Genomic DNA, 112473 nt, shown 5'->3' with positions numbered 1-112473 from the left:
GAGGCCCTCGACACCAGCGGCGAAACCGTCGACACCGGCGCCGCCACCCTGGCCGCGCTGCGCGACGAACTCATCGCGCGCGGCGGGGCGTACGCCACGGCGCTGGCGCGCGGAAAGGCCGTGCGCATGGCGCTCGACCAGGCCATGAGCGACGAGGCGGCCGCGCTGCGCGAAGGCTGCGAGGTCGCCTTCTTTCCGCCCGTTACGGGCGGCTGAGCCGGGCGTCCAGCGCCACCAGGCGCTCGCGCAAGGCATCGGACGCGCGGGTCATCGGCGAGCGCAGCTCGTCGCGCATCGAGCCGCCGTGCGCCAGCAGCGCCTTGAGGGGCGCAGGGTTCGGTTCGGCAAACAGCATTTCGATCAACGGCTGCAGCGGCTGCCATTCGGCGCGCCCCTCTGCGAGCCGGTTCTCGGCCAGGAGGCGCAGCACCTGCACGAAGCGCCGCGTCTGCACATGCCCGCTCGCCGCAATGGCGCCCACGCCGCCCTCGGCCACGGTGCCGAAGATCTGGTGGTCTTCGCCCGACAGCACCTGGAGCCTGCCGTCGGCAATCACGGCGCGCGTCTTGGCCATGTCGCCGCCGCAGTCCTTGATGCCGCGGATGCGCGGGTGTTCGGCCAGCGCCAGCAGCGTTTCGCGCGTGAGGGTTGCGCCGGTGCGGTAGGGAATGTCGTAGACCAGCACCGGCACCGCGCTGGCGTCGGCAATGGCGCGGAACCATTCGAGCAGGCCGGCCTGCGAGGGCCGGATGTAGTGCGGCGCAGGCACCAGCAGCCCCGCCAGCGGCCATTCGGCGAGCCGGTGCACCCAGGCCGTGGTCTTGCCCAGGTGGTAGCCCGACAGGCCCATGACGATCGGCAGCCCGGCTGCGGCGGCCTGCACCGTGTCGAGCGCGGCGAGCTGTTCCGTTTCATCGAGCGCGGCGGCCTCGCCGGTCGAGCCGCAGACCACGAAGCCGGCCACGCCGTCGCCAGCGAGCCGGCGGGTCAGCGCCGACAGCGCGGCGTGGTCGACGGCGCCGCCGCGAAACGGCGTGACAAGAGGAATCCAGAGGCCCGAGAAATCAGGATTGGCGGAGGGGTTTGACGATGGCGGCACGCGAGCTTCCTTTGAGGAATCGACCGATGGAAGGAACCGTCGTTCGATGCGCGCGCAACCCAATCGGGGCCAAGGCCTTGGCAGGTTCCGTCGCTCATCCGACGACGGAACCGCGGCTCCGGTCAGACGAGCTTTGGTTTTTTGGCTTTGCTGCTTTGGCGCGCGCGGCTGCATTCGAAGTGCGAAAGCACTGTGAAGAGCGTGGCGTGGCAAGGCATTGCCGAAGTCTAGCGCGGTGCCACAATCCCGGCATGAGCGATGCACGCGTTTCGATTCAGACAGCCGATTTCGACCTGGGGCAGGAGGTCGCCGCGTTGCGTGCCGGCGACAAACGCGTGGGTGCGGTCTGCAGCTTTGTCGGTACGGTAAGGGATCGCAACGATGGCAGCACCGTGGCCTCGATGGAGCTCGAACACTACCCCGGCATGACCGAAAAAGCCATCGAAGCCATGATCGACCAGGCGCACCAGCGCTTCGACATCCTGGGCGCACGCGTGATCCACCGCGTGGGCCTGTTGCAGCCGCTCGACCAGATCATGATGGTGGCGGTGGTCTCCGCCCACCGCGGCCAGAGCTTCGAGGCCTGCGAGTTCCTGATGGACTACCTGAAGACCCAGGCCCCGTTCTGGAAAAAGGAACAGACGCCCGAAGGCGCCCGTTGGGTGGATGCGCGCGTCAGCGACGACGCCGCCTTGGCGCGCTGGGGCATCACCGCCCCGAACGCTTAGAGAGGCTTGAAGCCGCTCGACTGGATGATGCGTTCCCAGGTCTGCGTGTAGCTGCGCACGCGGCCTGCGAACTGGCCCTGCGGCTCGTAGCCGACCGTCAGCCCCATGGTCGTGAGCTTCTGCTTCACGTCGGGCATGGCCAGCACCTTCTGCAGCGCGTCGCCGTAGCGGTCGATGACGGCCTGCGGCGTGCCCACGGGTGCGAAGATGCCGTAGTAGGGCAGGTCTTCCAGGTTCGAGAAGCCGAGTTCGGTGAAGGTGGGCACGTTCGGCAGCACGGCCTGGCGCTTGGCGCCGATGGAGGCCACGATGCGCACCTTGCCGGCTTTGTGGTTCTCGATGAAGTCGGGCACCGAGGCGATGCCGGCCGTGATCTGGTTGCCCAGCATGTCTGCCGTCATCGGCGCGCTGCCGCGGTAGGGCGCGGGCTGCACGTCGATCTTGTATTTTTCCGAGATCATCTTCACCAGGAACTCGGGGATGGAGGCCGGCGCCGGAATGCCGATGGTTTCCTTGCCGCCGCGCTGGGTGCGAACCCACTTGACGTACTCGTCGATGCTCTTGGCCGGCGTGCCGCCCGAGACCGCCAGCACGTTGGCGAAGGTGGCGAATCCGGCCACGGGCACGAAGTCGGTGGCGGGGTTGAAGCCCGGGTTCTTCACCACCTGCGGCAGGATGGAGATCGAATGGTCGTGCGAGAGAAACAGCGTATGGCCGTCGGCCGGGGCCGCCTTGAGCGCCTGCGCCGCGATCTGTCCGCCGGCGCCGGCGCGGTTCTCGACCACCACCGGCACGCCCAGCACGTCCTTGAGTTTTTCGCCCAGTGTGCGTGCAATGGCATCCGTGCCGGCACCGGCCGGAAAACCGACCAGCAGGCGAATGGGCGTGCCTTGCGCCTGCGCAAGGCCCGTCAGGCCCATGGCCGCTAAAAAGAGACCGACGCCGAGCGCCCGGCGAACCGGATGGGCGCGCTGCATTGAAAAAACCATGATCGACTCCATTCGAAAAATGAGCAGGCACAGTGCAATAGCCGTGCCCGAAGCGCCGGACACCTTGAATCGCGCCCGAACAGTCCTATTTTGAGTGCAGGAATACCACCATGCGACAAGACAAACTCACCACCAAATTCCAGGAAGCGCTGAGCGACGCCCAGACGCTCGCGCTCGGCAACGACAACGCCTACATCGAACCGGCCCACCTGTTGGCCGCGATGCTGCGCCAGGAGGACGGCCCGCGCGCCCTGCTGGAGCGCGCCGGTGTCAATGTGCAGGGCCTCGCGAAGGCGGCCGAAGCGGCCATCAAGAAGCTGCCGCAGGTACAGGGGCACGACATCGTCCAGGTCGGCCCTGAACTCGGCAAGCTGCTGCAGGCCACCGAGAAAGAAGCCATCAAGCGCAACGACCAGTTCATTGCGGGCGAGCTCTTCCTGCTGGCCGTGGCCGACAGCAAGTCGGACATCGGCCGCATCGCCAAGGAAAACGGCCTCGGCCGCAAGTCGCTCGAGTCGGCCATCGAGGCCGTGCGCGGCGGCCAGGGCGTGAACAGCGCCGACGCCGAAGGCCAGCGCGAAGCCCTCAAGAAATACTGCATCGACCTCACCGAGCGCGCGCGCCTGGGCAAGCTCGACCCGGTGATCGGCCGCGACGAGGAAATCCGCCGCGCCATCCAGGTGCTGCAGCGCCGCACCAAGAACAACCCCGTGCTCATCGGCGAACCCGGCGTGGGCAAGACCGCCATCGTCGAAGGTCTGGCGCAGCGCATCGTTGCGGGCGAGGTGCCCGAGTCGCTCAAGGGCAAGCGCGTGCTGTCGCTCGACATGGCCGCGCTGCTGGCCGGTGCCAAGTTTCGCGGCGAGTTCGAGGAGCGCCTGAAGACCGTGCTCAACGAGCTTGCCAAGGACGAAGGCCAGACCATCGTCTTCATCGACGAGCTTCACACCATGGTGGGTGCCGGCAAGGCCGAGGGTGCGATGGACGCGGGCAACATGCTCAAGCCCGCGCTCGCGCGCGGCGAGCTGCACTGCGTGGGCGCCACCACGCTCGACGAATACCGCAAGTACATCGAGAAGGACGCCGCGCTGGAGCGCCGCTTCCAGAAGATCATCGTGGGCGAGCCCAGCGTGGAGGCCACCATCGCCATCCTGCGCGGCCTGCAGGAAAAGTACGAAGTGCACCATGGCGTGCAGATCACCGACCCGGCCATCGTGGCCGCGGCCGAACTGAGTGACCGCTACATCACCGACCGCTTCCTGCCCGACAAGGCCATCGACTTGATCGACGAGGCCGCGGCCAAGATCAAGATCGAGATGGACTCCAAGCCCGAGGTCATGGACCGGCTCGACCGCCGCCTGATCCAGCTGCAGATCGAGCGCGAGGCCGTGCGCCGCGAAAAGGACGAAGCCTCGCAGAAGCGCTTCGGCCTGATCGAGGACGAGATCGGGCGCCTGCAGAAGGAGATCGCCGACTACGACGAGATCTGGCAGGCCGAGAAGGCGCAGGCCCAGGGCAGCGCGAAGATCCGCGAAGACATCGACAAGATCAAGTTCGAGATCGAGGAGTGGAAGCGCAAGGGCGACTTCAACAAGCTTGCCGAGCTGCAATACGGCCAGCTGCCGGCGCTGGAGAAGCGCCTGCGCGAGGCCGAGGAAAGCGAGGCGAGCAAGGGCAAGTCCAGCGCACCCACGCTGCTGCGCACGCAAGTGGGCTCCGAAGAAATCGCCGAGGTCGTGGCGCGCGCCACCGGCATTCCGGTCGCCAAGCTGATGCAGGGCGAACGCGACAAGCTGCTCGTGATGGAAGACAAGCTGCACGAGCGCGTGGTGGGGCAGGACGAGGCCATCGGCGCGGTCGCCAATGCGATCCGCCGCTCGCGCTCGGGCCTCTCCGATCCGAACCGCCCGACCGGCTCGTTCCTGTTCCTCGGCCCCACGGGCGTGGGCAAGACCGAACTGTGCAAGGCGCTCGCTGGCTTCATGTTCGACAGCGAAGACCACCTGATCCGCATCGACATGAGCGAGTTCATGGAGAAGCATTCGGTCGCCCGCCTGATCGGCGCGCCGCCGGGCTACGTGGGCTACGAGGAGGGCGGCTACCTGACGGAAGCCGTGCGCCGCAAGCCCTACAGCGTGGTGCTGCTCGACGAGGTCGAGAAGGCGCATCCGGACGTGTTCAACGTGCTGCTGCAGGTGCTCGACGACGGCCGCCTCACGGACGGCCAGGGCCGTACCGTGGACTTCAAGAACACCGTGATCGTGATGACCAGCAACATCGGCTCGCCGATCATCCAGTCGATGGTGGGCCAGCCCGCCGAGGAGATCAAGGAAGCGGTGTGGGACGAGCTCAAGAACTACTTCCGCCCCGAGTTCCTGAACCGCATCGACGAGACCGTGGTGTTCCATGCGCTCGACGCGAAGAACATCGAATCGATTGCCGCGATCCAGCTCAAGGTGCTGCAGGCGCGGCTCGCGAAGATGGACCTGGGCCTGGAGGTGTCGCCCGCGGCGCTGGCCGAGATTGCCAAGGTCGGCTTCGACCCGGTGTTCGGCGCGCGGCCGCTCAAGCGCGCCATCCAGCAGCGCATCGAGAATCCGCTCTCGAGGCTGCTGCTCGACGGCAGCTTCGGGCCGAAGGACACCATCGAAGTGAATACCGACCCGATCCGGACCCCCGGCCAGTTCTCGTTCACCAAGGCCGGGGAACCATCGGAGGCCGTTGCGGCCTAAAGTCGGATGATGAACTTCATTTTTCGCGTCATTCTTCTGCTCCTGGGGCTGGTCTTCGCGGCCAGCCTGGCGGTCGCCGTCATGTTGCTGGCGGCCGTGTGGGGCGTTCGCTACGCCTGGGGGCGGATCACGGGCAAGCCCGTGACGCCCTGGATGGCCTCGATGGGCGGGCGCTTCAACCCGCGTTCGGGCTTCGAGCGTTTTCGCAATGCGGCACAGCCAGCCGAGCCGAGCGCCGCCGACGTGGCCAATGCGCGTGCGCGCGGCGAGTCGGTGCGCAGCCCGCTGTCACTGCGTCCCGCAGGCGACGTGACTGACGTGCGGGCCCGGCCCGCGCGCGGCGAGTAAAACGCCCTGCGGGTCAGGCGCGGTACAGCGCCTCGATCTCTTCGGCGTAGGCTTTGTAGATGCTGGAGCGCCGCACCTTCATGGTTGCGGTGACTTCGCCGTCGTCGTGGTCCAACTCTTTTGTGAGCAGGTGAAAACGCCGGATCTGCGACACCTGCGCGAGCCTGTCGTTGCCGCGTGAGATTTCCGATTCGATCAGCGCGCGCACCCGCGGCTCTTCCACCAGCGAGCGGAAGTGCGTGAACGGAATGCGCTCGGCCTCGGCCCACTTGCCCACCGTTTCGTAGTCGATCTGCAGCAGCGCGCCGACGAACTTGCGCCCGTCCGCCACCACGATGCATTCCTTGATGAAGGGGCTGCCCTTCATGGTGTTCTCGATTTCCGAAGGTGTGAGGTTCTTGCCGCCGGCCGTGATCATGATGTCCTTCAGGCGGTCGACGATGCGCAGCTGGCCATCCTCTTCGCGCACCACGTCGCCGGTGTGGAGCCAGCCTTCGCGGATCGACGCGGCCGTGGCCTCGGGGTTCTTGTAGTACCCCTCGAACACCATCTCGCCGCGCACCAGCAGTTCGCCCGCTTCGCCGATGCGGTGCTCGGTGCCCAGCGTCGGCGGGCCGACCGTGCCGATCCTCACGGCATCGCTGCGGTGGCCGGCGATCATGCCGGTCGATTCGGTGAGGCCGTACACCTCCACCAGCGGCACGCCCAGCGTGCGGAAGAAGCGCACCACGTCGGCCGGAATCGGCGCCGCGCCGGTCAGCGCGATGCGCGCACGCCGCAGGCCGATGAAGTTCTGCAGCGCGCGCAGCACCGCCCAGTAGTGCAGGGCGAAACGGGCGCGCTCGGCCAAGGTCCACACGCTGCGCGGCTTCTCGGCCAGCGGCGCGCAGGCCGCGAGCGCGCGGCGGAACAGCGCACGCTGCAGCCGCCCCGCCTCCTGCATCTTGATGCTGATGCCCGCATGCAGCTTCTCCCAGATGCGCGGCACGCCGAGGAACATGGTGGGCGCCACTTCGCGCAGGTCTTCCTGCACGGTGCGGATCGATTCGCCGAAGTTCACCTGCGAGCCCAGGTAGACCGGCACGAAGGCCGTGAGCATCTGCTCGGCCACGTGGCACAGCGGCAGGTACGAGAGATGCGTGGTGTCGCCGTCGAGCGCCAGCCGCTCGACGATGCCGGGCACCACGCCGCGGATGTTGCGGTACGAGATCATCGCGCCCTTGGGCTTGCCGGTGGAGCCCGAGGTGTAGATCATCAGGCCGATGTCGGCGAGCGTCTGGCGTGCCAGCGCGGCGTCGATCCGCGCGTCGCCCTCGTGGGCGTGCACCTCGGCGCCGGCCTGTTCCACCTCGGCAAAGGTCGCGATGAGCGCGCGCACTTCGGGCGGATAGCTCGCGAGGCCCTTGGTCTCGATCACGACGATCTTGCGCAGGCGCGGCAGCTGGCCGATGGCGTCGAGCACCTTGTCGGTCTGTTCCTGGTCTTCGCAGACGATCACCTCGATGTCCGCATGGCCGACCACATAGGCCACCTCGTTGCTCGGGCTGGTCGGGTAGACACCGACGGTCACGGCGCCGATCAGGCCGGCGCCCATCTGCGCGAGCAGCCACTCGACGCGGTTCTCGGAGATCACGCCGAGATGCCCGCCGGACGCCAGGCCCATCGCATGCAGGCCGAGGCCGAAGCGGGATGCGCGGCGCAGGTAGCCGGCCCAGTCCAGCGGATGCCAGATGCCGAAGTCCTTCTGGCGGATCGCGATGCGCTGGGGCTGCGAGCGCGCCTGCTCGCGCAGCATCTGCGGCAATGTCAGCGAGGGAAGCGCAGCACCGGTCATGAGAGCCAGCGCTTGCGGCGCTTGTAGTGCTTGAGCGCGCGGAAGCTGCGCGACTCGCCGCTGCCGCCCACGCCCAGGTAGAACTCGCGCACGTCGGGGTCGGCCGCGAGCCGTTCGGCGCTGCCGTCGATCACCACCTTGCCGCTTTCCATGATGTAGCCCGTGTGGGCAATGGCCAGTGCCACGCTCGCGTTCTGCTCCACCAGCAGCATCGAAGTGCCGCGCTCGGCATTGATGCGCGCGATGATCGTGAAGATGTCTTCCACCAGTTTGGGCGAGAGGCCCAGGGAGGGCTCGTCGAGCAGGATGAGCTTGGGCTGCGCGACCAGCGCGCGGCCGATGGCCAGCATCTGCTGCTCGCCGCCCGAGAGATAGCCCGCGAGGCCCTTGCGGCGTTCGTGCAGGCGCGGGAAGTACGCGTAGACGTCGTCGAAATTGCGCGGTGGCGCGGGGCCGCCGCGCCCGGTGAGCGCATAGGTCGCGGCGATCAGGTTCTCCTCGACCGTCAGGTCCTCGAACACGCGCCGGCCTTCCATCACATGGCTCAGGCCGCGCCGCACGAGCTGCTGCGGCGCCAGCCGTGCGGTCGGCGCGCCGTCGAATACGATGCGGCCCGCTTCCATCTCGCCATCTTCCAGCGCGAGCAGGCCCGACACTGCCTTCAGCGTGGTCGACTTGCCCGCTCCGTTGCTGCCGAGCAGCGCCACGATCTGCCCGCGCGGCACGGCCAGCGACAGGCCGCGCAAGACTTGCACGACCTTGTTGTAGACCACCTCGATGTTGTTGACCTCCAAGACGAGGTCGGGCGGTGCCGTGCGCGCGTCCATCGGGTCGATCAGTTCAGTGCGATCCAGTCCGACGCCGGCACCATCTTCTGCGCCTTCATGTCGGCCTTGTAGACGCGGCCCACCGGAATCGAGTTGCCCTTGACGGTGATCGGCGTGCCGATGAGCCCGCCGGTATCGAAGTCCTTGATGGTGTTGAGCGAGGCCTTCAGGTTTTTGCCGTCCAGCGGCTTGCCCGCATCCAGCGTGCGCCTGGCCGCTTCGGTGAACAGCATCGCCGTGAGAAAGCCCTGCGTGTAGGCCGTGCTCTGGTACTCGGGGCGCAGCGCGCGGATCTTGTCGAGCATCGGCGCCTTGGCCGAGGTGTCGTAGTAGTAGCGGTAGGGCATCACGCCCATGAAGCCGTCGGCGCCTTCGCCCATCTTCATGACGGTGGAGCTGTCCATGGTCCAGAAGGTGCCCATCCACTTGCTGGTCATGCCCATCTGCTTGCCCTGCTGCACGAACTCCGGAATGGGCGCGAGGATGTAGCCGTGGAAGATGGTGTAGTCGGGTGCGGCGCGCCGCAGCTTGATGACCTCGGTCGACACGTCGACGCTGCCCGGCGGGGTCATGAGCTTGACCGGCACCGTGAGGCCCAGCTTCTTGGCGGCGGCTTCGCTGGCTTCGATCGGATCGCGGCCGAATTCGGAATCGGAGTACACGAAGGCCACCTTGGCGCCCGGCTTTTCCTTGGCGATGTGGCGCAGCAGGATGCCGATCTGCTCGGTGTAGTCGGGGCCGACCAGGAACTGGTTCGGGTACTTGGCCGAGTCGTTGAGCTCGGTGGCAAACGAAGCGCCGGCCATGAGGATCTGGCCGTTGCGTTCGAGCTCGGGGTTGATGGTCTTGGAGAAGCCGGTCGAGTCGCCGTAGTAGAGGTTGACCTTGTTCTGGCTCGTGATCTTCTTGAAGGCGGCCACCGACACATCGACCTTGTAGCCCGTGTCTTCCGGCACGTAGCGCAGCTTGCGCCCCTTGATGCCGCCCGCGTCGTTGACGATCTTCACGTAGTCGGCAATGCCGGCGTTGATGCCGACGCCGGCAAAGGCGAACACGCCGGTCATCGGAATGGAGCCGCCGATGACGATGTCCTCGTTGCCTTGCGCATTCGCGAACGACACGGCGCAGAGGCTGGCGGAGAGGCCGGCCGCGATCAGCAGCGTACGGCGGTGTTGGGAAAGCTTCGGTGTCTTGGGCATGCTTGTCTCCTGGTTCTAGTTACGAAACGGCCATAGATGGAAGAAGCGGCGTATGCGCCGCCACACTTCTGCGAGCCCGTGCGGCTCGAACACCAGAAATCCGACGATCAGCAGCCCGAACACGACGGTGCGCACGGGCGAGAGGAATACGGTCATCTCGACGCCGCCCGGCAGCAGGTCGACCACCAGCTTGAGCAGCTCGGGCACCATGGTCATGAACACCGCGCCGAAGATGCCGCCGAGGATCGTGCCCATGCCGCCGACGATGATCGCGGCCAGGAAGAAGATCGACATCAGGAGCGGAAAGCTCTCGGGCGTGACCACGCGGAAGAAGTAGGCCCAGAGGCCGCCTGCGACGCCCGCATAGAACGACGAGAGCCCGAACGAGAGCAGCTTGTAGCGCAAGAGCGGAATGCCCAGCACCTCGGCCGAGATGTCGCGGTCGCGGATCGCGATGAAGGCGCGGCCCACGCGCGTGCGAAACAGGTTGGCCGCGCCGAGCACCATGAGCAGCATGACGGGCACGATCACCCAGTAGAGCCGGAACGAGGTGTCCAGCGGCAGGCCGAAGAACTGCGCCGGCGGCAGCGAGAGGCCCGAGGTGCCGCCCGTGAGCTTCAGGTTGGCGAACAGGAAGTGCGCGATGAACGACGCTGCGATGGTGGCAATGGCGAGGTACAGCCCCTTCACGCGCAGCGAGGGGATGCCGACGATCAGCCCGCCGAGCATGGCGACGATGCCGCCCGCGGCAATGTTGACCAGGAAGGGCGTGCCGAGCCGCGTCTGCATGATCGCGACGGTGTAGGCGCCCAGTCCCATGAAGGCTGCTTGCCCGAGGCTCACCAGGCCCGTGTAGCCGGTGAGGATGTTGAGGCCCGTCGCACTCGCCACGTTGATGGCGACCAGGCACGCCAGGTAGAGCCAGTAGTCGCTGGCCATGAACGGAAACAACACCAGCAGCGCCGCGCCCATCGCGAGCCACACCTTCTGTGTGCGCGAGTCGAACAGCGCTGCGTCGGCTGTGTAGCTTTGCTTGAGGGTGCCGATGCGCATGGCTAGAGCCTCTCGATCTCGTGCGTGCCGAACAACCCGTAGGGCCGCACCATCAGCACGAGCACCAGCACGATGAAGGTCGCAAGCAGCTTGTACTCGCCACCGAGATAAGACCCGGCCAGCGCCTCCACCAGCCCGATGAAGAGGCCGCCGACCAGCGCACCCAGCACGCTGTCGAGCCCGCCGACGATCACCACCACCAGCACCGAAAGCCCGAACACCCCCATCGACGACGAGATGCCGCCAATGGCGCCGACGATGATGCCGGCCACCGCCGCGATCATGGCCGAGGCCACCCATGCGAGCGAGAACACGCGCGGCACGTTGATGCCCATCGAATACGCCGCCGCCTGGTCGGAGGCGGTGGCCCGCAATGCCACGCCGCCGCGCCAGAAGCGGAACAGCAGCAGCACCATCCCGATCAGCACCACGGCGATCAGCGCGCCGTAGGCGATCTTGGGCGCGAGGAACGCGTCGCCGATCATCACCGGCGCGTTCGGCAGGAACTCGGGCAGCCGGCGCTGGTCGGCGGTCCAGATGATCTCGACCAGTCCGACGAGGATCGACGCGAGGCCGACCGTCACCATGAACACCGAGATCGGCGGCTCGCCCAGCAGGGGCCGGATCATGGTGCGCTCGATCACCGCGCCCAGCAGGCCGGTGCCGATCACCGAGCCCGGCACCGCGAGCCAGATCGGCAGCGAAAGGCTCGCGGCAAAGGTGAAGAACAGGTACGCGCCGACCATCAGCATCTCGCCGATGGCGATGTTGACCACGCGCGTGGCCTTGTAGACCAGCACGAAGGCCAGCGCGGCCAACGCGTAGAGCCCGCCGCCGGCAATGCCGGTGAGCGCGATCTCGAACAGGTAGGCCCAATCCATCAGGCCGCTCCTGCCATGGATCCGCCGCGCAGCCGCCGCCGCAGTTCGCCGACGTCGCCCGCGCCGAGGTAGGCGCGGATCACCTCGGGGTCGGCCTGCACCTGCGCCGGCGTGCCCTGCGCGATCACCTGGCCGAAGTTGAGCACCACGACGTGGTCCGACAGGTCCATCACCATGCCCATGTCGTGCTCCACCATCAGCACCGTGATGCCCCATTCGCGCCGCACGTCGAGAATGAAGCGCGCCATGTCCTCGGTCTCCTCGCGGTTCATGCCGGCCACGGGTTCGTCGAGCATCAGCACCTTGGGCTGCATGGCCAGGGCGCGCGCCATTTCCACCCGCTTCTGCAGGCCGTAGGGCAGGGCTGCGACCGAGGCGTGGCGGATGTGGTCGATCTCGAGGAAATCGATGATGCGTTCCTCCACGTCGCGCCGCAGCTCGGCTTCTTCGCGGCGGGCACGGCCCAGGTAGAACAGCGCGTCGAACACATTGGTCTTCAGGTGCGCGTGGCGGCCGAGCTTGATGTTGTCGAGCACCGTCATGCCGCGGAACAGCGCGATGTTCTGGAAGCTGCGCGCCAGGCCCAGCGCGGCGCGCTTCGGCGCGGGCAGGCGGGTGATGTCCTCGCCCTCGAACAGCACGCGGCCCTGCGCGGGCTTGTAGAAGCCGGAGATCGTGTTGAACAGCGATGTCTTGCCCGCGCCGTTGGGGCCGATCACCGCGGTGATCGAGCCGGGCGCCACGCCGAAGCCCACGTTGGTCAGCGCCTTGACGCCGCCGAACGCGAGCGTCAGCGCATCCACCCGCAGCACGGATGCGGCTGGCGCGGAAAGGTCGTCCCATATGGGCTCGTCAGGCATGGCTAGGAGGGAGCTGCTGGCGTCAGGGTTTGTGTCCAGGACCAGAAAAGCTACTGGCCCGTAAAATTCCTACTGACGGGTAATGTCAGGGTTTGCCGCAGGCCGCGGCATCAGGACTTTCCCCGCCCGCACAAACCCCATGGCCCGTCCCGCCCCAATTGCACCCTCTCCCTCCGCGTCCCCGGCAGCGCTTTCTCCCTGGGCACCCGCCGGCAAGCGAGCGCAGCAGCGCGAGGTCAAGCGCAACGCCGTGTTGCAGACGGCGGCGCAGCTGTTCAACGAGCGCGGCTTCCATGCGACCTCGCTCGACGACATCGCCGAGCGGCTCAATGTCAGCAAGCCCACGCTCTACTACTACGTCGAGAGCAAGGACCAGATCCTGCTCGAGTGCGTGAAGACCGCGCTCGACCTGATGCAGGCCGGCATCGGCGAGGTGCGTGCCGCGGGCGGCAGCGCCATCGACCAGCTCAAGGCCTGCATGCGCATCTATTCGGGCGTGGTCACGCAGGACTTCGGCATGTGCGTGATCCGCATCGGCGAAGACCCGCTGCCCGCTCCGCTCAGGAAGGAACTGCGGCGCCTCAAGGCCGGCATCGACGGGCAGTTCCGCCGGCTCATCGAGGATGGCGTGGCCGAAGGCTCGATCGCGCCCTGCGATCCCAAGATGGCCGCCTTCATGCTGGCCGGCGCGCTGAGCTGGATCGGCCGCTGGTACCGCCCCGATGGCGACCTGACGCCCGACCAGATTGCCGACCAGGGCATCGAACTGCTGTTGAATGGCGTACTGAACCGCCCGGCTGCGCCGCGCCGCAAGCCCGCGGCGACGAAGGCCAGGTGAGCGGCCACCGAATCCATTTTTCAATCCAGGAGAACCACACCATGACAACACGCGACATCTTCGTGGTCGGCACCGCCCGCACCGCCATCGGCACCTTCGGCGGCGCACTGAAGGACGTGCCCAACACGCAACTGGCCACCACCGCCGTCAAGGCCGCCATCGCACGCAGCGGTGTGGCGGCCGATGCCATCGGCCATGTGGTCATGGGCAACGTGATTCCCACCGACGTGAAGGACGCCTACCTCAGCCGCGTGGCGGCCATCGACGCGGGCTGCCCGATCGAGACGCCGTCCTTCAACGTCAACCGCCTCTGCGGCTCCGGCCTGCAGGCGATCGTGTCGGCCGCGCAGGCCATTGCGCTGGGCGACTGCGACATCGCCATCGGCGGCGGCTCGGAATCGATGAGCCGCGGGCCTTACTTCGACACCTCGGCGCGCTACGGCGCACGCATGGGCGACGCGGTGCTGGTCGACTACATGCTGGGCATCCTGCACGACCCGTGGGAGAAGATCCACATGGGCATCACGGCCGAGAACGTGGCGGCGCGCTACGGCATCACGCGCGCGCAGATGGACGAACTGGCCGTGGCCAGCCAGCAGCGCGCAGCGGCGGCCATTGCGGCGGGCCGCTTCAAGGAGCAGATCGTTCCGGTCGAGGTGAAGACGCGCAAGGGCGTCGTGCTGTTCGACACCGACGAGCACGTGCGCGCCGACACCACCGCGGAAACGCTCTCGAAGATGAAGCCCGCCTTCAAGAAGGACGGCCTCGTCACCGCCGGCAATGCCTCGGGCATCAACGACGGCGCCGCCGCTGTGGTGCTCGCCAGTGGAGAGAGCGTCAAGGCGCGAGGTCTGAAGCCGCTCGCACGCCTGGTGGGCTATGCGCACGCCGGCGTGGAGCCCGCGTACATGGGCATCGGCCCGGTGCCTGCCACGCGCAAGGTGCTGGAGCGCACGGGCCTGAAGGTCGCCGACTTCGACGTGATCGAATCGAACGAAGCCTTCGCGGCGCAGGCCTGCGCGGTCATCAAGGAGCTGGGCTTCGACCCGGCCAAGGTGAACCCCAACGGCTCGGGCATTTCGCTGGGCCACCCGGTGGGCGCGACCGGCGCGATCATCACCACGAAGGCGATTGCCGAGTTGCACCGCACCGGCGGGCGCCATGCGCTGGTCACGATGTGCATCGGCGGCGGGCAGGGCATTGCTGCCGTGTTCGAGCGCGTTTGAAGGCACACTTGCGGGCATGCTCCGCCCACCTGTCCTGATCGACCCCGACGAGGTCGAGTTCAGCGCGATCCGCGCGCAGGGCGCGGGCGGCCAGAACGTCAACAAGGTGTCGAGCGCGGTCCACCTGCGCTACGACATCCATGCGAGTTCGCTGCCTGCCGACGTGAAGGAGCGGATGCTCGCGCTGCGCGACAGCCGCATCACGCAGGAGGGCGTCTTCGTGCTGAAGGCGCAGCAGTACCGCACGCAGGAAATGAACCGCGCCGACGCGCTCGCGCGCCTGCAGGAGGTGGTCGACAGCGTGGCCACACCGCCGCGCGTGCGGCGCGCCACCAAGCCGACCTACGGTTCGAGGCAGCGCCGGCTCGAAGGCAAGAGCCAGCGCTCGCAGATCAAGAACCTGCGCGGACCGGTGCGGGACTGACCGGCTTGCCGCCGCGCAGCCGCTTGATCTGCAGCGTCACGCCGACCAGGTACAGCACGCCGAGCACCGCGGTGATCGCCTTGAGTTCGGGCGCATCGGCATTGGGCAGCAGGGGCGCACCCAGCGGCAGGCGGGTCAGGGTTTCGGTGAAGGCCGGAATCCAGTGGAACAGGAAGCTGGCCGAGAAGGCTGCGGCTTCGACGTAGCGCGAGGCCTGGCCGAAGAAGGCGCCGCGGCCGGCGGCTGCCCCCACGGCCAGCGCCACGAGCGTCAGGATGCCCAGCGCATGCGGCTTGCCGAAACCGCCGTGCTGGAAGATGCCGAAGCCGGTCAGGCAGGTCAGCACGGTGGTCCACACGAAGACCTGGCCCCAGCCGGTGCGCAGCGTGATTTCCCTGTAGCGGAACAGGGCGATCAGCCCCGCAATCACGGCGATCAGGCTGATCGCGGTGTGGACAATGCCAAGGGACGTGAGTCCCAGCCATCCTGTTGCAGCCATGCGGATCTCCTCGCAGTCGTGGTGGCGCGATTCTGGCCGGGCGCGGGCAATTTGTCTTCACCGTTAAGCCCCCGCTAAGCTGGCGGACACGGGCCGCAAGCACAATAGGCGCCATGAGAGCCTTCCTCCGCCGCACTTTGCCGGCCTTCCTGCTGGCGCTGGGCGCCGCTGCCCTGGCGGGCTGCGGGCCGGCCGCCGACAGCGCCTCGGCGGCCGCGGGTGCGCCACAGGAACTCAAGTGGGAAGAGCTCGTTCCCAAGAACTGGGATCCCACCAAGCGCTACCGCAACCTGAGCCTGGAGTCGCTGCGCGACAACGACCCGCGCGCGGTCCAGATGCTCGACGAGATGCGCGCCGTCTGGGACAACGCCCCGGTCAACGTGGCGCTCGACGGCACGGCTGCGCGCCTGTCGGGCTTCGTCGTCCCGCTGGACAACACGCAGGCCGGCATCCGCGAGTTCCTGCTGGTGCCTTACTTCGGCGCCTGCATCCACACGCCGCCGCCGCCCGCCAACCAGATCGTGCACGTGGTTGCGGCCGATACCGTGAAGGGCCTGCATGCGATGGACACGGTGCGCGTGAGCGGCCTGCTGAAGGCTGCGCGCTACTCCTCGGTGGACATGGGCGTGAGCGGCTACGAGATCAAGTCGGCCTCCGTGGAGCCTTTCGTCGCGGCGCGCTGACGTGGTCTTGATGGCGCGGCCGCCCGGGGCCTTCGTTCAGCTGCCGTCGTCGCCCTGCGGCAGCGGCGGCGCGTCGGCCTGCTGCGTCAGCGCCGCCAGCGCCTCGCCGTCGGTGCGGTAGCTGAAGAGCATCGGCCCCGGTGCGAGCAGGCCGGCGCGCTCCAGCACCTGCATGGCCGGCAGCTTCAGGCCGCTCAGGTGCAGGCGCACGCCCTTGGCTTCCATCATCCGGCGGATCGAGCCGAACACTTCGGCGCCCGTGATGTCGATGCGGTTGATGGGCTGCGCAAAGAGGCACACGTCGGTGAGTTCGGGGCGCTCGGCCAGCGCGGTCGTGAGCGCGCGTTCGAGCGTGGAGGCCGAAGCGAAGTCGAGCTCGGCATCCATGCGCAGCGCATAGAGCTGCGGTGCCAGCGGCGGCAGCTTCCAGAGGTTGCGGTCGCGCAGGCTGCCGTCGGGATGCAGGCCCACCTCGATGATGCGCGGATGCAGGTGGCGGTACATGTAGTGCGCCAGGCTCGCGAGCAGGCCGCCCAGCACGCCCCAGTAGATGCTCGGTGCCGTGGCAATGGTCAGCACGAAGGTGCCGAACGAAATGCCCGCCTCGATGCGCGACACGCGCCAGAGCGCGACGAAGCTCGCCGGCTTGACCAGCCCCAGGATGGCCGTGACCACCACCGCCGCCAGCACCGCCTGCGGCACGTGATAGAGCAGCGGCATCAGCCACAGCAGCGCGCCGGCCACCACCACCACGCTGAACAGCGTGGCCCAGCCGGTCTGGGCGCCCGCATACAGCGTGATGGCCGAGCGCGAGAACGACGAGCTGGTGGGAAAGGCGCCCGTGAAGCCTGAGGCCAGCTTGGCCAGGCCCTGGCCGATCAGGTCCTGGTTCTCGTTCCAGAGCGTGCCGGCGCGCGCGTTGTCGACCTTGGCGCTCGACGCGGTCTCGAGAAAGCTCACGAGCGTGATCATCAGCGCGGGCAGCACCAGCGCGCTGAACGTGTTCAGCGGCAGCAGGCCCGGCCAGTAGAAGGAAGGCAGGCCCGAAGGCAGGCTGCCCACCACGGCCCCGCCGCGCAATGCGTAGTTGACGCTCCAGCTGATGGCCGCGGCGCCCGCCACCAGCGCCATGGTGGTCGGGAAGCGCGGCGCGAGCCGCTTGCCGAGCCACAGCACGGCGATGCTGCCGAGTCCGAAGGCGATGGCGACCAGGTCGGGCGGCGGCCCGCCCTGCAGCACCTGGGGAAGGGTGCGCCCCGTGAAGCCGAGCAGCGCCGGCAGCTGCGAAATGGCGATCAGCACCGCCGCGCCCTGCGTGAAGCCGATCAGCACCGGCGAGTTGACCAGCCGCAGCAGCCAGCCGAAGCGCCCGATGCCCAGCACGATCTGGATCGCGCCCGACATCAGCGTGAGCCACACCGCCATTTCCACCCATTCGGCGCTGCCGGGCACCGCCAGCGGCGCGAGCGATGCACCCACCAGCAGGCTGGTGAGCGCCGTGGGCCCTACCGACAGCCGCTGCGACGAGCTGAAGATCACCGCGATGAGCGCCGGAAACAGCGCCGCATACACGCCGGTGACCAGCGGCATGCCCGCCAGCGCCGCATAGGCCACGCCCTGCGGAAGGACCATCAGCGCCACCGTGATGCCAGCGGTTGCCTCGTTGCGCAGCAGCGCCGCGGAAGGACGGGGCCAGGCCAGGCAGGGAACCCAGCGCGCGATGCGCTGGCGCAGGGAGGAAGGGGAGGAGGGGGTGGCTGCCGGATTCATGGATGGTGGGTGGCTTGCTGGCGATTGTCCTGCGCCACCGCGGGCGGGAACTTGCGCGGCCGTTCGGGCCGCGCGCATGGAGAGTGCCTAGACCAGCGAACTCGCGTTCTTGAGCACGTAGTCGCAGGCCTTCTCCTTCACCTTCGACGAGAGCATCTTGAAGTTCAGCGTCTTGCCGTCGCCGCCCTTGAGCAGTCCCTTGGCGCCGCTCGCGAAGCCGGTTTCCTGCTGCTTCTGGCCGGTGATCTTCGCCAGCAGTTTGTCCTTCACCGAGGCCGCATCGCCGCCGAGATAGTTGTTCTTGACGCAGTACTGCAGCACGCCGGCCGCATTGCCCATGGTGCTGGAGCCGATCGCGGGCATCTTGAAGCCGAGGTTCTCGCCGAGGGCCGAACTGCCGCCCGAGGAGCCCATCTGGTCCTTGAACTTGCCGAGCAGGTCCGACTGGGCCGAGGCCGAGACACTGGCCGCAACCAGCGCGATGGAAATCAGTGCGGTGCGAAAACGCATGATGACGAACTCCCGTTTGTCGAGGTGATTGATCGAAGATTCCATCGTCAGCATACCCCCGACGGAACCCCGGATTCACGGGCGGCGGAAGAGCAGCACCGAATTCGTGCCGCCGAATGCGAAGGAGTTGCTCATGGCCGCTTCGATATTTGGCGCGCTGGTGTCTGGCTGCGTGACGAGGTTCAGGCGGCAGGCCGGATCGACTTCGCTGCAGTTCGCATTCGGCGGCAACTGGCGGCGGTGCAGCGCCAGCACCGTGACCAGCGCCTCGATGGCGCCCGCGGCCCCGAGCATGTGGCCGTGCAGGGCCTTGGTGGAACTGACGCGCAGGCCGTCGAGATCGGCACCCCACACATCGGCCAATGCGTTGCGCTCGACCACGTCGCCGATGCGCGTGGCCGTGCCGTGCGCATTGCAGTAGCCCACGTCGCGCGGCGCGAGACCGGCCTGCCGCAGGGCCTGGCGCAGCGCGCGCGCCTGGCCGGGTGCGTCGGGCTTGGTGAGATGGGTGGCGTCGCTGCCGAGGCCCCAGCCGGCCAGCCTGGCGTAGCTGCGGGCGCCGCGGCCGCGCGCGCGTTCGGCGGATTCGAGCACCAGGAAGGCCGCGCCTTCGCCCAGTGCAAAGCCGCTGCGGTCGCTCGCGAAGGGCCGCACCGCGCCGGCCGCTTCGCCGGGCTGGAAGCTGGCCAGGGTCTGCATGGCCTGCCAGGCCAGCACCACGCCCGGCACGATCAGCGCTTCGCTGCCGCCGGCAATGGCCATGTCGACTTCGCCGCGCTCGATGGCCTTGGCCGCTTCGGCAATGGCCACCGACGACGAGGCGCAGGCGACCGAGTAGGTCAGCACCGGCCCCTGCACGCCCTGGCGCATGGCCACGTGGGCGGCGGGCGCGTTGGGCATGAAGGCGGGAATGGTGAGCGGAGACACCCGCCCGTTGCCGCGGTAGGCGGCCTCGAGCGCCGCGGCGCCGCCCATGCCGCAGCCGGCGTAGACGCCGACACGCTCGGGATCGGCGTCGTTGTGGGCGGCAAGACCGGCATCGCGCAGCGCGAGGTCGGCGGCGGCCACCGCGAGCTGGCTCACACGGTCGACGCCGGCGAGCTGCAGCTTGGTGAACCAGCGTGTTTCGTCGAAGGCCACCAAGGCCGCGGCGGCGGGCTTGGGCAGTTCGGGGAAGATCGGCCGGATGGCCGACTGGCCGTCGAGCAGGGCCTGGAACAGCGCGCCGGGCTCGTCGCCGTGCGGCGCCACGACGCCCAGTCCCGTGACGCAGACCTCGTGCTTCACGCTGTCTTCGCGGCCCTGACCTTGTCGACCAGCACCGCCAGCTCGTTCAGGGTGTCGATGTTGGCGTCTTCGTCGGGCATGGTGATGCCGAAGTGGTCTTCGATGGCAAACAGGAACTCGGCCAATGCCAGCGAGTCGAGCCCGCCGGTCTCGCGCATCGATGCGTTGGGGTCGAGTTTTGACGGTTCGATACCGTACTTCTCGTGGATCAGGTCCTGCAATTCCTTCAGCGAACTCATCGTGCGATGCCTGTTGTCGTGTGCCGGCCGCTGATCGATCGCCGCCCTCGGGGCGCGCCATGGGATCGACCCCTTCCTCGCTCGGCTTGTGGGTCAGTGATGGCCAATGATATCCGCTCCCACCAGGGTATTGCCTCGGCGCATGCCCTCCGGCCGCCAGCGCAGCGAAGGGAGCGCGAAGGCCATTCCCAGCAGCGCGCCGGCCAGTGCGTCGAGCACCACATGCTGCTTGACGGCCAGCGTCGAGTACGCAATGGCGGCAAACCACAGCCAGTTGGCAAGGCGAAGAAAGACCGGCGTGCGCGCCTCGCGCAGCACATGGTCCAGCCGGATGGCCGTGAAGATGGCCACGGCCACATGCATCGAGGGGCAGGCGTTGCCCGCGGCATCCACGCCCTGCAGCATCGCAAAGCCGGGATAGCCCGACACGTCGATGGCCAGCGGCGGTATCTGCGTCGGCCAGAAATAGAAGATGCCCAGCCCCGTCAGGCACAGCGCGCCGATCCACAGGCCGTAGACCACCAGCTCGCGGAAGTTCGGCTGCAGGCCGGGCGCGACGCCCACGTAGACCCACAGCGAGAGGTAGGCGCCCAGTGTGTAGGGCTGGAATGCAATCAGGTGGTCCAGCGCCGTGAGCGGCATCACCACGACCGGGTAGGCCGGGTTGCGCAGCATGTGGAAGTAGCCGATGAAGAAGAGCCACGTGAAGACCGTGGTGCCGATCGCCTTGAGCCAGAAGAGGCGGCGAATGCGCAGGCCGATGTCTGCGGTCCAGGTCTGGGGGCTGTGCGTTCGCGGAAGGGGCGCCATGGGAAGGTGGGTCGGTGGTCCGTGGTTTTCGTCGGCCGGCCGATCTTGCCAGAGCGCCGTGACTGTACGTGTACGGCGCAATTCAGGCGAGCGCGGCGGATCGCTTCCTGTGCTGGAAGGAAGTGGGCGAGCGTCCGGTGGCAGCCTTGAACATGGCGCAGAACGCGCTGTCGGTGGCATAGCCGCTGGCCGCCGCCACCTGGCTCACGGCCATGCCGCGCGCCAGCAGTGGCAGCGCATGCGCCATCACGGCCTGCTGCCGCCACTGCTGCCAGCTCATGCCGAGCTGGTCTCGGAACAGCCGCGCCACGGTGCGCTCGCTGGCGCCGATGGCGGCGGCGCGCTCGGCCAGCGTGGCGCGGTCGGCCGGGTTGCGCAGCAGCGTCTCGCACAGCTGGCGCAGCCGCTTGTCGGACGGCAGCGGCACGTCGATGCGGATCTGCGTGGCGCGCTCGAGTTCGTCCACCAGCAGCGGGGCGATCATGCGTTCGCGCTGCGGCGCGTGCGGGTCGGCCGGCGGCAGGCCGTCGGGCGTGGTGTCGAGCGCAAGCATCAGCGCGCGCAGCAGCGGGCTGATCTCGAGCACCTCGCATTTTTCCCAGGGCGGGCCGAGCCAGGCGTGCAGGTACACGGTGCGCAGTTCGGCATCCTCGATCAGCATGATGCTGTGCGGCATGTTGGCCGGCACCCAGACCGCGCGCGACGGCGGCACGATGTAGCTGCCGTCCTGCGTGCTGAGCCGGATCACGCCCCGGGTCGAGAAAGTGAGCTGCGGCCAGGGGTGCTGGTGCAGCTCGACGAAGGTGTCGGCGCTCAGGAAATGTTCCTTGGCGCGCAGCGGCCTGACCGCGTCGGGTGCGTAGAGATGCGGCGTGAGCGAGGCGACGCTGGTGACCGGGGAAGGGAGTGAAACGGCGCTTGGCATGGTTTCGACAAATGTTGTCGCTGTATCGCCATTCTGCCGCGGCGAGCGGGCATAGCATCGGTGCCTGCGCGGTTTTTTGTAGCAATCCATGTCTTCCCCTTCCTCCCCGACTGCCACCTCTTCCACCAGCTTGCGCGGCGACGCCCAGCTCATTGGCCTGGTCGGCCTGGCCCACGCCATCAGCCACTTCAGCCAGCTGATCCTGGCGCCGCTCTTCCCTTGGCTGAAAGACGCGTTCAACGTGAGCTACACCGAGCTGGGCGCGGTGCTGACGGTGTTCTTCGTGGTCTCGTGCATCGTGCAGGCGGCCTCGGGCTTCGTCGTCGACAAGCTGGGTCCGCGGCCGGTGCTGTTCGTGGGGCTGGGCGCGCTGGCCCTGGCGGCTTTCGGCTATGCGCTGGCACAGAGCTACTGGATGCTGCTGCTGTGCGCCGTCGTGGGCGGCATCGGCAACGGCGTGTTCCACCCGGTCGACTACACGCTCTTCAACCGCAAGGTGGCGCCGACGCGGCTTGGCCACGCCTACAGCGTGCACGGCATCACCGGCAGCCTCGGCTGGGCGCTGGCGCCGGCCTTCGTGGTGCCGATCGCCATCGCCTTTTCGTGGCGCGTGGCGCTGGCCTCGGCTGGTGCGCTGGCCATCGTGGTGCTGCTGGTGCTCTGGGCCTACCGCAGCGTGCTGGCGCTGGACGTGAAGGCGGTGCACAAGGCGACCGGGCACGGCGAGCCGGCACCCATCGGCGGCGAGTTCGACTTCCTGCGCATTCCGGCCGTGTGGATGTGCTTCGGCTTCTTTTTCTTCTATGCCGTCGTGATCAGCGTGGTGCAGACCTTCGCGCCGGTAGCGGCCGGCCACCTGCACGCGGTTCCGGTGGCGCTGGTGGCGGTGTGCCTCACGGTCTACATGGTGGCGAGCGCGGCCGGCATGGTGGCGGGCGGCTTCCTGGCCTCGGACCCGTCGCGCTGCGAACGCATCGTGGGCATCGGCTTCGGGGTGGCGGCCGCGCTGGCGCTGGTGCTGGCCTTTGCGCAGTTTCCGCCGGTGATGGTGCCGGTGCTGTTCGGCGCCATGGGGTTCGTGTCGGGCGTCGCGGGGCCCTCGCGCGACCTGCTGGTCAAGCGCTCGACGCCGCCGAACGCCACCGGCCGCGTCTACGGCGTGGTGTACGCGGGCCTGGACATCGGCCAGGCCCTGGCGCCGCTGGTGTTCGGCCGGTTGATGGACCATGGCCAGTACACGAGCGTGATCGCGGGCCTGGCGCTGGTGCAGGCCGTGCTGATTGCCAGCGCCTTCAACGTGACGCGGGTGCGCCGCACGGCGCTGGTGCCGGCCTCGGCTTGACAGCCGAGGCTGTGCGCTGCACGCGGCCGATATCATCGACCGCATGCAGGCCCTGTATGTGTATGTGATCGCCGGCGCCGTGCTGGCGGGTTTCGTGCAGGGCCTCTCGGGCTTTGCGTTCGGCCTGGTGGCGATGTCCGTCTGGGCCTGGATCCTGGAGCCGCAGCTGGCCGCCGTGCTCTCGCTGTTCGGCGCGCTCACCGGGCAGGTGATTGCCGCCGTCACGGTGCGCCGCGCTTTCGACCGGCATGTGCTGTGGCCGTTCGTGCTCGGCGGGCTGGTCGGCGTGCCCTTCGGCGTCTGGCTGCTGCCGCACCTCGACCTTGTGCTCTTCAAGGTCTGCCTCGGTGTGCTGCTGGTGCTGTGGTGCCCTGCGATGCTGATGTCGCAGCACCTGCCGAAGATCGCCTTCGGTGGACGCTTTGCGGATGGCATCGCCGGCACCATCGGCGGGGCCATGGCCGGCATCGGCGGCTTCTCCGGCACCATTCCCACGCTCTGGTGCACACTGCGCGGCTTCCAGCGCGACACGCAGCGCGCGGTGATCCAGAACTTCAACCTCTCGATGCTCGCGGTGGCGTTCGCGCTCCACCTCGCGAACGGCAGCATCGCGCGCTCGACGCTGCCGATGCTGGGGCTGGTGGCGCTGGCCGTCGCCGTGCCGGTGCTGCTGGGCGCGCGGCTCTACATCGGCATCAGCGAGGCGGCATTCCGCAAGCTGGTGCTGGGCCTGCTGACCGCCTCGGGCGCGGCGATGCTGGCCTCGGGAGTGCCTGCGCTGCTGCAGCGCGGCTGAGCCGCGGCAACTGCGTTCACGCCGTGGGCAGGATCTCGCGCACGCGCTCCCAGGGACGGCACATCAGCGTGCCGCGCGGCGAGACGACGATCGGGCGCTGCAGCAGGATCGGGTTCGCGGCGATGAAGTCGAACAGCTGGTCGTCGCTCCACTTCGGGTCGGCCAGCTTCAGTTCTTCGTAGGGCGCTTCCTTTGTGCGCAGCAGGTCGCGCGCGCCCAGGCCCATGGCCTTGGCCAATTCGCGCAGCTTCTTCTTCGAGGGCGGCGTCTCCAGGTACAGGACGATCTCGGGTTCCACGCCGCTCTCGCGGATCAGGCCCAGCACGTTGCGTGAGGTGCTGCAGTTGGGCTTGTGGAAGATGGTCATCGGATAGGCGGTGGTCGGGGTGCGTGCGGCCATGGCGTTGTCGTCAGTCTTTCTGCGTTTCCTGGTCCATCGTGAAGGGAAAGCGCGCCGCCCAGAAGTCGGCCAGGCGCGGATCGGCATCCACGCGCCGCACCACCCGGGCCATGCGTGGCGCCTCGCGGTAGAAGCGCCTGCGCTTCGGCGTCCAGCGCGACAGCACGGTCACGTAGAGATCGAGCATGCTGATCTTCTCGCCGAGCAGGTAGGGTGCGGGCTCTTCGATCTGCGTGTCCATCAGGTGCCAGCAGTGCGCAATGCGCTCGGCCGTGCGTTCGAGCATCACGGCCTGCGCCGCAGGATCGGGCGTGAAGCGCGTGGGGTCGTCGCGCACCCAGTAGAGCGAATAGATGGCCGCCGGCAGGTAGACCATCCATCGCAGGTAGCGCGCGCGCAGCGGATCGCCCGGCGCGGGGCAGAGGCCGGCTTCGGGATAGCGGTCGCCGAGCCAGATCAGGATGGCCGCGCTCTCGGTCATCACCTCGCCCGAAGGCAGCACGATCGCGGGCACCTGCCGCATCGGGTTGATGCCCGAGACGCGCTCGCGCTCGGATTCCCCCTCCCAGGGCGAGACGTCGACAGTGTCGACCTGCGCGCCGATCAGCGTCAGCGCCGCATGGACCGGCGTGGCGCCCGAGCCGGGCGCGCCGTAGAGGGTGTAGCGGTCGTTCGAAGAAGCGGATGAAGAAGCAGCCATCCGCCCAGATTACTGCAGCAGCGTGCCGCTTGTCACGCGGCCAGCAAGGCGTCGACCTTCTTCAGGCCTTCGAGCGTCTTCACGCAGGCCTCGGCCACTTCGGTGCCCTTGACGGCGAAGTGGCGGTGGAAGTACTTGCGGTGCTCCACATGCTCATGGAAATGGTGCGGCGTGAGCACGGCCGAGAAGATCGGCACGTCGGTCTCGAGCTGCAGCGACATCAGCGTGCTGACCACGGTGCCGGCCACGAACTCGTGGCGGTAGATGCCGCCATCCACCACCAGCGCGCAGCCCACGATGGCCGCGTACCTGCCCGAGTTGGCGAGCCGCTTGGCATGCAGCGGAATCTCGAAGGCGCCGGGCACGTCGAAGATGTCGATCAGCTCGCGCGCCACGCCGAGCCGCTCCATCTCGGCAAGGAAGGCGTCGCGCGCCTGGTGGACGATGTCGGAATGCCATTGCGCCTCGACAAAGGCGATGCGCTCGCCGCGCGGCTTGCCCGGCGTGTTGACGGCGGAAAGGGGAAGGTCGTTGATCTGACTCATGGTGTGCCTCTTGAAAGCAGGTTTCCTGAATCAGGGCGCACGAAACCGCAAGGCAGACTGCGCGCTCCAATGCAAAGCGCGCGGGCCGGCCCGCATTTCGCGCTCTCTTTCATCCGGACTGTGACCGTCGGCTTCGGAATTGCACCGATATCTGCTGACCCCGCAGCCCATTGCAGGCCTTGGGCGCTCGCGGGCTCGTGCGGCTCGTCTCTCGAAGAAGCCGCCATTACCGCCGGTGGGGAGTTTCGCCCCGCCCTGAGAACGCTTGCCGTCCGGCATGCCGGACGACGGTGCGATTCTAGGGGCGGCCGGCGGCGCTGGTTGTCGCCCGCGCGCCAGACCTTCGGCGGCGCGGGGGATTTTGGCTGCGCGCGGGATGCGTGCGGCTCAGCGCTTCGCGAGGAACTGCGTCATGCGATGCAGTTCGTCATCGAGCGCCGCGCGGAACACCGCATCGCGGGGCTTGCGGTCGGCATAGCCGAACGCGGGCTGCAGCCGGCCTTCGGGCGCGGTGATGTTGGCCCAGCCGATCACGCGCTCGTGCCAGAGCATCGGCAGCGCGTAGTAGCCGAGCTGCCGCTTCGGCGCCGGCGTGTAGGCCTCGAACTTGTACGTCCAGCCCCACAGCAGCTCGAAGCGGCGGCGGTCCCACACCACGGGGTCGAAGGGCGCGAGCAGGCGCACCTGATCGTCGGGCGCATGGCGCCGCGAGGCCGGGTTCTCATCGCCGGGCCAGTACCAGGTGGTGCCGTCGATGCGGCAACCCGCGAGTCGTTCGTCGCGCGCCAGGCGCAGCGCGGCCTGCGTCTGCGCCGACAGATGCGGCGCACCGTAGCCGAGCAGCCGCACGAGATAGGTCAGGCTCGCGGCCGGCAGCGGCGCGTACTTGCGCACCACCAGGTCGATCAGCGCGGCGGCGCGTTGCGCGCGGCCGGCGGGGCTGTCGTCGGCCGGCACATGCGTCACGGCCTCGTAGACGCGCGTGCCGCTGTCGCGCCGCACCACGCGCAGCATGCCGCGGTAGTGCAGGCCGTCGAGCAGCCGCGTCGTCGCATTGCTCGAGCCGCCCCAGTAGTTCTTGACGCTGCCGTGCGCAAAGTGCTGTTCGACTTCGCGCGGATGGACCGGCCCGCGCTCGCGCACGAAGGCCAGCACGTCGGCCGCCTTGCGGCGGGTGTCCGCGTCCCACGGCTGCCTGGCTTCGCGCGGATGCATCAGCGCCAGGTGCTCGCGCGGCAAAAAGCCGTAGTTGACGAGGCAGTCTTCCTCGATGGCGAGGCGGGTATACCGGCTTTCGAGATCGCCCGCGCGGTAGTCCTTTACACGGTGGCGCAAGGTCAGGTCCTGCGCGCGCGCGGGGGCGCGGATCGGGTCGGCCTGCACGAAGCCGAGCCGGCGGATCGCGCCTGGCAGCGTCGTCGGCTTGAAGAGGGTGCGCGCTATGGCGTAGCGGCGCAGGTCGTCGAGGGTCGGGGTAGCCATGGGCGGATTGCAGCACAAGTGGGCGCTGCTGTTCGGGGCGCGGTTCGGGCGGCTTTGTTCAGGGCGCGCTCCCGCCGACGGGGGCATTCGCGGAGGGAGTCTCCGGGGGCCTGTGCACGCGCCCCGAATACGCCGTCCGCAAACGGAATTCAAACGGCTTGCTTGTGCCGCTCGATGCACACGTCGAGTGTTTCGCTTCCGGCCCGCTGCCACCAGTCGAGATTCGAAAAGATCTCGACCTCGCTAAAGCCCGCGAAACCTGCAGCTTCGACCCAGCCTCGAATTTTCTTGAGCTCGACCACGCCGTCGCCCATCATCCCGCGGTCGGAGAGCAGGTCGCGCGTGGGCGTGAGCCAGTCGCAGACGTGGTACGCCAACAGGCGCTCGCGTCCGGCACGTGCGATCTGCTGCTGCAGCTTCGGGTCCCACCAGACGTGATAGATGTCGAGCGCCACGCCCAGCATGCCGCTCTTGCCCGCGTCGAGCTCGTCGCAGATGTCGAGCGCGTGTTCGAGCGTGTTGATGCAGGCGCGGTCGGCCGCCTGCATGGGGTGCAGCGGCTCGATGGCCAGCGGCATGCCGACTTCGCGCGCGTATTCGAGCGATGCGGCAATGCCTTCGCGCACCTCGCCGCGCGCGCGGGCGATGTCCTTGTGGGCGGGCTTGCCCTCGAGCGCGCCGGGCAGGGCGCCGACCACCAGCACGAGGCAGGGCGCATCGAGCGTCTTGGCCTCGTCGATGGCGCGGCGGTTGTCGTCGAGCGCGGCCTGGAGGCCCGCTGCGTCGGCCGCCGGAAAGAAGCCGCCTCGGCAGTAGCCCGAAAGGCCGATGCCGTGCGCCTTCAGCTGCTTTGCGATCTTGTCGAGCCCGACCGCCGCCACCTGGTCGCGCCAGGGGCTGATTGCGCGGATGCCGCGCTCGGCGCACTGGTCGATGATGCGGTCCAGTGGCACCTCGGCGCCCAGTTGCTTGCGGATGGTGGCAGTGTTGATCGACAGCCAGTCGTGGTTCTGCGAGAAGTCACGCATGAGCGGGCTCAGCCTTCCACGCCGTGCAGCGCAAGCAGCGTCTTCATGCGCCGCACAGCCAGCTCCGGCTGCTCCAGCAGGTTGGCCGCATCGGCCAGCCGGAACAGCTTGGCGAAGTGCTGCAGCGAGCGCGTGCTCTGCTGGCCGCCCACCATGGTGAAGTGCTTCTGGTGGCCGTTGAGCCAGGCCATGAACACCACGCCGGTCTTGTAGAAGCGCGTGGGCGCCGCAAAGATGTGGCGCGACAGCGGCACCGTCGGGCCGAGGATCGTGTGGAACTTCTCGGTGTTGCCTTGCGCCAATGCGCCCAGTGCAGCGCTCGCCGCGGGTGCGATGGCGTCGAAGATGCCGAGCAGCGCGTCGCTCTGGCCGTGTGTCGGCTCATCGCCAAAGCCGTCGCCGGCGATCAGTTCGGCGTAGTTGAAGTCGTCGCCCGTGTACATGCGAACGCCCGGCGGCAGGCGCCGGCGCATCGCGATTTCCTTTTCCTTGTCGAGCAGCGAGATCTTGATGCCGTCGACCTTGTCGGGATGCGCCGCGATGATGCCGATCGCGGTGTCCATCGCGGCGTCGACGTCTTTCGTGCCCCAGTAGCCGGCCAGCGCCGGATCGAACATCTCGCCCAGCCAGTGCAGCACGACCGGCTGCCTGGCCTGCGACAGGATGCGGTCGTACACGCGCTCGTAGTCGGCGGGGCTCTTCGCCACGCGCGCCAGCGCACGGCTGGCCATCACGATCAGCTTGCCGCCGAGCGCCTCGATGGCCGCCATCTGCTCTTCGTAGCCGCGGATGACGTCGTCGACGCTCTTCACGTCGTCGAGGTTCAAGTGGTCGGTGCCGCAGCCCGAGGCCACCAGCGCGCCGGGCACGTCCTTCGCCGCGTCGAGCGAACGGCGGATCAGCTCGAGCGAGGTCGGCCAGTCCAGGCCCATGCCGCGCTGCGCGGTGTCCATCGCCTCGGCCACGCCCAGGCCCAGCGAGAACAGGTGGCGGCGGTAGGCGATGGTCGCGTCCCAGTCGACGGCGGCCTGCAGCCACGGGTCGACCGCGGCCAGCGGGTCGGCCACCACGTGCGCGGCCGAGTAGGCGATGCGGTTGAACTTCACGCCCGCAGCGGGCTTCACCGGCACGGTGCCGCGCAGGGCGTAGGGCGCGAGCGAGCCGCTCGTGGAGGGAAGGGTCAGCGTCAGTGCCATGGCTTGTTCTTCTTCAGACCTTCAGCGCGGGCACGTCGACCCAGCGGCGATCCTTCCACGACTCCAGCGCGGCCTCGACCAGCTGCACGCCCTTGGCGCCTTCGGGCAGCGTCCACTTGTAGGGCTCGTTCTCGACCACGTGGCGAATGAAGTGCTCCCACTGGATCTTGAAGCCGTTGTCGTAGACCTGCGAATCCGGGATCTCCTGCCACTGGTCGAAGAAGTTCATCGTCTGCTTCTCGTCCGGGTTCCACACCGGGCGCGGCGTGGCCACACGCGACTGGGCGCGGCAGCTCGACAGGCCCGCCACGGCCGAGCCGTCGGTGCCGTCGACATGGAAGGTCACGAGGTCGTCGCGGCGCACGCGCGTGACCCAGCTCATGTTGATCTGCGCGATCACCGGCTCGCCGTTGTGGCCCGTGAGTTCGCAGGTGGCGTAGGCCGCGTCGTCGGCGGTGGCTTCGTAGGGCTTGCCGGCTTCGTCCCAGCGCTTGGGGATGTGGGTGGCGCCAATGCACGACACCGACTTCACCTCGCCGAACAGGTTGTCCAGCACATAGCGCCAGTGGCACATCATGTCCAGGATCATGCCGCCGCCGTCTTCCTTGCGGTAGTTCCAGCTCGGGCGCTGGATGGGCTGCAGGTCGCCCTCGAACACCCAGTAGCCGAACTCCAGTCGCACGCTGAGCATGCGGCCGAAGAAGCCCGCGCGGCGCAGCATGTCGAGCTTGCGCAGGCCCGGCAGGAAGAGCTTGTCCTGCACCGCGCCGTGCTTCAGGCCCGAGCCTTCGGCCAGGCGCGCGATCTCCACCGCTTCGTTCAGGTTGGTCGCGATGGGCTTCTCGCAGTAGACGTGCTTGCCGGCGCGGATGGCCTTGGCCAGCAGCGTAGGGCGCATCTGCGTGGTGCCGGCGTCGAAGAAGATGGTGTCGTCCTTGTTGGCCAGTGCCGCGTCGAGGTCGGTGCCCCAGCGCGCAATGTTGTGGGCCTTGGCGAGTGCTTCCATCTTCTCGGCGTTGCGGCCGATGAGGATCGGGTCGGGCATGGCCTTGTCGCCGTTCGACAGCGTGACGCCGCCCTGCGCGCGGATCGCGCAGATGGAGCGGATCAAATGCTGGTTCATGCCCATGCGTCCGGTGACGCCGTGCATGATGATTCCGAGTCGTTGTGTAGCCATGTCTTCAGCTGAAAGAGGGTTGGAGAGAGAAAGAGAAGGAATTACTGCGCCGGCGTCAGACCGGCGGCCTTGACCAGCGTCGCGTTGGACTTGATTTCGTCCTTGATGTAGGCGTCGAACTGCTCGGGCTTGAGCGTCCACGCATCGGCGCCGAGCTTCAGGAAGCGTTCCTTGACCTCGGGCGAAGCCAGCGCCTTCACGACTTCCTCGTTGAGGCGGTTGACGATGTCGCGCGGCGTCTTGGCCGGCGCCATCATGCCGATCCAGAAGTTGAACTCGGAGCCGGGCACGCCGGCCTCGGTGGTGGTCGGCACGTCGGGCAGGGCGGCGGCGCGCTTGGGCGAGCCCACCGCCAGTGCGAGCAGCTGGCCGTCCTTGATCTGGCCGATGACCGGCGCGATGGGCGAGAAGTAGTAGTCGACCCGGCCCGACAGCACTTCGGTCACGGCCTCGGCCGAACCCTTGAACGGGATGTTGGTCGCATCGATCTTTGCGGCCAGCTTGAACTTTTCGGCGTTGAGGTGGGTCGCGCTGCCCTGGCCCGCGGACGCGAAGTTGATGGTGCCCGGCTTGGCCTTGGCCGCCGCGACCAGCTCCTGCAGCGTCCTGATGCCCTTGGCGGGCGAGATCACCAGTGCGTTGGGCAGCGACGAGATCGGCGTCACGCCGGCGAAGTCGTTCACCGTGTCGAAAGGCAGCTTTGCGAAGGTGGAGGGGCTGACCGTGTGCGACGACGAGTGGATCATGATCGTGTAGCCGTCCGGCGCGGCCGTGGCCACCGCCTGCTGGCCGATGGTGCCGCTGGCGCCGCCGCGGTTGTCCACCACCAGCGTCTGGCCCATGCTCTGGCCCATCTTGTCGGCAATGGCGCGCGCAATGATGTCGGTGGTGCTGCCGGCCGCGAACGGCACGATCACGCGGATCGGCTTGTTGGGATACCCGTTCTGCGCCGACGCCAGACTTGGCATCAGGGCGGCGAGGCAGGTGAGCGTGGCCAGTGCGGTGGTGCGTACAAGTTGCTTCATGGTTGTCTCCGTGCGGGTGGGCCGCCTTGTCTTGTCGATTAATTCACCATTAAGTGAATTAGAGATTCTAGAAAGGCCGCCTCTGCAGCGCAACCGCTGCGAATTGGTAGATACCCGGAGAAGCTGGAGCCTGCCCGCGGACTCAGTGCAGGACGTAGCCCAGCACGAGGTCGGTCATGTGCGAGAGGCGCTGCGCCATGGCCTTGGGTGCGCGCAGGTCACGGCCGAAGACGGCCGACAGCGTGTGGTTGTTCGAGAGGTAGAAGTAGCACAGCGAGGCGATCGAGATGTAGAGCTGCACCGGGTCCACCCCGGCGCGGAACAGCTTGTCGCGCTTGCCGCGTTCGAGCACCGTGTCGAGCAACTGCACCAGCGGCGAGTTCATTTCCTGGATGCGTTCGGAGCGCTTCAGGTGCGCCGCGCAATGCAGGTTCTCGCTGTTCAGCAGCGTGATGAACTCGGGGTGCTCCAGGTAGTAGTGCCAGGTGAACGAAACCAGCTGGCGGATGGCCTCGACCGGGTCGATCTCGTCCAGGTGCAGCTGCTGCTCGGCCTCCCGGATGTCGGCGTAGGTGCGTTCGAGCACCGCGAGGAACAGGTCGTCCTTGCTGCCGAAGTAGTAGTAGATGAGGCGCTTGTTCAGGCCTGCGCGCTCGGCGATGCTGTCCATGCGCGCGCCGGCCAGGCCGCGCTGGGCGAATTCGTCGCGCGCTGACGCAAGGATGGCGAGTTGCGAGCGGTCGGCATCGCGCGAGCGCGGCTCGGCCGTTTCAGGCAAGGGATCCTTGGCGGCTTTCATGGCGCGAATTTAACCATCTGGTGAATTAACGCAAGGCGTTGGGAGCGGGCGCACATAATTGCCGGAGACATTGCAGCTGAGGTTCGACTTCCCATGAGTACATCACAACCGGCCGGCCACCTGATCGTCGAATGCCTGGTCGGGCAGGGCATGGAGATCGCGTTCGGCGTGCCGGGCGAGAGCTTCCTGGCGGTGCTCGACGGCTTTCATGCGTACCGCGAGCGGGCCCGCTTCATCGTCAACCGGCAGGAGGGCGGCGCGGCCTTCATGGCCGAGGCGCACGGCAAGCTCACGGGGCGCCCGGGCGTGTGCTTCGTGACGCGCGGGCCGGGCGCCACCAACGCATCGATCGGCGTGCACACCGCGTTCCAGGATTCGACGCCGATGGTGCTGTTCGTCGGCGACGTCGGCAGCGACTTCCGCGACCGCGAAGCCTTCCAGGAGGTCGACTACGGCAGCTTCTTCGGCCCGGGCACCAAGGGCTTTGCCAAGCGCGTGGAGCGCATCGACGACGCGAATCGCATCCCCGAATACGTGGCGCGCGCCTTTGCCACTGCAATGAACGGCCGTCCGGGGCCGGTGGTGCTGGTGCTGCCCGAGGACATGCTGCGCAGCCAGACCGCGGCGCGGCCCCTGAAGCGCGTGGAGGCGGTCCAGCCGTGGAGCGACCCGGGGGCACTGCGCACGCTGCGCGAGTTGCTGCTGAAGTCCGAGCGGCCGCTGGTGATCGCGGGCGGCGGCGGCTGGACGGCGCAGGCCGCGCAGGCGCTGCAGCGCTTCGCCGAAAACTGGCGGCTGCCGGTGGCCAATGCCTTCCGCTTCCAGGACACCTTCGACAACCACCATCCGCTGTACGCGGGCGACGTCGGGATTGCGATCAACCCCAAGCTCGCGCAGCGCGTCAAGGATGCCGACCTGATCCTTGCCATCGGCCCGCGCCTCGGCGAGATGACCACCGGCGGCTATACGCTGCTCGAGGCACCGAAGGCCAGGCAAAGGCTGGTGCACATCCACGCCAGCGCCGAGGAACTCAACCGCGTCTACCAGGCCGACCTGGCCATCAATGCCGGCATGAGCGCCGCCGCGCGCAGCCTGGAGGTGCTGAGCGCACCGCCCACGCTGCCATGGGAAGAATGGGCGGCGCAGGCCCATGCGGACTATGAGTCGAACCTCGAGCCGCAGGCGCTCGCCGGCATGCCGGCCGAAACGCCGCGCGGCCCGGTCGACATGGCGGCGGTCGTCGCGCTGCTGCAAAAGCACCTGCCGCCCGATGCGGCCATCACCAACGGCGCCGGCAACTTCGCGAGCTGGGTGCACCGCTACTTCCGCTACCACGGCCTGGCAAAGGGCCACAAGACGCAGCTGGCACCCACCAGCGGCGCGATGGGCTACGGCGTGCCGGCGGGCATCGCGGCCAACCTGGCGACGGGACGCGTGGCCTTCACGATTGCGGGCGACGGCGATTTTCTGATGACCGGGCAAGAGCTCGCGACCGCTGTGCAACATGGAGGCAAGAGCATCATCGTGCTGCTGAACAACGGCATGTTCGGCACCATCCGCATGCACCAGGAGCGCGAGTATCCCGAGCGCGAGAGCGGCACCGCGCTGCGCAACCCCGACTTTTGCGGCCTCGCGCGGGCCTACGGCTACGCGGCCGAGCGCGTGACGGAAACCGCGCAGTTCGAGGCCGCGCTGCTGCGCGCGCTGGCGGCCGATACAGGCACGCTGATCGAGATCCCGCTGGACCCCGAGGTGATCACCACGCGCGGCACGCTGGGCTCGATCAGGCGCGTGGCTCAGCAGCAGCAGGAGCGGAGCCGATGAGCGCCGCGCGATGGCGGGCCACCTTGTCGCGCAGGGCGGGCGAGCGCAACTCAAACACCTCGAAGAGGCCGAGTGCTTCGAGGGTGGGCAGCAACGCGACCAGGTCGCGTTCGGCAGCTTGCCTTGCCTCGGCGCTCGCGCCCGGGTCCTGCAGCAATTGCACGTTCGCGAGAAAGGCGGCGACCGATCCCTTGCGCAACGGGAGTCCGTTTCTGGTGACGAAATCCTGTCCGTCGGGCAAAACATCCTGGGCTTGCATGAGCGTTCCTTTGAAGGCGTCGGGAAGATGGACCCGATGCTAGGCGGCGGTGCGCCCTGCGGCTTGCGGCGCGGGGCCAATCGATACCTCGGGTGGGCCAGGCATGGCGGCTGAGGCACCGGTCAGGCTCTGGATCAACGCCTCGGAGGGGCCGCGCGCCACCGGCTATCACGCGCACGAGACCGGGCAGCTGTTCGCCCCTTGCGCGAGGGCTTGCAGGTCATCGAGACGCCGTCGGGGCGCTGGGTGCAGCCGCCCGGGTGGATCGGCTGGATCGCACCGCGCTGCGCGCATGCGGCGCAGAGCTTCAGTGCCACCACGGGGTGGAGCCTGCACGTCGACCCGTCGATGGCGGCGGGCCGGCCAGGCGGTCCGCACGTGTTCGCCACGACGCCGCTGATCCAGGCACTGGTCGATCGGCTGGCATCGCTCGATGCTTCGCAGGCAGTTTTCGAAGAACGGCGCGTGCGCCTTGCCGCCGTGCTGATCGACGAACTCGCCGCGTGCGCAACGCCGTCGCTCCATCTGCCGATGCCGCACGACGAGCGCCTGGCGGCGATGGCCGCGGCGCTTGCGAACGATCCAGCGGTGTCCGACACCATCGACCAATGGGCGGATCGCATCGGCATGGCGCGCCGCACGCTCACGCGCCGCTTCGCCCGCGAGACCGGATTGAGCTTTGTACAGTGGCGGCAGCAGGCGCGCCTGCTGAAGGCCATCGAGCTGCTGAGCCTCGGCGAATCGGTCACGGCCGCTGCATTGACGGTCGGCTACAGCTCGGTGAGCGCCTTCATCGAGACCTTTCGCAAGAACTTCGGCTGCACGCCGGCGCGCTTCTTCGAGGAAGCTGCGACGTTGCCGCAGGCAAAAAAAAGCCGGCATGAGCCGGCTTTTTGATGCGGGAGCGTGAGGCCCCTGAGCGCTTACTTGACGTGCTTGCCGATCAGCGCGGCCAATTCGAACATCGACACTTGCGGCTTGCCGAAGATTTCCTTCAGCTTGGCGTCGGCGTTGATGTTGCGCTTGTTGGCCTTGTCCTGCAGGTTGTTCTTCTTGATGTAGTCCCACAGCTTGCTCACGACTGCGGTGCGCGGCAGAGGCGTCGAGCCCACAACGGCGGCAAGTGCCGGGCTGGGGGTCAGGGCCTTCATGAACGCGGCGTTGGGCGTGCGCTTCTTGGCGGGTGCGGCCTTCTTTGCAGGAGCCTTCTTCGCCGGTGCAGCCTTCTTCGCAGGAGCCGCAGCCTTCTTTGCGGGAGCAGCCTTCTTGGCCGGTGCGGCCTTCTTCGCAGGAGCCGCAGCCTTCTTTGCGGGAGCGGCCTTCTTTGCCGGAGCTTTCTTGGCCGGAGCCTTCTTTGCAGTTGCCATGGTTGATTTCCTTTTTTGGTTAAACAGTCACCAATGAAAAACTTGCGTCTCCAGTGGCATTGCGGATGCTAAAGGAGAAAAAACGCGTTTCCAAGGGAAAAAGAGCTTTTTTCATTGGGAGTTGTTGTTTTTTCAGAGGGGAGAACCCGCGGTTTTCAGCTTCGGCGTGTGGGCCAGGTCGCCAGCACCACGCCAACGAGTGCGAGAGCGAACGCAAGCAGCTGCGCCGCGGAGAGGCTTTCGCCGAGCACCAGCACGCCCACGAGGGCCGCGCTCACGGGCAGCATCACGGCAAAAACACCGGCCTGCGCAGCGGGCACATGGCGCAATCCGGTCATCCAGAGCCACACGGTCCAGATGCTCGCTGCAAGCGCATAGGCCACGAGCAGTGCCCAGGTGCCCAGGCGCACCGCCGTGAAGTCGAACTGCAGTGCGAACCAGATGCCGAAGGGCATCGACAGCACGAAGCCCCAGAGGTTGATGAGCGAGGAGATCCGCTTGGGGCCGAGGCGGCCGGTGAGCGACTTGCCGATCACCGCGTAGGCGGTTTCGCAAAGCACCGCGCAGAAGACGAGCAGGTTGCCGAGCCAGGGCATCGAAGGCGAAGCGGCGCCGTTGTTGCCCGCTGCGGGTGCATGCGCCGGCGCAAGCGCCAGCAGGCCGATGCCGATCGCAGCGCAGCCGATGGCCAGGCCGATGCGCACCGTGATGCGCTCGCGCAGGAAGAGCCAGCTCGCGACCGCCACGGCCGCCGGGATGGAAGCCATGATCACGCCGGCTGACACCGCGCTCGTCAGGCTCACGCCGAACAGCATGCAGATCGAGAACAGGAAGTTGCCGAGGAACGATTCGAGAAAGACCAGCCCGCGCGTGCGTGCGCTCATCGGCGGCTCGCCCGGTGCGCGCCGCAGCCAGTGCGGCATGGCCAGCGCCGCGATGCCGAAGCGCAGCCAGGCAAGCAGCAGCACGGGGAAGGCCGCCACCAGCGGCTTGGAAAGGGCGACGTAGCCGCCGACGAGCGACATGCTCAGGGCCAGGCAACCATAGGCCAGCAGGCGGCTGGCGGGAGCAGCGGTGTTCAATAGACTGGACGGCTTGTTGCAACGATGGATTCGATGATGCCCCAATCCCCCGAGCCCGATGGCGCGCCGGACGCAAGCGCGCAGCGCCACGTCTTTGTCTACGGCACCCTGCGCCGCGGCGGGCGCAACGACATCGCTCGCTATTGGCCCGCGCCGGTCCGCGTGGCCGACGCAAGCATTGCCGCCACGCTGTACGACCTGGGCGCCTATCCCGGCGCGGTGCTCGGCGGGCAGCGGCGCGTCGTCGGCGAGATCTACCGCATCGCGCCCCGGGTGGAGGCCGAGCTCGACCGGCTCGAAGGCGTCACCGACGACGGCTGCGGCGAGTACATCCGCCGCCACGTGGTCGTGGAAGCGGGCGCGCAGCGCTTCGAATGCCTGGTCTACGAGATCCACCCGTCGCGCATCGAAGGGCGTGAGGTGATCGACAGTGGCGACTGGATGGCGCATGCCGCGGCCAGATGAGACGTTCTCGGTGCTCGGTTTTCACGCCTGAAAGATTGATTGCACATTGCGAAAAGAGTGGCTGCTGCGGCGCAATATTTTTTCTCAATATGAGAAAAATAATTTTGCATTGAGAAATGTCTGCATAAGTTATTGATTTGTATGGATTAAAAATATGTCTTCTATAAGACATAAGAGTCTGACTTCGGTTTAGAGTAGCTCTACGGCCGCAGCGCCCGATCCTTTCAATCAACCTCACGGAGTGACCATGCCCCAGACCCTCACCGAACAATTGAGCCGCGAACAGCAAATTGCCGCCCTCGAGAAAGAATGGGCCACCAACCCCCGCTGGAAGGGCATCAAGCGCGGCTACAGCGCGGCCGACGTGGTTCGCCTTCGCGGCTCCTTCCCCATCGAGCACACGCTCGCGCGCCGCGGCGCCGAGAAGCTCTGGGAGCTGGTGAACAACGAGCCCTACGTCAATTGCCTCGGCGCGCTCACGGGCGGCCAGGCCATGCAGCAGGTGAAGGCCGGCGTGAAGGCGATCTACCTGTCGGGCTGGCAGGTTGCAGCGGACGCCAACACCTACTCGTCGATGTACCCCGACCAGTCGCTGTACCCGGTGGACTCGGTGCCGACCGTGGTCGAGCGCATCAACAACACCTTCCGCCGCGCGGACGAAATCCAGTGGTCCAAGAACGTGAACCCCGGCGACAAGGGCTATGTCGACTACTTCGCGCCCATCGTCGCTGACGCCGAAGCCGGCTTCGGCGGCGTGCTGAACGGCTTCGAACTCATGAAGGCCATGATCAAGGCCGGCGCCGGCGGCGTGCACTTCGAAGACCAGCTCGCCTCGGTCAAGAAGTGCGGCCACATGGGCGGCAAGGTGCTCGTGCCCACCACCGAGGCCGTGCAGAAGCTCATCGCCGCGCGCATGGCCGCCGACGTCTGCGGCACGCCGACGCTCGTGATTGCCCGCACCGACGCTGAAGCCGCCGACCTCATCACCAGCGACTACGACGAGAACGACAAGCCTTTCCTCACCGGTGAACGCACCGCCGAAGGCTTCTACAAGACGAAGAAGGGCATCGACCAGGCCATCAGCCGCGCCATCGCCTACGCCCACTACGCCGACCTGGTGTGGTGCGAAACCGGCACGCCCGACCTCGAGTTCGCCAAGCGGTTTGCCGACGCAGTCCACAAGGTGCACCCCGGCAAGATGCTGGCCTACAACTGCTCGCCGTCCTTCAACTGGAAGAAGAACCTCGACGACGCGACCATTGCCAAGTTCCAGAAGGAACTCGGCGCCATGGGCTACAAGTACCAGTTCATCACGCTGGCCGGCATCCACTCGATGTGGTTCAACATGTTCGACCTGGCGCAAGACTACGTGCAGCGCGGCATGTCGGCCTACGTCGAGAAGGTGCAGGAGCCCGAGTTCGCGGCGCGCGATCGCGGTTACACCTTCGTGTCGCACCAGCAGGAAGTGGGCACCGGCTACTTCGACGAGGTGACCACGGTCATCCAGGGCGGCAAGTCCAGCGTCACGGCGCTGACCGGCTCGACCGAGGAAGAGCAGTTCCACTGATCCGCTGAATACGCCAGTACAAGACGATTCGCTGTCACCTTCGAGCCCGGCCGAGCGCCGGGCTTTTTTTTGCCGGCGCCCGCCAAGACCTCGCGCCGATGGGCCCGGCGGGCAGCGGATAGAATTGCGGCCTCTGCACCCAACAAGAGCGAGAAAGGCACCTTGGTTATGACACCGCGAACTACTCCGCAAGGATTCAGCGGCTTTTTCTTCGTCTCCGAAGAAAAGGGCCGGTAGCCCGCGCTCGCTGGTTTCTTCCAGCTCTCATCCCAAGCAAAGCGCGGCCAGTCACCGCGCTTTTTGTTTTTCGCCCGAGGTTTTCCATGATCCAGATCACGCTTCCCGACAACTCGCGCCGCGAGTTCCCCGGCCCGGTTTCGGTGGCCGAAGTTGCCCAGTCCATCGGACCCGGGCTCGCCAAGATGACGGTGGCCGGCAAGGTCGACGGCAAGCTCGTCGATGCCAGCGACGTCATCGACCGCGACGCCAGGCTCCAGATCATCACGCCCAGGGACGACGAGGGCCTGGAAATCATCCGCCACTCGACGGCCCACCTGGTCGGCCACGCCGTGAAGCAGCTCTATCCGGCGGCCAAGATGGTCATCGGGCCCGTGATCGAGGAGGGCTTCTACTACGACATCTCCTTCGAGCGCCCCTTCACGCCCGAGGACATGGCCGCCATCGAGGCGCGCATGCGCGAGCTCATTGCGCAGGACTACGACGTGGTCAAGAAGATGACGCCGCGCGCCGAAGTCATCGAGGTCTTCAAGTCGCGCGGCGAGGACTACAAGCTGCGCCTCGTCGAGGACATGCCCGACGAGCAGGCCATGGGGCTGTACTACCACCAGGAATACGTCGACATGTGCCGCGGCCCGCACGTGCCGAACACGCGCTTCCTGAAGGTCTTCAAGCTCACGAAGCTCGCCGGCGCCTACTGGCGCGGCGACGCCAAGAACGAGCAGCTGCAGCGCATCTACGGCACGGCCTGGGCCGACAAGAAGCAGCTCGACCAGTACATCCAGCGCATCGAGGAGGCCGAGAAGCGCGACCACCGCAAGCTGGGCAAGGAGCTGGACCTCTTCCACATCGACGAAGTGGCGCCGGGCGTGGTGTTCTGGCACCCCAAGGGCTGGGCCCTGTGGCAGGCGGTGGAGCAGTACATGCGCGGCATCTACCGCGACACGGGCTACTGGGAAGTGAAGGGGCCGCAGATCCTCGACAAGAGCCTGTGGGAGAAGACGGGCCACTGGCAGAACTACCGCGACAACATGTTCACGACGGAGTCGGAAAAGCGCGAATACGCGCTCAAGCCGATGAACTGCCCGGGCCATGTGCTGATCTTCAAGAGCGACCTGCGCAGCTACCGCGACCTGCCGCTGCGCTACGGCGAATTCGGCCAGTGCCACCGCAACGAGCCCAGCGGCGCGCTGCACGGCATCATGCGCGTGCGCGGCTTCACGCAGGACGACGGCCACATCTTCTGCACGGAAGACCAGATCCTCGAAGAGTGCGTGGCCTACACGGCGCAACTGCAGAAGGTCTATGCCGACTTCGGCTTCACGGACATCCTCTACAAGGTGGCCACGCGGCCCGACAACCGCGTGGGCTCCGACGAGCTCTGGGACAAGGCCGAGCACGCGGTGATGGAGGCGCTGCGCCGTTCGGGCGTCGACTTCATCATCTCGCCCGGCGACGGTGCCTTCTACGGCCCCAAGATCGAATACACGCTGAAGGACGCGCTCGGCCGCCAGTGGCAGTGCGGCACGATGCAGGTCGACTTCAACACGGCCGAGCGCCTGGGCGGCGAGTACGTCACGGAAACGAGCGGCCGCGCGCACCCGGTCATGCTGCACCGCGCCATCGTCGGCAGCCTCGAGCGCTTCATCGGCATGCTGATCGAACACCATGCCGGCGCGCTGCCCGCATGGCTCGCTCCGGTGCAGGTGGCGGTGCTCAACATCAGCGAAGGACAGGCCGACTACGCCGCTTCAGTGGCGAAAACGCTGCAGAATCAAGGGCTTAGGGTCCAGCTGGATCTGCACAACGAGAAGATTACGTATAAAATACGCAAGCATTCGTTGCAAAAGCTTCCCTACATCCTTGTCGTGGGCGACAAAGAGAAGGAAGCTGGTGCCGTCGCAGTGCGCGCCCGGGGCAATCAAGACCTCGGTGCAATGTCCCTCGAATCGTTCGTGCAACGGCTCGTCCAGGATGTTGCTGACAAGCGTTGATTTGTCCCGGAAGCGCCCTCATATGTGCTTCTCGCCCAAATCATGCCGCTTGTCCGCGAGGACTGACCCGGCTTCCGCTACAGATTTTGTAGCAATTTTTGAAGGATTCTGACCATCGCTACTGCATTTCGCGACCGCCGCCACCGCGAGGAACGCCAACACCGCCTGAACCGGGAAATCATGGCCCCGGAAGTCCGCCTTGTAGGCCCGGAAAACGAGCCATTGGGTGTTATGAGTCTCTCCGAGGCCTTGCGCCTCGCCGGTGAGGCTGACGTGGATCTGGTAGAGGTCGTTGCCGCGGCCAATCCGCCCGTGTGCCGTCTGATCGAGTACGGCAAGTTCAAGTACCACGAGCAGAAGAAGGCGGCCGAGGCCAAGTCGAAGCAGAAGGTCATCGAGGTCAAGGAAATCAAGTTCCGCCCCGGTACCGACGACGGCGACTACAACATCAAGATGCGCAACATCAAGCGCTTTCTTGAAGAGGGCGACAAATGCAAGATCACGCTGCGCTTCCGCGGCCGCGAGATCACGCACCAGGAGCTCGGTCTGGCGTTGCTGCAGCGAATCCGCGATGAGCTGGGCGACCTGATCGTCGTGGAGCAGTTTCCCAAGCTCGAAGGCCGGCAGATGATCATGATGATCGCGCCGGGCCGCAAGAAGCCGGGCGGCGGTGGTGCCGCAAAGCCGGCTTCTTCGGAAGCTTCGGCGCCCGCGGCGGCCTGAAAAGGCTGCCACGGCGGCAGGTAGAGAGATAGCAGGGTTCGAAGAATTTCGCCGTTGCCGGCGCTTCGCAAGAAGGGCGGGCAGGGGCGGAATAAAGAAGTGTCTCGGGGCCAACAAGTCCGTGGAGTATCCGCGGCGCCTCACGAGCACAAACTAAAGGAGCATTCACATGCCCAAAATGAAGACCAAGAGCAGCGCGAAAAAACGTTTCCGCGTTCGTCCCGGTGGCACCGTCAAGCGCGGTCAAGCCTTCAAGCGTCACATCTTGACGAAGAAGACCACCAAGAACAAGCGTCACCTGCGTGGTGCAGTCGCAGTGCATGAGACCAACATGGTTTCTGTCGCCGCCATGCTGCCCGGCCGTGGCATCTAACTCAGACGAACAAGGAGTACACACATGCCTCGCGTCAAACGTGGTGTAACGGCTCGCGCCCGCCACAAGAAAGTTCTCGCACTCGCCAAGGGTTTCCGCGGTCGCCGCGGCAATGTCTTCCGCATCGCCAAACAGGCGGTGATGAAGGCTGGGCAATATGCCTACCGTGACCGTCGCACCAAGAAGCGCGTGTTCCGTCAACTGTGGATCGCGCGTATCAACGCCGCCTCGCGTGAACTGGGCCTGACCTACAGCCAGTTCGCAAACGGCATCCGCAAGGCCGGGATCGAGATCGACCGCAAGATGCTTGCGGACATCGCAGTGCACGACAAGGCCGCTTTTGCCGGCATCGTGGAGCAGGTCAAGGCCAAGCTGGCTGCTTGATTCTGCACAGCAGGGGTGCCGCCTTCGGGCGGCTTCCTGCGCCCACGACACAAGGGCTGGCGCTTGAAAAGGCTCCAGCTCTTTTTTTATTTCCCCGCCTAATTTTTGTTGCTATGAACGAGTTGGACTCCCTTGTCGACACCGCCCGCGCCGCCTTCGCCGAAGCGAAAACGCCCGCCGAGCTCGAAAACGCCAAGGCCCAGTTCCTCGGCAAGTCGGGCCGCATCACCGAGCTGATGAAGGGCATGGCCGCGCTCAGCGTCGACGAGAAGAAGTCGCGCGGCGCCGCCATCAACGTGGCCAAGCAGGCCATCGAAGCCGCGCTGACCGAACGCCGCCAGCAGCTCGCCGACGAAGAGCTTTCGCTGCAGCTGCGCGCCGAGGCGCTCGACGTGAGCCTGCCCGGCCGCCGCCGCATTCCTGGGGGGCTGCACCCCGTGAGCCGCACGCTGGAGCGCATCGAGGAGATCTTCTCGAGCATGGGCTTCGACGTGGCCGACGGCCCCGAGATCGAGAGCGACTGGCACAGCTTCACCTCGCTCAACAACCCGCCGAACCATCCGGCGCGTTCGATGCAGGACACCTTCTATGTCGACCTGAACGGCGACGACGGCATTCCCTACAACCTGCGTCCGCACACCAGCCCGATGCAGGTGCGCTATGCGCACCAGCACATCAAGAAGTACGCTGCCGAATTCGCGGCGGCCGCGGCCGACACCACCGGCACCGTCAAGGCGCCCGAGATCCGCGTGATCGCGCCGGGCCGCACCTACCGCGTCGACAGCGACGCCACGCACTCGCCCATGTTCCACCAGTGCGAAGGCCTGTGGCTCGGCGAGAACGTGAGCTTCAAGGACCTGAAGGTCGTGTTCACCGACTTCTGCCGCACCTTCTTCGAAAGCGACGACCTCGTGCTGCGTTTCCGTCCGAGCTTCTTCCCGTTCACCGAGCCCAGCGCGGAGATCGACATCCAGTTTGCGAGCGGCCCGCTGGCCGGCCGCTGGCTCGAGGTTGCGGGCTCGGGCCAGGTGCATCCGAACGTGGTGCGCAACATGGGGCTGGATCCCGAGCGCTACATCGGCTTTGCCTTTGGCATGGGCCCCGACCGGCTCACCATGCTGCGCTACGGCGTGAACGACCTGCGGCTGTTCTTCGACGGCGACTTGCGCTTTCTCTCGCAGTTCCAGTAAGCACCCGTCCACAGCAATAAATACGAATACGAGATCGAAGAGATGCAATTCCCGGAATCCTGGCTGCGCGAGTTCTGCAATCCGCCCCTCGGCAGCGCCGAGCTGGCCGAAACGCTCACCATGGGCGGTTTCGAGGTCGAAGAGCGCCGCCCCGTGGCGCCGCCCTTCAGCCGCATCGTGGTCGGCGAAATCAAGGAAGCCGTGCAGCACCCCAACGCCGACCGCCTGCGCGTGTGCCAAGTCGACGCGGGGCAGGGTGCCTTGCTCAACATCGTGTGCGGCGCACCCAATGCGCGCGTCGGCATCAAGGTGCCCTGCGCGCTGGTCGGCGCCGAACTGCCGCCCGGTGAAGACGGCAAGCCCTTTCTCATCAAGCTCGGCAAGCTGCGCGGTGTCGAGAGCCAGGGCATGCTGTGCTCGGCGCGCGAGCTGAAGCTCAGCGAAGACCACGGCGGCCTGCTCGAACTCGATGCCGACGCACCCATTGGCGCCGACGTGCGCGACGTGCTCAAGCTCGACGACGCTTTGCTCACGCTCAAGCTCACGCCCAACCTCGCGCATGGCCTGAGCGTGTACGGCGTTGCGCGCGAGCTCGCGGCGTTGACCGGTGCGCCGCTCAAGACACCCGCCATCGCACCGGTGGCCGCGTCGTTTGCCGACGTGCTGCCGGTCAAGGTGGAAGCGCCCGAGCTCTGCGGCCGTTTTTCGGGCCGCATCGTGCGCGGCGTGAACACCCAGGTGGCCACGCCGGCCTGGATGGTCGATCGTTTGGCGCGCTGCGGCCAGCGCAGCGTGACGCCGCTGGTCGACATCTCGAACTACGTCATGTTCGAGTACGGCCAGCCCAGCCACATCTTCGACCTCGACAAGATCCACGGCGGCCTCACGGTGCGCTGGGGCAAGGCGGGCGAGCAGCTCAAGCTGCTGAACGGCAACACCATCGGCGTGGACGACAAGGTCGGCGTGATTGCCGACGACCAGGCCGTCGAATCGCTCGCCGGCATCATGGGCGGCGATGCCACCTCGGTGTCCGACGGCACGCGCAACATCTACGTCGAGGCTGCGTTCTGGTGGCCCGAAGCCGTCCAGGGGCGCTCGCGCCGCTTCAACTTCTCGACCGATGCGGGGCATCGCTACGAGCGCGGCGTCGATCCGAGCCGCACGGTGGAAATCATCGAGCGCATCACGCAGCTGATCATCGAGATCTGCGGCGGCCAGGCCGGCGCCATGGACGACAAGATCCTGAACGTGCCCGAAGCCATGCCCGTCACGCTGCGCGTGGCGCGTGCGGCGCGCGTCATCGGCATGCCGCTCACGCAGGCGCAATGCGCCGACGCGCTGCGCCGCCTCGGCTTTGTGCTGCGCGAAGGCGAGGGCACGCTGACCGTCACGCCGCCGCCGCACCGCTTCGACCTGCTGATCGAGGAAGACCTGATCGAAGAGGTCGCGCGCCTGATCGGCTTCAACAACCTGCCGACCAACGCGCCGCTCGCGCCCATCACCGCGCGCGTGCGGCCCGAGGCCCGGCGCAGCCGCTTCGCGGTGCGCCGCAGCCTGGCGGCGCTCGGCTACCAGGAAACCATCAACTTCAGCTTCGTCGAGGCGCACTGGGAGCAGGACCTCGCCGGCAATGCCAAGCCGGTGAAGCTCCTCAACCCCATTGCCAGCCAGATGAGCGTGATGCGTTCGTCCTTGCTCGGCTCGCTGCTGCAGGTGCTCAAGTTCAACCTCGACCGCAAGGCACCGCGCGTGCGCGTGTTCGAAGTGGGCCGCGTGTTCATGCGCGACGACAGCGTGGCCACCACCGACAGCACCGTGCGCGGCGTCGACCAGCCCATGCGCGTGGCCGGCCTTGCCTGGGGCGATGCGGAAGAAGCGCGCTGGGACGGCAAGCCGCAGCGCGTCGACTTCTACGATGCCAAGGGCGACGTCGAAGCACTGCTCGCACCGCGGGTGCCCAGCTTCGAGCCGGCCGAGCATCCGGCCCTGCACCCCGGCCGCTCGGCGCGCGTGCTGGTCGACGGCAAGGCCATCGGCTTCATCGGCGAACTGCATCCGCGCTGGCGCCAGAAGTGGGACTTCGCGCTGGCGCCGGTGCTGTTCGAGCTCGACCTCGACGCCGTTGCCGCGCGCCCTGTGCCCGTGGCGCGGCCGGTGCCCAAGCACCAGGCCGTGGAGCGCGATATTGCGGTGGTGGTGGCCGAAGCCGTCACGCACAATGCGTTGATGCAGGCCATTCAATCGGCGGCAGCGGGCAAGGGGCTGCTGCGCGACGCCACGCTGTTCGACATCTACCGTCCGCAACCCGTGCGCGACGGTGCGGTGCCGGCATCGGGCGGCCTGGCGCAGGGAGAAAAGAGCATGGCGGTTCGCCTCAGCTTCCAGGACGACAGCGCCACGCTGACCGACGAGCAGGTGGAACCGGCCGTGCGCGCCATCGTCGAACAATTGAGCGCCAAGCTCGGCGCACGCCTGAGAGGTTGATGAGAATGAACGCTGCGGAATTCACGCTCGAAGCCCTCGAAACGCCCGCACTCACCAAGGCGCACCTGGCCGATCTGCTGTTCGAGCAGATCGGCCTCAACAAGCGCGAGTCCAAGGACATGGTCGAGGCGTTTTTCGACCTCATCGCCAACAGCCTGATCGAGGGCACCGACGTCAAGATCTCCGGCTTCGGCAACTTCCAGATCCGCGTGAAGGCGCCGCGGCCGGGCCGCAACCCGCGCACCGGCGAGGCCATTCCCATCGGCGAGCGCCGCGTCGCCACCTTCCATGCGAGCGCCAAGCTCAAGGAACAAATCCACGGAAGCATCGAGCAGAGCGGCACTTCCGAGGTCGAGTGGAGCCTGGGCGCCGAATAAGTGCTTGGTGCCCTGCGCGTGCGTAGAGTAATCTCTAAGGTTTCCCGCGCACGGTCTTGATTTCAATGGAGAAAACGCTCCCGCCCATTCCCGTCAAACGCTACTTCACCATTGGTGAGGTGGGCGAGCTTTGCGGCGTCAAGCCGCACGTGCTGCGCTATTGGGAGCAGGAGTTCACGCAACTGCGGCCCATGAAGCGGCGCGGCAACCGGCGCTACTACCAGCACCACGAGGTGCTCATGATCCGCCGCATCCGCGACCTGCTCTACGACCAGGGCTTCACCATCAGCGGCGCGCGCAACAAACTGCAAGAACTCGTGCAGGGTGAACGCGACCGCCGCAAGGCCGGCGTGGTGCCGCTCGAGGGCATGGAGGCCGTCGAGATCGACCAGGAAGAGTTCGACGCGGCCATCCACCAGGAAGAAGACAAGACCAGCCCCGTGGCCGAGTCCAAGGCAGCGGCTCGCAGGGTCGATCCGTCGCAGCTGCTGCACCTGCGACGCGAGCTTTTTGAAATTCGTGAGCTGCTGACCATCGGACGGTGATTTCCGCCGGCTATAATTGAGAGCTTCGGTGTGTGGCGCAGCCTGGTAGCGCACTTGCATGGGGTGCAAGGGGTCGAAGGTTCGAATCCTTTCACACCGACCAACAAAACGTCCAAGGGCGTCCGGAATCATCCTCCGGACGCCCTTTTTCATTGGGGAAATTGGCGAATCGTGTCCGGAGGCATACACTGAAATCCGGTGACTGCCAGTGCCAAGTGGGGGGACAAAAGGGGGGACAAACCGCCTGAACCCCTCGGAACGGTGGTTTTGTACCCCCACCCCCTGGATGTACCCCATGCCGTTGACCGATGCCGCATGCCGTAACGCCTCCTGTCCGCCTGATCGCAAGCGGGCCCGCTACGCCGACGCAGGCGGCCTCTATCTGGAAGTCTCAGCTTCGGGTTCTCGCCGATGGTTCTGGAAGTTCAGGATCGAGGGAGTAGAGAAGGTCGCGTTCCATTCCGTGGTGTAGATCTGCGTCCAGTGCGCTCGTGGGAAGGTCATGAAGGCCAGCACGTCGTTCTCCGCGTCGTCCGTCAGCGAGCCGAGCTTTGGGAACTTGTCTCGGAGCTGATCAGCCACCGAGCGCCATTGCGCCCGCGCTGCATCGGCCGAGTCCTGCACTGCTGGATTCCACCGACCTCTGACCGAAAAAAAGCCGCGTACACACGTCGATTCAGCTACTCATCTGCCGACCTCAACCTTGGGTGCCGCGTCGGTGGCGCTGTTGGAAATTGGCCTCAGTTCTTTGCGCAGAATTTTCCCCACTGCTGATTTGGGCAGCGACTCGAGGAAAGTGATGTGGCGAGGCACCTTGTATGCGGCAAGGAGCTTGCGGCAATGCGCTTCCAACTCTTCCGCCCCCAGCCCAGGTACGCGTCGGACGACGAAGAGATGAGGGGCCTCCGCCGAGCGCTCGTCGGGTACCCCGACGCACGCGCATTCGAGCACGTCCGGGTGCATGGCGACCACGCCTTCGATTTCGTTCGGGTAGACATTGAAGCCGGAGACCAGGATCATGTCCTTCTTCCGGTCGACGATGTACATCAAACCTTTTGCATCCATGGTGACGATGTCCCCGGTCCGGAACCAGCCGTCTTGCGTGAAAGACCTGCGCGTCTCGTCTTCGCGGTTCCAGTAGCCCGCGAAGACCTGCGGCCCCTTGATCAGCAACTCGCCGGGCGTGCCGAGCGGCACTGGGTCGCCAGCGTCGTCGACGATCAGAACGTCGGTCGAGGGCACAGGCGCACCGATGGTGCCGTTGCGCCCCGGCGCATTGAAGGTGACGCTGGGCGATGTTTCGGTAAGCCCGTAGGCTTCGGTGATGGGCGGGCCGCCGGCTGCAACCCACTTGGCTGCGACGGCCGCCTGGATCGAGGCGCCGGCGCCGATGACCACGTTGCAGCGGGAGAAGTCGATGCCGGATAGCTCGGGCAACGTCACCATGGCATTGAACATCGTGTTGACGCCGATAAGCATGTCGAAAGGCGCCCGCTTGAGCTCGGCGCAAAGCGCCTGGGCGTCGCGCGGGTTGACGACCAAGCGATTGTGGGCGCCGCTGGCAAGGGCCGTCAGAGTCGTCCCGAGCGGAAAGATGTGATACAGCGGCAGCGGCGTCACGATCTCGAAATTGTCGATGTCGAGTGCCAATCCCAGCCATGACCGCATCTGCAGTGAGCTGGCAAGCACGCTACGGTGTGTCAAACAAGCGCCCTTGGAAACACCTGTCGTGCCGCCGGTGTACTGGAGAAAGGCCAGGTCGGACGGGCGCATCTGCTCGCTGGCGAAGTCGGCGTCCGGCAGCGCGGCGGTCGCGTCGCGCAAGCTGACGACGCGGGGGCCATCGCTCAAGACAGTCGCACTCGCATCGCTGGCCGTCGCGAACAATGCTTGCTTCACCTCTTGCATCGGCACGGTCATGACATACCGAACCTGTGTCTGGCCGAGGACCTCGGTGACCACACCCATGAACGGCTCGGCAGCCACCAGTGCGGAGGCCCCCGAATCGGCCAGCTGGTACGCCAGCTCGCGTGCCGTGTAGAGCGGGTTCATGGTCACCCCCACCATGCCCGCGCGCAGGATGGCGGCCAAAGCCACGGGGTAGATGAGATTGTTGTGCAGCAGCAGGGCCACCCTGTCGCCGCGCTGGAGACCGGCCGCCTGCAGTGCGCGCGCAACGAGCGCCGACGCATGCTCGACCTGGGCGAAGGTCAGCGACTCGCCGGCGCAGGTCACGGCCGTCCTGGCGGCATGCTTCGTGAACGCGCGTTCCAGAAGGGTGACGAGAGTCTCTTGCTCGTCGAGGATGACGTCGCGCGGAAGCCCTGCGGGATAGGCGGCATGCCAGAGTCGGTGTTCCATGGGATCTCCTTCGTGTGGTTGGCGGGGCTCAGGACTGCAGCGCTTCGCGCACGAAATCCATCCGGTCCTGTCCGAAGAACATCTGGTCGCCGACGAAAAGCGTGGGTGCGCCGAACACGCCGCGCTCGACTGCTTCTTGCGTCGCGGCCTTCAGGGCGGCCTTGGTCTCGGGATCCTGCGTCAGGCGCTCGATCTCCGCAGGATCGAATCCGCCTTCGGTCAGGATGCGGGCCGTGAGTTGCGCATCGTTCAGGTTGAGCGCGTCGATCCAGAGTGCCTTGAACACGCAGCCGAGCAGTTGCTGCAGCTGCTCGGGGCGGCGCAGCTGAATGCCGGTGACCGCGCGCATGAGGAACAGCGTGATGACCGGGAAGTGCGGATTGCCCTGGAACGGCACGCCATACCGGCGCGCGTGGCGCTCGTAATCCATCTGTGTATAGCGCCCCTTGACGGGGATGGTGGCCGGCGAGGCGTTGCCGGTGGCCTGGTAGACGCCGCCCAGCAGCATCGGACGGTAGACGAGCTCGGCGCCGTGGCTCGCGCACAGGCCAGGCAACTGCGTCCACGCCAGGTACGACGAGGGGCTGCCGACATCGAAGAAAAAATCAACCGACTTGCGCATTCATGACTCCTTTAAGTTAACGAACGTTTGATAAACGGACGCTATGTGATTAGTGGAGTCCCGTCAACGGGGTTTCACTGGGTTTTTCTGCGATTGACAAACGAACGTTCAACAATTAACGTGCAATGACTTAACGAACGTTTTTTAAAGGAGACCGTATGGACCCATCAGCCAACCACCGCGGCGTGGCTCTCGTCGTCGGCGCGGGCGACGCCACCGGCAGCGCGATCGGCGCGCGCTTCGCTCGCGAGGGCTACGTCGCATGCCTGACGCGGCGATCGGCCGACAAACTGGAGCCCGCCGTCGAGCGCATTCGCGCGGCCGGCGGCCAGGCGTTCGGCTACGGCAGCGATGCGCGCAAGGAGGACGACGTTGTCGCCCTCATCGACCTGATCGAGAAGGAGCGCGGCCCGATCGAGGTGATGGTGTTCAACATCGGCGCCAACGTGCCCAGCAGCATCCTGGAGGAGACGGGGCGCAAGTACATGAAGATTTGGGAGATGGCCGCCTTCAGCGCCTTCCTGAATGCGCGCGAGGCTGCCCGCAGGATGGTCGTACGTGGGCGTGGCACGATTCTCTTCACCGGCGCGACGGCCGGCATCCGCGGCTCGGCGAATTTCGCGGCCTTTGCGGGGGCCAAGCATTCGCTGCGCGCCCTGGCCCAGAGCATGGCGCGCGAACTCGGCCCGCGCGGCATCCACGTGGCCCACATCGTGGTCGATGGCGCGATCGATACGGAGTTCATCCGCAGCAACTTCCCTGAACGCTACGCGCTGAAAGAGCAGGGCGGCATCCTGAACCCCGAGCACATCGCGGAGAACTACTGGTACCTGCACACCCAGCCTCGAGACGCCTGGACCTTCGAGATGGACCTGCGCCCCTACATGGAAACCTGGTGAAAGACACATGAAAACACGCATCACTGAACTCTTCGGCATCCGCCACCCGATCATCCAGGGCGGCATGCACTATGTCGGCTTCGCTGAGCTGGCCGCGGCCGTGTCCAACGCCGGCGGGCTCGGGCTCATCACGGGCCTCACGCAACGGACACCCGAGCTCCTGGCCAAGGAAATCAGCCGCTGCCGCGAGATGACAGACCAGCCCTTCGGCGTGAACCTCACGTTCCTGCCGACCCTGTCGTCGCCGCCATACCCCGAGTACATCGCGGCCATTGCCGAAGGCGGCGTTCGCATCGTCGAGACGGCGGGGCGCAGCCCCGAGGCCTACATGCCCGCGTTCAAGAAGGTGGGCATCAAGGTGATCCACAAGTGCACCTCGGTGCGGCACGCGCTGAAGGCTGAAGCGATCGGATGCGACGCCGTGAGCGTGGATGGTTTCGAGTGCGGCGGCCACCCGGGCGAGGACGACCTGCCGAACATGATCCTGCTGCCGCGCGCGGCCGAGGAGCTGAAGATTCCGTTCGTCGCCTCCGGCGGCATGGCCGATGCGCGCAGCCTGGTGGCGGCGCTGGCACTGGGCGCGGAGGGCATGAACATGGGCACGCGCTTCGTGGCCACGCAGGAAGCGCCGATCCACCAGAACGTGAAGGACGCCATTGTGGCGGCCACCGAGCTGGACACGCGGCTGGTGATGCGGGGGCTGCGCAACACGGAGCGCGTGCTGACCAATTCATCGGTCGAGCAGCTGATCCGGATCGAGAAGGAAAAAGGAGCCGATCTCAAGTTCGAGGACATCATCGACCAGGTCGCGGGGGTCTACCCGCGCGTGATGCTGCAAGGCGAGATGGATGCCGGCGCGTGGAGTTGCGGCATGGTGGTCGGCCTGATCAACGACATTCCGACGGTGCAGGAACTCATCGATCGCATCATGGAAGAGGCCGAGCAGCTGATCGTTCAGCGGCTCGCCGGTTTCCTGGAGCCTGCGCTGGCCTAGCCTTGGACATTCACTGGCTCGCTGCGAAGCGGGCCGGCGACTCACACCCTCTAGGCCAGGTAGCGTTCGCGCAACAACTTCTTGTAGAGCTTGCCGGTCGCGTGCCGAGGAAAGTCGGACTCGAAATCGATGCTTCTCGGCACCTTGAGCGAGCCGAGTAGCTCGCGGCAGCGGGCCTTCAGCGCCTCCGCGACGGCCGGGCCCGCGAAGTCCGGACGCGCCGGCTGGATGACTGCCTTGATCTCTTCACCGTACTCGTCGTTCGGCACCCCGAAGACCGCGGCGTCGGCGACACGGGGGTCCTGCAGCAGCACGTCCTCGATCTCCTGCGGATAGATGTTGACCCCGCCCGAGACGATGACGAAGTCCTTGCGGTCGGTCAGGTAGAGATAGCCATCGCTGTCGAGATGGCCGATGTCGCCGAAGGAGCGCCATCCCTGCGGACTCGTCGCCGCACGGGTCTTGGCAGGGTCGTTCCAGTACGCGAACTGCGCGTCGCTCTCGAAATGAACGTTCCCGGTTTCGCCCGGCGGCAGCTCGCGGCCAGCGTCGTCCAGGATGTGCAGGATGCCATCGGTCGCGCGCCCGACCGAGCCCTTGTGCTGGAGCCATTCGCGCGAGCTGATGGCCGTGGCGCCAATGCCCTCCGTGCCCGAGTAGTACTCATGCAGGACCGGCCCCCACCAGTCGATCATCGCCTGCTTGACGTGGACCGGGCAGGGCGCCGCGCCGTGGACCGCATGGGTCATGGAGGCGGTGCTGTAGCGGTTGCGTACCTCCGTATCGAGGCGCAGCAGGCGGTGGAACATGGTCGGCACCCAGAGCGAATGCGTGCATCCGAACTGCCCGATGGCGGCGAGCGCGCGCTCGGCATCGAACTTCGCCATCACGATGCTGGTGGCGCCCGCATGGATGGCTGCCGACAGGAACCGGTTGGGTGCGCTGTGATAGAGCGGCGACGTGGACAGGTAGACCGAGGAGGCGTCGAGCGCGAACGACCGCGCCACCGCGGCGTTGCGGTTGTCGACCGCATCGAAGGCACCCTCGAAGGGCGGCTTGCGCACGCCCTTGGGCCGGCCGGTTGTGCCCGATGAATACAGCATTTCGCGGCCTGGCGCGGGCATGGGCGGCAGGCCGTCCGGCGCAGCGAGAAAGTGCGTCTCCCAGCGTTCCATGGCCGAATCCGCAAAGCCGATACCGATGCGCCGTGCGCCGCCGAGGTCCAGCGACGAGGCGGCGTCGGCGCTCATGCAGGCCGACGATACGATGGCAACCGACGCCGTCGAGTCCCTGGTGATGTACGAGAAATCCGAAGCCGACAGCCGCGTCGAGGCCAGCACGTAATAAAGCCCGATGCGCTGCGCGCCGAGCGCAAGCAAGAGCAGGTCGGGCGAGTTCTCGATGCACAGGACGATGCAGCCGTTGCGCTCCAGGCCGAGCCGCAGCAAGGCGTTGGCCGCGCGGTTCGCTTCGCGCTCGAGCTGCGAAAAGCTGAACGCCTCGCCGGATTCGAGAAACCGCACGGCCACCTTGTCGGGCGTGATCCGTGCGAAGTGGCTCAGGTGGTGCATGCCGCCCCTGTCAGAGCAGCTCGACGGCCGGCTCCATCAGTGCCGACGAACCAGCCCGGATCTCGCCGCACAGCGCCGCTGTCTGCGGCAGCAGCCGCTGGAAGTAGAAGCGGGCCGTGGCGATCTTCGATGCATAGATCGGGTCGGTGGAGCCGGCGTTCCTGAACGCGACCTCGGCCATCCTCGCCCAGGTCCAGGCGAGCGCCAGATGCCCGACCAGCCGCAGGTAGGGCGCGGCCGCGGCGCCTGCCGCATGCGGGTCGTGCGCCGACGTGGCCACGAGCTCGCTGGTCAGCTGCCTGATGTCGGCAGCCAGTGCGGCGAGCGGCTCCGCGAATTCGCGCATCGCCTCGCGGGGGCCGCAGGTCTCGGCGAATGCGCCGGCCATGTCCAGGAAGGCGCCCATCTGCCGGCCCCGATCGGCCAGCACCTTGCGCCCGAGAAGGTCCATGGCCTGCACGCCGTTCGTTCCCTCGTACAGGCCCACGATGCGCACGTCGCGCAGGTGCTGCTCCACGCCGTTCTCGCGGATGTAGCCGTGCCCGCCGAACACCTGCATGGCGAGCAGCGTGCCTTCCACCGCGAGGTCACTCGACAGCGCCTTCACGAGCGGGGTCAGGAGGCCGAGCAGTTCGGCCGTCTCGTTGCGCCTCGCGGGGTCGGGATGAAGGCGCTGGAGATCGCTCAGCTGCGCGGTCCACAGCGCCAGGGCGCGCGCGCCCTCGATGTTCGCCTTCTGGGTGAGCAGCATGCGGCGCACGTCGGCATGCCCGATGATCGGATCCGCCACCTCACTGGACGATCTCGCTCCGCTGGTGCGGCCCTGCAGGCGATCCTTCGCATAGGCCAGGGCCTTCTGGTAGGCCGCTTCCATCAGGCCGATGGCGATCATGCCGACCAGCACGCGCATGTGGTTCATCTGCACGAACATGCCCGCCAACCCCTTGTTGGGTGCACCCAGCAGCCAGCCGGTCGCACCGTCGAAGTTGATGGTGCAGGTCGAATTTCCGTGGATGCCCAGCTTGTGCTCGATGGAGCCGCAGACCACCCCATTGCGTGCGCCCGCCGCGCCGTTCGCATCGGGAATGAACTTCGGCACGATGAAAAGAGAGATGCCCTTCACGCCGGGCGGCGCATCGGTGATGCGCGCGAGCACCAGGTGCATGATGTTGCCGGTCAGGTCCTGCTCGCCGCCCGAGATGAAGATCTTGCTGCCGGTGATGCTGTAGCTGCCGTCGGGCTGCGCCACGGCGCGGGTGCGCATCAGGCCCAGGTCGGTGCCCGCATTGGGCTCGGTCAGGCACATGGTGCCGGCCCACTCGCCCGAGGCGATCTTCGGCAGGTAGAGCGCCTTCTGTTCCTCCGATCCGTTGGCCGACACGTTCACATAGGTGGCATGCGACATGCCGGGGTAGGAGGCCCACGCCATGTTCGCGCCGCCGAAGACTTCGTAGACCGCATTGGCCACGACCGAAGGGAAGCCCTGGCCGCCGAACTCGGGGCTGCACGCGAGGCCGGCCCAGCCGTTCTTCGTGAACTCGTCATAGGCCTTCTTGAAGCCCGGCGGCGTCTGCACCACGCCGGGCGAGGGCATGCTGCAACCGTGCGCATCGCCCGGCGCGTTGAGCGGCGCGATCACCTCGGAGGCGAACTGGCCGGCTGCGGCGAGCACCTGGTCGATGGTCCCGGCATCGAGCTCCGGCTGACCGCAGTCCTCCAGCATGGCCGGCACCTGGAGCAGCTCATGCAATACGAATTGAATGTCACGCAGAGGGATCTGATACGTCATGGTGCTGCTCCTTGCGTCAGGCCACTTCGAACAGGCCCGCGGCACCCATGCCGCCGCCGACGCACATCGTCACCACGACGAAGCGTGCGCCGCGCCGCCTGCCTTCGATGAGCGCATGTCCCACCAGCCGCGAGCCGGTCATGCCGTAGGGGTGTCCGATGGTGATGCCGCCGCCGTTGACGTTCAGCTTGCCGGGATCGATGCCCAGCCGTTCGCGCGAGTACAGCACCTGGCAGGCAAAGGCCTCGTTCAGTTCCCAGAGGCCGATGTCGCTCACCTTGAGCCCGTGGGTCTTCAGCAGCTTGGGCACCGCCAGGACCGGGCCGATGCCCATCTCCTCGGGCGCAAGGCCGGCGACCGCGATGCCGCGGTAGATGCCCAGCGGCTTGAGCCCGCGGCGCTCGGCGACCGTGCGCTCCACCAGCACGCAGGCCGATGCGCCATCCGACAGCTGGCTCGAGTTGCCGGCCGTGATGACGCCGCCTTCGATGACGGGCTTCAGCTTGGAAAGGCCTTCGAACGTGGTGTCGGGGCGGTTGCCTTCGTCGCGATCCAGGGTCACGTCGCGCAAGCTGACCGTGCCTGTCTCTTTGTCGGCCACGGCCATGCGCGCCGCGATCGGCACGATCTCGTCGTCGAACAGGTGGCGCTCCTGCGCCAGCGCGGTGCGGCGCTGGGCTTGCGCGGAATATTCGTCCTGCGCCTCGCGCGAGATGCCGTATTTCTTCGCCACGATCTCGGCCGTGTTCAGCATCGGGATGTAGGCGTGCTGCACGCGCGCGATGAGCAGCGGGTCGGCCTCTTCGCCCACCCACTTCACGAAGGGGTTCTGCACGGCGGAGATGTTCTCCTGGCCCCCGCCCACGGTCACGTCCATGCCGTCGACGATGATCTGCTTGGCCGCCGTCGCGATGGCCATCAGCCCCGAGGCGCATTGCCGGTCCATCGTCTGGCCCGGCACCGACTGCGGCAGTCCCGCCGCGAGCGCCGCGAGGCGTCCGATGTTCATACCGGCGGTGCCGGCGGCCATGGCGCTGCCGATGACCACGTCCTCCACTTCCCCGGGGTTGATGCCTGCGCGCTGAACAGCGTGCTGGATCGCATGGCCCATCAGGGTGGGCGACTTGATGTTGTTCAATGCGCCGCGGAACGCGCGGCCGATGCCCGTGCGCGCGGTGGAAACAATGACGGCTTCTCTCATGAATCAGACTCCAAGGGGTTCGGTGAAAAGGTGGGCGTAGCGGCTCGCGACGACGCTGCGGTTCAGCCGCAGCGCGGGCGTGAGTTCTTCGTCGCCCTGGTGCAGCGAGCGCGGGATGACGCGGATCGTGCGCACGCGATGGTTCTCGGGCAATCGCCCGTTTGCGATCTCCACCTGCGCCGCAATGAGCGCGGTGATCTCGGGCAGGCCGAGCAGGCTGGCGTAGTCGGTGAAGGGCAGCCGGTGCTGCTGCGCATGCTTTCTGATCCGCTCTTCGTCGAGGGCGAGCAGCGCGGCCGAATGCCCGTCTTCCGCCGGCACGACGATCGCATCCGCGATGTAGGCACTGAGCCGGAACGCGTCTTCCGCAATCTCCGGGCTGATGTGTTCGTCTCCCGCGCCGACGGCTCGCGCGCGCACGCGGCCCAGCAGGTGCAAGCGGCCGTGTTCGTCGACACGCCCCAGGTCGCCGGTGCGCAGCCAGCCGTCCGCAAGGGATGCGGCAGCGCCCGGTTCTCCGCGCACCCAATAGGCCGGGCGCGAGACCGGGCCGCGCACCAGCACTTCGCCGTCGGGCGCGAGCTTGAGCTGCGCGCCTGTTTCGATGGGGGCGGACGCAGTCACCTGCGAGCTGCTGGCGGGAACGATCCTGCAGAAGCCGGCTTCGGCCATGCCGTAGCAGTCGAGCATCGGAACGCCGATGGCATCGAACCAGTCGGCGACCTGCGCGGGACTGGAGGCACCGCTCGCAAGAGCGACGCGCACGTTGCGAAGGCCCAGGGCCGAACGTATACGCGCGCGCGTCGTGCGCTGCAGCCAGCCCGGCGGGCGCGGCGCAAGGCAGGCGGCGTACGCGTTGCGGGCAGAAGGCACGGCTTCCTGCATGAACAGCTCGGTCATGCCTTGCAGCTTTTCGAAGAAGCGCGGCGCTGCAAACAGAAAGTGCGGCTCGACCTCCAGCATGTCGTTGAACACCGTGGCCCCGTTCTCCGGCAGGTGGAGCAAGGTTTCGTGCATGAGCATGGCCTTCTGTGCCAGCATGCGTTCGCCGTACTGCGCCAGGGACATGATCGACAGCGCGCGGTCCCCCGGGCGCAGCTGGAGCCAGTGGCTCATGGTGCGCACTTCCCGCAGGACGTCGTGCTGCCGCCGGGCCACCAGCCGCGCCGGCCCGGTGCTGCCGGCCGTGCTCGCCAGGAATGCGATCTGCTCGCCGGTGCCTGCGTCGATTCGGTGGTCGAACAGTGCCGGTTCCCTGGCCGCGGCTTGCGTTCCCTGCGCATGCCATTCGTCGTAGGAACCGACCTGCGGGTCCGTGAAGCGCAGCAGGCCACGAGTCTCGAGCACCACGATGTGGCGCAGTTCGGGGCACGCGTCGCGCACCGCGAGCACCTTCACCAGCTGGTCGGCGTTTTCCACGAAGACCGCGTGCGACCCGGCTTCGGCGAGCGCATGCCCGACTTGCGCGGCCGTGCTGCACGGGTACATGCCATGGGAGATGTAGCCCATGGCCTGCGCCGCCATGTCGACGACCAGCCACCGGGGCCGATTGTCCGAGAGCACCGAGACCACTTCACCGGCTTGGAGGCCGGCATCGGCCATGGCCAGCCCGATGGCCCGCGCCTCGCTGAAATAGCCGCCCCAGGACAGCCCCTGCCAGATGCCGCGCTCCTTGTGGCGCAGCGCGGGCCTGTCGCCCCATTCGGCGCAGCGGCGACGCCACAGCTGGGGCAGCGTCGCGAGGCGCGCCTCGTCCGCGGCCAGGGATGCCGACACGTGGATCACAGGGCGCTCTTGGCCGGATCGACCACGCTCGACCGTGCAGTCCAGCGGCCCTGCACGACCTGCTCGACCCGGGTCCATTCCGGGTCGATGTGGTTGTTGGCGAAGCGCTGCGTGTCGTACGACGCCACGCCCTTGAAGGTGGATGCCTGGAGCGCCTTCACCAGCTTGTCGGTCGTCAGGTCGCGGCCCGCATTGCGCACCTCCTGCAGGAACCAGCTGGTGTAGTCGTAGAAGGCAGCAGCCACGTCGTCCGGCTCGGCCTTGAAGCGCTTGCGGTAGCCCTCGGCCCATGACTTCTCGGCGGCCGTGGCCTGGTCGGGCGTCGCGATGCGCCAGGTGCCGACGCCGTACACGCCTTCCATCGCGTCCTTGCCGAGGGTGACCGTGAGGCCCGCGCGGCCCGGGCTGGCCGTCAGCACGTTGACGCCGGCGAGGCCGAGCTTCTTCACTTCGGCCGCCACCGCGATGGTCTCGCGCGTGGTGGTCGCGCAGACGATGAGGTCCACGCCCGCGGCCTGCATGCGCGCGACGTGGGAGGAGAAATCGAGATCGCCGACCTTGTAGCTGGCTTCGGCCGCGAGCGGCATGCCCTTGGCTGCGAGCGCTGCCTTCACGCCCTTGCCAACCAGGTCGCCGAAGGGCCCTTCCTGGTAGACGAAGCCGACCTTCTTGCTGCCCAGGTTGCCGGTAGCCCACTTGACGGCAGACGAGGTCGTGCTGTCGTAGTTGAGGTTGGTCGTGAAAAGCAGCGGCGTCTGCCCGGCCGCCTGGCGCACCAGGCCAGAGGCTGCGTAGGGCGCGAAACAGACCACGCCGGCATCTACCGCCTTTTTGACGGTGGCCACGTTCGGGCCGGAGCCGAAGGGGCAGAGCAGGGCGAATACCTCGTCCTTGCGGATCAGCTTGTCCACGGCGCGCACCGCCTGCGAGGGCTGGCTCGCGTTGTCTTCGATCACCAGCCGGATCTTGCGGCCGTTGATGCCGCCGGCCTCGTTGGCCTCGTCGATGCGCATCTGGATGCCGTTGCGGATCACGGGCATGCCGATCGCCACCGGTCCGGAAAGGTCCAGGTGCGTGCCCAGCACGAGTTCCTTGTCGCCCACACCCGCGGCGCGCGCGGACGTTGCGGTCCACAGGGCGCCGGGTGCCACGGCGGCCAGGCTTGTCTTCAGGAGGGTTCGGCGATCGAGTGTCATGGCAGGGTCCTTTTCTCAGTTCCAGGAAGGGCGTCGCCGCGCCGGCCGGATCCCGCCAGCGACGCCTTGCGGCAGGTGGTGCGAAGCCCCACCCAGGTAAAACTCCTTGATGTCTTCGCGCTGCGAGAGGGCCTCGCAGCTGCCGGCGGCGGCCACGCGCCCCAACTCGATGACGTAGCCGTGGTCGGCGGTGGCCAGCGCGATGGCTGCGTTCTGCTCGACCACGAGCACAGCGGTCCTGGTCTGCTCGCGGATGCGCCGGATGATGGCGAAGATGTCCTTGGTGAACAGCGGCGAGAGGCCCAGCGAAGGCTCGTCGAGCAGCAGCAGGCGCGGCCTTCCCATCAGCGCGCGGCTGATCGCGAGCATCTGCTGCTCGCCGCCCGAAAGCAGGCCCGCCTGCTGGCGCTGGCGTTCGCGCAGGCGCGGGAACCAGTCGTACATCTGCTCGATGTCGCGTGCGATTTCCGCGTCCTTCCGGGCGAATGCGCCCATGCGCAGGTTCTCCGCAATGGTGAGGAACGGGAATATCTGGCGACCTTCGGGCACCAGCACCACGCCGCCGCGAGCGACCTCGTCGGCATCCTTGCCGCCGATCAGTCGGCCCTCGAACTCGACGGTTCCGTTGGAGGGCGCGAGCACGCCCGCAATGGTGTTGAGCAGGGTCGTCTTGCCGGCGCCGTTGGCGCCCAGCACCGTGACGATCTGCGCGGCTTGCACTTCGAGGCTCACGCCGTGCAGTGCGCGCACGGGGCCGTACCAGGTCTCGAGATTGCGGACGGAGAGCAGAGAAGTCATGAGATCAGGTCCCAAGGTAAGCCGCAATCACGCGCGGGTCGGCCTGCACTTGCGCCGGCGTGCCATCGGTCAGCACCTGGCCCTGGTCCATCACCACCACCCGGTTGGCCACGGCGGCGACCAGCGACATGTCATGTTCCACCATGACCACGGTGACGCCCAGTTCGGCCTGGATGTCTTCGAGCCAGTATGCGAGCCTGCGCGTTTCCTCGGGGTTCAGCCCGGAGGCGGGCTCGTCCAGCAGCAGCAACCGGGGCTCCGCGGCTAGCGCGCGGCCGAGCTCGACGACCTTGCGCACGCCGTAAGGCAGTTCCGCCACCGGCCGGTGGCGGAAGGGGGCGAGGTCCAGCAGGCGCACGACGTCTTCGACGCGCTCACGCGTGCGGGCTTCTGCGCGCTGCACCGATGGCAGGTTGAGCATCTGCGAGAAGAAGTTGCCGTGGTTCGCGCGATGGCGGCCGAGCAGCAGGTTCTCCAGCACCGTCGCGCCTTCGAACAGCTCGATGTTCTGGAACGTGCGCGCAATGCCCTGGCGGACCACGTTGTGCCGCGCCAGACGCAGGATGTCCTGGCCGTTGAAGCGGATGCTGCCGCTGCTGGCGTCGAACACGCGCGTGATGAGGTTCAGGAGCGATGTCTTGCCCGCGCCGTTCGGTCCGATCACCGCGAGGATCTCTCCCGCGCGAATCGAGAAGCTCACGTCGCGCACGGCCTTGACGCCGCCGAACGACAGGCTCAGGCGCTCGACCTCGAGGAACGCGGCATTCATCGGTAACGCTCCGATTTCATGTAGACCTTGGTCTTGTGGACGCTGCTCTTGCGTACCCACGGGAATTCGGCCAGGACCTTGCGGATGCGAACCCAGCGGGAGTTCAGGCCGCCCGGTTCGAGCAGGACGAAGAAGGTCAGCACGGCGCCGTAGACGAAAAGTTCCAGCCCGAACTGGGCACCCAGCCTTGCGGGCAACGCCTCCTTCAGCGAGGAGATGAACGACGGCAGGAGGCCGATCAGGATCGCGCCGAGGATGGCCCCGCGCAGGCTCCCCAGGCCGCCGATGAACACCATCAGCACGAGTTGCAATGAGAGCGCAAGGCCGAAAGCTTCCGGCGTGATGTGCTGCATCTGGTGGGCGAGCAGTGCACCGGCAAGTCCGGAGCATGCAGCCGAAAGGCTGAAGGCCAGCACCTTGGTGCGCGCGACGTCTATGCCCAGGCCCTGAGCCGCCGCCTCCGAGTCGCGGATGCCGATGAAGGCGCGGCCGGTGGCGGACCGCATCAGGTTGACCAGCAGGATCAACACCACCGCCAGCACCACCAGGCAAAGGAAGTAGAAGGCGCGCGGACCGCCAAGGCTGAGCCCGAACAGCGTCGGGTCCGGCACGGCCATGCCGCTGTGCCCCGCGGTGACGCTCTTCCACCGGCCGAGCACATGCTCGCACACGATGGCGAACGCCATGGTCACCATCGCCAGATGCAGCCCCGACACGCGGATGGCCGGCATGCCGACGAGCAGCCCGCCGAGCGCCGCGCCCGCGGTTGTCAGGAGCAGCGACACCGGCAGCGGCACGCCCTGGGTCAACAGGATGGTGTGGATGTACGCGCCGATGCCGACGAATGCGGACTGGCCGAGCGACACCTGGCCGGTGAAGCCGGTCAGCATCATGAGGCCGAGGCTCGCGACGCACATGATGAGGATGAAGGTCGCCTCGCCGATGTGGTACGCCGGCAGCATCCATGGCGCGGCCACCAGGGCCGCGGCGAGCAGGCCGTACGCGAGGCGCTCGTGCTTGCCGCGCAGCAGCCGCCGGCCGTCTTCGAATCCCGTTTCGTAGCGTGCCATGGTGTCAGACCCTCCGGCCGTGGCTTTCGCCCAGGATTCCGCGCGGATACAGGACGAGAACCGCAATGAGCACGAGGTAGGGTGCCACGTCCTTCACGCCGTCGGGCAGGTAGACGCCCGCGAACTGTTCGATGAGGCCGATGAGGAGCCCACCGACGACGGCGCCCGGCGCGCTCCCGAAGCCGCCGAGAACCAGCGCCGCCAGCGCCTTGAGCATGACGAACCACAGGCCCAGGTCGACCAGCGTGATGGGCGCAAGCAGCAGCCCGCACAGCGCGGCAATGGCACCGGAGATGGCCCACACCAGCGAGTTGAGCCGCTTCACGCGCACGCCGCAGAGATAGGCCGCCAGCTGGTTCTGCGACGTCGCGTGGATGGCGATGCCGAGCGTGGTGCGGCGCAGGAAGTAATACAGGAGCGCGGTCACGCCCATGGCGGCGCCGACGATCACCAGGTTGAGTTCGGCCACCACGCTGCCGCCGAGCTGCATGGATTGGCCCGTCCATGGCGTGGGATAGCTGCGCGACTCGGGCCCGAAGAACATGCTGACGCCGCCGCGGATCATGAAGCCGATCCCGATGGTGAGCATGACGCCCGAGAACTGCGGACGGCCGACGATCCTGCGCATGATCTTCGCTTCCAGCAGGAAGCACAGCGCGGCCGAGATGCACAGCACGGCGACGAAGCTGAGCCAGAACGGAAGGCCCGCCGCGACGACCAGGCCCCAGCCGAGGAATGCGGAGAGCATCACCACATCGCCCTGCGCGAAGTTGAGGACCTCAGTCGCCTTGTAGCTGAGCACGAGGCCGAGTGCGACGAGACCGTAGATGGCACCGCTGGAGATGCCTTGAACGATCAGCTGGGTCAGTTGGGTCATCGGCTTGGCTTTAAATAACGATCGTTTGATAAACGGTGGTGAACTATAGGTTTGCAATGACGGCAGCGTCAACACGCTGGAGCGGGTTTGCAGCAGGGAGAAACCCTCGCCCGAAGGCTCGACGGACTGATGGGGACACGTTCGTTTACCAAACGATCTAAATGCTATGATGGTGCTCCACGATCTGTAGAGGCTCATTCATGCGCTATCCGGCAAACCACAAAGAGGAAACCCGCAAGAAGCTGCTCGCGAATGCCCGTGCGATCGCCAAGAAGGGCGGCTTCGGTACCACCGGCGTCGATGAACTGATGGCGAGCATCGGCCTGAGCGGGGGGGCGTTCTACGGCCATTTCCCGTCCAAGGAAGCGCTGTTCGCCGAGCTCCTCGAACATGAAATCTCCAACAGCACCGACATGCTGGCCGGGGACCGCGACTCACCGCCCGACCACGTCGCCAAGCGGTTGCGCAGCTACCTGAGTTCGTACCACGCGCTGCACCCCGAAACCGGGTGCGTCCTGCCGGCCCTCGGGCCCGAGATCGCCCGGGCAGGACCCGAAGTGCGTGCGGCCGTCGAGGAGGGGCTGAAGCGCCTGCAGAAGAGCTGGAGTTCGCGCATTGGCGATCCGGACGCGGCCTGGGCGCTGATTGCCCAGTGCGTCGGCGCGCTGGTGTTGTCGCGCGCCGTCGAGTCCGAGCGCACCCGCAAGGAAATCCTGGCCTCCAGCCGCCGCTTCATCGACCAGACGCACGCATTGGACGAGACCCCCGCAAAGCCGTCCAAGGCATCCTGACAGCCGACGCCGATGTTGTCTCGGCGCGCCACTCCTGCAAATGCGCTGATGCAAACGCTCTCTGCACCGCAGGCAAGCGCTGTGCCTGCCGCGAGCCTTCAGCGGTCAGCCTGCACCGACACCAAGGCGCATCAGTTCGCCCGCCTGATCCGGCAGCACTATGACTCGGAACTCAGCAAGGTCGGTCTCAGAATCACGCAGTACCGGCTGTTGACGGAAGTCCTGGCACACGGGCCGGTGCGCCCCTGCGATCTGGCCGAGACGATGTCGCTCTCTCCATCAACGCTGACACGCACTCTCAAGCCCCTCATCTCGACAGGTTGGGTGGAACTTGGACCGGGTACTGACGGGCGCACTCGGAACGTGCGTATCACCGCTGCGGGCCGCGGCAAGTGTGCCGAGGGCATGCCTCACTGGAGTGTGGCCCAAGCCAAAGCGCACCAGTTGATTGGGAGCCGAAATGTCAGCACATTGCATGCGCTCATCGGGGAATGCTTGATGCGCATTTCAGCAGTGGAATGAATGACAGCGGCGGCATCAAAGCCCTTCAGGTTCTTGTGATCGCCCCTTCCAGCCGGCCAGCGCAGCTTCGCCATGGAAGAAGGGGATATTGGGATCGTTGCGGGAGGCGGGGCGATTGACGGCCGTATCCTCAGAAAGAATCAAGCCGACCTGGCCTTCTGCACGGCAGCGGTAGCAGGCGCTGCATGGCTGGAAACTGGCCAATATCGCGCAGGTTGAAGAGACACCGAAAGCCTTCGATCTGCGGCTCGAGGAGTGAGACTGCGGAACTGACCGCGGCGCGCTATCGCAGCGGCGTCGGCTGCTATCTCGACGCGCTGTTCTGGCGCCGGAGCCGACGTCGAGATCGGCGATGCGCCGCCAGGCGAGGGCGCCGTGGCCCTCGTCCAGGTTGGGCTGAAGGAGGCGACAATCTGCTCGCCAATCACCTCGACCAACATGCTCGGCCTACTCGACGACTCGCGCACCTGGCGCTTCGCTTTTTTCTTCACCGCCGCAGTGATCCTCGTCCTGGCCCTGATGCCCAACACGGTGCCGCTGCCCTCGACGGGGTGGGACAAGACCAACCATCTACTTTGGGCGCGAGGCATGGCCGTCGCATCAGCGCATCGTGCTGCCGTCGCTCGTCGGCTACGGCGTGTTGATCGAGGTGCTGCAGTCGTTCACGCCGAATCGCTCGGCCGAGGTGTCCGACGTGGTGGCCGACGCCATGGGCATCATCGTCGGGCGCCTTATCGCCGCGATGCTAAACCGGTGGCGTCCTTGGGGTCGCTGACTCCAATGAGTTGGTCTACCCCTTGGCTCGCTGCATCGTGGGGTGTAAGGGGTAGAGGGCTCGAACCCTTTTTACCCAAACGTCCAAGATGCCAGTGCCAAGTGGGGGGTACCAAATCCAGACGTAGAGCGCTCGGTCGCATTCGCGATCTCAATGCGACCCGGTTGCCGCCGTCCTGACGGGCTCAGCCTGCCAGCCGCCGCCCAGCGCCTTGAATGCACCGACCGCCGCGCGCGCCGATTCCGTTTGCGCTTGCGCTCTTGCATCGGCCACGCGCAGCATGCTCTCGTCGGCCTGCAGCACTTCGATCAGGCTGACCACACCTCGCTCATAGGCCGCGAACGATGCTCCCCGCGCGCGGCCGAGCGATGCCTCTCCCTGCGCAAGCGCGGCGGCCTGTTCCTCGCGCTTGACCAGGGCGGAGAAGGCGTTCTCCACGTCTTCGGTGGCACGCAGCGCGGCGAGCCGGTAGGCCGCGAGCAGCTCCGCGTCCTGCCCCTTGGCGAGCTCGATCTGCGCATCGATGCGCCCGAAGTCGAACAGCCGCCAGCGCAGGCCGAGCAGGGCCGCGGCCTGGCTCGCACCCCCGCTGAACAGGTTGCCGCTGGCCACCGACGTGGCGCTGCCGATCGTTCCCGCGAGCGACAGCTTCGGGTAGTACTCGGCCACGGCCACGCCGATGCGGGCATTCGATGCCGCAAGGCGCCGCTCGGCGGCGATCAGGTCGGGCCGGCGCCGCAGCAATTCGGCGGGCGATCCGGCGGCGCCGATGCGCGGTGCGATGGGAATGGCCGCTGCCGTGGCCAGTTCGGCGCGGTGCGTGCCCGGTGCCGCGCCAAGCATCACGTCGAGCGCATTCATGGCCGCGGCCTCGCCCGCCTCGAGCGCCGGCACCGACGCACGAACCTGCGCCAGCGCGCCCTCGGCCTGGCGCAACTGCAGCTCTGCGGCCAGCCCCTTGCCGTAGCGCAGATCGATCTTCGAGACCAGTTCCTGCTGCGTTGCGACTTGCCGGCGTGCAATGTCCAGGCGGGCTTGCAGGCCGCGCAGGGTGATGTAGATGTCGGCGGTCTGCGCAGCCACGGCCAGGCGCGTGGCGGCCGCGCCGGCCTCCGATGCCTGGTAGTCGGCCAGCGCCGCCTCGCGCCCCCGGCGCAGGCCGCCGAAGATGTCCAGCTCCCAGCTGGCGCCGAGGTTCGCTTCGTAGGCGTTGCCGTAGCGCTCGAAACCCGGCTGCGCATTCAGCACCTGGCCCAGCGGCGTCTCCACCGACTGGTAGGCCCTGGCCGCTTGCGCGCCGAGATTGCCCGAAGGCAGCAGTGCCGCATTCGCCGCACCGAGCCCGGCCCGGGCCTGTGCCACGCGGGCGGAGGCCTGCGCAAGATCGAGGTTCTGCTTCAGCGCTTGTTCGACGTAGCGGGCCAGTTGCGCATCGCCGAAGCCGCTCCACCATGCCACCAGTTCGGCGTTGGCCGTGGCCGATCGCTGGCCAAGCGCCGCCTCGCCGATGAAGCGGTCCGGCAGGTTCGGGGCAGGCCGGACATAGTCAGGCCCGACAGCGCAGCCTGCGAGGAGGCTGAACAGCAGGGGCAGGGCAAGCGTACGGTGGGACATGGGGTTGCTCCGGGTGGCGGACGGTTGGGCAAAAAGAAGTGAGTGACTATAATTCAATTTGGTCACTTGTTGTCGTTTGTTTATCCAGGCGCTAAGCTCCCGGCATGAACAACGCAACCTCTTCTCCGCCGGCCGCGCGGGGCCCGGCCGACCATGACGTGCGCGCGCAGATCGTCGTGGCGGCCACCGAGCACTTCAGCCAGTACGGCTACGAGAAGACCACGGTTTCCGACCTGGCCAAGGCCATCGGCTTCTCCAAGGCCTACATCTACAAGTTCTTCGAGTCCAAGCAGGCGATCGGCGAAATGATCTGCGCGAACTGTCTGCGCGAGATCGAAGCGGAGATCCGCGCAGCGGTCGACGGGGCCGACCGTCCGCCCGAGAAGCTGCGCCGCATGTTCAAGGCCATCGTCGATTCGGGCCTTCGGTTGTTCTTCCGGGACCGCAAGCTCTACGAGATCGCGATCTCGGCAGCCAGCGAGCGCTGGCCGTCGGCCATTGCGCATGAAGAGTGCATCCGGCAGATGCTGCTCGAGCTGCTGAGGCAGGGGCGCGAGTCGGGCGACTTCGAGCGCAAGACGCCGATCGACGAGACGGCGGCGGCCATCTACCTGGTCATGCACCCCTACATCAACCCCGTGATCCTGCAGCTCAGCGCCCATTACACGGACCAGGCGCCGGTCCAGCTGTCGGGTCTGGTGCTGCGCAGCTTGTCGCCTTGAAACACTAATTTCTTTGTGACCATTGACTAAAATGGTCACCGTTATCAGAATCGGGGCCCTGATCGATTCGTCAATGGGCCCCTCATGCACACGCGCCGCCTCCTTACATCCGCCTTCGTCTGCGCCTTGCCGTTCGCGCTGGCCGCCTGCGACGACAAGACCCCGCCCGATCCGCGCACCCAGACGCCGCTGGTGCGCGCCGCCACGGTCCAGGCCGCCGGGCCGGCATCGCGCTCGTTCACGGGCACCGTCGCCGCGCGGGTTCAGAGCGACCTGGGCTTCCGCGTTTCCGGAAAGGTGCTGGAGCGGCTCGTGGACGCCGGGCAAACAGTCAAGCGTGGGCAGTTGCTCATGCGCATCGACCCCGCCGATCTGAAGCTCGCCGCGCGTGCGCAGCTGGAGGCCGTGGCCGCTGCACGAGCGCGCGCGAAGCAGGCGAGCGACGAAGAGCTGCGCTATCGCGACCTGCGCGGCACCGGTGCAATCTCCGCTTCGGCCTACGACCAGATCAAGGCCGCGGCGGATGCCGCCCAAGCCCAGCTCAGTGCGGCCGAAGCGCAGTCCGATGTCGCTCGCAATGCCAACCGCTATTCAGACCTGGTCGCCGACGTCGACGGCACGGTCCTTGAAACGCTGGCCGAGCCCGGCCAGGTCGTCGCCGCCGGCCAGCCGGTGGTCCGCGTGGCGCAGGCCGGGCGCAGGGAGGCCGTGGTCCAGCTGCCCGAAACGCTGCGCCCGGCCGTCGGCTCCGGCGGGCAGGCCACGCTGTTCGGCAGGGAAGGCGTTGCCGTGCCCGTCAAGCTCAGGCAGCTCTCCGATGCGGCCGACAAGCTCACGCGCACCTTCGAGGCGCGCTATGTGCTCGATGGCGAGCTGGTCAATGCGCCGCTCGGGGCCACGGTGACGGTCCACGTCGGGGACGGCAAGGTCGTCGCGAAGAACGGTGTGCAGGTGCCGATCGGCGCCCTGTTCGACACAGGCAAGTCGACCGGCGTCTGGGTCATCGGCGGCGATCCCGCGAAGGTGCGCTGGCAACCGGTGACGGTGGAATCGCTGGAAGACGACCGCGCCCAGGTCACGGGTCCGCTCAAGCAGGGGGACCAAGTGGTCGCGCTCGGCGCGCATCTGCTGCGCGAAGGCGAGCAGGTGCGTGTCGCGGCCTCGGCTGCGACACCCGCGGTGGGCGGAGCCCGCCCATGAGCGAAGGCCGTTTCAATCTGTCGGCGCTGGCCGTCCGCGAGCGATCCATCACGCTGTTCCTCATCGGCCTGATCTCGTTGGCAGGGCTGGTCGCGTTCTTCAAGCTCGGCCGCGCGGAAGACCCGGCCTTCACGATCAAGGTGATGACCATCATCACGGCCTGGCCCGGCGCCACGGCGCAGGAGATGCAGGACCAGGTCGCCGAGAAGGTCGAGAAACGCCTGCAGGAACTGCGCTACTACGATCGCGCCGAAACCTACACGCGGCCCGGTCTCGCGTTCACCACGCTGACCTTGCAGGACAGTACGCCACCCTCCAAGGTGCAGGAAGAGTTCTATCAAGCACGAAAGAAGGTCGGCGACGAAGCCGGCAATCTTCCGGCGGGCGTGATCGGCCCGATGATCAACGACGAGTACGCCGACGTCACCTTCGCCCTCTTCGCGCTCAAGGCCAAGGGAGAGCCGCAGCGCGTGCTGGTGCGCGATGCGGAAACGCTGCGCCAGCGGCTGCTGCATGTGCCGGGCGTGAAGAAGGTCAACATCGCCGGTGAGCAGTCGGAGCGCATCTACGTCGAGTTCGCGCACGACCGGCTGGCGACCTTGGGCATCAGCCCGCAAGACGTGTTTGCCGCACTCAATACTCAGAACGCGCTGAGCCCGGCCGGCTCTGTGGAAACCAGCGGCCCGCAGGTTTTCATCCGGCTGGACGGCGCCTTCGACACCCTGCAGAAGATCCGCGACACGCCCGTGGTTGCGCAAGGCCGCACCTTGAAGCTCTCGGACGTGGCCACGGTCCGGCGCGGCTACGAAGACCCGGCCACCTTCATGATCCGCAACGGCGGCGAGCCGGCGCTGCTGATAGGCGTCGTGATGAAAGAGGGCTGGAATGGGCTCGACCTGGGCAAGTCTCTGGACGCGGAAGCCCGCGCCATCAATGCCGAACTGCCGCTGGGCCTGAGCCTGTCGAAGGTCACGGACCAGTCGGTCAACATCGCCGCGTCGGTCGACGAATTCATGATGAAGTTCTTCGCGGCCTTGCTGGTCGTGATGCTGGTGAGCTTCCTGAGCATGGGCTGGCGCGCGGGCCTGGTGGTCGCAGCCGCCGTGCCGCTCACGCTGGCCGTGGTCTTCGTGGTGATGGAGGCCACCGGAAAGAACTTCGACCGCATCACGCTCGGCTCGCTGATCCTGGCGCTTGGCCTCTTGGTGGACGACGCCATCATCGCCATCGAGATGATGGTCGTGAAGATCGAGGAGGGCTACAGCCATGTGGCCGCGTCCGCCTACGCCTGGAGCCACACGGCGGCGCCGATGCTTTCGGGCACGCTGGTCACGGCCGTCGGCTTCATGCCCAACGGCTTTGCGCCGTCGACAGCGGGCGAATACACCAGCAACATGTTCTGGATCGTCGGCATCGCGCTGATCGCATCGTGGGTGGTCGCGGTGGTGTTCACCCCCTACCTGGGCGTGAAGCTGCTGCCGAATTTCAAGAAGGTCGAAGGCGGCCATGCCGCGATCTACGACACGCCGCGCTACAACCGCCTGCGCCGGGTGCTCGAGCGCGTCATCGCGCGCAAGTGGCTGGTCGCGGGTGCGGTCGTCGGCCTGTTTGTGGTGTCGATCCTCGGCATGGGCGTGGTCAAGAAGCAGTTCTTCCCGATCTCCGACCGCCCCGAAGTCCTGGTCGAAGTGCAGATGCCTTATGGCACGGCCATCACGCAGACCAGCAACGCAGCGGCGAAAGTCGAGGCCTGGCTGTCCACGCAGCCGGAGGCGCAGATCGTCACCTCCTACATCGGACAGGGCGCACCCCGCTTCTTTTTCGCCATGGGGCCGGAACTGCCGGACCCGTCGTTCGCCAAGATCGTGATCCGCACGGCCAGCCAGGAAGAGCGCGAGGCCCTGAAGCACCGGTTGCGCCAGGCCATTGCCGACGGCCTCGCGTCCGAGGCGCGGGTGCGCGTGACGCAGCTGGTGTTCGGGCCGTACTCGCCGTTTCCTGTGGCCTACCGCGTCAGCGGGCCCGATGCGAACGAACTGCGCCGGATCGCGGCCGAGGTGCGGCAGGTGATGGATGCCAGCCCGATGATGCGCACCGTCAACACCGACTGGGGCACCCGCACGCCCACGCTGCACTTCACCTTGAAGCAGGACCGCCTGCAGGCCGTCGGGCTGAGCTCCGGCGCGGTGGCGCAGCAACTGCAGTTCCTCCTGAGCGGCGCGCCGGTGACCACCGTGCGCGAAGACATCCGCACCGTGCAGGTGGTGGCCCGTTCGGCCGGCAGCACCCGGCTCGATCCCGCGAAGCTCGCGGACTTCACGCTCGCCGGTGCCGCAGGCCAGCGCATTCCGCTGTCGCAGGTCGGCGAGGTCGAGGTGCGCATGGAAGAACCCGTCATGCGGCGACGCGACCGCATGCCCACGATCACCGTGCAGGGCGACATCGCCGACGGGCTGCAGCCACCCGACGTATCGGCCGCGATCACCGCGAAGCTGCAGCCCCTGATGCAGAAGCTGCCCGCGGGCTACCGCATCGTGCAGGCCGGCTCCATCGAGGAATCGGAGAAGGCGACCACGGCGATGCTGCCGCTGTTCCCGATCATGCTGGCGATCACGCTCCTCATCATCATCTTCCAGGTGCGCTCGATCTCCGCGATGGTGATGGTGTTTCTCACGAGTCCGCTCGGGCTGATCGGCGTCGTGCCGACGCTGCTGCTGTTCCAGCAGCCCTTCGGCATCAATGCGCTCGTCGGGCTCATCGCGCTGTCGGGCATCCTGATGCGCAACACGCTGATCCTGCTCGGGCAGATCCACCACAACCAGCAGGAGGGGCTCGATCCGTTCCATGCGGTTGTCGAGGCGACCGTGCAGCGTGCCCGGCCCGTGATCCTGACGGCGCTGGCGGCGATCCTCGCGTTCATTCCGCTGACCCATTCGGTGTTCTGGGGCGCGTTGGCGTACACGCTGATCGGCGGCACTTTCGCGGGGACGATCCTCACGCTGGTGTTCCTGCCGGCGATGTATTCGATCTGGTTCAGGATCAAACCAGGCAACGCCGCCCAGCCCGCGCACTGACGCGCCTCATCGCCATTCATCAAGAGATCGAAGGAATTGCCATGTCGAGTTCATCAGTTGTTGTCGTGACGGGCGCGTCCTCGGGCATCGGACGCGTCGCTGCGGAAATGTTCGTGGCGCGGGGCTGCCGCGTGTTCGGCACCGTGCGCGACCTGCGCAATGCACCCGCGCTGCCCGGTGTCGAGTTCGTCGAGATGGACGTTCGCGAAGAAGGCTCGGTTCAGGCGGGCATTGAATCGATCATCGAGCAGGCCACGCGCATCGACGTGCTGGTCAACAACGCGGGAATGATGATGATCGGCGCGGTCGAGGAAACCGCGACGGCCGAGGCCGCGGCGCTGTTCGACACCAACGTCTTCGGCCTGCTCCGCACGACGCGCGCCGTGCTGCCGTACATGCGCCAGCAGCGCCGCGGGCGGATCGTCAACGTGAGCTCGGTGCTCGGCGTGCTTCCCGCTCCGTACATGGGGCTCTATGCGGCCACCAAGCACGCGGTGGAAGGGCTGTCGGAATCGCTGGACCACGAGGCGCGCCAGTTCGGAATTCGCGCGACGCTGGTGCAGCCGGCCTTCACCCGGACCAACCTCGATGCCAACGCACCGCGCGCGAAGGCGCGGATCGCGGACTATGACCGTGAACGCGACCTGGTGGCGCTCTCCGTGGCCGACAGCGTCGCCAGCGCGCCCGAGCCGCACGGCGTGGCGGGCACCATCGTCGAGGCGGCGCTCGGCCCATGGCGCATGCGCTGCACGCCGCCGGGGGAGGCGTCCTTGCTGACCAAGCTGCGCCGCTTCATGCCTGCGGGACCGGTGGACGCGAGCCTGAGAAAAAAGCTCGGCCTCGCCTGAACGTCGACCGTACGAAAGCTCTTGTAGGAGAACACCGTGGACAGCCTGGATCTCCTGCGCACCTTCAGCGAGGTGGCCTCTTCCGGAAGCTTCTCCCGCACCGCCAAGCATCTGGCGCTGTCGAGGGGGACCGTCAGCAAGTACATCGCGGCCCTCGAGCAGCGCTTTGGCGTGCGGCTGCTGAACCGGACCAATCGCGCCGTCAGCCTCACGGACGCAGGCCTCCTGCTGCTCGACAGGAGCAGGCCGATACTGGAACTGGCCGATGTGACACGCGCCGAACTTCAAGACCGCGCGCGGGTCCCGAGCGGGCGGCTGCGCATTTCGGCACCGCACGGCATGGAGCTGACGGAACTGCCGGCGCTGATCAACACCTTTCTTGGCCACTATCCGGAGGTCAGCATCAGTCTTGTGCTCACGAACCGCATGGTCGATCTTGCAGAAGAGGGCATCGACATCGCGCTTCGCTTCGGCACTTCAGCCAACGAGAACCTGATTGTTCGAAAGCTGGTGGCCATGGAACTCAGCGTCTGCGCAGCCCCGGTGTACTGGCGCAAGCATGGCGTGCCTGTTCATCCCGATGAGCTTTCGCAACACGCAGCGCTGTTCAGTACCCATCTGAATCCGCTGCCGAAGTGGCGCTTCAAGGCCGACGGCCAGCCGGTCGAAGTCACGATCCATGGAAGGCTGGATGCCACGGAGCCTGGCCCTCTGATTCAGGCTGCACTGTTGGGGGCCGGCGTCGTCTATCTGCCGTCGGTCATGCTGAAGCCTTACGTCGAGAGTGGTCGGCTGGTGCCCGTCTTGTCGGAATTCGTCCGCAGCGATATGTGGCTGTCCGCCGTGTACCTGCAGCGCCGGCACAGTACCGCTGTGCACCGTGCACTGCTCGATTTTCTTTCGAGCCGGCTCAAGCCTGCCAGCGTTCGAGCGACCTGATTTTCAACGCGCTCATCACCGAGCTGAGCAAGAAGAAGCGTTGAGCGTTTCTGCGCCTTCTTTTTCAAACCGGGAGTTCCAGCGTGAATGCCGCGCCGGTGCCCGGCCCGTCGCTGTGGGCCGTGAGGGTTCCACCCATTTCATGCGCGGCGATCACGGCGCTGTGCAGGCCGAATCCATGGCCGGTCCTTTTCGTTGTGAACCCGTGCACGAACACCTGGGACAGGGTCTGCGTCGCAATGCCCACACCGTTGTCTGCCACGCAGATGCGCAGCCGCTGGCCTGCCATCAGCTCCACGCGCACTGTGAGCCGGGGCTCGCGGTCGGTCACGCCTTCCATCGCCTGCTCGGCGTTGCTGATCAGGTTCACCAGGATCTGCAATATCCGCCCCTGGTCCAGCAGCAGCTCGGGAAGAGGCGCAATCTCCTTTTCCACCACCATCCGACGCTGCGCCAGCGCCTCGGCGTTGATGCGCAATGCATCGTCCACCACTTCGCGGATCTGCACCTTTTCCAGCAGCCTCGATGCTCCGGCGTAGGCCTGCTGCGCGGCAATGATCTCCTTGATGTGTTCCACGTTCTTGCCCAGCGCCGCCAGCTCCTTGATGGCGTCGTTCTGCTCCGCCACCAGCGCGGAAGCCAGTTGGCGCAAATAGCCGGGAAGCACCTTGCCCTTGGGGTCCGAAGCGAGGAACGCGCCCAGGTCGTCCGCGTGCTCTTCCATCAGCTGGACGGCCCGCGCAAGCCCCGGGGCCTTGGAGGCGCGAGCGCGCGAAAGAATGAGCGCCGCGGACACGTTCACGCTGTTGAGCACATTGCCGACGTTGTGCAGCACATTGGTGGCGATCCGGGCCATGCCGGCCAGGTGCGAGGCCTCGACCAACTGCTTGTTCACCTCGGCAACCTGGCGCTCCGCCTCCTTCAGATCGGAGATGTTCTTGGTGATGCCGAAGGTTCCGACGATCTGGCCCGCACGGTTTCGCAGAGGCATCTTCGTCGTCAGGGCCCAGGTGTCGGGCCGCCCGTCGATCCAGGTTTCTCTTTCGATCTTGCCGATCATCGGCAAACCCGTGCGGATGATTTCCTGCTCGTCCTCGAACGCCGGGCGCGCATGCTCTTCGGAAAAGACGTCGAAGTCCGACTTTCCCACCAGCCCTTCGGGCGTGGCCATTCCAAACTCCAGGGCCTGCGCCGTGCTGGTCTTGATGAAACGGGACTGCGCGTCCTTGAAGTAGATATGGTCCGGGGAGTTGTCCAGCAGCGCGCGAAGCAGCTCGCGCTCGTTGGCCAGCCTGTCGTCGTCTTCCTGGTTGCGCCGGGCCACATCGAGCAAGACCCCCTGGCTGCCGATGATCGTCCCGTCCGGCCTCCGCACTGCAGATTCGATCACCTGCCAGGAAGCCACCTCTTCGGAGCCGATCTCCGCAGGCGTGCGGCCCAGAATCCGTTCTGCAGGCATGCCCTTGAGTTCACAGAACCGGGCGTTGACGAAGGTGAAGCGTCCCTCGGCGTCCTTGCGAAAAATGCCGACGGGCAACTGCTCGACGATCGGTGCCGTGTTGTCCTCCAGGAAGGTTGCGCTTGCTGCGGAGGCGGGTTGGCTTTGCATGGCGGCGTGCAGGTTCCCAAAAGTGCTTTATAGCCCCGCAGGATGCTCAGACCGGTCGCAATACTCGATCAGAAGCTCGGTGAGGACCCGAATCTTCCGTGCGGGATGCTGGCCTGGCGGCCGGACGACATAGGCACCTGCCGGGGGTGGCGGATGACGTGTCATGACCGGCACGAGTGCCCCGGAGGCCACATGTTCATGGGTGAGCCAATCGGGCAGGTAGGCGATCCCGAGTCCTGCTGCCGCGGCGGCGACCAGGGCCGTGCCGTTGTCGGCCTTGAAGCGCCCCTGCGGACGAACCGTGATGACCTTGTCGCCATCCATGAGTTGCCAGGCCTCGGTTCCCTGCATCAGGGCCTGATGGCCGGCAAGCTCCTCCGGTGTCTCGGGCGACCCATGCGCCTTGACATAGTCCGGACTCGCGACGAGCTTTCCATGGACCGGGCCGATGCGCCTTGCGATCAAGTTGGAGTCCTGTAGATAGCCGACCCGTATCGCGCAGTCGTAACCCTCCGCGATGAGATCGACGAAGCGATCGCTGTAGCAGGTCTGGATGTGAAGCCCAGGGTGGCGGCGTGCCATTTCCGCGAGCATGGGAGCGAAGTGAGTCGGGCCCAAGGAAAACGGCACCGCAACGCGCAAGCGGCCGCGAAGGTCGCCGGCGGGCAGGATCGCTTCCCTGGCCATGTCGATCTCGGTGCAGACCCTGGCTGCGTAGTCCCGGAACGTGGCCCCCGCTTCTGTGAGCGCAGCCCCGCGGGTGGATCGCGCAAGAAGTTGCACACCAAGTTCTGCTTCAAGCCGGAAGAGGCGGCGGCTGACGATCGACTTGGACACCCCAAGCCGCAGCGCAGCAGACGAAACCCCGCCGGCATCGGCAACTTCCACGAATGTCTGCAGCTCTTCGATGTCCAATTTGGCGTTCCCCGTTGCGCGACACAGCTCGCCGCGAAATGGTACTACCGCATCAAAGGGGGGAACAACAGAATCCTGCTTCGGGGCAAGCAACGTCCCGTTCACAACCGAAACAAAGGATCCATCAATGACTTTTCGCAACGGCCTGGCTTCGCTTCTTCGTCCCGAAGACTCGGTACTCGTTCTGATCGACCACCAGCCCTACCAGCTCTCCAATCTGAACAGCCACGACCCGCAGGCCGTGGTGAACAACACGACCGCGCTGGCAAAGCTGGCAAAAGCCTTCAATGTTCCGACCATTCTCACCAGCGTGATCGCGGCGCGCGGTGGATTTCTCTTCAAGCAGATCACCGATGTATTTCCGGACCAGGAAGTCATCGATCGCACCTGGGTGAACACCTGGCAGGACGAGAATGTGGTGAGCGTCGTCAAGGCGACTGGCCGCAAGCAGCTGATCATCGCCGGCCTGTGGACCGAGGTCTGCGTCGCAATGCCTGTCATCCAGGCGGCCGGCGAAGGCTGGGACGTGACCGTCATCACCGACGCGTCGGGCGGGATTTCGAAGGAGTCTCACGAAGTTGCCATCCAGCGAATGATCGCGGCGGGCGCGAACGTGATGACCGTGATGGCGCTCGCTGGCGAATGGCAACGCGATTGGGCGCGCACCGAGCATGTCGAGGAGCTGACCGAGATTCTCATCCAGCACTTCGCCGGCAGCGGCATCGCCTATCTGTGGGAGCAGCAGCTGCTCAACACGCCTGTGCCTGCCAAGGCAGGATGATCCGAGTGGGGAGACCGCCCTCGGCGGCTGTTGTCGGCTCTGCGGCTCCTCAGTAAATCACCGTCACCCTCGTCGCATTGCTCCCGTCGCCCTCCGCAGCAGCAGCGGCGGCCGTTTGCGGCGCGGCGCGCGCTGCGATGGCGGCCATGGCGCCGATGGCACCGCGCCAGGTGGGGTCGAGGGTGTCGAGGCCGTCGGCGGTGGTGCCGGCCACGGTGAAGGCGGTTTCGCCGACCTTGTCGAAGCGGTACTCGCGGCCCTTGATGAGCACCGACTTCATGTTGGTCCAGACGCGGTATTCGTGCCCGCCATTCACCGGCGTGACCTGGAGCACCTTGAAGGTCGGAAGGACGATCATCGTCACGTTGAACCGCGCCGTGGCGCTGCTCATGCCGTGCATCGGCTCGGCGGAACCGAGCCGCAGCGGCAACAGCAGCAGCATGCCGACGGCGGCCGCCGCGCGTGCGGCGCGCGGTGGAAGCAGCAGGCCGGCAGAACCTGCACGGGACATGTTTCCGGACATGGGACCTCCTCTCCTCGCAACCTCGGTGGAGGGCATCGCATCGATGCCCCAACCTGGGTTATCGGCAGAGTAGCCGGAAAATTAAGGCCGCCCGCGTTTTTTTTTGCGGCGCCCCTCGCTTGGCCCTGGCGGGTCAGTAGGTCACGGAGACCGTCACGGTGTCCCGGTAGCTGTCCGGCCGCACGTTCACGCTGCTGCCAAGGACCCGGCCGTACACGGTCAGCGCCTGGGCCGTGCCGTTGCCGGTGGCCGTGGCGGTGTTGGTGTCCACGACGCTGCCCCACGGGAGCGAGCGGTTGGCATCGCGGTAGAGCCGGTAGGCCACCGTGTCCGTGTTGCCCGGCACGCCGCCCGTCGGCGACATCACCCCGGCACCGGTGGTCGAGCCATTGGATGGCGACAGCCCGACCTTGTAGACGGTGGACGCCGAGCAGGTCACGTTGATCGTGCTCGCCTGGTCTCTGTTGCCCATGCCCGGCAGGCCGTCGATGCTGCCGAAGTTCAGCGGATCGGCCGTGACCAGGCAGCTCTTGGCGACGGTCGCGTTCACCACGAAGGGAAAGTTGCCCGACGACGAGCCGTTGCACGTCGATGGCGCGGTGGAGCCCTGGTTCGACGACAGCGTGATCGAGGTGTGGATTCCGCCGAAGTTGTCCGTGTACTGGCCCGGAGGCGCCGTGCCCTGGAGGGCAAGCAATTCCCCGCGCATGGTCGTGCTTCTCGTCACGCTGGACCGGCGAGCAATGCTCATGGTGTCGGTGAATGGATTCGGCACCGCCGCGTTGCCATTCGAACCCCAGACCGTGCCGCTCGTGCCCTGGAAGAGCCGGAACTTCAAGGTGTTGTTGCCCGTGGTGAGCTTCATGAGCCGCGGATCGAAGCTCCCAAGGCTTTGGTCGCCGTCGCCAATATTGAAGCAGACCCTGAGGGACTCGGTGGAGTTGCCGGTGTTGTTGCAGGTATAGGTCAGCGTGGCGTTCACGGATGGCGGCGTGCTTCCGTCGACCAGCTCCACCGTGCCGAAATTCAGAGCCGACATCTGCGCCGTGCAATTGACCGCCGCCTGCGCGCTCCCCATCGGCAGCCACCACAGCAGCGCACAAAGCAAAGGCAGGCGCAGCGCCTGCAAGGTGCGGCTCAAAAAGCTCATGGCGTCTTCCCTTCCCTGATGCAGCGCAGCGGTCCGATCTGCGGAATGCCGGCGCCGTCCTTGCGATAGTCGAAGCTGGCGCGGCAGCGGCCGCCGGGCGTCTGCACCTCGAGCGTGTTGTGCGGCTGCAGCGACTCCAGGTACACCGCGCCGTCAAAGCCCACCAGCGCCGGCTCGCCGGTGCCGCCGTTCACGCGCACCCGGCTGCCCAGCGGCAGCGGCTTGCCCGCCTCATCCACCAGCAGCAGCGCCGCCGCATTGATCGGCGTGATGCCAAAGCGCACCATCGTGCCGGCGCGGTCGCTCGGCGTGGCCACCGTCTTCACGCGCTCGATCCGCACGTCGGCGGGCAGCTGCATCGGGTCGATCGACAGCTGGTTGTTCTGGTAGGCGCGCAGCGGCGCCACCAGCAGCATGCCGTGGCCGTCCGTCGTGCCGATGTCGCGGTTCTCCAGCCTCACCGGCACGCCCGCAATGCCGTCGGTGGAGACCACCGCAAAGGCATCGTCGATGCGCCGGGCCGCAAAGGGCTGGCCGCCCATGAACGCGACCGAACCCGTGGCGCCGGCGTAGGCATAGCGGCTGTCGCCGATCATGCTGATGCCCGCCATCGCGCGGCCGTAGCGGCCCAGGTAGTCGAGCTCGGCCTGGCCGCCGTTCTGGCCGCCGCCCTGGCGCAGGCCCGCGCGCCAGCCGATGCCGCCTTCGCTCGGCGTCGAGCTCTGCGCGTCGGCCGAGAAGGTGGTGCGGTCGCCGTCGCGCTGCACGCCGGTGCTGGTCGTGACCTTGCCGTCCAGCGCCCAGGTGAAGCCCACGAAAAGGCTGCGCTCGCGCCGGTTGTCCAGGTTCTGGTTGAGGCTCACATTCACCGACGCGCTGCGCCCCAGCGACATGAACCAGTAGGCGCTTGCCAGGCGCGTTGCCTCCTGCGCCGGATAGCGCAGGTACAGGTAGCTCAGGCCAAAGCTGCCGAAGCCGCTGGTGGTGTAGCCGATCGATGCGCGGCCCGAGCCGCGTGGCGGCGCGCTGCCGTACAGCGACGCCACGTCGCGGTAGTCGCCGCGCGTGCGGGTGCCTTCGACCGTGAAATTGAACCGGTTGTCGCGCCAGCTGTAGCCCAGGTTGAGCAGCGAGCCCCGCTCTGCGCCGTAGCTGCTCTGCGCCACCGCGCCCGTCAGCACGCCGCTCTGGCCCAGCAGCAAGGCGCCGCCAACGCCGCCCTTGACCAGCCCCTTGGTGGCCTCGCCGTGCGCTTCCAGCGTGAAGCTGTTGCTCACGCCATAGCGCCAGGTGCCGGTGGCGGCGGCTTCGTTGCCGTAGTCGAACGAGCGCAGGCCGTAGCTCTTGCGCACCATGCCCAGGTCCACCGACCAGTCCGACAGGCCCGCCTCCAGCAGCCGCTGCGTGTCGTACAGCGAAAAGTCGAGCGTCGTCGCGCGCCCGAAGGCATCGGTCAACACCACCTGCGCATTGCCCGCGCCATTGATGCTGGGAACCGTCTTCAGCTGAAACGGCCCCGCCGGCACCTGGCCCGTGTACTGGCGCATCCCGTTGATGTACAGCTCCACCTGCGAAGGCAGCGTGGCCGACCCCAGGAAGGCCGGCAGCGGCGTGGTGGTGCGATAGGGCTGCAGCGCAAAGTTGCGCGACAGCTGGATGCCGCCGATTCGTGTGGAGCGCGACCACGGCAGCGAGGCCGTGGTGGTATCGCCCACGCGAAGGGTCAGCATTTCTTCGGGGAACGACTTGCTCCAGGTGGTGTCGAGCCGGACCGAGTCGTGCTGCCAGCCCTCGCCATCGGTGCGGGCCGCGCGCGACATCAGCGTGTTGCTGAGCACCGAGCTCCCGTTGAACGCGCGCAGTTCGGTGAGCGCATTCAGGCTCGACGTATTGCCGCGCCCCTGCGTGCCATACAGGTCGTAGTTGAGCAGCAAGCCGGGCGAAGCGCTGGCCTTGGGCACGATGGTCGTCGACGTGTCGACCACCGTCGTGGGCAGGCGCAGCACATCGGCGGTGGCGTGAATGGCCACGCTCTGCACCGCCGCGTCGTACTTCACCTGTACCCCCGGAAGGCTCCTGAGCCGCACCGGATCCGACACGCCCGCCGGCAGCACGAAGCCCAGCTGCCGCAGCGTGGCCGCGCTGGCCCAAAGCTCCTGCCCGCGCAGGCCAAAGTGCACCAGGCCGCGCGGATTGCCATTGAGGCTCAGTTCAAGATAAAGGTCGCTGCCGCCCGGGCCGGCCAGGTCGCCTTCCGTGGAGGCGGCCACCTGTGCGCTTGCGCCGGCTGCCGCACCCTCAGCCTGAGCGGCAAAAGACACCAGACCGGAGAGAAGCAGCAGTGGCAGCAGGCGCTCAGCGGGCGCGTGGGAGCGGCGGGATGTTTTCCTGCGTCGCGTTGCCATTGATCTTCGTTTCCAGGATGCCGCCGAGGGCAAAGGCCTCCGCGGAGGTCTTCAGCGGCCAACGCATGCGCGCGCCCGGCAACACGTAGCCCATCAGGCCGGCATGCACCGGCGTGCGGCGGCCGACCGTGTCGACAAATTCCAGATCGGCGAGCTGCGCATGCATGCCGCCGTTGTTCGCCACCTCGATCACCGCCTTGCCGTCTTCGCGGCGCAGCGACCATGCGAGCTGGGGCGCAGGCGACTGGGCGCCCGCGGCTGCAATGAAGATGGGCACCGAATAGCGCAGCACCAGCTGCAGGCCCTTCTTTTCCTTCATCTCCACCGGCAGCTCGTCGATGATCACCCGGTACGAGCCCTCGACAGTGCCCGTGGGAACGCCCGAGCGAATCACGCGGATCAGCTGCCTGTCAGAGGCAGCCAGCTGCACCATCGGCGGACTGACCAGCAGTTCGCGCGAGGGCGTCAGCTTTTCGGTGCCGTTCTCCTGCGTCCATTGATAGACGCGCACCTGCGCATGCACCACCGTGTCCCCGGTGTTGCTGAGCCAAAGGCCTTCGGCGTTTTGCGTGGCCTGCAGCGTCAGCGTGACCGGAGACACCTGCAGCCCGCTGGCCGATGCGACCGCCTGCGCCAGGGCAAGCGCGAGGGCAGCGGTATAGCGAAGCAGCAGGTGGCGCATGGGCTATCGATCAAACGATCAGTAGTTGACGAGGACCGTCACCGTGTCGGCGTAGGCGCCAGGCGTCACGTTGGCGTTGGCAACCGTGGCATGCACGGGAATCGTCTGCGCCACACCGGTACCGGTGCCGGCCACGCCGTTGCCCACATCGGTAGCCGTGGCGGTGCTGCCCCAGACCGGGCCGGTAGCGCTTCCCGAACGGAGCTGGTAGGCGACCGTGTCCGAAGTGGTCACGGAGCTCATCACACCGGCGCCGGTGGTGCTGGTGGCCAGCGAAGGCTGCAGGCCGATGTTGTAGGGCGTCGTCTTGGAGCAGGTCACGCTGATGTTGCTGCTGGCGGACAGGTTGGTGGCGGAGGAATCGACCGGTCCGAAATCGATGTTGGAAGCGGTACCCGCGACCACCGAACAGGCCTTGTTGACAGTGATCAGGACCTGGAACGTCGAAGTGGCCGGGTTCGTTGCTGCCAAGACGGCGCTGGTGGTAACGGCAAGGGTCGCTGCAGCGATGAGGGAGAGCTTTTTCATGGTGAACGCCAACTGGTTAGAGGAAAGGTGTTGGAAAGAAGGGCTGAACTCGCCCCCGGCTAAGTAACTAAATAGTTCTCAGCCATCAATTATTGATACTTTAGTTTCAAAAAGTCAACTGACGCGCTTCAGTCCATCGCGTCGTGGTTACGCGCTGGGGGTGGGTAGCCCATCCGTCAGGAACGGGCGGAAAAATGGCTGGAAGGCGGCCCCTACAGAGGGGCCGAGAGCACCGGGACCTGCCGGATTCCTTCTGGCTGCGAGACCCGCATGGAGGCGGGCGAGCAGAAGCAATCGACAACGAGGAACGGCAGTCCGTTGGGACTGCCGGAGCTCGTTACGCTGGATCAGCGGTCGCTTCTGGCTTACAAAATGTAGCTGGAAGTACCACTTGTCACAGACGGCCGCTCACATTTTAGAAGCGGTTTTGCCAACTTCATCACAGATTTCCGTAGGGAAAAAGTCCTAAAGGCGCCTCAGCGCGCCGTCATGAGGAGTGTCCCGCGGTGATGCGTGGCAACAACGGTTACCTGCCCCAGCCGGCGAGGCCGGGGCTCTCGGCTTCAGTCGTCCGACCGCGAAACGTGGAGCAGGCACATGAGCAGGACACCCAGGAAGGCGCCTGCAATGAAGATTCCGGTGTCAATTGCGATGGTGTACATGGGTAAAAGCAGCAAATGCCCTCCAGAAAGGCTCTTTTTGGAGCATTGGACATGCCGCACCTGACCTCCCGCTGAGTGCCGATGTCAATCCCTCAGGCGATACAAAAAAACGGCCGGCCTACCCAATACGAGTGATGACAAGTCGCCCGTTTCTTCGCTCTACCGCGTCCAACTTCCTTCAAGTAACAGCGTTGCCCTGACAAGGGTATTCATCACACTTTTTGCAGGAGATGGGTTGCTAAAGGTAACACTCGTTAGATATCTCTGAAAAAGTGATCCGCGTCACTTGTTGAATACAAACGTTTAGCAACAAAAGTTAAAATATACGTACAGGGAGGGGTATTCAGCAACAGCTAGTCCCTGTGGGGCCGGAGTCGCGGCCCTCATCGCAACAACCAGGGGACTGTTTTGAGACGAGAAGTGAACGCAACGGCATGGATTGCCGCTGCAATGTTGGGCGTGGCCGTGCTTCAAGGCTGCGCCGTTGCTCCGGGCATGGGTGCCGTCGAGCCCTACCAGGTCGCCGAAGATCTGCCTCCCAAGTTCCAGTACCTGCCCGACGCAGCACCCGAGGACCGGATCACCCCCATCACGCCAGCCCTGGTGCGCACTCTGGCCAAGGCCGCGCCCAAGAACCTGCCGCCCGAAGTGCAGGCCCTGTTCGGCAAGCCGAAGAGCTACACCATCGGCCCCGGAGACGTGGTCGGCGTCATCGTGTATGACCACCCCGAGCTGCTGCCCAACGCCGGCGCCGTCATCTCCCAACAGGCCGACCCCACCGGCGTGAGCGTGGCGCCCGGCTTCATCGTCGATTCGTCGGGCGAAATTGCCTTTCCCTACGTCGGCCGCGTCAGGGTGGCGGGCCTCACCGAGGCCGAGGCCGGCGACCTCATCTCCAAGCTCATCGTCACCCAGGTGCGCGAGCCCGAAGTGACCGTGCGCATCCAGTCCTTCCGCAGCCGCCGTGCCTATATAGAAGGCGAAGTGCGCTCACCGGGCTCGCAGATCTTCACCGACGTGCCCATGACCCTCACCGAGGCCATCAACCGCGCCGGCGGCATCACCGCCAACGGCAACCGCGCAGACGTCACCCTGGTGCGCGACGGCAAGTCCATCGACATCGACCTCACACGCCTGCGCCAGGCTGGCCACGACGGCAACGACATTCCCCTGAGAAACGGCGACACCATTCGCGTGGGCACCCGCGAAGACGCCAAGGTGTATGTGATGGGTGAAATCCTGCGCCCATCGGCACTGCCGGTGCGCACCAACGGCCGCCTCAACCTGAACGAGGCGTTGGGCGAAGCGGGCGGCCCGGTGCTTACCACGTCGAACCCCGGCCAGATCTACGTGATTCGGCAAGGTGCCACCGGCTTGCCCGCGATCTTCCACCTGGACGCCAAGAACCCCGCCGCCATGGTGCTGGCCAGGCAGTTCAGCCTGGAGGCGCAAGACGTGGTCTACATCGACCCGGTGCCGCTCGTGAAGTGGAACCGCGTGATCAGCTTGATCTTGCCCGCCGCGCAGGTGGTGAACTTGGGTAGCGAAACGGCGGATCGGTTCCGCTGAGAGCGGGCCGGGTTGCCGTGGTGAACAGGTCTTGCCACAGCGCCTCGGCCGGTTTTATCGCCCGCCAAGTCTTAAAGAGGAGCTTGGCGAGCGGTGCCGCGTGCGGCATTGCCCCCTTTTGGTCAGAGCGCCCCGCAACCGGAGCTAGTCTCGAATGAACTCAAACAATTCTAAGATTGCCGTGATCGGCCTGGGCTACGTCGGCCTGCCGCTTGCCGTCGAATTCGGCAAGAAGCGCGATGTCGTTGGATTCGACATCAATCCGAAGCGCATTGCCGAATTGAGGGAAGGGCGCGATCACACCCTTGAAACCACGCCCGAAGAATTGAAGGCGGCGAGTCGGTTGGCCTTTACGTCGGACATCGCCGATCTGCGCGATTGCGGGATCTTCATCGTCACGGTACCCACCCCTATCGACAACGCCAATCGCCCTGATTTGACGCCGTTGATCAAGGCCAGCGAGACGGTCGGCAAGGTAATGCCGACCGGCGCAATCGTCATCTACGAATCGACCGTGTACCCGGGCGCGACCGAAGAGGTCTGCGTGCCGGTGCTGGAGAAACACAGCGGCCAGAAATTCAATGTCGACTTTTTCTGCGGCTATAGCCCCGAGCGGATCAACCCCGGTGACAAGGAACACCGCCTGTCAACCATCAAGAAGGTGACCAGCGGCAGCACGCCCGAGGTCGCTGAAACGGTTGACCAGCTATACGGCCAGATCATCACCGCTGGCACTCACAAGGCCAGCACTATCAAGGTTGCCGAGGCCGCGAAGGTGATCGAAAACACGCAGCGCGACGTGAACATTGCGCTGATGAATGAGCTCAGCCTGATCTTTCATAGGCTAGGCATCGACACGGGGGAGGTTTTGCAGGCCGCCGGCACCAAGTGGAACTTCCTGCCTTTTCGTCCGGGACTGGTAGGAGGCCACTGCATAGGCGTAGACCCGTATTACCTGACGCATAAGGCGGTCGAAGTCGGCTACCACCCTGAAGTGATCTTGGCGGGCCGACGCATCAACGACAACATGGCTAGCCACGTGGCTGATGAAGTGATCAAGCTGATGCTGCGCAAGAGCTTGCCGGTGCTGAACAGCAAGGTCCTGGTGCTGGGGCTGACCTTCAAGGAAAACTGCCCGGACGTGCGTAACACCAAGGTGGTGGACATCGTGAGCACTCTTCAGAGCTACAACGTCCAAGTCGACGTATTCGATCCGTGGATCAATGTGGCCGATGCCGAGCATGAATATGGACTTAAATGCTTGGTCGAAATGCCTCAGCCCGGCCAATACGCTGCCGTGGTGCTGGCAGTGGGGCACCACCAGTTTGTTGCATTGGGGGAGGCCGGAATTAAGGCTTTGGGCCAAGCGGGCGCCGTGCTTTTTGATGTGAAGAGCATCCTGCCATTGGGTGCAGCAGACGGAAGGCTATGACAAATTTCACTCCCAATCAGACTGCCTACGAGCTGCTGCTCGAACGCCTGACCAGCGAACGTCATACTTGGCTGGTCACCGGCGTGGCCGGCTTCATCGGCAGCAACCTTCTCGAGGCGCTTCTCAAGCTCGACCAGCAAGTGGTCGGTTTGGATAACTTTGCCACCGGCTATCAGCGCAATCTTGACGAGGTGCGGACTCTAGTCAACGCGGATCAATGGGGACGGTTCACCTTCATCGAAGGCGATATCCGCAAACTGGAGGATTGCCGCCGCGGATGCGAGGGCGTGGAGCACGTCTTGCATCAGGCCGCATTGGGCTCCGTGCCGCGCAGCCTTGCCGACCCGATTACCACCAACGCCACCAACATCGATGGCTTTCTCAACATGTTGGTGGCGGCGCGCGATGCGGAAGTGAAGAGCTTCACCTATGCCGCGAGCAGTTCGACATACGGCGATCACCCGGCGCTGCCGAAGGTTGAGGACGTGATTGGCAAGCCGTTGTCGCCCTATGCGGTTACCAAGTTTGTCAATGAACTCTATGCGGATGTCTTTGCGCGAAGTTACGGATTCACGGCAATTGGTCTGCGCTACTTCAACGTGTTCGGGCCACGCCAAGACCCTAACGGCGCCTATGCGGCTGTTATTCCAAAATGGACAGCGGCAATGATTGCCGACGAGGATATCTTCATCAATGGCGATGGAGAAACTAGTCGCGACTTTTGTTTCGTCGCGAATGCCATTCAGGCAAATCTGCTCGCCGCTACTGCTTCAACCGCAGAAGCGCGAAATCAAATATACAACGTCGCGGTTGGCGACCGCACTACCCTCAATCAACTTTTTGAGGCGTTGCGCGAGACGCTTGCGGCCAACGGTGTCTTATATCTCAAAGAACCTCTATATCGCGATTTCCGGGCCGGTGACGTACGACATTCACAGGCGCATGTAGGTAAGGGGAGAGCGCTACTTGGGTATGTGCCGAGGCACTCAATTCGAGCCGGCATAATTTGCGCAATGCCATGGTATCTCAGCCTAAAACACCAAGCCAATTGATGGTGTTCAACGTGGAGAAGCCGAAAGACCAACTAGTCCACACTGATGAATGCTCGGTGCGGAGTAATGCTGGCAATGTGATATATGGGCCGCCATCCGGTAATGACATTCCGAAGCTTGCGAGGCGAGCTGCAGGTTGGTCCATATTCTTGACTGCCGTGCGCCAAATTCTCACGATTGGCACCACTATGGTTGTTTCGCGCCATGTCACTCCCTCCGAATTCGGGGTGGCGGCGATGGCGTTGACGTTTTTGGCGTTTCTCGTATTGTTCGATACGGCGCTCACTTGGGCGACAGTCCAGGCGCCCATATACGACAAAGAAAAATTCGACGCACTCTTTTTCTTTGGTTTTTTATTTGGAGTTGGCCTTTTGGGACTATCTGTGATAGCGGGTCCTCTGTTGGCCGCGTTCTACAATGCGCCCAAGCTGATATGGCTCAGCGTTTTTATCGGGGCAGCAGCCTTTCTTAATAGCCTCGCAACGCAACCGGCCGCATTACTTCGTCGGCGGCTGCAGCAAAAAAAACTGAATACGATAGATACGGCGGCGTTGTGTGTGAGCTGTGCCGTCGGAATTGGCTTGGCTCTGGGCGGGGCCGGCGTATGGGCAGTGGTGAGTCAGGCGGTCTGCATGCACGCTGTTCGATCCATTGCTGTGCTGGCCTTGTCCGAGGCAATTCCGGGTTGGCCACGGAAGTTCTCTGTCGCACTGCCGGAGTTGCGTAAAGGAGCAGGTTTTGCTCTTTCAAATTATGTCTGCTACTTCCAACTATATTTAGGTGGAATTCTGGCTGCACGTTGCTTTGGTAGCCTTGCAATGGGCAACTATCAGCGCGCATACGGCGTGAAATCAATGCCTACGCAATATGCATCGATGGTTGTGACCGATGTCATGGTTTCCTCGCTGGCGGCTTTGAGGAGCGAGCCCGAAAAGCTGGCATTGCTTTATCGCAAGGCCTTGATCATTACATCGGTGATTGGGTGCCCAGCGGGGGCGTTTCTATTTTCAGGGGGTGCAGAAGTCATTCGATTGCTTTATGGCCCTCAGTGGCAAGGCGCTGCACGCCTGCTTCAGTGGTTTGCGCTCGCAGCGATGACACTGCCGATATCAACATCCACTATATGGCTATTTCTAGCTGCGGGAAAAGCTCGAGAACAACTTTGGATGAACATTGGGCTTACTGGAATTTCTTTAGTAGCACTACTCTCGACGGCTAAATTTGCGAGAGATTTGGAAACGCTTGTACTTGTAGAAAGTGCTTTGTTTGCCGGTCCGTATCTCGCAATGAACCTCTTCTGCTCGCATCGCGCTCTTGGTATTTCATTGCTTTTAACGGTGCGTAGCCTTATTCCAATTCTGGCTGCCTCGATCGTTGCGGGTGCGTGTGCCTATGTGCTCGGGGCAGCGTGGAGTACAGATTTTTGGCAAGCATTGGCATGGAAAATAATTGTTTTTTTTGCAATTTATGTACCAATTGTTTTATTTACGGTGCGTCCGTTTCCCTTCGCGGCTGTAGAGAGACTGCTGAACAAAGTGACTACGAAGAAAGAGGCGCTATGACCTTGCTTACTGCCGCGATATTTGCTCGCATCCACAAGCCGGTGTCGGAAAATAAATTCCGTGAAGCATCATGCGCAGCCTAGGGCAACTTTTTTCACGTATCGGACTTCTTGCAGTTGCCGCTTCTGCATTTCTCATTAGCTTTGCACTCGATGCCGGCCCAGTAGGGTATCCATACTGGATCATCCTCACCGTGTTCGCTGTGGGTTCATTCACATTGTCCAACCTAGTTCGAGGTCCTCTGAAGGTGCCGTCGCAAGTTGAACTATCGGCTGGTTTCTTTTTGATTTGGGTAAGTTGTTCTTTTTTTTGGTCGATCGCACCGCAGCGCACACTTTCGGCAATATTGTCATATTGCTTGGCATTCGCGTTAATGTCATGTGCGCTTCGGGCTGGAAGGAATATTCCGTGGTGGAGATTTTTAGGCTTAGCTTACATAGCAGGCTGTGCGATCGCCGCTCTCATTGTCATCTCTAACGGCTTTTCTTTTGTATCAAACAGCGCCCTTGATGCACGCTCTACTGTTGGCGATTTGAATGCAAATTATGTCGCTTATGCCGTGTCCACTGCACTTCCGATAGCAATTACGCTAATCTTGGACCGGCCCGGCCGTAATTTAGGAAATTATGCGCTTTTAGCTTTTTTGGGGCTTGGGCTCACTGCCATTATGTTTTCCGGCTCTCGAGGCGCCTTGCTGGGAGTGCTTGCGGCCCTTTCTTTCTACGCGCTCACGAAAATCCGTCGAAACCTTGGCAAAGCGCTACTTGCCGTAGCAATGATTGGTGCTCTTCTTTTCTTCATTCTTGACTACCTGCCGTTAGAAGTGCGGCAGAGGTTGGATTTTTTTGCTTACCTTGCGAGCGATAAATGGGACATCGATTTCTCCGGGCGTGAAGAACTCTGGCCATTCGCAATTTCACAGATTTATTCAAGCCCCTTTCAAGGTATTGGGGCCTATGCCTTTCAAGAAATAAGTCCTCTGGAAATTCCGGTCCATAATGTTCTTTTGACCATTGCTGTTGAAAGTGGATTGATTGGGTTGTTTCTATATTTTAGAATTATTTATCTAGTTCTGCGGAAGCTCCTAAGGTCGGCCAATAGAGCGGCAAAGATTGGGGGAATTTTGCTTTTTCTCGTCTGGATCCCTATGGCGTTAACGGGAGTATGGGAGTTCGCTGCGCCAGCATGGTTTGCCTTTGGCTGGATGGTGGGAGTGGCCAACCGCATTCCTGTGGAGGTGAAAAATGCTGAGCACCAAAATTTTCCTATCCTGTCGGCATCAAGGCCTCTGAAACCTCATGGTGCGCGATCTGATTCGCTAGAGTTCGACGCAAAACGCCAGCTTGACGCCTGAGGAGTCTCGAAGATGCGAAAATTCCCAAAAATCCTAATTGTCAATGGTGAGCCCCTAAATGGGGTCTCAGCTACCGGAATCACGGTTGCAAATCTATTCAAGGACTGGCCGAATGGCGCTATCTCTCAGATATACACTGCCAATATCCCTACAAACGCAGATCAATGCAAATTCAGTTCACGACTGACCGCACGTGATCTCTTGCCTTTCGCACGCTTACGCTCAGCCGCGACGCCCAGCATAGAGATGTTCATTGATGGTAGGGTCACGGGGCCGTCTGTAGCAGTTGCGAAAATTGGTATTCGAGCGAAGCTGCAGTACGCCTGTGCTCCTTTGCTCGATTTCTTGCCCTATCGTCTCCCTATATCTCTGATGAGGCAGGTGGAGGAATTTCAGCCAGACCTCATCTACTCGCTTTTGGGAAATATAAGAATTACGCGGCTGGCACACGAGTTGGGGCGACGACTTCGTATACCAGTGGTCCCGCATTTTATGGATGATTGGCTCGCTACATATTCTGTGCCTGACAAAAGTTCTGGAACATGGCTTCATCGCATAGTGCTCAACAGGGCGGTACAGCATCTTTTTGATCGAGTGCCATTTGGAATGGCTATTGGCGACATGATGGCTAAAGAATACTCGCGCAAATTTGGTTGCGACTTCTTGCCTTTTATGAATCCTGTTGACTCGGTGTTCAGTGATAGAGAAACCAAATGTGGTTCGACCGCGCCTTTGGTATTTGTCTATGTTGGCGGTCTACACCTGCGTCGCGACCAAGTGCTTTTAGATCTTATTGATGTGCTGTCTAGAATCAATCAAGATAGGGCCGTCGCAGAATTGCATATATATGCACCGAAGGTGGATGAAAAAAAAGCTACGCAGCTTGCGGAACTTAGTACCACAGTCCATTACTGCGGAAGCATTGCAGCTCATGAGGTTGCCAAAATCCTAAAGTGCTGCGACGTTGCAGTTCATGTGGAGTCGACAGAACCTAACATCGCTCAGTACACACGCTTCTCCGTATCGACAAAAATACCGCAATATCTTGCAGCAGGTTTACCAACACTCGCATACGGTCCTGCCGCCTCGGCATCTTCCTCATATATCGAGGATTCGAAAGTGGGAGTTTCCGTTGCTGGAGGTAATAAATCGGCTCTATTTTCTGCTGTTAGTAGGCTTGTCTCGGATTGTCAATGGCGCGAGGAGCTCAGTCACTCTGCCGTTAATGTTGCAAGGGAACGTCATTTGGGTGAGCGCGTGCGGTATGCCTTCACGACAGCGCTATCGCGTGCCGCGAGCATGGGGGAGCGAGCTCATGCAGGAGCTTAAACAACGGATCCTCATTACAGGAACTTTTCGTTTCCCAGAGGGGGATGCTGCTGCTGCGCGAGTTCTTGGTATTGGGAAAGCACTTCGACAAGGCGGCTATGACGTTCATTTCGCCGGCTGGGAAGAAGATGGTCGACCAGAAGACAAGTGCGGCGAAGGGGAATTTTCCTATCAGGGATTTTCTTATTCTCCGCAGAACCAATTTAGATTGAGAAAGCTTAATCCGTTTTCTCGCTTGCTTAAATATCTGACTATGGGGGCAGGTGCTGTAAGATGGCTGCGTCGATACTCTCGAGTGAAAAGATTTGATGCAGTTATCTCTTATCACGGCGGAGTTGTTTATCTTTTATTGTTGAAGTTTTTCTGTTGGCGAAAGAAAATCAAACTGATCGTCGATTGCACCGAATGGTATGACGCCGATTCGCTACCTGGCGGAAAATGGGGGGTTGCAGCGATCGATCATGAGTTGCGGATGCGCGTCTTAAACCCATGGATCGGACAGATTATTTCGATCGGCCGATTTTTGCAGGAATTCTATGCAGTACGCGATTGTCGAGTTTTTCTTTTACCCCCGATGGTCGATTTGGCTGAGTCAAAATGGGCTGCGAAGAAAAAAATAATGGCGCCGGGATTGCGCTTAGTGTATGCAGGAATACCTGGAAAGAAAGATACCTTGCATTCCGTATTGCTGAGCCTTGACGTTCTCCATAAAGAAGGACATCAGGTTAGCTTGGATCTTATCGGTCCCACTGAAACAGAGATACTGAGCTGCGTAAATAATGATATCGAACTGCTTCGCCGTCTTCGGAATCGGCTAAATTTTCACGGCCGAATCGCTCAATCAAGGGTTCCTGCACTCCTGCAGCAAGCTGATTTTTCCATCCTCTTTCGTCCGCAAAGGCGATCGTCCAATGCTGGGTTTTCGACAAAGCTGGTTGAGAGCTTGGCAGCTGGTGTGCCAGTTATTGCTAACGCAACTGGTGACATTCCTGCGTACATAGAAAACGGAAAAGAAGGGATATTGGTTGATGACGAAACGTGCGATTCGATAATTACTGGGCTGAGGTATGCGCTGACGCTTGATAAAAATAGGTTATCTGAGATGCGCGAAGCGGCACAGCAATGCGCGAGGCGTAATTTTCATTATGAAAACTATTGCGACAATCTTCGAGGATTTGTTGAGGGTTGCCAATAATGCGCATCGTGTTTCAGTACTACAGTGGTGGTGGTGGTGGGCTTGCAAATTTCGCTTTGCTTTTGCAGGCATATTTGCATAGATTTCCTGAGGATCATATTACTATCGTTTGCTCTGATAATTCTTCCCTTCGGCAACTAAAATTTGCTTCCAATGCCGACGTAATTTTAATTCGCGAAGGGCGCTTCAAGGAGTTGACGCGACTTTGGCTGGGGTGCGTCGAACTTAATAGCATAGCAAAGCGTACGCGAGCGGATATTATTTGGTCTCTCAACCTTGGTACCTACATTAAAAGCAAAATCCCCACGGTTCTCTCATTGAATAACGCTCATCAGGTATATCCAAAAGAGGATACGAAAACTCATCCGGGAGGTGGGCTTCGCGTATTTTTGTTGCGTCTTTTTTTTCGGCTTTCGTCGCGCGCCGCCCATGGGATCATTGTGCAAACACCATTAATGGCGAAATACGTGATCGACCGCTGCGGAAAAAACTACCCCGTTGGGATTGTCCCAAAGGCGGTAGAAGTTGATCGAGACGTTGGCTTTGAACCACTCCCGGCTCATATCACCGATCGATTGGACCGGCGATCTGTGATGCGCGAGATTAATTGGCTTTATGTCGCGACATCCGTCCCCCATAAGAATCACGCGGTTGTTATTCAGGCATTTCAGATACTTAAAAATCAAGGAAAAAAACATCGCCTTGTTCTTACAATCGATGAAGAATCAGCGATTCAATGGGGCGGCGATTCCGCGCGACAGTTGATTCGTGAGGGTTCACTGGTTGCACTTGGTTGGATAAACAAAGTGCATCTGAAGTCTCTTTATGCGAAGTGTGATGCGTGCCTGATGCCGAGTGTTCTTGAATCGCTTAGTTCATCGCACCTCGAGGCAATGGAGTGGGGATTGCCGCAAATTGTCGCGGATTTGCCTTATGCACGTGATTTGTGCGGGGATGCGGCAGTTTACGTCAACCCTTATGACGCGGAGCAATGGGCCCGAGCGGCCGAGCGCTTGTCTGAGGATGGCGTTTTACAAAAGCGCCTCGTCTCGGAGGGTCGCAAGCGAATGAGCGAATTTCCTGAGAGTTGGACTGAATGCGCAGAGCGTATTCGTTTGTTTTTTAATTCTATTGAATAAAGAATTGACTTTATGGAAAAATTTTTTTTTAAAAAAACGTTGCTTATTACCGGTGGTACCGGTTCTTTTGGTAATGTTGTTCTGAAGCGATTTATCTCAACTGATATAGGAGAAATTCGCATCTTCAGCCGAGATGAGAAAAAACAGGATGATATGCGCAAACGCTATAACCATCCCAAACTCAAGTTTTACATCGGTGATGTCCGAGACTCGCGCAGCGTGGGCGCCGCTATGCGGGGGGTTGACTACGTTTTTCACGCGGCGGCACTTAAACAGGTGCCTTCTTGCGAATTCCACCCGATGCAAGCGGTGCGCACCAACGTCCTCGGCACCGAAAACGTCTTGGAAGCCGCAATTGCCGCAGGCGTAAAACGCGTCGTGTGCCTCAGCACCGACAAAGCCGTCTATCCCATCAACGCCATGGGCATCAGTAAAGCCATGATGGAAAAGGTGATGGTCGCTGCCAGCCGAAATCTTGAAAGCACCAACACCATCATTTGCGGCACGCGCTATGGCAACGTTATGGCCTCTCGCGGCTCGGTCATTCCACTGTTCGTGGAGCAGGTGCTGGCAGGCAAAGCCATCACCGTGACGGACCCGTCCATGACCCGTTTCATGATGACCTTGGAGGACGCAGTCGAACTCGTGCTGCATGCCTTCGAGCACGGCAATAACGGCGACATCTTTGTGCAGAAGGCCCCGGCAGCGACGGTGCAAGTGTTGACGCAGGCCATTCTGGAAGTAATGCGCAAGCCGGATCACGAAGTGCGTGAGATCGGCACGCGCCACGGAGAGAAGCTCTATGAAGCGCTGTTGAGCCGCGAGGAAATGGCCTGCGCCGAAGACCAGGGCGACTATTACCGTGTGCCACCCGACGGCCGCGACCTGAACTACGCCAAGTACGTGGAGGAGGGCGAAGAGCGCATTACCCGCAGCACGCATGGCGAGGACTACAACTCGCACAACACCACCCGGCTCGATGTGGAAGGTATGAAGAAGTTGTTGCTCAAGCTCGACTTCATGCAGCGCATTGCCCGCGGTGAGCCCGCGCTGGCGCAGGAGTAAGAGCATGAAGGTGTTGATTACCGGCGCTCGCGGTTTCGTCGGCAAGAACCTGCAGTTGCACTTGGCCGAGCGCAAGGATGTGCAAGTGGTCTGCTTCACCCGCGACGAAGACGCGGAGCAACTGCCCGCCCTGTTGCAGGAGGTGGACTTCGTATTCCACCTCGCGGGGGTCAATCGCCCTCAAGACCCGCAAGAATTCACCACCGGCAATGCAGAACTCACGCAGAGCCTGTGCCGTGCCCTCTGCACCATTGCCGAATCCACCGGCAAGAAGGTGCCCGTCGTCTATACCTCATCAACCCAGGCAGGTTTCGACAACCCCTACGGCCGCAGCAAACGCGATGCGGAAGAGACGCTGCAGGCCGCCGCTCGCAGCCACGGCATTCCCGTACATCTCTGCCGGCTGCCCAATGTGTTCGGCAAATGGTGTCGGCCCAACTACAACTCGGCCGTGGCCACCTTTTGCCACAACATTTCGCGCGGTCTTCCTATTCAGATCAACGATCCGGCAGCGCCCGTCACACTGGTGTACGTGGACGATGTCATCGAGCGTTTCGTGCAGTTGATGGATGGCGCGGATGCCGCGGCAAACCCGGATGGTTTTGCCACCGTGGCGCCGCAGTACACCACCACGGTGGGTGAGTTGGCCCGGCAAATTCAGTCGTTCAAGGACAGTCGCAGCACGCTCATGACCGATCGCGTGGGAACAGGGCTGGTGCGAGCGCTCTATTCAACCTATGTGAGCTACCTGCCGCCCGAGTCCTTCGCTTACCCCGTGCCGCAGTACGGAGACGCGCGCGGCGTGTTCGTCGAAATGCTCAAGACGCCAGACGCAGGCCAGTTCTCGTTCTTTACCGCGCACCCGGGCATCACGCGAGGCGGCCACTACCACCACAGCAAGACCGAGAAGTTCCTGGTCATCAAGGGTCAAGCGCGCTTCAAGTTCCGGCACATGCAAACCGGCGAAGCGCATGAACTGGTCACCGCGGGCGACAAGCCTGAGATCGTCGAGACCGTGCCTGGCTGGACGCATGACATCACCAATATTGGCACTGACGAAATGGTGGTGATGCTCTGGGCCAATGAAGTGTTCGATCGCGCGCGGCCAGACACCTTCGCCTGCCCGTTGTAGGCCCCTCGATTCTTGATTGATCCCATGAAAAAACTCAAAGTCCTGACCGTGGTCGGCACCCGGCCCGAGATCATCCGCCTGTCGCGCGTACTGGCCCGGCTGGACGAGCATTGCGAGCACGTGCTGGTGCATACAGGCCAGAACTACGACTACGAACTCAATCAGGTTTTCTTCGACGACCTGGGCGTTCGCAAGCCCGATCATTTCTTGAACAGCGCGGCAGATTCGACGGGTGCCGCGAACACCATCGGCAATCTCATCATTGCGGTGGACAAGGTGCTTGGGCAGGAGCAGCCCGAGGCAATGCTGGTTCTGGGCGATACCAACAGCTGCCTGTCGGTCATCCCGGCCAAGCGCCGCAAGATTCCGATCTTTCACATGGAAGCCGGCAACCGCTGCTTCGACCAGCGCGTGCCGGAGGAGACCAACCGGCGCATCGTGGATCACACGGCTGATGTGAATTTGACCTACAGCACCATCGCCCGCGACTACCTGCTGCGCGAGGGGCTTCCGCCGGACCTGGTCATCAAGACCGGCAGTCCTATGTTCGAGGTGCTTTCCCATTACCGCCCGAACATCGATGCATCCGATGTGCTCACGCGGCTGAGCCTTGGGGCAGGCCAGTACTTTGTGGTGAGCGCTCATCGCGAGGAGAACATCGAGTCTTCCCAGTCTTTCGCAAAGCTGGTCGAGGTGCTCAATGCAGTTGCCGAAGACCATGGATTGCCGGTAGTCGTCTCGACGCACCCGCGTACGCAGAAGCGCATTGACGCCACGGGGGCGCGCTTTCACGCAAACGTCCGCTTGCTCAAGCCTCTAGGCTTTCACGACTACGTCAAGCTGCAGCTGTCTGCTCGCGCAGTTCTTTCCGACAGCGGCACCATCAATGAAGAGTCGTCGATCTTGAACTTTCCGGCGCTCAACCTGCGCGAGGCGCATGAGCGGCCTGAAGGAATGGAAGAGGGCGCGGTAATGATGGTGGGACTCGAGGTTGTTCGCGTACGCCAAGGGTTGGCCATTCTCCAGACACAGCCGCGCGGTGCTGAGCGTGGCTTGCGCCAGGTTGCCGACTACAGCATGCCGAATGTCTCGGACAAGGTGCTACGCATCATTCACAGCTACACCGACTACGTGAATCGCGTCGTGTGGAAGAAGTACTGATCCATGGCCGTTCGCGTATTACTGCTCACGCAATGGTTCGATCCCGAACCGACCTTCAAGGGCATTGTGTTTGCACGCGAGCTCGTTCGCCAGGGGTTCGAGGTGGAGGTGGTCACCGGCTTTCCGAATTACCCGGGTGGAAAGGTGTACCCCGGGTATCGCATCAAGTGGCTGCAGCGCGAGGTGATAGATGGTGTGCAGATCACTCGCTTGCCGCTTTACCCGGATCACGGCCAGTCCGCCATCAAGCGGGTGCTGAACTACGCGAGCTTCGCGGCATCTGCATCCATCTACGGCTTGTTTTTTGCCAAGCGCCCTGCGGTGATGTATGCCTACCATCCGCCGCTGACCGTGGGCGTGACAGCCGGGTTGATCCGCCTTCTCCGCCGCATTCCTGTCGTTTACGACATTCAGGACATGTGGCCGGACACCTTGCGGGCAACTGGCATGCTCAACAACCAGCGGGCATTGGGCATCGTTGCTTCGGTCTGCAAGTGGGTCTACAGGCGCGTGGATCACATTGCCGTGCTTTCGCCCGGCTTCAAGAAACTGCTGGTGCAACGCGGTGTTCCAGAGTCAAAGATAGATGTGATCTACAACTGGGCCGACGAGGCTTCGTTGACCGCACCTCAGGGGCAGTTGCCTGTAGCGTTTCCTGCGGCAGAAAAGTTCCGGATCCTCTTTGCCGGAAACATGGGCAAGGCCCAGGCACTGAATGCGGTATTGGATGCGGCGGTGCTGCTGCAGCAACGCGGATCGCGTGTTTGCTTTGTGCTGCTTGGCGGCGGCGTGGAGGTGGATCGCCTTGTCGAACGGGCCGCGGAATTGCGCCTAGGCAATGTGGTGTTCTTGCCGGCCGTGCCCATGGCAGAAGTCGGCACCTTGCTGGACGCGGCCGATGCCTTGCTGGTGCATTTGCGGAAAGCCCCACTGTTCGAGATCACCATTCCGTCCAAGACGCAGGCATACATGGCTGCTGGCAAGCCCTTGCTGATGGCGGTGGATGGCGATGCCGCCGATTTGGTGCGGGAGTCTGGCGGAGGAGTAGTTGCTGCGTCCGAGGATCCGCAGGTGCTGGCGGCCTCCGCCGAAGCGTTGGCAGCCATGGCTCCGGAGGCTCTGGCAGAAATGGGAGCAAAAGCCCAACGCCACTATCGCGAGCACCTCTCGCTGCGAATCGGCGTCGAGCGCTTCGGAGCGCTCTTCAAGCGGTTGGGTGCCAGAAAGATATTTGATGTGAAGCGCGTATTCGACGTCTTCTTGGCCGCGGTGGCGTTGCTGCTGTTTGCGGTTCCTCTCGCGCTCCTGACTTGGCAAGTGAGTCGCAAGCTTGGCAAGCCCGCGTTTTTTCGGCAGGTCCGGCCGGGGTGGGGAGGGCGCCCCTTCGAACTGATCAAGTTCCGCACCATGACCAATGCGCGCGACGCCAGCTGGCAGTTGTTGCCTGACGCCGAGCGGCTCACGCCATTTGGCCGCTTCCTGCGTTCGAGCAGCCTCGATGAACTGCCCGAACTCTGGAACGTCCTCAAGGGTGATATGAGCCTGGTGGGACCGCGCCCTCTATTGGTGGAGTACCTGCCGTTGTATTCAGCCGAGCAGGCGCGCCGCCATGAAGTGCGCCCGGGCATCACTGGATGGGCGCAAGTCAATGGCCGCAACGCACTGAGCTGGGAAGAGAAATTCAAGCTTGACGTCTGGTACGTCGACAACCGCACGCTGTGGCTCGACATCAAGATCCTGTGGCTCACGATGCGCAAGGTGCTGGTGCGCGATGGGATCTCTGCGGCGGGCGAGGCAACCATGCCGCGTTTCACTGGCTCTTCCACCGCCACTTCGCACGGAGTTGAGTCATGACGCAACCCTTGTTCGCGGTCTACGGCGCCAGCGGTTGTGGCCGGGGCGTGATGCCGCTGGCGCGTGCGCAACTGGTGGGGCAGTGCATTGCGGATACGCGGCTTGTTTTCATAGATGACCAGCCCGCGGCGCCGGTGGTCAATGGCCAAAGAGTGTTGCGCTACACGGAATTCCTGCAGCAGGAGGCTAGCGAGCGCCATGCCGTGCTGGCCATCGCCAACAGCAAGGTGCGCGAGCAGTTGGCCGCGCGCTGCAAGGCGGATGGCGTACGCGCCTGGACGGTGAGCGCGGACAACGTCGTGCGCATGGACGATGTGGAACTGGGGGAGGGCGCGGCCCTGAGCCCTTTCGTCACTCTCACCTCCAACATCCGTATCGGACGGCATTTCCACGCCAACCTCTACAGCTATGTCGAGCACGACTGCGTGATCGGCGACTTCGTCACCTTCGCGCCGGGCGCCAAGTGCAACGGCAATGTGGTCATCGAAGACCACGCATACATCGGTTCGGGGGCGGTTATCAAGCAGGGCCGTCCAGACAAGCCACTGGTCATCGGGCGTGGTGCCGTGGTGGGCATGGGCGCCGTCGTCACGCGTGATGTGCCGGCCGGCTCCACGGTGGTCGGCAACCCCGCCCGCCTCTTTTCTCCCAAAGGTTGATTGTGCTGAATACCCCGTTCTCTCCCTGGCCCAGCTTCACTGCCGAAGAGGCCGAAGCCGTGCAGCGTGTGCTGCTCTCCAACAAGGTCAACTATTGGACCGGACAGGAGTGCCGCGAGTTCGAAAAGGAGTTCGCCTCCTGGACGGGCACTGCGTATGCGGTGGCGCTGGCCAACGGCACATTGGCGTTGGACGTGGCCCTGAAGGCGCTGGGCATCGGCCCGGGCGATGAAGTGGTGGTTACGCCGCGCACCTTCATGGCAAGCGTTTCTTGCGTGGTCAATGCAGGTGCCACGCCGGTGTTCGCGGATGTCGAGGCCGACAGCGGCAACCTTTCGGTGGCCACCATTGCGCGGGTGCTCACGCCGCGCACGCGCGCGATCATCTGCGTGCACCTGGGTGGCTGGCCCTGCGACATGGATCCGATCATGGCGCTGGCCGAGCAGCATGGCCTCAGGGTCATCGAAGACTGCGCCCAGGCGCATGGTGCGCACTATAAGGGGCGGGCGGTCGGCTCCATCGGACATGTGGGCGCCTGGTCTTTCTGCCAGGACAAGATCATGACCACGGGCGGCGAGGGCGGCATGGTCACCACCAACGACGAGTCGCTCTGGCGCGCCATGTGGGAATTCAAGGACCACGGCAAGAGCCACGAGGCGGTGTTCAAGCGCGAGCATCCGCCCGGCTTCCGTTGGCTACACGAAAGCTTCGGCACCAACTGGCGCATGCTGGAGATGCAGGCCGTGATCGGCCGCATCCAGTTGCGCCGCATGGCCGACTGGACCGTGCAGCGCACGCGCCATGCAGACTCGCTATGGGTGGCCTGCCGCCCGCACGCGGCAGTGCGCGTGCCCGCCGTGCCCGAAGGCAGCGTGCATGCTCACTACAAGTGCTATGTCTATGTGCAGCCAGAGCGGCTGGCGCCGGGCTGGAACCGCGACCGCATCGTGAATGCTATTCAGGCGTTGGGCGTGCCTTGCTATCAGGGCTCCTGCTCGGAGGTGTACCTCGAGAAGGCTTTCGATGGCACCGGCTGGCGGCCGGCTGAGCGCCTGCCGGTGGCGCGTTCCCTGGGCGAAACCAGCGTCATGTTCCTGGTGCACCCAACGCTGACGGCCGCTGAAATGGACGCCAGCTGCGCGGCCATTGGGCAAGTGCTGAAAGAAGCGAGCGCTCCGTGAGCCTGAGCGCTGCCCGAAACTGGTTGCCTCGGCCTGGAGCCGCGGCTTGGCGCTGGCTGCTGGCGTTTGCAATGCTCGCGCTGCTGGTGTTGAGCGTGGCGCCGTCCTCAATAGCCTCTGCCTTGCCCTCGACGGGCTGGGACAAAGGCAATCATGTCTTGGGTTTTGCTGTGCTGGGGCTGTTGGGCCAACGGGCCTGGCCAGGGCGTACGGCCATCGTCTTGACCGCCTTGCTGGCCTATGGCGGGCTCATCGAACTGCTGCAATCGTTCACGCCCGATCGCATTGCCGAGGCTGCCGATTTGCTGGCCGATTGGGTGGGGCTGCTGTTGGGTGCAGGCTTCGCGTTCTTGCTTGATAAGAACTTCTCGGGGGAGTCCACATGATTGATCGTCTGGCGCAGCCTGTGCTGGCATTACCGCGACCCCTAAAGAGGGTGTTGGCCTTGTTGGTGGACACCGGCCTGTGTGTGCTGTGCGTTTGGATGGCACTCAGCCTACGCTACGAGCGTTGGGTAGAACTGACTGGCGTGCATTGGCTGGCGGTAGCCGGCGCGGTCATGTTGGCGCTGCCGCTGTTCGTGATCTCTGGCCTGTACCGTGCAATCTTCCGATATGCCGGCAGTGCGGCGTTGATGGCCATCGGTCGCGCTTGCTCCTTGTTCAGCGTGGGCTACGTCATGATGTTCACCGTGGTCGGCGTGGAAGGTATTCCACGCACGGTGGGCCTGTTGGTGCCTGCGCTGCTGTTGTTCACGGTGGGCGCTTCGCGCCTGGTGGCGCGCTACTGGCTGGGGGGCCTGTATTCGCAGGTGCTGCGCAGCAAGACGCTGCCGCAGGTGGTGATCTATGGTGCCGGCAAGGCCGGGCGCCAGTTGGCTGCGGCGCTGGCGCACAGTCCCGAGATGGTGGTGCGGAGCTTTGTCGACGATTCACCGCATCTGCAGGGCCGCACCCTCAACGGCCTGCCCATCTACCCGCCATCTTGGCTCAAGGCCAATGCCGCCGCCATGTGCATTACCGACGTGTTGCTGGCGCTGCCATCGGTTTCATACGGGCGCAGGGCGCAAATTCTCAACGAACTCTTGTCGCTGCACCTGCGCGTGCGCACGCTTCCGGGCATGGCCGATCTTGCGCAAGGCAGGGTGCAGGTCAAGGACCTGATGGAGGTCGACATCGAAGACCTGCTGGGCCGCGATCCGGTGGCGCCGGTTGACGATCTGCTGCATCGCCATGTGCGCGGCAAGGTGGTGCTGGTGACAGGCGCGGGCGGTTCTATTGGCAGCGAGTTGTGCCGCCAGATCGCGCAGCTGAAGCCATCGGTGTTGCTGCTGGTGGAATGGAGCGAATACGCGCTCTATGCCATTCATCGCGAATTGGAGCAAAACGCGCCCGCGCTGAGCCTGGTGCCGCTGCTGGCCTCCGTGTGCGACAGCGCTCGCATGCGCCAGATCATGAGCGTGTGGCGGCCCGATACCGTCTACCACGCCGCGGCCTACAAGCACGTGCCGCTGGTGGAGCACAACCCCGTGGAGGGCCTGATCAACAACACGCTGGGCACGCTCACGGCCGCATTGGCGGCGCGAGACCATGGCGTGGGCCAGTTTGTGCTGGTGAGCACCGACAAGGCCGTGCGGCCCACCAACATCATGGGCGCGAGCAAGCGCCTGGCCGAAATGACGTTGCAGGGCCTGGCCCAGCAGAAGCCAAGCACCTGCTTTTCGATGGTGCGCTTTGGCAATGTGCTGGGCTCCAGCGGCTCCGTGGTGCCCCTGTTTCGCCAGCAGATCGAAGCGGGCGGACCGATCACGCTCACGCATGAAGACATCACACGCTACTTCATGACCATTCCAGAAGCGGCGCAGCTGGTGATCCAGGCCGGTGCCATGGCCGAGGGCGGCGACGTGTTTGTGCTGGAGATGGGCGAGCCGGTGCGCATCATCGACCTGGCACGCCGCCTGGTGGAACTGTCGGGCCGCACGGTGTGCGACGCACGGAACCCCGAAGGGGATATCGAGCTGCTGATCACCGGCCTGCGGCCCGGTGAAAAGCTCTATGAAGAACTGCTGATTGGCGACAACGCCATGCCCACCGCCCATCCGCGCGTGATGAAGGCGCATGAGGCGTGCCCGCCCTGGGAAGAGCTGGCGCAGCAGATCGATGAGTTAGGCGTGCTGCTGGAGCGCAACGACGTGCCGGCGATCAAGTGCAAGCTGCAGCAGCTTCTGGGTGGCTACCGGCCGCATGCGGAGGTGGTGGACTGGGTGCATATGGAGCTTGAACGCCAGAGTGATGCGCAACTGAAGCCGGGATCGACCGTGCCCGATTGCGTCGCTCTCGGTGCCGCGGTGCCGCCGCCTGCGCTCGCTTCCATCTGATCGTCGGAACGCCAGAGACGCGCTTGGCACAGCGTCCCGGCTCAATACCGCGAGGTCTATTCGTTGTACTTGTACGCCGTATACCGGTAGCCACCGTACCGGTAGCCATGGCTGCCGTAGTGGCGCCGCGTCAGGTCGATGCCGTTGAAGATCACGCCGCTCACTGCCTTGCCTGCATGTGAGAGGCGCTTGGCGCTTTCGTTTAGCTCGCCGAGTTGGGTCTGGTCCGCGCGGGCGACCAACAGCACTGCGCCCATATACGGCGCCACCGCGGCCGTGTCGGCGGCTACCAGTACTGGCGGCGTGTCGATGATGACCAGTTCGTACTGTGCGGACAGCACGTCGAGCATACGCACGAAGCTTTCCGACATCAGCATGTCGGCAGGGTTGACTGGCAGCTTGCCCGTGGTCAGCACGTCGAGGTTAGGTAGCACCTGCGCGCGAATGGCTTGCTGTGCCGAAAGCTCGCCGGCCAGCAACTCCGAGAGGCCGCCTTCGCGCGGCAGGCCGAACTGCTTGTTCAGATGGCCTTTGCGCATGTCGGCGTCGATCAGCAGCACTCGTTTGCCGGCATGGGCCATGATGGCCGCGAAGTTGCCAGAAACAAAGCTCTTGCCAATGCCTGGCGTCGCGCCAGTGATGAGGACGCGGTTGTTGCCGGCTTCAAGCGTGGCGAATTGCAGCGCGATGCGCAGGCTGCGCAGCGCTTCGATAGGAGGACTGTCCGGGTGGGTCACCGCGAGTAACTGGATACCTCTGGCACCGGCAGCAACGCTCTGGTCGAGCGTCGTCTGTTCAGCTGTGAAGGGAACGACCGAATAGACTGAGAGGCCAGTATGAGCCTCAATCTCCTGCGGATCCCGGATGCCCGCTAGCAAGCTGCTGCGCATGATGGCCAGTACCGCGCCGGCCAGCAGCCCCAGTACCAGCGCGATCGCGAGGATCTGCGGCTTTTGCGGCTTGATCGGCTCCTTGGACTTCACCGCCTTGTCGAGCAGGCGTACGTTGCCGGTCTTGCCTTCCTTCACCAAGCGCAATTGCAGCGCGTTGTTTTGTAGTGATTGATAGAGCCCGCTGTTCACTCGCACGTCGCGCTCCAGGCGTAGCGCATCCTGCTGCAGCGTAGGCATGCGGGTCACGCGTGCATTGAGACTGCTGATTTCCCTTTCGATGGCGGTGATCTGTCCATCGATGGTTTTCACACGAGAGTTGATGTCGGTGAAACGCGCAGCCAGTTCGCGGCGCCGCTGTTGGGTCTCGAGCAGCTTAGTTTGTAGCTCGATGGTCTGGGCCAGCACGCCTTTGGCTTCTTCGTCGAAGGCCACAGTGCCATTCTTGTTTCGAAAGCGCGTGTAAGCGTCTTCGGAGGCTTCGAGCTGGCGCTTGAACTCAGGCAGTTGTTCGTCGAGGAATTGCAGTGTCTTTTGCGCCTCGGCCGCCTTGCGCTCGACGTTCTGTTGCACGTACTGTTCGCCAATGGCATTGAGAATGCGTGAGAGTCGGTCGCGGTCGCTGTCTTGCAATGCCACGTTGATTACGTTCGATTGCTTCCCTTGTTCACCGAGTTGCAGGCGCTTTTGCAGATCCTCAATGGTGCGAAGCTGCGACGCGCGCGAGACGACAAATTCCGCGCCGGGCTTTCCTTCAAGTTTGTCGATCAGCAGATCGATGACGCCACCTTCGAGGGCATGGTGCAGTGGCTGGCCAACAGTGCCGCTCAACGGCTGGTCTAGCTCCGCGTGGCTCAGCGTGTATTTACCATCACCCCGGGCGGTGACCAGGAAGGGCGCTTCGTCTTCAAGCTCCACCGGCAGGTCGAAGCGCGCGACGCTGATGCGTTCCTTGCCATTGACATAGCCACTAATGCCAAGGAAGCCCGGGTCCGAAAGCCCGTCGGCACGTCGCGCAAGCCAACGGCCGAATATCGGCAGATAGCGTGGTTTGGCATCGATATAGAAGCGTGTCTGGTCCACTGCCGCGCCAAGCACCATCCGCGAGCGGATGACCTGAATCTCGCCGGTGGCGGGCGTCTTCACGTCGAAGAGGTTGGAGGCATCGCCGAGGAAGCCCTTGGCATCGGGTGCGGCATCCTCGACCTGAATCAGCAGGTTGGACTGGTAGATGGGCGTGGACAGCAGCGCGTAGGCAATGCCGAGCGCCAGCCCCAACGCGGTGACAGCTGCAACAAGCCACTTGCGGTCGATCAGGATGTCGATCCATTCCGACAGGTTGATCACATCATCATCGTCCGCCTTTGCAGTCGAAGACGCAGCAGACTGGCCGGCCCGCGCAGCATTGGAGGTAGTCACAGCAGGAGTGTTCATTTGAATTGCCGAATCCGTTCGGCCCATGTCTTGACGCCGGCGTCGATGAGTTGAAGTGCGTGCTCGAAGGCTTCCTGGCCCATGCGGTAGGGGTCAGGGATATTCAGCTTGGCGGTTTCGGCAAGGCGAAAGACCCTGCCGCGCGCCAGCGGGTAGTTGTTCTCGATGTGGCGGCGCTGTCCGTCGTCCATGGTGAGGATCAGGTCGGCCTGGACGCACATCGACTGGGTGATCTGGCGCGCACGGTGGGCGCTCAGGTCAAGGCCGCGCGCGGCCATCAGTTCTTGCGCGATGGGGTCCGCGGGGTGGCCTATCAACGCACCCGTGCCGGCCGACGACACGGTGATCTCGGGCAGCGCATCGGCCAGCAGGATGTGCGCCATGGGGCTTCGGCAGATGTTGCCGATGCAAACGACAAGAACGGATTTCAACGTGTCCGCCTTTCTTTGAAGGAAAAAACGCTCATGGGCTGCGATCGAAATTCAAGATGTTGTCTCCGGCACGCGGCTTGTTGTCTGGCGGGGCCGCAAAGTTGAACGCGCCCTGGTCGCGCACGGAGGTCAGTTCATAAAGGGTGTTGCTGCGGGCCAGGCGCGCGCCGCCGTCGCGCGTGAGCGGCGACCATGCAAAGCCCAGCGCAAACTTGCTCGACCGCGGCAGCAGGGCGTCGAGCGGAATCGAAAGGTAGATGCCCTTGTCGAAGTCGCCTTCGCCAAACTGCCTTGAAGAGACGTTGGTCTTGGTGGCGTAGGCGCCCAGCACAAAGCCGTTGTCGAAGCGGCGAATGACTTCGAGTGTGACGCCGCGGTCGCCCGCCAGGTACTGGCCCGCGCTGATCTTGGCCATGACGCCGTTCCAGCCGGTGTCCCAGTAAAGGCTGGCGTGGCCGGTGGTCACCTTGTAGTCGCGCAGGCCAAAGTCCTGGTTGAAGTCGCGCTGGCGCACGCGGTTGATGTCCACGCCAAAGGCCACCGGTGAGCGCGCGGGCCGGTAGAGCCATTCGGCACCCACGCCCGCAAACATGGTTTCGAGCAGGCCGCCATACATGCTGTAGTAGTGGTTGCTCGACAGCTGGCCCACGTGCGTGAGCTGCAGCGACGGAATGGTGAAGCGCCGCGATGTGACGTACTCGCGCTGGTAGGTGCGCACGCGCGGCAGTTCGCTGGGCGCGGTGTAGGTGAACTTGTCGTAGTTGTCGGCCAGCCGCAGGTTGACCGCGCCGCTAAGCCAGGTGCGCTGGGTAAAGCGGTATTCGGCGGTGGCCTGGATGCCGATCTGGTAGAGCAGGAAGGCGTCGGGCCCGCCAACGATCTGGCCGTAGCTCGGCGCCATGCCAAAGGTGAACTTGTCGCGCGGGCGCACCCAGGGGGCGTTGGTTTCAGGGGCGGCGGCCTCGGTGGCGGCGGTGTTCTGCGCGGGGCTGCTGCGCTTGTCGTCGGGGCGGGCCAGCTCGGGTTCGTAGTCGCGCTTGGACACGGCCCGCGCGGCATGCGGCGGCAAGGCCTGGATGCGCGCGGCCACCCATTCGGCGCGTTCGATGGCCTGCGCATGCACCGCAAGGCCGCGCTCGGCGTAGTGAAAGACAAAGGTCTTGATGGCGTCGGGCGCATCGTGGTGGAGCACCGCAATGGCTTTTTCGACGCGCGCGGTGCGGTAGACGGTGTTGCTGTCGGTCACCCACACATGCAGCACGTCGTCCTTGGGCGCAATGCGCTCGACGATCCATTCGGTCTGCGCCTCGATCTCCGCCGCGGTGGTTGCCCAGCCGGGGGAGCGCGGGGCCGCCTCCGGCCTGAATTCCGGCAGCGGCCGGTCGGCTGGCTTGGGCGACTGCGATGCCGCCAGGTTGCTCGACAGCGTGAGGCCAATCATGAACTTGTCGCCGCGCTCGAAGCCGGCAGACAGCGTGACCTTGGGCGACACCTGGTAAGACAGGCCGATGTTGAAGGGCGAGCGCTGGCGCTGGTTGTTGTTCTGCGGCTCGCTCTGGTAGTCGTTGCCTTCGTATTCGAGCTTGAGGGTGAGCGGGTCCCACGGCGTGCGCCACTGCACGCCGCCAAAGAGGGCCGCCGGGCCACGAAAGTAGGAGCCGAACCTGGCTTCATTGGTGCTCGACCGTGAGCGGGTGTCGAAGCGGCTGCCCAGCAGCTTGAAGGGGTTGCTGATGTTGCCGCTCGCGCCCAGGTAGCCCCAGCCGATGCCTAGGCTGAAGTCGAGGTCGTACCAGCGCTTGCTGGCCACCAGGTACTCGCCGGAGAACAGGCCGGTACCGCCCAGGTCCCGAAAGCCCAGCGCAAGCTCGGGCACGAAGGTGGTTTCCTTCAGCAGCCGAAGCTTGATGTCGATGCTCTTGTCCTTGTTCGACTGGCCGGTGGTGCTGGCTTCGTACGCGCGGTTGGAGATGGAGGTATAGCGAAACCCCGCTTCCATCCAGTCAAGGGGCTGGAACATGACGTTCAGCCGCGTGTAGGGCCAGATCGACGTGAGCGATGCGCGCATGTCGCCGGCCACGCCCATGCGGGCCGATGGCGTTTGCAGCAGGCCGGTTTCCCCCCAGTCGTTACCGCTGATGTCGAGCGGGCGCGGCTGCGGGGCCACGGCTTCGGGCAGCGTGGCGGCGACGGTGGGCGCGGCGAACACGGGCGCGTTGGCGGCCGGGGGAGCGGTGGTGCTGGGTTCCTGCGGCGACGGGCCTTGCACGGCAAGGAACTTGATGAGGCCTTCCGACAGGTCCGCCAGGGCGCTCATGCGGCGCGGCGGGGCCCAGATCCAGGCGCCGGGCGCGGGTTCGTCGGCGGGCTCGGCATTCCAGGCGCCGATGCCTGCGCGCGTGGTGCGACCGTCGGGCTGCGCGATCCAGGCCCAGTCGGTGCCGCTGCCAAGGTCGCAGGCGCTCAGGTAGTCGAGCACCGAGCGTCCGCCTTCGTGCGCCACCTGGCAAAAGCTGCCGTCGGGCTGCACCACGGTGACCGAACGCAGCGGGGCGGGCGGCACCGCGAGCCGCTGGCCTTCGCGGAGCACCGGGTCTTGCCCGGGGTTCGCCTGCAGCCAGCGCGGGTCGACAATGCCCAGCGCCACGCGGCCGGTCGCCGGGAGGCTTTGCAGCATGGACAAGAGCTGCTCGCGCGAAGTCCGTTCCTCAGGCGAGGCCGATCGAACGGCCGCTTCCACCCGCACCAGCAGTGACTCTTTCAGGTACTGCTGTGCGAGCAGTTCCTGCGGCACCTGCCATGCGAGGCCGGGGCCGGCCGCATCCTCGGGTTGGCGCAGGAGCCAGTCGCTGAGCCGCTCGCCCGGCCGCACTTGCGCAGCGCCGCCAACACTGCGGTCGGTGGCTGCGGCATGGGCGGAGGGAGTCATCAACACGATCGCGGCGGCCAGTAGGCTGAGGCGGAAGGGGTTGGTGATGGGGCCGGTCGGGGGCAGGGGGCTCATGAACCAGCTGCGCTTGTCGAGGCAACGTTGGCTGGCACAGAGGGATTCCACCGCTCGAAGCTCAAGCACAGATCACGGGAAAGGCACTGCTCGGAATAGACCGCCTCGAGCTTGTCGCCCACCTGGGCGAGGCCAAAGCGTGCCGGCGGCAGCGAGGCCGAAGCCGGGCGCGTGCTGCTGCGCTCCTCGACCCAGCGCAGCGAACTTGCGGGCCGGCCGGCGAGCATGGTGTCGGTGGGCGGCGCGATCGGCCGCTGCTCGATGTCGTCGCGGATGCCCGAGCGGTAGCCCGGCATCAGGTCGCGCTCGCGCTGGAATCGTGTTGTTGCTGTCGTCGTGCTTTCGGCGGCCGTGGCAGAGGGCCAGGCAGGCGTGTTGACAAAGCGCACGGCGCGCCAGTCGGTCGTGAGGCCGGCCGTGGCCACCAGGCGCCCGTGGCGCAGGCGCACCGTTTCACCCGAGGCGCTGTACCAGACCTCTGTGGGACCTTCGGGATGGGGGTCGACGTATCCGAGCACGAGAAAGACGGTGCGGCCTTCGAAGGTGGCACGCAAATAGCTGAATTCCGGACGGAATGTGTGGGAGTCCGACGGCGAGGCGTTGTTGTTGTAGAGGTGCCGGGCCGTGGCAAGCATTGCCGAGGAGCCCGAGGAGCATCCGCCCAAAAAAAAGGATGATGCGAGTACGCAACATCCTAGTTTTTGCACCGCGCTGGCGATGCGTTGGAATCTCGCTGGGAACCCCCCCTTGCGGAGGGCTCCGACCATTACCTGGTGCCGGTGGTACCAGTGCCGGTGCCGCCAGGGCCGCCGGGGATGATGAAGCCACCACCGCCGTTGCCGCCGCCGCCGCCAAGGGTAGCCGCCAGCAGCACGCCGCCGCCAACCGCAGCGCCAATTTGCGGGGTCGTCAGGCCGCCACCGCCGGCTGCGCGCACGGCATCGGCAGCGCTGGCCGGAGGCGTGGGCAGGGTTTGTGCGAGGGCAGGCGCGGAGGCCAGGGCTGCAAGGGCCATGGCTGCGATCAGGCGACTATGTTTCATGAATTTTTTCCCCGTTCGAATGAAGCTTGGAGGTGAGCGACAGCGTCGACAACCGATAGTAACCGGCGATTGCGCATTGTTACCCTGGTCAACGGTCCGATGGTACCACTTTGGGGAGTGGCACGCGATAGATGAAAGCTGAACGAGTGCCAATAAGTCACACCCGATGACCGCTGTACTTGAAAGAACTCAATCCGCTCGGTGGGCCGCAGGCAATAGCCCAGTTGCGTCGTTACAACCAAAATCCTACCAGTCTCCCTAGGTATTGGCTTTGAAATTAATACAAATGAATTAATTTTAGAAATGTGCCAACTGGAATTAATGTTCGGCTAAAACTAAATCGTAAGGCTACGTTAGACTTGCTTCAAAGAGTCGTCGAATAAAAGGCCGTCCACAAGACGGCACAGAGTTATCCGGTTGCGGGGAGAGCATGCACGCTGATTTGGCCTTGAAGATGATGTCCGATCTGTTTTGGACAGGGCTTCTGCTATGCCTTCCCGTGCTCGGATTGACGATGCTGGTAGGGGTGGCAGTCAGCGTACTGCAGGTGGTGACCCAGATCCAGGAAATGTCATTGACATTCGTTCCCAAGCTCTTTACCGCAGGGGCGGTAATGATTCTTGCCGGCCCCTGGATGCTCCGCAAGCTGACTCAATTCACGGTGCAGCTCTGGAGCGGCATTCCTTCGATGTTCTGATTTGCGAACTCGTTGTGAACCCCCTGCAATTGCAATCTGCGGCCGCAGTCCTTGCGCCCGAGATCGGCGGCACTTGGCTGGCCTTTGTCGGACTTTTGGCCTTGCGCGTGGCCGCAACGTTTGCCATGACGCCCATTTTCTATGCGGTGCCGCTGCCGGCTTCGGTGCGCATGCTGCTGGTGCTGGGGTTGTCGATAGCGCTGGCTTCCGGTCTTTCGGCTCCGGTTGGCGCATGGATGGGCTGGAGCGAGCTGCTGTTCTCCGCGCTTGCTGAGCTTGCGCTGGGTGCCACGCTCGGCCTCGGGATCCTGCTGGCCTTTGGCGCGTTTTCCATTGCGGGGCAGTTGCTGGACGTTCAGCTGGGTTTCGGCATTGCGCAAGTCATCGATCCGGTGACGCAGCGCCCCATTCCGGTGCTGACGTCGGCCTTCAACTACCTCGCGGTCCTGGTGTTCTTTCTTCTCAACGGGCATCACGCGCTGCTGCGGGGCATCAGCTACAGCGTGGAGCGCTTCCCCGTGGGCGCGTCCTGGTCTGTCGGGCATGCGGTTGCCCCGGTGCTGAAGCAGGCGGCGGGTCTCTTCAGCCTGGGGTTTGCGCTGGCGGCACCGGTGGTGTTCTGCATCCTGCTGGTGGAGTTTGCCTTGGGCGTGGTGGGCCGCAACCTGCCACAGATGAACATGTTCACCATGGGCATTCCAGTGAAGATCCTGGTTGGCCTGGTGGCGCTTTCATTCTGGTTTGCCGGCATCGGCGCCGTCATGACGCGCGCCTATGCGGGCATCGCGTCGACATGGGACGGCATCTTCGTTGCCGCCCCGGCACCAACGCAGCAGAGGCGCTGATGGCGGAGCAGGACCTCGACCGCAATGAAGCGGCCACGCCCTACAAGCTGCAGCGTGCGCGCGAGCGCGGGCAGGCCGCCAAAAGTACCGACGTGGTGGCTGCGCTGGTGTTTGGCGTGGCAGTGGTCTACCTGACGTGGCGCGGCTTTGGTGCCGTGGCAAGCCAATTCCGTTTCGACCAGGCGCTCCTGATCCACGCAGGCCGTATGGATCCTTCGGGCGTGGGGCTCTGGCCGCTGATCGAGCGTGCGTTGCGCTCCGCTTTGACGCTTGCGGCGCCTTTCTTCGCGGCCATCATGCTGGCGGCGATCGTCGGCAACATGATGCAGACGGGGCCGATACTTTCGTTCGAGCCCGTGAAGATGGACTTCAATCGGATCAATCCGGTCAACGGGCTCAAGAAGCTGTTTTCCATGCGCGTGCTGTTCGACACGGCGCGCGCCATCGTCAAGCTGGCCTTGCTGGGCCTGGTGGCCTTTCTTGCGCTGGAGGCCCTGGCCAGCCAGTTCTATGCGCTGGCCTCCTTGTCGCCCGTGGGCTACCTGCGCACGCTGCTGGACGATCTTGCGAGCGTCGGTCTGAAGATGGCCCTGGTGCTTACGCTCATTGCCCTGCTGGACCTGATGTACACCCGGCGCGAGTTCGCAAAAAAGATGCGGATGAGCCAGCGTGAACTCAAGGACGAGGCCAAGCACCGCGAAGGCGACCCCCGCATTCGCGCCCGGTTGCGCGAACTGCGGCGCGAGACGCTGAAGCGAAGCCTTGCATTGCGCCAGACGCGCAATGCCGACGTGCTGATCACCAACCCCACCCATCTTGCCGTGGCGCTCAAGTACGAGCATGGCCGCATGGCGTCCCCCCAGTTGCTGGCAAAGGGTGCGGGGCACATGGCGGCCGCCATGCGCGAGATTGCTGCGCGCCATCGCATTCCGGTGGTTCAAAACCCCCCGCTGGCTCGCCGCCTCTACAAGGAGCTGCCGGTCGATCATTCGGTGCCCCCCGAGCTTTATGCGCAGGTGGCACGCATCATCGTGTGGGTGTTTGCCATGCGCGAACAGCGGCTGGGCCGCGGTACGGCCGCGGAAGGCAACGCATGAACTCGCTTGGACGCGTTCTTGGCAAGCACAGCGACATTGCGCTGGTGCTGCTGGTGCTTGGCGTGCTGGTGGTGCTTTTTGCGCCCATTCCCAGCGGCCTGCTTGATTTTCTGATCCTTAGCAACTTCGGCTTCGCCTTCCTGGTCCTGCTGCTGACCTTCTACATGGCGCGGCCGGT

Annotated in this window: 105 protein-coding genes, 1 tRNA gene, 3 pseudogenes and 1 riboswitch (2 of these 110 running past the window's edge); of the genes and pseudogenes, 56 read left to right on the top strand and 53 right to left on the bottom strand. The window is 64.8% G+C overall.

What is annotated here, in order from left to right; translation table 11 throughout:
* Positions 1 to 216, top strand: partial view of a molybdopterin converting factor subunit 1 gene (gene moaD / locus EJO66_RS08695; protein ID WP_124959293.1) — the 3' portion only. The gene continues 36 nt to the left of window position 1, outside the view; the window shows 216 of its 252 coding nt (coding positions 37-252); the start codon falls outside the window, past its left edge; the stop codon is at positions 214 to 216.
* Here the strand turns inward: moaD and dapA are convergent.
* On the bottom strand, positions 203 to 1099 hold the full coding sequence (dapA, locus tag EJO66_RS08690; RefSeq protein WP_125965042.1) for a 4-hydroxy-tetrahydrodipicolinate synthase: 897 nt from the start codon (positions 1097 to 1099) through the stop codon (positions 203 to 205). The genes moaD and dapA overlap by 14 nt on opposite strands.
* Before the next feature lie 251 nt (positions 1100 to 1350).
* On the opposite strand from dapA, the gene EJO66_RS08685 reads away from it, so the two are divergent.
* Complete coding sequence (locus EJO66_RS08685) at positions 1351 to 1827, top strand: molybdenum cofactor biosynthesis protein MoaE (RefSeq protein WP_125965041.1); 477 nt, start codon at positions 1351 to 1353, stop codon at positions 1825 to 1827.
* Here EJO66_RS08685 and EJO66_RS08680 read toward each other — a convergent pair.
* Positions 1824 to 2816: a Bug family tripartite tricarboxylate transporter substrate binding protein gene (locus EJO66_RS08680; protein WP_124959296.1), complete on the bottom strand. Its 993-nt coding sequence runs from the start codon at positions 2814 to 2816 to the stop codon at positions 1824 to 1826. The two genes, EJO66_RS08685 and EJO66_RS08680, sit on opposite strands and share 4 nt — an antisense overlap.
* Positions 2817 to 2926: 110 nt before the next feature.
* On the opposite strand from EJO66_RS08680, the gene clpB reads away from it, so the two are divergent.
* Both clpB and EJO66_RS08670 read left to right on the top strand, forming a co-directional pair.
* Positions 2927 to 5548 (top strand): ATP-dependent chaperone ClpB, encoded by a 2622-nt coding sequence (clpB, locus tag EJO66_RS08675; protein WP_125965040.1) that lies wholly within the window; start codon positions 2927 to 2929, stop codon positions 5546 to 5548.
* A 9-nt stretch (positions 5549 to 5557) separates the two neighbouring features.
* The gene (locus EJO66_RS08670; protein ID WP_240648549.1) at positions 5558 to 5896 is read left to right on the top strand and encodes a hypothetical protein; all 339 of its coding nucleotides are present in this window, start codon (positions 5558 to 5560) and stop codon (positions 5894 to 5896) included.
* 13 nt (positions 5897 to 5909) lie between these two features.
* On the opposite strand, the gene EJO66_RS08665 is transcribed toward EJO66_RS08670, so the two are convergent.
* Genes EJO66_RS08665 through EJO66_RS08640 form a run of 6 tightly spaced genes read right to left on the bottom strand, consistent with a single transcriptional unit; the run spans position 5910 to position 12550 of the window.
* Positions 5910 to 7730: an AMP-dependent synthetase/ligase gene (locus EJO66_RS08665; RefSeq protein ID WP_125965038.1), complete on the bottom strand. Its 1821-nt coding sequence runs from the start codon at positions 7728 to 7730 to the stop codon at positions 5910 to 5912.
* The gene (locus tag EJO66_RS08660; protein ID WP_125965037.1) at positions 7727 to 8557 is read right to left on the bottom strand and encodes an ABC transporter ATP-binding protein; all 831 of its coding nucleotides are present in this window, start codon (positions 8555 to 8557) and stop codon (positions 7727 to 7729) included. The genes EJO66_RS08665 and EJO66_RS08660 overlap by 4 nt, the downstream gene beginning before the upstream one ends.
* An 8-nt stretch (positions 8558 to 8565) precedes the next feature.
* Positions 8566 to 9756 (bottom strand): ABC transporter substrate-binding protein, encoded by a 1191-nt coding sequence (locus EJO66_RS08655; RefSeq protein ID WP_125965036.1) that lies wholly within the window; start codon positions 9754 to 9756, stop codon positions 8566 to 8568.
* 15 nt (positions 9757 to 9771) lie between these two features.
* Entirely contained in the window at positions 9772 to 10809 is a 1038-nt protein-coding gene (locus tag EJO66_RS08650) for a branched-chain amino acid ABC transporter permease (RefSeq protein WP_125965035.1), read from the bottom strand.
* A gap of 2 nt (positions 10810 to 10811) precedes the next feature.
* Positions 10812 to 11690: a branched-chain amino acid ABC transporter permease gene (locus EJO66_RS08645; protein WP_124959302.1), complete on the bottom strand. Its 879-nt coding sequence runs from the start codon at positions 11688 to 11690 to the stop codon at positions 10812 to 10814.
* On the bottom strand, positions 11690 to 12550 hold the full coding sequence (locus EJO66_RS08640; RefSeq protein ID WP_125965034.1) for an ABC transporter ATP-binding protein: 861 nt from the start codon (positions 12548 to 12550) through the stop codon (positions 11690 to 11692). The genes EJO66_RS08645 and EJO66_RS08640 overlap by 1 nt, the downstream gene beginning before the upstream one ends.
* Positions 12551 to 12689: 139 nt before the next feature.
* Between EJO66_RS08640 and EJO66_RS08635 the strand changes: the two genes are divergently transcribed.
* Genes EJO66_RS08635 through arfB form a run of 3 tightly spaced genes read left to right on the top strand, consistent with a single transcriptional unit; the run spans position 12690 to position 15038 of the window.
* The gene (locus EJO66_RS08635; protein ID WP_164547793.1) at positions 12690 to 13388 is read left to right on the top strand and encodes a TetR/AcrR family transcriptional regulator; all 699 of its coding nucleotides are present in this window, start codon (positions 12690 to 12692) and stop codon (positions 13386 to 13388) included.
* A 41-nt stretch (positions 13389 to 13429) separates the two neighbouring features.
* The gene (locus EJO66_RS08630) at positions 13430 to 14614 is read left to right on the top strand and encodes an acetyl-CoA C-acyltransferase family protein (protein ID WP_125965032.1); all 1185 of its coding nucleotides are present in this window, start codon (positions 13430 to 13432) and stop codon (positions 14612 to 14614) included.
* A 16-nt stretch (positions 14615 to 14630) separates the two neighbouring features.
* A complete protein-coding gene (gene arfB, locus EJO66_RS08625; RefSeq protein ID WP_125965031.1) occupies positions 14631 to 15038 on the top strand; it encodes an alternative ribosome rescue aminoacyl-tRNA hydrolase ArfB in 408 nt (135 codons plus the stop codon).
* Here the strand turns inward: arfB and EJO66_RS08620 are convergent.
* Positions 15007 to 15537 carry a hypothetical protein gene (locus tag EJO66_RS08620; protein WP_124959307.1) on the bottom strand — a complete coding sequence of 177 codons (531 nt, stop codon included), beginning with the start codon at positions 15535 to 15537 and terminating at the stop codon, positions 15007 to 15009. The genes arfB and EJO66_RS08620 overlap by 32 nt on opposite strands.
* A 113-nt stretch (positions 15538 to 15650) precedes the next feature.
* Between EJO66_RS08620 and EJO66_RS08615 the strand changes: the two genes are divergently transcribed.
* Positions 15651 to 16220: a DUF3299 domain-containing protein gene (locus EJO66_RS08615; protein WP_206168839.1), complete on the top strand. Its 570-nt coding sequence runs from the start codon at positions 15651 to 15653 to the stop codon at positions 16218 to 16220.
* Positions 16221 to 16256: 36 nt separating this feature from the next.
* Here the strand turns inward: EJO66_RS08615 and EJO66_RS08610 are convergent, their stop codons facing one another.
* The 6 genes from EJO66_RS08610 to EJO66_RS08585 form a co-directional block, all read right to left on the bottom strand.
* Positions 16257 to 17990, bottom strand: a complete 1734-nt coding sequence (locus EJO66_RS08610; protein WP_125965030.1) for a SulP family inorganic anion transporter — start codon at positions 17988 to 17990, stop codon at positions 16257 to 16259.
* An 87-nt stretch (positions 17991 to 18077) separates the two neighbouring features.
* Positions 18078 to 18500 (bottom strand): DUF2501 domain-containing protein, encoded by a 423-nt coding sequence (locus EJO66_RS08605; protein ID WP_240648548.1) that lies wholly within the window; start codon positions 18498 to 18500, stop codon positions 18078 to 18080.
* 75 nt (positions 18501 to 18575) lie between these two features.
* Complete coding sequence (locus tag EJO66_RS08600; protein ID WP_125965028.1) at positions 18576 to 19787, bottom strand: beta-ketoacyl-[acyl-carrier-protein] synthase family protein; 1212 nt, start codon at positions 19785 to 19787, stop codon at positions 18576 to 18578.
* Entirely contained in the window at positions 19784 to 20026 is a 243-nt protein-coding gene (locus EJO66_RS08595; protein WP_012746984.1) for an acyl carrier protein, read from the bottom strand. Before EJO66_RS08595 ends, EJO66_RS08600 begins: the two co-directional genes overlap by 4 nt.
* Positions 20027 to 20119: 93 nt before the next feature.
* Complete coding sequence (locus EJO66_RS08590) at positions 20120 to 20836, bottom strand: phosphatase PAP2 family protein (protein WP_125965027.1); 717 nt, start codon at positions 20834 to 20836, stop codon at positions 20120 to 20122.
* 82 nt (positions 20837 to 20918) lie between these two features.
* On the bottom strand, positions 20919 to 21761 hold the full coding sequence (locus tag EJO66_RS08585; protein WP_124959313.1) for an AraC family transcriptional regulator: 843 nt from the start codon (positions 21759 to 21761) through the stop codon (positions 20919 to 20921).
* Between the two features lie 88 nt (positions 21762 to 21849).
* Here EJO66_RS08585 and EJO66_RS08580 point away from each other — a divergent pair, with 88 nt between their 5' ends.
* A complete protein-coding gene (locus EJO66_RS08580; RefSeq protein WP_124959314.1) occupies positions 21850 to 23103 on the top strand; it encodes an MFS transporter in 1254 nt (417 codons plus the stop codon).
* A gap of 43 nt (positions 23104 to 23146) precedes the next feature.
* Positions 23147 to 23899 (top strand): sulfite exporter TauE/SafE family protein, encoded by a 753-nt coding sequence (locus EJO66_RS08575; RefSeq protein ID WP_124959315.1) that lies wholly within the window; start codon positions 23147 to 23149, stop codon positions 23897 to 23899.
* A gap of 16 nt (positions 23900 to 23915) precedes the next feature.
* On the opposite strand, the gene arsC is transcribed toward EJO66_RS08575, so the two are convergent.
* From arsC to EJO66_RS08530, 9 genes are all read right to left on the bottom strand, one after another.
* Positions 23916 to 24299, bottom strand: a complete 384-nt coding sequence (gene arsC / locus EJO66_RS08570; protein WP_124959316.1) for an arsenate reductase (glutaredoxin) — start codon at positions 24297 to 24299, stop codon at positions 23916 to 23918.
* A 10-nt stretch (positions 24300 to 24309) separates the two neighbouring features.
* Positions 24310 to 24999 carry a glutathione S-transferase family protein gene (locus EJO66_RS08565; protein WP_125965026.1) on the bottom strand — a complete coding sequence of 230 codons (690 nt, stop codon included), beginning with the start codon at positions 24997 to 24999 and terminating at the stop codon, positions 24310 to 24312.
* A gap of 32 nt (positions 25000 to 25031) precedes the next feature.
* Entirely contained in the window at positions 25032 to 25544 is a 513-nt protein-coding gene (locus tag EJO66_RS08560) for a 6,7-dimethyl-8-ribityllumazine synthase (RefSeq protein WP_125965025.1), read from the bottom strand.
* A 97-nt stretch (positions 25545 to 25641) separates the two neighbouring features.
* Positions 25642 to 25811, bottom strand: a riboswitch (FMN riboswitch).
* Between the two features lie 120 nt (positions 25812 to 25931).
* Positions 25932 to 27026 (bottom strand): DNA glycosylase AlkZ-like family protein, encoded by a 1095-nt coding sequence (locus EJO66_RS08555; protein WP_125965024.1) that lies wholly within the window; start codon positions 27024 to 27026, stop codon positions 25932 to 25934.
* Between the two features lie 149 nt (positions 27027 to 27175).
* Positions 27176 to 28054 carry a sugar phosphate isomerase/epimerase family protein gene (locus EJO66_RS08550; protein WP_125965023.1) on the bottom strand — a complete coding sequence of 293 codons (879 nt, stop codon included), beginning with the start codon at positions 28052 to 28054 and terminating at the stop codon, positions 27176 to 27178.
* A gap of 8 nt (positions 28055 to 28062) precedes the next feature.
* A complete protein-coding gene (locus EJO66_RS08545) occupies positions 28063 to 29250 on the bottom strand; it encodes a dihydrodipicolinate synthase family protein (RefSeq protein WP_125965022.1) in 1188 nt (395 codons plus the stop codon).
* Between the two features lie 13 nt (positions 29251 to 29263).
* Complete coding sequence (locus EJO66_RS08540; protein ID WP_125965021.1) at positions 29264 to 30427, bottom strand: Gfo/Idh/MocA family protein; 1164 nt, start codon at positions 30425 to 30427, stop codon at positions 29264 to 29266.
* Between the two features lie 41 nt (positions 30428 to 30468).
* Positions 30469 to 31452 (bottom strand): tripartite tricarboxylate transporter substrate binding protein, encoded by a 984-nt coding sequence (locus tag EJO66_RS08535; RefSeq protein ID WP_125965020.1) that lies wholly within the window; start codon positions 31450 to 31452, stop codon positions 30469 to 30471.
* Between the two features lie 142 nt (positions 31453 to 31594).
* Positions 31595 to 32251 (bottom strand): TetR/AcrR family transcriptional regulator, encoded by a 657-nt coding sequence (locus tag EJO66_RS08530; RefSeq protein ID WP_125965019.1) that lies wholly within the window; start codon positions 32249 to 32251, stop codon positions 31595 to 31597.
* A 93-nt stretch (positions 32252 to 32344) separates the two neighbouring features.
* On the opposite strand from EJO66_RS08530, the gene EJO66_RS08525 reads away from it, so the two are divergent.
* On the top strand, positions 32345 to 34075 hold the full coding sequence (locus tag EJO66_RS08525) for a thiamine pyrophosphate-binding protein (RefSeq protein WP_125965018.1): 1731 nt from the start codon (positions 32345 to 32347) through the stop codon (positions 34073 to 34075).
* Here the strand turns inward: EJO66_RS08525 and EJO66_RS08520 are convergent.
* Entirely contained in the window at positions 34035 to 34334 is a 300-nt protein-coding gene (locus EJO66_RS08520; protein WP_125965017.1) for a hypothetical protein, read from the bottom strand. The genes EJO66_RS08525 and EJO66_RS08520 overlap by 41 nt on opposite strands.
* 201 nt (positions 34335 to 34535) lie before the next feature.
* Here EJO66_RS08520 and EJO66_RS08515 point away from each other — a divergent pair, with 201 nt between their 5' ends.
* A complete protein-coding gene (locus EJO66_RS08515; RefSeq protein ID WP_240648547.1) occupies positions 34536 to 35231 on the top strand; it encodes an AraC family transcriptional regulator in 696 nt (231 codons plus the stop codon).
* A 26-nt stretch (positions 35232 to 35257) separates the two neighbouring features.
* Here EJO66_RS08515 and EJO66_RS08510 read toward each other — a convergent pair whose 3' ends face one another.
* Entirely contained in the window at positions 35258 to 35701 is a 444-nt protein-coding gene (locus EJO66_RS08510; protein WP_012747003.1) for an SWIB/MDM2 domain-containing protein, read from the bottom strand.
* 155 nt (positions 35702 to 35856) lie between these two features.
* A complete protein-coding gene (locus tag EJO66_RS08505) occupies positions 35857 to 36783 on the bottom strand; it encodes a DMT family transporter (protein WP_125965016.1) in 927 nt (308 codons plus the stop codon).
* A 36-nt stretch (positions 36784 to 36819) separates the two neighbouring features.
* Here EJO66_RS08505 and EJO66_RS08500 point away from each other — a divergent pair, with 36 nt between their 5' ends.
* The 12 genes and pseudogenes from EJO66_RS08500 to EJO66_RS32940 form a co-directional block, all read left to right on the top strand.
* The gene (locus tag EJO66_RS08500) at positions 36820 to 37248 is read left to right on the top strand and encodes a gamma-glutamylcyclotransferase family protein (protein ID WP_240648558.1); all 429 of its coding nucleotides are present in this window, start codon (positions 36820 to 36822) and stop codon (positions 37246 to 37248) included.
* Positions 37249 to 37495: 247 nt separating this feature from the next.
* Positions 37496 to 38815, top strand: coding sequence for an isocitrate lyase (gene aceA, locus EJO66_RS08495; protein ID WP_012747006.1), 1320 nt, complete (start codon positions 37496 to 37498; stop codon positions 38813 to 38815).
* 323 nt (positions 38816 to 39138) lie between these two features.
* Positions 39139 to 41046 (top strand): threonine--tRNA ligase, encoded by a 1908-nt coding sequence (thrS, locus tag EJO66_RS08490; RefSeq protein ID WP_125965014.1) that lies wholly within the window; start codon positions 39139 to 39141, stop codon positions 41044 to 41046.
* Between the two features lie 105 nt (positions 41047 to 41151).
* Positions 41152 to 41769 (top strand): translation initiation factor IF-3, encoded by a 618-nt coding sequence (gene infC / locus EJO66_RS08485; protein ID WP_124959330.1) that lies wholly within the window; start codon positions 41152 to 41154, stop codon positions 41767 to 41769.
* Between the two features lie 169 nt (positions 41770 to 41938).
* On the top strand, positions 41939 to 42142 hold the full coding sequence (gene rpmI, locus EJO66_RS08480) for a 50S ribosomal protein L35 (protein ID WP_007832497.1): 204 nt from the start codon (positions 41939 to 41941) through the stop codon (positions 42140 to 42142).
* A 24-nt stretch (positions 42143 to 42166) separates the two neighbouring features.
* The gene (rplT, locus tag EJO66_RS08475) at positions 42167 to 42526 is read left to right on the top strand and encodes a 50S ribosomal protein L20 (RefSeq protein ID WP_012747009.1); all 360 of its coding nucleotides are present in this window, start codon (positions 42167 to 42169) and stop codon (positions 42524 to 42526) included.
* 113 nt (positions 42527 to 42639) lie between these two features.
* Complete coding sequence (gene pheS / locus EJO66_RS08470; protein ID WP_125965013.1) at positions 42640 to 43716, top strand: phenylalanine--tRNA ligase subunit alpha; 1077 nt, start codon at positions 42640 to 42642, stop codon at positions 43714 to 43716.
* Positions 43717 to 43758: 42 nt separating this feature from the next.
* Positions 43759 to 46200, top strand: a complete 2442-nt coding sequence (gene pheT / locus EJO66_RS08465; RefSeq protein ID WP_125965012.1) for a phenylalanine--tRNA ligase subunit beta — start codon at positions 43759 to 43761, stop codon at positions 46198 to 46200.
* Between the two features lie 5 nt (positions 46201 to 46205).
* Positions 46206 to 46577: an integration host factor subunit alpha gene (locus EJO66_RS08460; protein ID WP_012747012.1), complete on the top strand. Its 372-nt coding sequence runs from the start codon at positions 46206 to 46208 to the stop codon at positions 46575 to 46577.
* Positions 46578 to 46642: 65 nt separating this feature from the next.
* Positions 46643 to 47122: a MerR family transcriptional regulator gene (locus tag EJO66_RS08455; protein WP_125965011.1), complete on the top strand. Its 480-nt coding sequence runs from the start codon at positions 46643 to 46645 to the stop codon at positions 47120 to 47122.
* Between the two features lie 26 nt (positions 47123 to 47148).
* Positions 47149 to 47225 (top strand) — tRNA-Pro (locus EJO66_RS08450).
* Positions 47226 to 47417: 192 nt separating this feature from the next.
* A pseudogene (locus EJO66_RS32940) lies at positions 47418 to 47567 on the top strand (Arm DNA-binding domain-containing protein); the annotation flags it as partial.
* Between the two features lie 17 nt (positions 47568 to 47584).
* Here EJO66_RS32940 and EJO66_RS32935 read toward each other — a convergent pair.
* The 3 genes and pseudogenes from EJO66_RS32935 to EJO66_RS08430 form a co-directional block, all read right to left on the bottom strand.
* Positions 47585 to 47728, bottom strand: a pseudogene (locus EJO66_RS32935) (transposase); the annotation flags it as partial.
* A gap of 78 nt (positions 47729 to 47806) precedes the next feature.
* Complete coding sequence (locus EJO66_RS08435; RefSeq protein WP_125965009.1) at positions 47807 to 49483, bottom strand: AMP-binding protein; 1677 nt, start codon at positions 49481 to 49483, stop codon at positions 47807 to 47809.
* A 28-nt stretch (positions 49484 to 49511) separates the two neighbouring features.
* Positions 49512 to 50105 (bottom strand): 2-hydroxychromene-2-carboxylate isomerase, encoded by a 594-nt coding sequence (locus EJO66_RS08430; RefSeq protein ID WP_124959336.1) that lies wholly within the window; start codon positions 50103 to 50105, stop codon positions 49512 to 49514.
* A 158-nt stretch (positions 50106 to 50263) separates the two neighbouring features.
* Here EJO66_RS08430 and EJO66_RS08425 point away from each other — a divergent pair, with 158 nt between their 5' ends.
* Both EJO66_RS08425 and EJO66_RS08420 read left to right on the top strand, forming a co-directional pair.
* A complete protein-coding gene (locus tag EJO66_RS08425) occupies positions 50264 to 51004 on the top strand; it encodes an SDR family oxidoreductase (protein WP_125965008.1) in 741 nt (246 codons plus the stop codon).
* A 7-nt stretch (positions 51005 to 51011) separates the two neighbouring features.
* Positions 51012 to 51998 (top strand): NAD(P)H-dependent flavin oxidoreductase, encoded by a 987-nt coding sequence (locus EJO66_RS08420; protein WP_124959338.1) that lies wholly within the window; start codon positions 51012 to 51014, stop codon positions 51996 to 51998.
* A 50-nt stretch (positions 51999 to 52048) separates the two neighbouring features.
* Here EJO66_RS08420 and EJO66_RS08415 read toward each other — a convergent pair whose 3' ends face one another.
* Genes EJO66_RS08415 through EJO66_RS08375 form a run of 9 tightly spaced genes read right to left on the bottom strand, consistent with a single transcriptional unit; the run spans position 52049 to position 63054 of the window.
* Entirely contained in the window at positions 52049 to 53569 is a 1521-nt protein-coding gene (locus EJO66_RS08415) for an AMP-binding protein (RefSeq protein ID WP_125965007.1), read from the bottom strand.
* A 10-nt stretch (positions 53570 to 53579) separates the two neighbouring features.
* Positions 53580 to 55358, bottom strand: a complete 1779-nt coding sequence (locus EJO66_RS08410; protein WP_125965006.1) for an acyl-CoA dehydrogenase C-terminal domain-containing protein — start codon at positions 55356 to 55358, stop codon at positions 53580 to 53582.
* A 16-nt stretch (positions 55359 to 55374) separates the two neighbouring features.
* A complete protein-coding gene (locus EJO66_RS08405; RefSeq protein ID WP_125965005.1) occupies positions 55375 to 56559 on the bottom strand; it encodes an acetyl-CoA C-acyltransferase in 1185 nt (394 codons plus the stop codon).
* Positions 56560 to 56562: 3 nt separating this feature from the next.
* A complete protein-coding gene (locus EJO66_RS08400) occupies positions 56563 to 58344 on the bottom strand; it encodes an AMP-dependent synthetase/ligase (protein ID WP_164547792.1) in 1782 nt (593 codons plus the stop codon).
* Complete coding sequence (locus EJO66_RS08395; protein ID WP_125965003.1) at positions 58341 to 59540, bottom strand: ABC transporter substrate-binding protein; 1200 nt, start codon at positions 59538 to 59540, stop codon at positions 58341 to 58343. The genes EJO66_RS08400 and EJO66_RS08395 overlap by 4 nt, the downstream gene beginning before the upstream one ends.
* A gap of 15 nt (positions 59541 to 59555) precedes the next feature.
* Positions 59556 to 60338, bottom strand: coding sequence for an ABC transporter ATP-binding protein (locus EJO66_RS08390; protein ID WP_125965002.1), 783 nt, complete (start codon positions 60336 to 60338; stop codon positions 59556 to 59558).
* A 4-nt stretch (positions 60339 to 60342) separates the two neighbouring features.
* Positions 60343 to 61107 carry an ABC transporter ATP-binding protein gene (locus EJO66_RS08385; RefSeq protein WP_125965001.1) on the bottom strand — a complete coding sequence of 255 codons (765 nt, stop codon included), beginning with the start codon at positions 61105 to 61107 and terminating at the stop codon, positions 60343 to 60345.
* Complete coding sequence (locus EJO66_RS08380) at positions 61104 to 62177, bottom strand: branched-chain amino acid ABC transporter permease (protein ID WP_125965000.1); 1074 nt, start codon at positions 62175 to 62177, stop codon at positions 61104 to 61106. Before EJO66_RS08380 ends, EJO66_RS08385 begins: the two co-directional genes overlap by 4 nt.
* 4 nt (positions 62178 to 62181) lie before the next feature.
* Positions 62182 to 63054 carry a branched-chain amino acid ABC transporter permease gene (locus EJO66_RS08375; RefSeq protein WP_124959347.1) on the bottom strand — a complete coding sequence of 291 codons (873 nt, stop codon included), beginning with the start codon at positions 63052 to 63054 and terminating at the stop codon, positions 62182 to 62184.
* Between the two features lie 200 nt (positions 63055 to 63254).
* On the opposite strand from EJO66_RS08375, the gene EJO66_RS08370 reads away from it, so the two are divergent.
* From EJO66_RS08370 to EJO66_RS32930, 3 genes are all read left to right on the top strand, one after another.
* Positions 63255 to 63845 (top strand): TetR/AcrR family transcriptional regulator, encoded by a 591-nt coding sequence (locus EJO66_RS08370; protein WP_125964999.1) that lies wholly within the window; start codon positions 63255 to 63257, stop codon positions 63843 to 63845.
* A gap of 48 nt (positions 63846 to 63893) precedes the next feature.
* A complete protein-coding gene (locus EJO66_RS08365) occupies positions 63894 to 64367 on the top strand; it encodes a MarR family winged helix-turn-helix transcriptional regulator (RefSeq protein WP_125964998.1) in 474 nt (157 codons plus the stop codon).
* A gap of 610 nt (positions 64368 to 64977) precedes the next feature.
* Positions 64978 to 65142, top strand: a complete 165-nt coding sequence (locus EJO66_RS32930) for a VanZ family protein (protein WP_240648546.1) — start codon at positions 64978 to 64980, stop codon at positions 65140 to 65142.
* 150 nt (positions 65143 to 65292) lie between these two features.
* On the opposite strand, the gene EJO66_RS08350 is transcribed toward EJO66_RS32930, so the two are convergent.
* Entirely contained in the window at positions 65293 to 66756 is a 1464-nt protein-coding gene (locus EJO66_RS08350; RefSeq protein ID WP_125964997.1) for an efflux transporter outer membrane subunit, read from the bottom strand.
* A gap of 104 nt (positions 66757 to 66860) precedes the next feature.
* On the opposite strand from EJO66_RS08350, the gene EJO66_RS08345 reads away from it, so the two are divergent.
* From EJO66_RS08345 to EJO66_RS08325, 5 genes are all read left to right on the top strand, one after another.
* Complete coding sequence (locus tag EJO66_RS08345) at positions 66861 to 67478, top strand: TetR/AcrR family transcriptional regulator (protein ID WP_125964996.1); 618 nt, start codon at positions 66861 to 66863, stop codon at positions 67476 to 67478.
* Positions 67479 to 67562: 84 nt separating this feature from the next.
* Positions 67563 to 68678, top strand: coding sequence for an efflux RND transporter periplasmic adaptor subunit (locus EJO66_RS08340; protein ID WP_125964995.1), 1116 nt, complete (start codon positions 67563 to 67565; stop codon positions 68676 to 68678).
* The gene (locus EJO66_RS08335) at positions 68675 to 71752 is read left to right on the top strand and encodes an efflux RND transporter permease subunit (RefSeq protein WP_125964994.1); all 3078 of its coding nucleotides are present in this window, start codon (positions 68675 to 68677) and stop codon (positions 71750 to 71752) included. The genes EJO66_RS08340 and EJO66_RS08335 overlap by 4 nt, the downstream gene beginning before the upstream one ends.
* Positions 71753 to 71793: 41 nt before the next feature.
* Complete coding sequence (locus tag EJO66_RS08330) at positions 71794 to 72600, top strand: oxidoreductase (protein WP_125964993.1); 807 nt, start codon at positions 71794 to 71796, stop codon at positions 72598 to 72600.
* 36 nt (positions 72601 to 72636) lie between these two features.
* Entirely contained in the window at positions 72637 to 73539 is a 903-nt protein-coding gene (locus EJO66_RS08325) for a LysR family transcriptional regulator (protein WP_124959355.1), read from the top strand.
* A 64-nt stretch (positions 73540 to 73603) separates the two neighbouring features.
* Here the strand turns inward: EJO66_RS08325 and EJO66_RS08320 are convergent, their stop codons facing one another.
* Together EJO66_RS08320 and EJO66_RS08315 are read right to left on the bottom strand one after the other, a co-directional pair.
* On the bottom strand, positions 73604 to 75148 hold the full coding sequence (locus tag EJO66_RS08320) for a PAS domain-containing protein (RefSeq protein WP_125964992.1): 1545 nt from the start codon (positions 75146 to 75148) through the stop codon (positions 73604 to 73606).
* A 27-nt stretch (positions 75149 to 75175) separates the two neighbouring features.
* Positions 75176 to 76063: a LysR family transcriptional regulator gene (locus EJO66_RS08315; RefSeq protein ID WP_125964991.1), complete on the bottom strand. Its 888-nt coding sequence runs from the start codon at positions 76061 to 76063 to the stop codon at positions 75176 to 75178.
* Positions 76064 to 76190: 127 nt separating this feature from the next.
* Here EJO66_RS08315 and EJO66_RS08310 point away from each other — a divergent pair, with 127 nt between their 5' ends.
* Positions 76191 to 76844, top strand: coding sequence for a hydrolase (locus EJO66_RS08310; RefSeq protein ID WP_125964990.1), 654 nt, complete (start codon positions 76191 to 76193; stop codon positions 76842 to 76844).
* A gap of 49 nt (positions 76845 to 76893) precedes the next feature.
* Here EJO66_RS08310 and EJO66_RS08305 read toward each other — a convergent pair whose 3' ends face one another.
* From EJO66_RS08305 to EJO66_RS33355, 6 genes are all read right to left on the bottom strand, one after another.
* Positions 76894 to 77367, bottom strand: a complete 474-nt coding sequence (locus EJO66_RS08305; protein WP_125964989.1) for a hypothetical protein — start codon at positions 77365 to 77367, stop codon at positions 76894 to 76896.
* 133 nt (positions 77368 to 77500) lie between these two features.
* On the bottom strand, positions 77501 to 78517 hold the full coding sequence (locus EJO66_RS08300) for a Csu type fimbrial protein (protein ID WP_125964988.1): 1017 nt from the start codon (positions 78515 to 78517) through the stop codon (positions 77501 to 77503).
* Positions 78514 to 80787, bottom strand: a complete 2274-nt coding sequence (locus EJO66_RS08295; protein WP_240648545.1) for a fimbria/pilus outer membrane usher protein — start codon at positions 80785 to 80787, stop codon at positions 78514 to 78516. The genes EJO66_RS08300 and EJO66_RS08295 overlap by 4 nt, the downstream gene beginning before the upstream one ends.
* A gap of 85 nt (positions 80788 to 80872) precedes the next feature.
* Entirely contained in the window at positions 80873 to 81604 is a 732-nt protein-coding gene (locus tag EJO66_RS08290; protein ID WP_124959363.1) for a fimbrial biogenesis chaperone, read from the bottom strand.
* A gap of 18 nt (positions 81605 to 81622) precedes the next feature.
* Entirely contained in the window at positions 81623 to 82132 is a 510-nt protein-coding gene (locus EJO66_RS08285; RefSeq protein ID WP_124959364.1) for a Csu type fimbrial protein, read from the bottom strand.
* Between the two features lie 563 nt (positions 82133 to 82695).
* A complete protein-coding gene (locus tag EJO66_RS33355) occupies positions 82696 to 82794 on the bottom strand; it encodes a DUF3789 domain-containing protein (RefSeq protein ID WP_124959365.1) in 99 nt (32 codons plus the stop codon).
* A 450-nt stretch (positions 82795 to 83244) separates the two neighbouring features.
* Between EJO66_RS33355 and EJO66_RS08275 the strand changes: the two genes are divergently transcribed.
* The 17 genes and pseudogenes from EJO66_RS08275 (at position 83245) to EJO66_RS08200 (ending at position 102855) form a co-directional block, all read left to right on the top strand.
* Positions 83245 to 84363 (top strand): polysaccharide biosynthesis/export family protein, encoded by a 1119-nt coding sequence (locus EJO66_RS08275; RefSeq protein WP_125965144.1) that lies wholly within the window; start codon positions 83245 to 83247, stop codon positions 84361 to 84363.
* A 154-nt stretch (positions 84364 to 84517) separates the two neighbouring features.
* Positions 84518 to 85795: a Vi polysaccharide biosynthesis UDP-N-acetylglucosamine C-6 dehydrogenase TviB gene (gene tviB, locus EJO66_RS08270; protein ID WP_125964986.1), complete on the top strand. Its 1278-nt coding sequence runs from the start codon at positions 84518 to 84520 to the stop codon at positions 85793 to 85795.
* The gene (locus EJO66_RS08265; protein ID WP_125964985.1) at positions 85792 to 86847 is read left to right on the top strand and encodes an NAD-dependent epimerase/dehydratase family protein; all 1056 of its coding nucleotides are present in this window, start codon (positions 85792 to 85794) and stop codon (positions 86845 to 86847) included. The genes tviB and EJO66_RS08265 overlap by 4 nt, the downstream gene beginning before the upstream one ends.
* Positions 86847 to 88409, top strand: coding sequence for an oligosaccharide flippase family protein (locus EJO66_RS08260; RefSeq protein ID WP_240648556.1), 1563 nt, complete (start codon positions 86847 to 86849; stop codon positions 88407 to 88409). Before EJO66_RS08265 ends, EJO66_RS08260 begins: the two co-directional genes overlap by 1 nt.
* 70 nt (positions 88410 to 88479) lie before the next feature.
* A complete protein-coding gene (locus EJO66_RS08255; RefSeq protein ID WP_125964983.1) occupies positions 88480 to 89763 on the top strand; it encodes an O-antigen ligase family protein in 1284 nt (427 codons plus the stop codon).
* Between the two features lie 12 nt (positions 89764 to 89775).
* On the top strand, positions 89776 to 91092 hold the full coding sequence (locus EJO66_RS08250) for a glycosyltransferase (protein ID WP_125964982.1): 1317 nt from the start codon (positions 89776 to 89778) through the stop codon (positions 91090 to 91092).
* Positions 91079 to 92287, top strand: a complete 1209-nt coding sequence (locus EJO66_RS08245) for a glycosyltransferase (RefSeq protein WP_164547790.1) — start codon at positions 91079 to 91081, stop codon at positions 92285 to 92287. The genes EJO66_RS08250 and EJO66_RS08245 overlap by 14 nt, the downstream gene beginning before the upstream one ends.
* A gap of 8 nt (positions 92288 to 92295) precedes the next feature.
* Positions 92296 to 93426, top strand: a complete 1131-nt coding sequence (locus EJO66_RS08240) for a glycosyltransferase (RefSeq protein WP_164547789.1) — start codon at positions 92296 to 92298, stop codon at positions 93424 to 93426.
* A gap of 12 nt (positions 93427 to 93438) precedes the next feature.
* Positions 93439 to 94491 carry a polysaccharide biosynthesis protein gene (locus tag EJO66_RS08235; RefSeq protein ID WP_125964979.1) on the top strand — a complete coding sequence of 351 codons (1053 nt, stop codon included), beginning with the start codon at positions 93439 to 93441 and terminating at the stop codon, positions 94489 to 94491.
* A 4-nt stretch (positions 94492 to 94495) separates the two neighbouring features.
* Positions 94496 to 95623 (top strand): UDP-2-acetamido-2,6-beta-L-arabino-hexul-4-ose reductase, encoded by a 1128-nt coding sequence (wbjC, locus tag EJO66_RS08230; RefSeq protein ID WP_125964978.1) that lies wholly within the window; start codon positions 94496 to 94498, stop codon positions 95621 to 95623.
* Between the two features lie 24 nt (positions 95624 to 95647).
* Positions 95648 to 96784, top strand: coding sequence for a non-hydrolyzing UDP-N-acetylglucosamine 2-epimerase (gene wecB, locus EJO66_RS08225; protein ID WP_125964977.1), 1137 nt, complete (start codon positions 95648 to 95650; stop codon positions 96782 to 96784).
* Positions 96785 to 96787: 3 nt separating this feature from the next.
* Positions 96788 to 97918: pseudogene (locus EJO66_RS32925) on the top strand (glycosyltransferase family 4 protein); the annotation flags it as partial.
* A gap of 102 nt (positions 97919 to 98020) precedes the next feature.
* Positions 98021 to 98638, top strand: a complete 618-nt coding sequence (locus EJO66_RS32920; RefSeq protein WP_276311968.1) for a sugar transferase — start codon at positions 98021 to 98023, stop codon at positions 98636 to 98638.
* Entirely contained in the window at positions 98635 to 99297 is a 663-nt protein-coding gene (locus EJO66_RS08215; RefSeq protein WP_125964975.1) for an acetyltransferase, read from the top strand. The genes EJO66_RS32920 and EJO66_RS08215 overlap by 4 nt, the downstream gene beginning before the upstream one ends.
* 2 nt (positions 99298 to 99299) lie before the next feature.
* A complete protein-coding gene (locus EJO66_RS08210) occupies positions 99300 to 100478 on the top strand; it encodes a DegT/DnrJ/EryC1/StrS family aminotransferase (protein WP_125964974.1) in 1179 nt (392 codons plus the stop codon).
* 71 nt (positions 100479 to 100549) lie between these two features.
* Positions 100550 to 100864, top strand: coding sequence for a VanZ family protein (locus EJO66_RS08205; protein ID WP_125964973.1), 315 nt, complete (start codon positions 100550 to 100552; stop codon positions 100862 to 100864).
* Positions 100861 to 102855: a polysaccharide biosynthesis protein gene (locus tag EJO66_RS08200; protein ID WP_125964972.1), complete on the top strand. Its 1995-nt coding sequence runs from the start codon at positions 100861 to 100863 to the stop codon at positions 102853 to 102855. Before EJO66_RS08205 ends, EJO66_RS08200 begins: the two co-directional genes overlap by 4 nt.
* Positions 102856 to 102911: 56 nt before the next feature.
* Here EJO66_RS08200 and EJO66_RS08195 read toward each other — a convergent pair whose 3' ends face one another.
* The 5 genes from EJO66_RS08195 to EJO66_RS08175 all read right to left on the bottom strand — a co-directional run bounded on the left by EJO66_RS08195 (position 102912) and on the right by EJO66_RS08175 (position 109656).
* Positions 102912 to 105179: a polysaccharide biosynthesis tyrosine autokinase gene (locus EJO66_RS08195; protein ID WP_125964971.1), complete on the bottom strand. Its 2268-nt coding sequence runs from the start codon at positions 105177 to 105179 to the stop codon at positions 102912 to 102914.
* On the bottom strand, positions 105176 to 105610 hold the full coding sequence (locus EJO66_RS08190; RefSeq protein ID WP_124959375.1) for a low molecular weight protein-tyrosine-phosphatase: 435 nt from the start codon (positions 105608 to 105610) through the stop codon (positions 105176 to 105178). Before EJO66_RS08190 ends, EJO66_RS08195 begins: the two co-directional genes overlap by 4 nt.
* 31 nt (positions 105611 to 105641) lie before the next feature.
* Positions 105642 to 108614 carry a YjbH domain-containing protein gene (locus tag EJO66_RS08185; protein WP_125964970.1) on the bottom strand — a complete coding sequence of 991 codons (2973 nt, stop codon included), beginning with the start codon at positions 108612 to 108614 and terminating at the stop codon, positions 105642 to 105644.
* Entirely contained in the window at positions 108611 to 109249 is a 639-nt protein-coding gene (locus tag EJO66_RS08180) for a YjbF family lipoprotein (RefSeq protein ID WP_164547788.1), read from the bottom strand. Before EJO66_RS08180 ends, EJO66_RS08185 begins: the two co-directional genes overlap by 4 nt.
* Positions 109250 to 109380: 131 nt before the next feature.
* Positions 109381 to 109656: a hypothetical protein gene (locus EJO66_RS08175; protein ID WP_125964968.1), complete on the bottom strand. Its 276-nt coding sequence runs from the start codon at positions 109654 to 109656 to the stop codon at positions 109381 to 109383.
* A 430-nt stretch (positions 109657 to 110086) separates the two neighbouring features.
* Here EJO66_RS08175 and EJO66_RS08170 point away from each other — a divergent pair, with 430 nt between their 5' ends.
* The 4 genes in view from EJO66_RS08170 to flhA are tightly spaced (at most 29 nt apart) and all read left to right on the top strand, a layout consistent with a single transcriptional unit that may run on beyond the window.
* Positions 110087 to 110353 carry a flagellar biosynthetic protein FliQ gene (locus EJO66_RS08170; RefSeq protein ID WP_041945483.1) on the top strand — a complete coding sequence of 89 codons (267 nt, stop codon included), beginning with the start codon at positions 110087 to 110089 and terminating at the stop codon, positions 110351 to 110353.
* 29 nt (positions 110354 to 110382) lie between these two features.
* On the top strand, positions 110383 to 111198 hold the full coding sequence (locus EJO66_RS08165) for a flagellar biosynthetic protein FliR (RefSeq protein WP_420856669.1): 816 nt from the start codon (positions 110383 to 110385) through the stop codon (positions 111196 to 111198).
* Positions 111198 to 112295: an EscU/YscU/HrcU family type III secretion system export apparatus switch protein gene (locus EJO66_RS08160; RefSeq protein ID WP_125964967.1), complete on the top strand. Its 1098-nt coding sequence runs from the start codon at positions 111198 to 111200 to the stop codon at positions 112293 to 112295. The genes EJO66_RS08165 and EJO66_RS08160 overlap by 1 nt, the downstream gene beginning before the upstream one ends.
* On the top strand, positions 112292 to 112473 hold the start of the coding sequence (flhA, locus tag EJO66_RS08155; protein WP_125964966.1) for a flagellar biosynthesis protein FlhA. Its footprint extends 1906 nt past the window's final position; only the first 182 of its 2088 coding nucleotides appear in the window; the start codon lies at positions 112292 to 112294; its stop codon lies off the right edge, out of view. Before EJO66_RS08160 ends, flhA begins: the two co-directional genes overlap by 4 nt.

The sequence above is a fragment of the Variovorax beijingensis genome, assembly GCF_003951285.1.
Lineage (GTDB): Bacteria > Pseudomonadota > Gammaproteobacteria > Burkholderiales > Burkholderiaceae_C > Variovorax > Variovorax beijingensis.
Note: the sequence above shows the minus strand (reverse complement) of the source record. Positions and strands in the feature narration are given on the sequence as shown.

What these genes read in the sequence shown, in the direction of transcription:
- EJO66_RS08685 (WP_125965041.1), top strand. Translation starts at nt 1,351, where the DNA reads ATGAGCGATGCACGCGTTTCGATTCAGACAGCCGATTTCGACCTGGGG.
- EJO66_RS08680 (WP_124959296.1), bottom strand. Translation starts at nt 2,816, where the DNA reads ATGGTTTTTTCAATGCAGCGCGCCCATCCGGTTCGCCGGGCGCTCGGC.
- clpB (WP_125965040.1), top strand. Translation starts at nt 2,927, where the DNA reads ATGCGACAAGACAAACTCACCACCAAATTCCAGGAAGCGCTGAGCGAC.
- EJO66_RS08670 (WP_240648549.1), top strand. Translation starts at nt 5,558, where the DNA reads ATGAACTTCATTTTTCGCGTCATTCTTCTGCTCCTGGGGCTGGTCTTC.
- EJO66_RS08665 (WP_125965038.1), bottom strand. Translation starts at nt 7,730, where the DNA reads ATGACCGGTGCTGCGCTTCCCTCGCTGACATTGCCGCAGATGCTGCGC.
- EJO66_RS08660 (WP_125965037.1), bottom strand. Translation starts at nt 8,557, where the DNA reads ATGGACGCGCGCACGGCACCGCCCGACCTCGTCTTGGAGGTCAACAAC.
- EJO66_RS08655 (WP_125965036.1), bottom strand. Translation starts at nt 9,756, where the DNA reads ATGCCCAAGACACCGAAGCTTTCCCAACACCGCCGTACGCTGCTGATC.
- EJO66_RS08650 (WP_125965035.1), bottom strand. Translation starts at nt 10,809, where the DNA reads ATGCGCATCGGCACCCTCAAGCAAAGCTACACAGCCGACGCAGCGCTG.
- EJO66_RS08645 (WP_124959302.1), bottom strand. Translation starts at nt 11,690, where the DNA reads ATGGATTGGGCCTACCTGTTCGAGATCGCGCTCACCGGCATTGCCGGC.
- EJO66_RS08640 (WP_125965034.1), bottom strand. Translation starts at nt 12,550, where the DNA reads ATGCCTGACGAGCCCATATGGGACGACCTTTCCGCGCCAGCCGCATCC.
- EJO66_RS08635 (WP_164547793.1), top strand. Translation starts at nt 12,690, where the DNA reads ATGGCCCGTCCCGCCCCAATTGCACCCTCTCCCTCCGCGTCCCCGGCA.
- EJO66_RS08630 (WP_125965032.1), top strand. Translation starts at nt 13,430, where the DNA reads ATGACAACACGCGACATCTTCGTGGTCGGCACCGCCCGCACCGCCATC.
- arfB (WP_125965031.1), top strand. Translation starts at nt 14,631, where the DNA reads ATGCTCCGCCCACCTGTCCTGATCGACCCCGACGAGGTCGAGTTCAGC.
- EJO66_RS08620 (WP_124959307.1), bottom strand. Translation starts at nt 15,537, where the DNA reads ATGGCTGCAACAGGATGGCTGGGACTCACGTCCCTTGGCATTGTCCAC.
- EJO66_RS08615 (WP_206168839.1), top strand. Translation starts at nt 15,651, where the DNA reads ATGAGAGCCTTCCTCCGCCGCACTTTGCCGGCCTTCCTGCTGGCGCTG.
- EJO66_RS08610 (WP_125965030.1), bottom strand. Translation starts at nt 17,990, where the DNA reads ATGAATCCGGCAGCCACCCCCTCCTCCCCTTCCTCCCTGCGCCAGCGC.
- EJO66_RS08605 (WP_240648548.1), bottom strand. Translation starts at nt 18,500, where the DNA reads ATGCGTTTTCGCACCGCACTGATTTCCATCGCGCTGGTTGCGGCCAGT.
- EJO66_RS08595 (WP_012746984.1), bottom strand. Translation starts at nt 20,026, where the DNA reads ATGAGTTCGCTGAAGGAATTGCAGGACCTGATCCACGAGAAGTACGGT.
- EJO66_RS08590 (WP_125965027.1), bottom strand. Translation starts at nt 20,836, where the DNA reads ATGGCGCCCCTTCCGCGAACGCACAGCCCCCAGACCTGGACCGCAGAC.
- EJO66_RS08585 (WP_124959313.1), bottom strand. Translation starts at nt 21,761, where the DNA reads ATGCCAAGCGCCGTTTCACTCCCTTCCCCGGTCACCAGCGTCGCCTCG.
- EJO66_RS08580 (WP_124959314.1), top strand. Translation starts at nt 21,850, where the DNA reads ATGTCTTCCCCTTCCTCCCCGACTGCCACCTCTTCCACCAGCTTGCGC.
- EJO66_RS08575 (WP_124959315.1), top strand. Translation starts at nt 23,147, where the DNA reads ATGCAGGCCCTGTATGTGTATGTGATCGCCGGCGCCGTGCTGGCGGGT.
- arsC (WP_124959316.1), bottom strand. Translation starts at nt 24,299, where the DNA reads ATGGCCGCACGCACCCCGACCACCGCCTATCCGATGACCATCTTCCAC.
- EJO66_RS08565 (WP_125965026.1), bottom strand. Translation starts at nt 24,999, where the DNA reads ATGGCTGCTTCTTCATCCGCTTCTTCGAACGACCGCTACACCCTCTAC.
- EJO66_RS08560 (WP_125965025.1), bottom strand. Translation starts at nt 25,544, where the DNA reads ATGAGTCAGATCAACGACCTTCCCCTTTCCGCCGTCAACACGCCGGGC.
- EJO66_RS08555 (WP_125965024.1), bottom strand. Translation starts at nt 27,026, where the DNA reads ATGGCTACCCCGACCCTCGACGACCTGCGCCGCTACGCCATAGCGCGC.
- EJO66_RS08550 (WP_125965023.1), bottom strand. Translation starts at nt 28,054, where the DNA reads ATGCGTGACTTCTCGCAGAACCACGACTGGCTGTCGATCAACACTGCC.
- EJO66_RS08545 (WP_125965022.1), bottom strand. Translation starts at nt 29,250, where the DNA reads ATGGCACTGACGCTGACCCTTCCCTCCACGAGCGGCTCGCTCGCGCCC.
- EJO66_RS08540 (WP_125965021.1), bottom strand. Translation starts at nt 30,427, where the DNA reads ATGGCTACACAACGACTCGGAATCATCATGCACGGCGTCACCGGACGC.
- EJO66_RS08535 (WP_125965020.1), bottom strand. Translation starts at nt 31,452, where the DNA reads ATGAAGCAACTTGTACGCACCACCGCACTGGCCACGCTCACCTGCCTC.
- EJO66_RS08530 (WP_125965019.1), bottom strand. Translation starts at nt 32,251, where the DNA reads ATGAAAGCCGCCAAGGATCCCTTGCCTGAAACGGCCGAGCCGCGCTCG.
- EJO66_RS08525 (WP_125965018.1), top strand. Translation starts at nt 32,345, where the DNA reads ATGAGTACATCACAACCGGCCGGCCACCTGATCGTCGAATGCCTGGTC.
- EJO66_RS08520 (WP_125965017.1), bottom strand. Translation starts at nt 34,334, where the DNA reads ATGCAAGCCCAGGATGTTTTGCCCGACGGACAGGATTTCGTCACCAGA.
- EJO66_RS08510 (WP_012747003.1), bottom strand. Translation starts at nt 35,701, where the DNA reads ATGGCAACTGCAAAGAAGGCTCCGGCCAAGAAAGCTCCGGCAAAGAAG.
- EJO66_RS08500 (WP_240648558.1), top strand. Translation starts at nt 36,820, where the DNA reads ATGCCCCAATCCCCCGAGCCCGATGGCGCGCCGGACGCAAGCGCGCAG.
- aceA (WP_012747006.1), top strand. Translation starts at nt 37,496, where the DNA reads ATGCCCCAGACCCTCACCGAACAATTGAGCCGCGAACAGCAAATTGCC.
- thrS (WP_125965014.1), top strand. Translation starts at nt 39,139, where the DNA reads ATGATCCAGATCACGCTTCCCGACAACTCGCGCCGCGAGTTCCCCGGC.
- rpmI (WP_007832497.1), top strand. Translation starts at nt 41,939, where the DNA reads ATGCCCAAAATGAAGACCAAGAGCAGCGCGAAAAAACGTTTCCGCGTT.
- rplT (WP_012747009.1), top strand. Translation starts at nt 42,167, where the DNA reads ATGCCTCGCGTCAAACGTGGTGTAACGGCTCGCGCCCGCCACAAGAAA.
- pheS (WP_125965013.1), top strand. Translation starts at nt 42,640, where the DNA reads ATGAACGAGTTGGACTCCCTTGTCGACACCGCCCGCGCCGCCTTCGCC.
- pheT (WP_125965012.1), top strand. Translation starts at nt 43,759, where the DNA reads ATGCAATTCCCGGAATCCTGGCTGCGCGAGTTCTGCAATCCGCCCCTC.
- EJO66_RS08460 (WP_012747012.1), top strand. Translation starts at nt 46,206, where the DNA reads ATGAACGCTGCGGAATTCACGCTCGAAGCCCTCGAAACGCCCGCACTC.
- EJO66_RS08455 (WP_125965011.1), top strand. Translation starts at nt 46,643, where the DNA reads ATGGAGAAAACGCTCCCGCCCATTCCCGTCAAACGCTACTTCACCATT.
- EJO66_RS08435 (WP_125965009.1), bottom strand. Translation starts at nt 49,483, where the DNA reads ATGGAACACCGACTCTGGCATGCCGCCTATCCCGCAGGGCTTCCGCGC.
- EJO66_RS08430 (WP_124959336.1), bottom strand. Translation starts at nt 50,105, where the DNA reads ATGCGCAAGTCGGTTGATTTTTTCTTCGATGTCGGCAGCCCCTCGTCG.
- EJO66_RS08425 (WP_125965008.1), top strand. Translation starts at nt 50,264, where the DNA reads ATGGACCCATCAGCCAACCACCGCGGCGTGGCTCTCGTCGTCGGCGCG.
- EJO66_RS08420 (WP_124959338.1), top strand. Translation starts at nt 51,012, where the DNA reads ATGAAAACACGCATCACTGAACTCTTCGGCATCCGCCACCCGATCATC.
- EJO66_RS08415 (WP_125965007.1), bottom strand. Translation starts at nt 53,569, where the DNA reads ATGCACCACCTGAGCCACTTCGCACGGATCACGCCCGACAAGGTGGCC.
- EJO66_RS08410 (WP_125965006.1), bottom strand. Translation starts at nt 55,358, where the DNA reads ATGACGTATCAGATCCCTCTGCGTGACATTCAATTCGTATTGCATGAG.
- EJO66_RS08405 (WP_125965005.1), bottom strand. Translation starts at nt 56,559, where the DNA reads ATGAGAGAAGCCGTCATTGTTTCCACCGCGCGCACGGGCATCGGCCGC.
- EJO66_RS08395 (WP_125965003.1), bottom strand. Translation starts at nt 59,540, where the DNA reads ATGACACTCGATCGCCGAACCCTCCTGAAGACAAGCCTGGCCGCCGTG.
- EJO66_RS08390 (WP_125965002.1), bottom strand. Translation starts at nt 60,338, where the DNA reads ATGACTTCTCTGCTCTCCGTCCGCAATCTCGAGACCTGGTACGGCCCC.
- EJO66_RS08385 (WP_125965001.1), bottom strand. Translation starts at nt 61,107, where the DNA reads ATGAATGCCGCGTTCCTCGAGGTCGAGCGCCTGAGCCTGTCGTTCGGC.
- EJO66_RS08380 (WP_125965000.1), bottom strand. Translation starts at nt 62,177, where the DNA reads ATGGCACGCTACGAAACGGGATTCGAAGACGGCCGGCGGCTGCTGCGC.
- EJO66_RS08375 (WP_124959347.1), bottom strand. Translation starts at nt 63,054, where the DNA reads ATGACCCAACTGACCCAGCTGATCGTTCAAGGCATCTCCAGCGGTGCC.
- EJO66_RS08370 (WP_125964999.1), top strand. Translation starts at nt 63,255, where the DNA reads ATGCGCTATCCGGCAAACCACAAAGAGGAAACCCGCAAGAAGCTGCTC.
- EJO66_RS08365 (WP_125964998.1), top strand. Translation starts at nt 63,894, where the DNA reads ATGCAAACGCTCTCTGCACCGCAGGCAAGCGCTGTGCCTGCCGCGAGC.
- EJO66_RS08350 (WP_125964997.1), bottom strand. Translation starts at nt 66,756, where the DNA reads ATGTCCCACCGTACGCTTGCCCTGCCCCTGCTGTTCAGCCTCCTCGCA.
- EJO66_RS08345 (WP_125964996.1), top strand. Translation starts at nt 66,861, where the DNA reads ATGAACAACGCAACCTCTTCTCCGCCGGCCGCGCGGGGCCCGGCCGAC.
- EJO66_RS08340 (WP_125964995.1), top strand. Translation starts at nt 67,563, where the DNA reads ATGCACACGCGCCGCCTCCTTACATCCGCCTTCGTCTGCGCCTTGCCG.
- EJO66_RS08335 (WP_125964994.1), top strand. Translation starts at nt 68,675, where the DNA reads ATGAGCGAAGGCCGTTTCAATCTGTCGGCGCTGGCCGTCCGCGAGCGA.
- EJO66_RS08330 (WP_125964993.1), top strand. Translation starts at nt 71,794, where the DNA reads ATGTCGAGTTCATCAGTTGTTGTCGTGACGGGCGCGTCCTCGGGCATC.
- EJO66_RS08320 (WP_125964992.1), bottom strand. Translation starts at nt 75,148, where the DNA reads ATGCAAAGCCAACCCGCCTCCGCAGCAAGCGCAACCTTCCTGGAGGAC.
- EJO66_RS08310 (WP_125964990.1), top strand. Translation starts at nt 76,191, where the DNA reads ATGACTTTTCGCAACGGCCTGGCTTCGCTTCTTCGTCCCGAAGACTCG.
- EJO66_RS08305 (WP_125964989.1), bottom strand. Translation starts at nt 77,367, where the DNA reads ATGTCCGGAAACATGTCCCGTGCAGGTTCTGCCGGCCTGCTGCTTCCA.
- EJO66_RS08300 (WP_125964988.1), bottom strand. Translation starts at nt 78,517, where the DNA reads ATGAGCTTTTTGAGCCGCACCTTGCAGGCGCTGCGCCTGCCTTTGCTT.
- EJO66_RS08290 (WP_124959363.1), bottom strand. Translation starts at nt 81,604, where the DNA reads ATGCGCCACCTGCTGCTTCGCTATACCGCTGCCCTCGCGCTTGCCCTG.
- EJO66_RS08285 (WP_124959364.1), bottom strand. Translation starts at nt 82,132, where the DNA reads ATGAAAAAGCTCTCCCTCATCGCTGCAGCGACCCTTGCCGTTACCACC.
- EJO66_RS33355 (WP_124959365.1), bottom strand. Translation starts at nt 82,794, where the DNA reads ATGTACACCATCGCAATTGACACCGGAATCTTCATTGCAGGCGCCTTC.
- EJO66_RS08275 (WP_125965144.1), top strand. Translation starts at nt 83,245, where the DNA reads ATGTTGGGCGTGGCCGTGCTTCAAGGCTGCGCCGTTGCTCCGGGCATG.
- tviB (WP_125964986.1), top strand. Translation starts at nt 84,518, where the DNA reads ATGAACTCAAACAATTCTAAGATTGCCGTGATCGGCCTGGGCTACGTC.
- EJO66_RS08265 (WP_125964985.1), top strand. Translation starts at nt 85,792, where the DNA reads ATGACAAATTTCACTCCCAATCAGACTGCCTACGAGCTGCTGCTCGAA.
- EJO66_RS08260 (WP_240648556.1), top strand. Translation starts at nt 86,847, where the DNA reads ATGGTGTTCAACGTGGAGAAGCCGAAAGACCAACTAGTCCACACTGAT.
- EJO66_RS08255 (WP_125964983.1), top strand. Translation starts at nt 88,480, where the DNA reads ATGCGCAGCCTAGGGCAACTTTTTTCACGTATCGGACTTCTTGCAGTT.
- EJO66_RS08250 (WP_125964982.1), top strand. Translation starts at nt 89,776, where the DNA reads ATGCGAAAATTCCCAAAAATCCTAATTGTCAATGGTGAGCCCCTAAAT.
- EJO66_RS08245 (WP_164547790.1), top strand. Translation starts at nt 91,079, where the DNA reads ATGCAGGAGCTTAAACAACGGATCCTCATTACAGGAACTTTTCGTTTC.
- EJO66_RS08235 (WP_125964979.1), top strand. Translation starts at nt 93,439, where the DNA reads ATGGAAAAATTTTTTTTTAAAAAAACGTTGCTTATTACCGGTGGTACC.
- wbjC (WP_125964978.1), top strand. Translation starts at nt 94,496, where the DNA reads ATGAAGGTGTTGATTACCGGCGCTCGCGGTTTCGTCGGCAAGAACCTG.
- wecB (WP_125964977.1), top strand. Translation starts at nt 95,648, where the DNA reads ATGAAAAAACTCAAAGTCCTGACCGTGGTCGGCACCCGGCCCGAGATC.
- EJO66_RS08215 (WP_125964975.1), top strand. Translation starts at nt 98,635, where the DNA reads ATGACGCAACCCTTGTTCGCGGTCTACGGCGCCAGCGGTTGTGGCCGG.
- EJO66_RS08205 (WP_125964973.1), top strand. Translation starts at nt 100,550, where the DNA reads ATGCTCGCGCTGCTGGTGTTGAGCGTGGCGCCGTCCTCAATAGCCTCT.
- EJO66_RS08200 (WP_125964972.1), top strand. Translation starts at nt 100,861, where the DNA reads ATGATTGATCGTCTGGCGCAGCCTGTGCTGGCATTACCGCGACCCCTA.
- EJO66_RS08195 (WP_125964971.1), bottom strand. Translation starts at nt 105,179, where the DNA reads ATGAACACTCCTGCTGTGACTACCTCCAATGCTGCGCGGGCCGGCCAG.
- EJO66_RS08185 (WP_125964970.1), bottom strand. Translation starts at nt 108,614, where the DNA reads ATGAGCCCCCTGCCCCCGACCGGCCCCATCACCAACCCCTTCCGCCTC.
- EJO66_RS08180 (WP_164547788.1), bottom strand. Translation starts at nt 109,249, where the DNA reads ATGCTTGCCACGGCCCGGCACCTCTACAACAACAACGCCTCGCCGTCG.
- EJO66_RS08175 (WP_125964968.1), bottom strand. Translation starts at nt 109,656, where the DNA reads ATGAAACATAGTCGCCTGATCGCAGCCATGGCCCTTGCAGCCCTGGCC.
- EJO66_RS08170 (WP_041945483.1), top strand. Translation starts at nt 110,087, where the DNA reads ATGCACGCTGATTTGGCCTTGAAGATGATGTCCGATCTGTTTTGGACA.
- EJO66_RS08160 (WP_125964967.1), top strand. Translation starts at nt 111,198, where the DNA reads ATGGCGGAGCAGGACCTCGACCGCAATGAAGCGGCCACGCCCTACAAG.